This window comes from Collimonas humicola, assembly GCF_018304945.1.
GTDB lineage: Bacteria > Pseudomonadota > Gammaproteobacteria > Burkholderiales > Burkholderiaceae_D > Collimonas > Collimonas humicola.
Genome location: NZ_JAGQEE010000006.1, coordinates 230,686 through 342,799, shown reverse-complemented (window position 1 = coordinate 342,799; position 112,114 = coordinate 230,686). Strand labels below are relative to the sequence as shown.

The 112,114-nt window shown below is 60.0% G+C and carries 107 protein-coding genes and 1 riboswitch (2 of these 108 running past the window's edge); of the genes, 64 read left to right on the top strand and 43 right to left on the bottom strand.

Going from position 1 to position 112,114, the window contains the following annotated elements:
- A protein-coding gene (locus tag KHU30_RS19020; RefSeq protein ID WP_211444178.1) for an AzlC family ABC transporter permease crosses the window boundary here: on the bottom strand, positions 1-198 show its 5' portion. It extends 528 nt beyond the left edge of the window; 198 of the gene's 726 nt are visible here — the first part of the coding sequence; it begins with the start codon at positions 196-198; its stop codon lies off the left edge, out of view.
- A 108-nt stretch (positions 199-306) separates the two neighbouring features.
- On the opposite strand from KHU30_RS19020, the gene KHU30_RS19015 reads away from it, so the two are divergent.
- On the top strand, positions 307-1,008 hold the full coding sequence (locus KHU30_RS19015) for an aspartate/glutamate racemase family protein (RefSeq protein WP_211444177.1): 702 nt from the start codon (positions 307-309) through the stop codon (positions 1,006-1,008).
- 46 nt (positions 1,009-1,054) lie between these two features.
- Here the strand turns inward: KHU30_RS19015 and KHU30_RS19010 are convergent, their stop codons facing one another.
- Positions 1,055-1,468 carry a hypothetical protein gene (locus tag KHU30_RS19010; RefSeq protein WP_211444176.1) on the bottom strand — a complete coding sequence of 138 codons (414 nt, stop codon included), beginning with the start codon at positions 1,466-1,468 and terminating at the stop codon, positions 1,055-1,057.
- A 318-nt stretch (positions 1,469-1,786) separates the two neighbouring features.
- Between KHU30_RS19010 and KHU30_RS19005 the strand changes: the two genes are divergently transcribed.
- Positions 1,787-1,987, top strand: a complete 201-nt coding sequence (locus KHU30_RS19005) for a hypothetical protein (protein ID WP_211444175.1) — start codon at positions 1,787-1,789, stop codon at positions 1,985-1,987.
- A gap of 247 nt (positions 1,988-2,234) precedes the next feature.
- Positions 2,235-3,101 (top strand): Crp/Fnr family transcriptional regulator, encoded by an 867-nt coding sequence (locus KHU30_RS19000; RefSeq protein WP_211444174.1) that lies wholly within the window; start codon positions 2,235-2,237, stop codon positions 3,099-3,101.
- 221 nt (positions 3,102-3,322) lie between these two features.
- Here KHU30_RS19000 and KHU30_RS18995 read toward each other — a convergent pair whose 3' ends face one another.
- Positions 3,323-5,509 (bottom strand): prolyl oligopeptidase family serine peptidase, encoded by a 2,187-nt coding sequence (locus tag KHU30_RS18995; protein ID WP_211444173.1) that lies wholly within the window; start codon positions 5,507-5,509, stop codon positions 3,323-3,325.
- 218 nt (positions 5,510-5,727) lie between these two features.
- Between KHU30_RS18995 and KHU30_RS18990 the strand changes: the two genes are divergently transcribed.
- Entirely contained in the window at positions 5,728-5,952 is a 225-nt protein-coding gene (locus tag KHU30_RS18990) for a hypothetical protein (protein WP_211444172.1), read from the top strand.
- 89 nt (positions 5,953-6,041) lie between these two features.
- On the opposite strand, the gene KHU30_RS18985 is transcribed toward KHU30_RS18990, so the two are convergent.
- From KHU30_RS18985 to KHU30_RS18965, 5 genes are all read right to left on the bottom strand, one after another.
- Complete coding sequence (locus KHU30_RS18985) at positions 6,042-7,316, bottom strand: tetratricopeptide repeat protein (RefSeq protein WP_211444171.1); 1,275 nt, start codon at positions 7,314-7,316, stop codon at positions 6,042-6,044.
- A 93-nt stretch (positions 7,317-7,409) separates the two neighbouring features.
- Positions 7,410-7,844, bottom strand: coding sequence for an ExbD/TolR family protein (locus KHU30_RS18980; RefSeq protein WP_211444170.1), 435 nt, complete (start codon positions 7,842-7,844; stop codon positions 7,410-7,412).
- Between the two features lie 93 nt (positions 7,845-7,937).
- Positions 7,938-8,366 (bottom strand): ExbD/TolR family protein, encoded by a 429-nt coding sequence (locus KHU30_RS18975; protein ID WP_098495917.1) that lies wholly within the window; start codon positions 8,364-8,366, stop codon positions 7,938-7,940.
- Positions 8,367-8,368: 2 nt separating this feature from the next.
- A complete protein-coding gene (locus KHU30_RS18970) occupies positions 8,369-9,298 on the bottom strand; it encodes a MotA/TolQ/ExbB proton channel family protein (protein WP_211444169.1) in 930 nt (309 codons plus the stop codon).
- A gap of 68 nt (positions 9,299-9,366) precedes the next feature.
- A complete protein-coding gene (locus tag KHU30_RS18965; RefSeq protein WP_098495915.1) occupies positions 9,367-10,023 on the bottom strand; it encodes an energy transducer TonB in 657 nt (218 codons plus the stop codon).
- A gap of 53 nt (positions 10,024-10,076) precedes the next feature.
- Between KHU30_RS18965 and KHU30_RS18960 the strand changes: the two genes are divergently transcribed.
- Positions 10,077-10,250: a hypothetical protein gene (locus KHU30_RS18960; protein ID WP_211444168.1), complete on the top strand. Its 174-nt coding sequence runs from the start codon at positions 10,077-10,079 to the stop codon at positions 10,248-10,250.
- Between the two features lie 87 nt (positions 10,251-10,337).
- Here the strand turns inward: KHU30_RS18960 and KHU30_RS18955 are convergent, their stop codons facing one another.
- Entirely contained in the window at positions 10,338-12,998 is a 2,661-nt protein-coding gene (locus tag KHU30_RS18955) for a TonB-dependent receptor (RefSeq protein ID WP_230411561.1), read from the bottom strand.
- Between the two features lie 551 nt (positions 12,999-13,549).
- Here KHU30_RS18955 and KHU30_RS18950 point away from each other — a divergent pair.
- The 8 genes from KHU30_RS18950 (at position 13,550) to KHU30_RS18915 (ending at position 26,107) form a co-directional block, all read left to right on the top strand.
- Positions 13,550-15,304 carry an ABC transporter substrate-binding protein gene (locus tag KHU30_RS18950; RefSeq protein WP_230427461.1) on the top strand — a complete coding sequence of 585 codons (1,755 nt, stop codon included), beginning with the start codon at positions 13,550-13,552 and terminating at the stop codon, positions 15,302-15,304.
- 296 nt (positions 15,305-15,600) lie between these two features.
- On the top strand, positions 15,601-17,412 hold the full coding sequence (locus KHU30_RS18945) for an ABC transporter substrate-binding protein (RefSeq protein WP_211444165.1): 1,812 nt from the start codon (positions 15,601-15,603) through the stop codon (positions 17,410-17,412).
- Positions 17,413-17,511: 99 nt separating this feature from the next.
- Positions 17,512-19,317 (top strand): ABC transporter substrate-binding protein, encoded by a 1,806-nt coding sequence (locus tag KHU30_RS18940; RefSeq protein ID WP_211444164.1) that lies wholly within the window; start codon positions 17,512-17,514, stop codon positions 19,315-19,317.
- Positions 19,318-19,410: 93 nt separating this feature from the next.
- Positions 19,411-21,426: a M3 family metallopeptidase gene (locus tag KHU30_RS18935; RefSeq protein ID WP_211444163.1), complete on the top strand. Its 2,016-nt coding sequence runs from the start codon at positions 19,411-19,413 to the stop codon at positions 21,424-21,426.
- A gap of 19 nt (positions 21,427-21,445) precedes the next feature.
- The gene (locus KHU30_RS18930; protein WP_211444162.1) at positions 21,446-22,384 is read left to right on the top strand and encodes an ABC transporter permease; all 939 of its coding nucleotides are present in this window, start codon (positions 21,446-21,448) and stop codon (positions 22,382-22,384) included.
- 8 nt (positions 22,385-22,392) lie between these two features.
- On the top strand, positions 22,393-23,571 hold the full coding sequence (locus tag KHU30_RS18925) for an ABC transporter permease (RefSeq protein WP_230427460.1): 1,179 nt from the start codon (positions 22,393-22,395) through the stop codon (positions 23,569-23,571).
- 8 nt (positions 23,572-23,579) lie between these two features.
- Positions 23,580-25,316 (top strand): ABC transporter ATP-binding protein, encoded by a 1,737-nt coding sequence (locus tag KHU30_RS18920; protein ID WP_211444161.1) that lies wholly within the window; start codon positions 23,580-23,582, stop codon positions 25,314-25,316.
- Between the two features lie 164 nt (positions 25,317-25,480).
- Positions 25,481-26,107 (top strand): trimeric intracellular cation channel family protein, encoded by a 627-nt coding sequence (locus tag KHU30_RS18915; RefSeq protein WP_211444160.1) that lies wholly within the window; start codon positions 25,481-25,483, stop codon positions 26,105-26,107.
- A gap of 70 nt (positions 26,108-26,177) precedes the next feature.
- On the opposite strand, the gene KHU30_RS18910 is transcribed toward KHU30_RS18915, so the two are convergent.
- A complete protein-coding gene (locus KHU30_RS18910; RefSeq protein WP_211444159.1) occupies positions 26,178-26,831 on the bottom strand; it encodes a hypothetical protein in 654 nt (217 codons plus the stop codon).
- 151 nt (positions 26,832-26,982) lie between these two features.
- On the opposite strand from KHU30_RS18910, the gene KHU30_RS18905 reads away from it, so the two are divergent.
- The 5 genes from KHU30_RS18905 (at position 26,983) to KHU30_RS18890 (ending at position 30,100) form a co-directional block, all read left to right on the top strand.
- Positions 26,983-27,513, top strand: coding sequence for a TetR/AcrR family transcriptional regulator (locus KHU30_RS18905; RefSeq protein ID WP_211444158.1), 531 nt, complete (start codon positions 26,983-26,985; stop codon positions 27,511-27,513).
- 41 nt (positions 27,514-27,554) lie between these two features.
- Positions 27,555-27,677 (top strand): hypothetical protein, encoded by a 123-nt coding sequence (locus KHU30_RS25405; protein ID WP_268907051.1) that lies wholly within the window; start codon positions 27,555-27,557, stop codon positions 27,675-27,677.
- A gap of 19 nt (positions 27,678-27,696) precedes the next feature.
- Positions 27,697-28,665 (top strand): AraC family transcriptional regulator, encoded by a 969-nt coding sequence (locus KHU30_RS18900; RefSeq protein ID WP_211444157.1) that lies wholly within the window; start codon positions 27,697-27,699, stop codon positions 28,663-28,665.
- Between the two features lie 140 nt (positions 28,666-28,805).
- Positions 28,806-29,525: an ArsR/SmtB family transcription factor gene (locus KHU30_RS18895; protein ID WP_211444156.1), complete on the top strand. Its 720-nt coding sequence runs from the start codon at positions 28,806-28,808 to the stop codon at positions 29,523-29,525.
- A gap of 23 nt (positions 29,526-29,548) precedes the next feature.
- Positions 29,549-30,100 (top strand): GNAT family N-acetyltransferase, encoded by a 552-nt coding sequence (locus KHU30_RS18890; RefSeq protein ID WP_211444155.1) that lies wholly within the window; start codon positions 29,549-29,551, stop codon positions 30,098-30,100.
- On the opposite strand, the gene KHU30_RS18885 is transcribed toward KHU30_RS18890, so the two are convergent.
- Complete coding sequence (locus KHU30_RS18885) at positions 30,078-31,004, bottom strand: LysR substrate-binding domain-containing protein (RefSeq protein WP_211444154.1); 927 nt, start codon at positions 31,002-31,004, stop codon at positions 30,078-30,080. The two genes, KHU30_RS18890 and KHU30_RS18885, sit on opposite strands and share 23 nt — an antisense overlap.
- 152 nt (positions 31,005-31,156) lie before the next feature.
- Between KHU30_RS18885 and KHU30_RS18880 the strand changes: the two genes are divergently transcribed.
- Positions 31,157-32,437: an MFS transporter gene (locus KHU30_RS18880; protein WP_211444153.1), complete on the top strand. Its 1,281-nt coding sequence runs from the start codon at positions 31,157-31,159 to the stop codon at positions 32,435-32,437.
- Positions 32,438-32,454: 17 nt separating this feature from the next.
- Here the strand turns inward: KHU30_RS18880 and KHU30_RS18875 are convergent, their stop codons facing one another.
- The 3 genes from KHU30_RS18875 to KHU30_RS18865 all read right to left on the bottom strand — a co-directional run bounded on the left by KHU30_RS18875 (position 32,455) and on the right by KHU30_RS18865 (position 35,193).
- Positions 32,455-33,051, bottom strand: coding sequence for a hypothetical protein (locus tag KHU30_RS18875; protein ID WP_211444152.1), 597 nt, complete (start codon positions 33,049-33,051; stop codon positions 32,455-32,457).
- Between the two features lie 42 nt (positions 33,052-33,093).
- Positions 33,094-34,149, bottom strand: a complete 1,056-nt coding sequence (locus tag KHU30_RS18870; RefSeq protein WP_211444151.1) for a permease — start codon at positions 34,147-34,149, stop codon at positions 33,094-33,096.
- Positions 34,150-34,746: 597 nt separating this feature from the next.
- Positions 34,747-35,193 carry an Lrp/AsnC family transcriptional regulator gene (locus tag KHU30_RS18865; protein WP_061938265.1) on the bottom strand — a complete coding sequence of 149 codons (447 nt, stop codon included), beginning with the start codon at positions 35,191-35,193 and terminating at the stop codon, positions 34,747-34,749.
- A gap of 155 nt (positions 35,194-35,348) precedes the next feature.
- Here KHU30_RS18865 and KHU30_RS18860 point away from each other — a divergent pair, with 155 nt between their 5' ends.
- Positions 35,349-36,509 (top strand): saccharopine dehydrogenase family protein, encoded by a 1,161-nt coding sequence (locus KHU30_RS18860; protein WP_098497553.1) that lies wholly within the window; start codon positions 35,349-35,351, stop codon positions 36,507-36,509.
- A gap of 151 nt (positions 36,510-36,660) precedes the next feature.
- Here the strand turns inward: KHU30_RS18860 and KHU30_RS18855 are convergent, their stop codons facing one another.
- The 3 genes from KHU30_RS18855 to KHU30_RS18845 all read right to left on the bottom strand — a co-directional run bounded on the left by KHU30_RS18855 (position 36,661) and on the right by KHU30_RS18845 (position 41,457).
- Positions 36,661-39,477 carry an autotransporter serine protease gene (locus KHU30_RS18855; RefSeq protein WP_211444150.1) on the bottom strand — a complete coding sequence of 939 codons (2,817 nt, stop codon included), beginning with the start codon at positions 39,475-39,477 and terminating at the stop codon, positions 36,661-36,663.
- Between the two features lie 385 nt (positions 39,478-39,862).
- Positions 39,863-40,579 carry a DsbA family protein gene (locus tag KHU30_RS18850; protein ID WP_211444149.1) on the bottom strand — a complete coding sequence of 239 codons (717 nt, stop codon included), beginning with the start codon at positions 40,577-40,579 and terminating at the stop codon, positions 39,863-39,865.
- Positions 40,573-41,457, bottom strand: a complete 885-nt coding sequence (locus KHU30_RS18845; protein ID WP_211444148.1) for an MBL fold metallo-hydrolase — start codon at positions 41,455-41,457, stop codon at positions 40,573-40,575. Before KHU30_RS18845 ends, KHU30_RS18850 begins: the two co-directional genes overlap by 7 nt.
- A 134-nt stretch (positions 41,458-41,591) precedes the next feature.
- Between KHU30_RS18845 and KHU30_RS18840 the strand changes: the two genes are divergently transcribed.
- Both KHU30_RS18840 and KHU30_RS18835 read left to right on the top strand, forming a co-directional pair.
- Positions 41,592-42,500, top strand: a complete 909-nt coding sequence (locus KHU30_RS18840; RefSeq protein ID WP_211444147.1) for a LysR family transcriptional regulator — start codon at positions 41,592-41,594, stop codon at positions 42,498-42,500.
- Positions 42,501-42,679: 179 nt separating this feature from the next.
- Positions 42,680-43,924 (top strand): MFS transporter, encoded by a 1,245-nt coding sequence (locus tag KHU30_RS18835; RefSeq protein WP_211444146.1) that lies wholly within the window; start codon positions 42,680-42,682, stop codon positions 43,922-43,924.
- A gap of 94 nt (positions 43,925-44,018) precedes the next feature.
- Here KHU30_RS18835 and folE read toward each other — a convergent pair whose 3' ends face one another.
- The gene (gene folE / locus KHU30_RS18830; protein ID WP_211444145.1) at positions 44,019-44,645 is read right to left on the bottom strand and encodes a GTP cyclohydrolase I FolE; all 627 of its coding nucleotides are present in this window, start codon (positions 44,643-44,645) and stop codon (positions 44,019-44,021) included.
- Positions 44,646-44,905: 260 nt separating this feature from the next.
- On the opposite strand from folE, the gene KHU30_RS18825 reads away from it, so the two are divergent.
- A complete protein-coding gene (locus tag KHU30_RS18825; protein WP_211444144.1) occupies positions 44,906-45,487 on the top strand; it encodes a DJ-1/PfpI family protein in 582 nt (193 codons plus the stop codon).
- A gap of 71 nt (positions 45,488-45,558) precedes the next feature.
- Positions 45,559-45,879 (top strand): ribbon-helix-helix domain-containing protein, encoded by a 321-nt coding sequence (locus KHU30_RS18820; protein WP_211444143.1) that lies wholly within the window; start codon positions 45,559-45,561, stop codon positions 45,877-45,879.
- A gap of 11 nt (positions 45,880-45,890) precedes the next feature.
- Here the strand turns inward: KHU30_RS18820 and sugE are convergent, their stop codons facing one another.
- Positions 45,891-46,211: a quaternary ammonium compound efflux SMR transporter SugE gene (gene sugE, locus KHU30_RS18815; RefSeq protein ID WP_098495884.1), complete on the bottom strand. Its 321-nt coding sequence runs from the start codon at positions 46,209-46,211 to the stop codon at positions 45,891-45,893.
- A gap of 166 nt (positions 46,212-46,377) precedes the next feature.
- Here sugE and KHU30_RS18810 point away from each other — a divergent pair, with 166 nt between their 5' ends.
- Positions 46,378-46,701, top strand: a complete 324-nt coding sequence (locus KHU30_RS18810) for a YnfA family protein (RefSeq protein ID WP_211444142.1) — start codon at positions 46,378-46,380, stop codon at positions 46,699-46,701.
- Positions 46,702-46,721: 20 nt separating this feature from the next.
- On the opposite strand, the gene KHU30_RS18805 is transcribed toward KHU30_RS18810, so the two are convergent.
- Positions 46,722-47,726, bottom strand: coding sequence for a sodium:calcium antiporter (locus KHU30_RS18805; RefSeq protein ID WP_211444141.1), 1,005 nt, complete (start codon positions 47,724-47,726; stop codon positions 46,722-46,724).
- Between the two features lie 129 nt (positions 47,727-47,855).
- Positions 47,856-48,031: riboswitch (yybP-ykoY riboswitch) on the bottom strand.
- A gap of 157 nt (positions 48,032-48,188) precedes the next feature.
- On the opposite strand from KHU30_RS18805, the gene lpxO reads away from it, so the two are divergent.
- The 4 genes from lpxO to KHU30_RS18785 all read left to right on the top strand — a co-directional run bounded on the left by lpxO (position 48,189) and on the right by KHU30_RS18785 (position 51,183).
- Positions 48,189-49,091, top strand: coding sequence for a lipid A hydroxylase LpxO (gene lpxO, locus KHU30_RS18800; RefSeq protein ID WP_211444140.1), 903 nt, complete (start codon positions 48,189-48,191; stop codon positions 49,089-49,091).
- Between the two features lie 141 nt (positions 49,092-49,232).
- The gene (locus KHU30_RS18795; protein ID WP_211444139.1) at positions 49,233-50,297 is read left to right on the top strand and encodes a purine-nucleoside phosphorylase; all 1,065 of its coding nucleotides are present in this window, start codon (positions 49,233-49,235) and stop codon (positions 50,295-50,297) included.
- Positions 50,298-50,608: 311 nt separating this feature from the next.
- Positions 50,609-50,734 (top strand): type II toxin-antitoxin system HicA family toxin, encoded by a 126-nt coding sequence (locus KHU30_RS18790; protein ID WP_211444138.1) that lies wholly within the window; start codon positions 50,609-50,611, stop codon positions 50,732-50,734.
- A gap of 65 nt (positions 50,735-50,799) precedes the next feature.
- Positions 50,800-51,183 (top strand): type II toxin-antitoxin system HicB family antitoxin, encoded by a 384-nt coding sequence (locus KHU30_RS18785; RefSeq protein WP_211444137.1) that lies wholly within the window; start codon positions 50,800-50,802, stop codon positions 51,181-51,183.
- Positions 51,184-51,325: 142 nt separating this feature from the next.
- On the opposite strand, the gene fahA is transcribed toward KHU30_RS18785, so the two are convergent.
- From fahA to KHU30_RS18770, 3 genes are read right to left on the bottom strand one after another with little or no spacing between them, the layout of a single operon-like run.
- A complete protein-coding gene (fahA, locus tag KHU30_RS18780) occupies positions 51,326-52,594 on the bottom strand; it encodes a fumarylacetoacetase (protein WP_211444136.1) in 1,269 nt (422 codons plus the stop codon).
- Between the two features lie 13 nt (positions 52,595-52,607).
- Entirely contained in the window at positions 52,608-53,918 is a 1,311-nt protein-coding gene (hmgA, locus tag KHU30_RS18775) for a homogentisate 1,2-dioxygenase (protein ID WP_230427459.1), read from the bottom strand.
- 25 nt (positions 53,919-53,943) lie between these two features.
- Positions 53,944-55,308, bottom strand: coding sequence for an MFS transporter (locus KHU30_RS18770; RefSeq protein ID WP_211444134.1), 1,365 nt, complete (start codon positions 55,306-55,308; stop codon positions 53,944-53,946).
- A 145-nt stretch (positions 55,309-55,453) separates the two neighbouring features.
- Between KHU30_RS18770 and KHU30_RS18765 the strand changes: the two genes are divergently transcribed.
- Positions 55,454-56,350 carry a LysR family transcriptional regulator gene (locus KHU30_RS18765; RefSeq protein WP_211444133.1) on the top strand — a complete coding sequence of 299 codons (897 nt, stop codon included), beginning with the start codon at positions 55,454-55,456 and terminating at the stop codon, positions 56,348-56,350.
- A gap of 50 nt (positions 56,351-56,400) precedes the next feature.
- Positions 56,401-56,730, top strand: a complete 330-nt coding sequence (locus tag KHU30_RS18760; protein WP_098495873.1) for a DMT family transporter — start codon at positions 56,401-56,403, stop codon at positions 56,728-56,730.
- Between the two features lie 18 nt (positions 56,731-56,748).
- Here the strand turns inward: KHU30_RS18760 and KHU30_RS18755 are convergent, their stop codons facing one another.
- Complete coding sequence (locus KHU30_RS18755) at positions 56,749-57,741, bottom strand: serine/threonine protein kinase (protein WP_211444132.1); 993 nt, start codon at positions 57,739-57,741, stop codon at positions 56,749-56,751.
- Between the two features lie 262 nt (positions 57,742-58,003).
- On the opposite strand from KHU30_RS18755, the gene KHU30_RS18750 reads away from it, so the two are divergent.
- Positions 58,004-58,876 carry a DNA ligase gene (locus KHU30_RS18750; RefSeq protein ID WP_211444131.1) on the top strand — a complete coding sequence of 291 codons (873 nt, stop codon included), beginning with the start codon at positions 58,004-58,006 and terminating at the stop codon, positions 58,874-58,876.
- Here the strand turns inward: KHU30_RS18750 and KHU30_RS18745 are convergent.
- Positions 58,854-59,387: a GNAT family N-acetyltransferase gene (locus KHU30_RS18745; protein WP_211444130.1), complete on the bottom strand. Its 534-nt coding sequence runs from the start codon at positions 59,385-59,387 to the stop codon at positions 58,854-58,856. The genes KHU30_RS18750 and KHU30_RS18745 overlap by 23 nt on opposite strands.
- Positions 59,388-59,529: 142 nt before the next feature.
- Between KHU30_RS18745 and KHU30_RS18740 the strand changes: the two genes are divergently transcribed.
- On the top strand, positions 59,530-60,240 hold the full coding sequence (locus tag KHU30_RS18740) for a UPF0149 family protein (protein ID WP_211444129.1): 711 nt from the start codon (positions 59,530-59,532) through the stop codon (positions 60,238-60,240).
- A gap of 61 nt (positions 60,241-60,301) precedes the next feature.
- Here KHU30_RS18740 and orn read toward each other — a convergent pair whose 3' ends face one another.
- Positions 60,302-60,907 carry an oligoribonuclease gene (gene orn / locus KHU30_RS18735; RefSeq protein ID WP_211444128.1) on the bottom strand — a complete coding sequence of 202 codons (606 nt, stop codon included), beginning with the start codon at positions 60,905-60,907 and terminating at the stop codon, positions 60,302-60,304.
- 208 nt (positions 60,908-61,115) lie between these two features.
- On the opposite strand from orn, the gene KHU30_RS18730 reads away from it, so the two are divergent.
- From KHU30_RS18730 to ppnP, 6 genes are all read left to right on the top strand, one after another.
- Positions 61,116-62,387 carry a M48 family metallopeptidase gene (locus KHU30_RS18730; protein WP_211444127.1) on the top strand — a complete coding sequence of 424 codons (1,272 nt, stop codon included), beginning with the start codon at positions 61,116-61,118 and terminating at the stop codon, positions 62,385-62,387.
- Complete coding sequence (gene rsgA, locus KHU30_RS18725) at positions 62,380-63,345, top strand: ribosome small subunit-dependent GTPase A (RefSeq protein WP_211444126.1); 966 nt, start codon at positions 62,380-62,382, stop codon at positions 63,343-63,345. Before KHU30_RS18730 ends, rsgA begins: the two co-directional genes overlap by 8 nt.
- A 255-nt stretch (positions 63,346-63,600) precedes the next feature.
- Positions 63,601-64,518 (top strand): ornithine carbamoyltransferase, encoded by a 918-nt coding sequence (argF, locus tag KHU30_RS18720; RefSeq protein WP_211444125.1) that lies wholly within the window; start codon positions 63,601-63,603, stop codon positions 64,516-64,518.
- A gap of 3 nt (positions 64,519-64,521) precedes the next feature.
- Positions 64,522-64,917 (top strand): VOC family protein, encoded by a 396-nt coding sequence (locus KHU30_RS18715; RefSeq protein ID WP_211444124.1) that lies wholly within the window; start codon positions 64,522-64,524, stop codon positions 64,915-64,917.
- Positions 64,918-64,942: 25 nt separating this feature from the next.
- Positions 64,943-66,277: an argininosuccinate synthase gene (gene argG, locus KHU30_RS18710; RefSeq protein WP_211444123.1), complete on the top strand. Its 1,335-nt coding sequence runs from the start codon at positions 64,943-64,945 to the stop codon at positions 66,275-66,277.
- Positions 66,278-66,370: 93 nt separating this feature from the next.
- Positions 66,371-66,685: a pyrimidine/purine nucleoside phosphorylase gene (ppnP, locus tag KHU30_RS18705; protein WP_211444122.1), complete on the top strand. Its 315-nt coding sequence runs from the start codon at positions 66,371-66,373 to the stop codon at positions 66,683-66,685.
- A gap of 165 nt (positions 66,686-66,850) precedes the next feature.
- On the opposite strand, the gene murB is transcribed toward ppnP, so the two are convergent.
- Positions 66,851-67,882 carry a UDP-N-acetylmuramate dehydrogenase gene (gene murB, locus KHU30_RS18700; protein WP_211444121.1) on the bottom strand — a complete coding sequence of 344 codons (1,032 nt, stop codon included), beginning with the start codon at positions 67,880-67,882 and terminating at the stop codon, positions 66,851-66,853.
- Between the two features lie 198 nt (positions 67,883-68,080).
- Between murB and KHU30_RS18695 the strand changes: the two genes are divergently transcribed.
- Both KHU30_RS18695 and KHU30_RS18690 read left to right on the top strand, forming a co-directional pair.
- Positions 68,081-68,566 (top strand): YajQ family cyclic di-GMP-binding protein, encoded by a 486-nt coding sequence (locus KHU30_RS18695; RefSeq protein WP_014007212.1) that lies wholly within the window; start codon positions 68,081-68,083, stop codon positions 68,564-68,566.
- A gap of 124 nt (positions 68,567-68,690) precedes the next feature.
- Positions 68,691-69,332 (top strand): retropepsin-like aspartic protease family protein, encoded by a 642-nt coding sequence (locus KHU30_RS18690; protein WP_211444120.1) that lies wholly within the window; start codon positions 68,691-68,693, stop codon positions 69,330-69,332.
- 54 nt (positions 69,333-69,386) lie between these two features.
- Here KHU30_RS18690 and aroG read toward each other — a convergent pair whose 3' ends face one another.
- Positions 69,387-70,454 carry a 3-deoxy-7-phosphoheptulonate synthase AroG gene (aroG, locus tag KHU30_RS18685; RefSeq protein ID WP_211444119.1) on the bottom strand — a complete coding sequence of 356 codons (1,068 nt, stop codon included), beginning with the start codon at positions 70,452-70,454 and terminating at the stop codon, positions 69,387-69,389.
- A 297-nt stretch (positions 70,455-70,751) separates the two neighbouring features.
- Positions 70,752-71,957: an MFS transporter gene (locus KHU30_RS18680; protein WP_211444118.1), complete on the bottom strand. Its 1,206-nt coding sequence runs from the start codon at positions 71,955-71,957 to the stop codon at positions 70,752-70,754.
- A gap of 232 nt (positions 71,958-72,189) precedes the next feature.
- Here KHU30_RS18680 and KHU30_RS18675 point away from each other — a divergent pair, with 232 nt between their 5' ends.
- From KHU30_RS18675 to KHU30_RS18655, 5 genes are all read left to right on the top strand, one after another.
- Positions 72,190-72,933, top strand: a complete 744-nt coding sequence (locus KHU30_RS18675) for a 2OG-Fe(II) oxygenase (RefSeq protein ID WP_407928106.1) — start codon at positions 72,190-72,192, stop codon at positions 72,931-72,933.
- A gap of 9 nt (positions 72,934-72,942) precedes the next feature.
- On the top strand, positions 72,943-73,596 hold the full coding sequence (gene alkB, locus KHU30_RS18670; RefSeq protein WP_211444117.1) for a DNA oxidative demethylase AlkB: 654 nt from the start codon (positions 72,943-72,945) through the stop codon (positions 73,594-73,596).
- Positions 73,596-74,255 carry a DNA-3-methyladenine glycosylase family protein gene (locus KHU30_RS18665; protein ID WP_211444116.1) on the top strand — a complete coding sequence of 220 codons (660 nt, stop codon included), beginning with the start codon at positions 73,596-73,598 and terminating at the stop codon, positions 74,253-74,255. Before alkB ends, KHU30_RS18665 begins: the two co-directional genes overlap by 1 nt.
- Positions 74,256-74,343: 88 nt before the next feature.
- Positions 74,344-75,429: a bifunctional DNA-binding transcriptional regulator/O6-methylguanine-DNA methyltransferase Ada gene (gene ada, locus KHU30_RS18660; protein ID WP_211444115.1), complete on the top strand. Its 1,086-nt coding sequence runs from the start codon at positions 74,344-74,346 to the stop codon at positions 75,427-75,429.
- Positions 75,419-75,700 carry an Ada metal-binding domain-containing protein gene (locus KHU30_RS18655; RefSeq protein WP_211444114.1) on the top strand — a complete coding sequence of 94 codons (282 nt, stop codon included), beginning with the start codon at positions 75,419-75,421 and terminating at the stop codon, positions 75,698-75,700. Before ada ends, KHU30_RS18655 begins: the two co-directional genes overlap by 11 nt.
- A 34-nt stretch (positions 75,701-75,734) precedes the next feature.
- Here KHU30_RS18655 and KHU30_RS18650 read toward each other — a convergent pair whose 3' ends face one another.
- From KHU30_RS18650 to KHU30_RS18625, 6 genes are all read right to left on the bottom strand, one after another.
- On the bottom strand, positions 75,735-76,106 hold the full coding sequence (locus KHU30_RS18650) for a cupin domain-containing protein (protein WP_211444113.1): 372 nt from the start codon (positions 76,104-76,106) through the stop codon (positions 75,735-75,737).
- A gap of 68 nt (positions 76,107-76,174) precedes the next feature.
- Complete coding sequence (locus KHU30_RS18645) at positions 76,175-77,197, bottom strand: cupin-like domain-containing protein (protein WP_211444112.1); 1,023 nt, start codon at positions 77,195-77,197, stop codon at positions 76,175-76,177.
- Between the two features lie 15 nt (positions 77,198-77,212).
- A complete protein-coding gene (locus KHU30_RS18640; protein WP_230427458.1) occupies positions 77,213-77,695 on the bottom strand; it encodes a GNAT family N-acetyltransferase in 483 nt (160 codons plus the stop codon).
- A 4-nt stretch (positions 77,696-77,699) separates the two neighbouring features.
- Positions 77,700-79,160, bottom strand: coding sequence for a metalloprotease TldD (gene tldD, locus KHU30_RS18635; protein ID WP_211444111.1), 1,461 nt, complete (start codon positions 79,158-79,160; stop codon positions 77,700-77,702).
- Between the two features lie 139 nt (positions 79,161-79,299).
- Entirely contained in the window at positions 79,300-80,157 is an 858-nt protein-coding gene (locus tag KHU30_RS18630) for a carbon-nitrogen hydrolase family protein (protein ID WP_211444110.1), read from the bottom strand.
- A 53-nt stretch (positions 80,158-80,210) separates the two neighbouring features.
- Positions 80,211-84,419 carry a YhdP family protein gene (locus KHU30_RS18625; protein WP_230427457.1) on the bottom strand — a complete coding sequence of 1,403 codons (4,209 nt, stop codon included), beginning with the start codon at positions 84,417-84,419 and terminating at the stop codon, positions 80,211-80,213.
- Positions 84,420-84,653: 234 nt separating this feature from the next.
- Here KHU30_RS18625 and glnE point away from each other — a divergent pair, with 234 nt between their 5' ends.
- Positions 84,654-87,410, top strand: coding sequence for a bifunctional [glutamate--ammonia ligase]-adenylyl-L-tyrosine phosphorylase/[glutamate--ammonia-ligase] adenylyltransferase (glnE, locus tag KHU30_RS18620; protein ID WP_211444108.1), 2,757 nt, complete (start codon positions 84,654-84,656; stop codon positions 87,408-87,410).
- 10 nt (positions 87,411-87,420) lie between these two features.
- Here the strand turns inward: glnE and KHU30_RS18615 are convergent, their stop codons facing one another.
- From KHU30_RS18615 to tkt, 4 genes are all read right to left on the bottom strand, one after another.
- Complete coding sequence (locus tag KHU30_RS18615) at positions 87,421-87,771, bottom strand: DUF2007 domain-containing protein (protein WP_211444107.1); 351 nt, start codon at positions 87,769-87,771, stop codon at positions 87,421-87,423.
- Positions 87,772-87,888: 117 nt separating this feature from the next.
- Positions 87,889-88,902: a type I glyceraldehyde-3-phosphate dehydrogenase gene (gene gap, locus KHU30_RS18610; protein WP_211444106.1), complete on the bottom strand. Its 1,014-nt coding sequence runs from the start codon at positions 88,900-88,902 to the stop codon at positions 87,889-87,891.
- Between the two features lie 60 nt (positions 88,903-88,962).
- Positions 88,963-89,538, bottom strand: coding sequence for a GNAT family N-acetyltransferase (locus KHU30_RS18605; RefSeq protein ID WP_211444105.1), 576 nt, complete (start codon positions 89,536-89,538; stop codon positions 88,963-88,965).
- A complete protein-coding gene (gene tkt, locus KHU30_RS18600; protein WP_211444104.1) occupies positions 89,535-91,529 on the bottom strand; it encodes a transketolase in 1,995 nt (664 codons plus the stop codon). Before tkt ends, KHU30_RS18605 begins: the two co-directional genes overlap by 4 nt.
- A gap of 284 nt (positions 91,530-91,813) precedes the next feature.
- Here tkt and speE point away from each other — a divergent pair, with 284 nt between their 5' ends.
- The 12 genes from speE (at position 91,814) to KHU30_RS18540 (ending at position 104,420) form a co-directional block, all read left to right on the top strand.
- Entirely contained in the window at positions 91,814-93,073 is a 1,260-nt protein-coding gene (gene speE, locus KHU30_RS18595; RefSeq protein WP_211444103.1) for a polyamine aminopropyltransferase, read from the top strand.
- A 59-nt stretch (positions 93,074-93,132) separates the two neighbouring features.
- On the top strand, positions 93,133-93,531 hold the full coding sequence (locus KHU30_RS18590) for a hypothetical protein (RefSeq protein ID WP_211444102.1): 399 nt from the start codon (positions 93,133-93,135) through the stop codon (positions 93,529-93,531).
- Positions 93,532-93,533: 2 nt separating this feature from the next.
- On the top strand, positions 93,534-94,679 hold the full coding sequence (locus KHU30_RS18585; protein WP_211444101.1) for a glutathionylspermidine synthase family protein: 1,146 nt from the start codon (positions 93,534-93,536) through the stop codon (positions 94,677-94,679).
- Positions 94,680-94,753: 74 nt separating this feature from the next.
- Positions 94,754-95,161 carry a DUF350 domain-containing protein gene (locus KHU30_RS18580; RefSeq protein WP_211444100.1) on the top strand — a complete coding sequence of 136 codons (408 nt, stop codon included), beginning with the start codon at positions 94,754-94,756 and terminating at the stop codon, positions 95,159-95,161.
- Positions 95,162-95,180: 19 nt separating this feature from the next.
- The gene (locus KHU30_RS18575; RefSeq protein WP_211444099.1) at positions 95,181-95,906 is read left to right on the top strand and encodes a 16S rRNA (uracil(1498)-N(3))-methyltransferase; all 726 of its coding nucleotides are present in this window, start codon (positions 95,181-95,183) and stop codon (positions 95,904-95,906) included.
- A 235-nt stretch (positions 95,907-96,141) separates the two neighbouring features.
- Positions 96,142-96,597 (top strand): YidB family protein, encoded by a 456-nt coding sequence (locus KHU30_RS18570; RefSeq protein ID WP_211444098.1) that lies wholly within the window; start codon positions 96,142-96,144, stop codon positions 96,595-96,597.
- Between the two features lie 233 nt (positions 96,598-96,830).
- The gene (locus KHU30_RS18565) at positions 96,831-97,820 is read left to right on the top strand and encodes a bifunctional riboflavin kinase/FAD synthetase (protein ID WP_211444097.1); all 990 of its coding nucleotides are present in this window, start codon (positions 96,831-96,833) and stop codon (positions 97,818-97,820) included.
- Between the two features lie 70 nt (positions 97,821-97,890).
- The gene (ileS, locus tag KHU30_RS18560; RefSeq protein WP_407928104.1) at positions 97,891-100,794 is read left to right on the top strand and encodes an isoleucine--tRNA ligase; all 2,904 of its coding nucleotides are present in this window, start codon (positions 97,891-97,893) and stop codon (positions 100,792-100,794) included.
- A 113-nt stretch (positions 100,795-100,907) separates the two neighbouring features.
- The gene (gene lspA, locus KHU30_RS18555; protein WP_211444096.1) at positions 100,908-101,420 is read left to right on the top strand and encodes a signal peptidase II; all 513 of its coding nucleotides are present in this window, start codon (positions 100,908-100,910) and stop codon (positions 101,418-101,420) included.
- A gap of 69 nt (positions 101,421-101,489) precedes the next feature.
- Positions 101,490-102,695 carry a bifunctional phosphopantothenoylcysteine decarboxylase/phosphopantothenate--cysteine ligase CoaBC gene (gene coaBC, locus KHU30_RS18550; RefSeq protein ID WP_211444095.1) on the top strand — a complete coding sequence of 402 codons (1,206 nt, stop codon included), beginning with the start codon at positions 101,490-101,492 and terminating at the stop codon, positions 102,693-102,695.
- A gap of 175 nt (positions 102,696-102,870) precedes the next feature.
- Positions 102,871-103,320, top strand: a complete 450-nt coding sequence (dut, locus tag KHU30_RS18545) for a dUTP diphosphatase (protein WP_211444094.1) — start codon at positions 102,871-102,873, stop codon at positions 103,318-103,320.
- An 11-nt stretch (positions 103,321-103,331) separates the two neighbouring features.
- Positions 103,332-104,420, top strand: coding sequence for a M48 family metallopeptidase (locus KHU30_RS18540; RefSeq protein WP_230427456.1), 1,089 nt, complete (start codon positions 103,332-103,334; stop codon positions 104,418-104,420).
- 101 nt (positions 104,421-104,521) lie between these two features.
- On the opposite strand, the gene clpA is transcribed toward KHU30_RS18540, so the two are convergent.
- Positions 104,522-106,822, bottom strand: coding sequence for an ATP-dependent Clp protease ATP-binding subunit ClpA (clpA, locus tag KHU30_RS18535; protein ID WP_211444092.1), 2,301 nt, complete (start codon positions 106,820-106,822; stop codon positions 104,522-104,524).
- A complete protein-coding gene (gene clpS / locus KHU30_RS18530; RefSeq protein ID WP_014007243.1) occupies positions 106,819-107,127 on the bottom strand; it encodes an ATP-dependent Clp protease adapter ClpS in 309 nt (102 codons plus the stop codon). The genes clpA and clpS overlap by 4 nt, the downstream gene beginning before the upstream one ends.
- A gap of 327 nt (positions 107,128-107,454) precedes the next feature.
- Here clpS and cspE point away from each other — a divergent pair, with 327 nt between their 5' ends.
- Positions 107,455-107,658 carry a transcription antiterminator/RNA stability regulator CspE gene (gene cspE, locus KHU30_RS18525; RefSeq protein WP_009665919.1) on the top strand — a complete coding sequence of 68 codons (204 nt, stop codon included), beginning with the start codon at positions 107,455-107,457 and terminating at the stop codon, positions 107,656-107,658.
- 143 nt (positions 107,659-107,801) lie between these two features.
- On the opposite strand, the gene icd is transcribed toward cspE, so the two are convergent.
- Positions 107,802-109,055 (bottom strand): NADP-dependent isocitrate dehydrogenase, encoded by a 1,254-nt coding sequence (gene icd / locus KHU30_RS18520; RefSeq protein WP_211444091.1) that lies wholly within the window; start codon positions 109,053-109,055, stop codon positions 107,802-107,804.
- Positions 109,056-109,194: 139 nt separating this feature from the next.
- On the opposite strand from icd, the gene KHU30_RS18515 reads away from it, so the two are divergent.
- The 3 genes from KHU30_RS18515 to KHU30_RS18505 all read left to right on the top strand — a co-directional run bounded on the left by KHU30_RS18515 (position 109,195) and on the right by KHU30_RS18505 (position 110,745).
- The gene (locus tag KHU30_RS18515; protein WP_211444090.1) at positions 109,195-109,764 is read left to right on the top strand and encodes a pseudouridine synthase; all 570 of its coding nucleotides are present in this window, start codon (positions 109,195-109,197) and stop codon (positions 109,762-109,764) included.
- Positions 109,765-109,917: 153 nt separating this feature from the next.
- Positions 109,918-110,139, top strand: a complete 222-nt coding sequence (locus KHU30_RS18510) for a hypothetical protein (RefSeq protein WP_098497548.1) — start codon at positions 109,918-109,920, stop codon at positions 110,137-110,139.
- 138 nt (positions 110,140-110,277) lie between these two features.
- The gene (locus KHU30_RS18505) at positions 110,278-110,745 is read left to right on the top strand and encodes a DUF192 domain-containing protein (protein ID WP_211444089.1); all 468 of its coding nucleotides are present in this window, start codon (positions 110,278-110,280) and stop codon (positions 110,743-110,745) included.
- Between the two features lie 156 nt (positions 110,746-110,901).
- Here KHU30_RS18505 and rpsT read toward each other — a convergent pair whose 3' ends face one another.
- Positions 110,902-111,171: a 30S ribosomal protein S20 gene (gene rpsT, locus KHU30_RS18500; RefSeq protein WP_211444088.1), complete on the bottom strand. Its 270-nt coding sequence runs from the start codon at positions 111,169-111,171 to the stop codon at positions 110,902-110,904.
- A gap of 325 nt (positions 111,172-111,496) precedes the next feature.
- On the opposite strand from rpsT, the gene murJ reads away from it, so the two are divergent.
- Positions 111,497-112,114 carry the start of a murein biosynthesis integral membrane protein MurJ gene (gene murJ, locus KHU30_RS18495; RefSeq protein WP_211444087.1) on the top strand. 933 nt of this gene lie beyond the right edge of the window, so 618 of the gene's 1,551 nt are visible here — the first part of the coding sequence; its start codon is at positions 111,497-111,499; the stop codon falls past the right edge of the window.

Here is a 112,114-nt window from a genome sequence, read left to right as displayed (position 1 = left end):
TGCAGCCAGGCCTACCGCGATGAACTGGCTGGAGCCGGCAAACACGCTCAGCGACATGAACTGGCCCTGCCATGACACCAGCGGACCGGCGGCTATCAGGGCGCCGAAAATCACGCCGAACGGCGCCGCGCCCACCAGCATGGGCAGGCTGTCGCGGGCGCCGGCGGCAAAACTTGAAGAAGGGGTGGGATGCGGCATGGACGATTCCTGTAAGATGTCCGCATCTTAATGTCATGCGCCACTTTGCGCTAGTATGTAATTGCTACGTGCCGGCTACGCGCGTCACATCATTCTCGGGGAGTTTTTTTGAAGATCATCGGCCTTATCGGCGGCATGAGCTGGGAATCCACCGTGCCCTACTACCAGCAAATCAATGAAACCGTCAAACAGCAGCTGGGCGGCTTGCATTCGGCGAAAATCATCCTCTACAGCGTCGATTTCCACGAGATCGAACGGCTGCAGCAAGATGGCGACTGGCGGACGGCGGGCGCCATGCTGGCTGATGCCGCGCGCGCCTTGGAAAGAGCCGGGGCGGATTTCCTGGTACTGTGCACCAACACCATGCACAAGGTCGCATCCGAGATCGAAACCGCTGTGGGCATTCCCTTGTTCCATATCTCCGATCCGACGGCGCAAGAAATCACGCAGGCCGGTTTTTCGAAAGTAGGTTTGCTTGGCACCCGTTTCACCATGGAGCAGGATTTTTACAAGGAGCGGCTGCATGCACGCCATGGCTTGCAGGTATTGATCCCGGCGCCGGCAGATCGCGAGGTGGTGCATCGGATCATTTATGAAGAGCTGTGCCTGGGCAAGGTATGCGAGGAATCGCGGGAGGAATATCGCCGTGTCATGGCGCAGCTGGTTGACCAAGGCGCACAGGCGATCATTCTCGGCTGCACTGAAATTTCGCTGCTGGTGGGAGCGCAGGATTCATCGGTGCGCCTGTTTGACACCACAGCCATTCACGCGCGCCAAGCCGCGATGCGGGCGCTTGCGGCGGCCTCCTGAACGCCATGGCCAGCCCGGTCATGCCTGGGCTGGCCGCAACGCATGACTACTGTGAAGCAGCATCCTTAGACATCGCCTTGTCGCGCCTGGCTTTTGCTTCTGCCTTCTGCTCTTTCATGTCGACTTTCGCTTCAGCTTTTTCCACCTTCATTTCCGTGTTTGCCAATTTCTTGCGCACCTTGTATTCCGCGTTGGCATCGCTGTCGGCCTGGCGCTTTTGCACCAGCGGGTCGGACGAAGCTGCCGGGTTGGTGCCGGGGACAGGCACCATCATGACTTGCCCGCTGTTAGTGCTGCCATCGCTGGCGGCCTGGGCTTGAGCGGCGCCGGCTGCCGCCAATGCCGAAGCGGCGAAGATGAGTGCTGAGATATTTTTCATGATAAGTCCTTTTAAGTGGGAATGACGAGGCGGATGCTCACGAATCGCTGTCGAAACAATCCCGATCCGCAAGTCGCTCATGTGTCATTCATGAATCAAATACGGATCGCAAAATCGGCTTTCCGTGTCAACACAGCTCAAGGTTAATGGCAATCAGAGATCGGTTTTGTGCGCTAAGCCGCTTAACGGAAGCATTTGAAAAATTGCAACGCAACCACGCTGCATAAGGCTTTGCAGGCGACGGAACGCGAGCGCACGGTAGTTTTACGAGGTCGAAACATGCGATTGCAACTTTACATCTGCACTTTTTTGAACAAGAATAAAAACGTCGGCAATTCACTTTTTTTATTTTTTGACGATGGCGGTCTTGACACGCCGCTGCTGTCGGATGGAGAAAACATGCAATTCAGACACACCCTGATGGTTACAGCACTTGCAATGATCGCGGTCGCCGGATGTAAAAAGGCCGATGACCAGAATGCGCCTGCCACGCAGCAAGCCGCACCTCCTGCCATGGCGCCGGCGCCAGCTCCTGCGCCGGCTCCGGCGCCCTCCACACCAGACGCCAGCACGCCTGCAGCCAGCAGCACCGGCAGCTAGGCAATCAGACAAGATGGCCGCCTGACAGGCGGCCATCGCCTCATTCGGCGTCGATGCAACATACCGGCCGGCAATCATTGTGCTTATGGCATGGCTGGACCGCACACCCGATCGGCAAGCCCTTACTGCATGCCCATGGGCGTGTCAGTGAAGTCCTACAACAGAAGAGGTGATCCGCCGATTCCTCGAAATCCATGCAGCTGCGACTATCAATGCACAGAAGTACCACCCCTCGAAGGAGACGGCGATGGCTTACGTATTGAACGGTTGCAGCAACAGCAGTGCGAAAAACACAGCAAACAAGAAGGCCGTGGTATTGGCCGCCATGCGTAGCGAAGGCAAGGGAAATTTCATCCGGCCCGGCACGCAAAACCTGACCTCGCTCCGCATTGCAGGACTGTACGGCCACAACCCGCTGCAAAACCATATCCTTGCATCCCTGCCAGGCGACGATTTCAAGCGCCTGCAGCCGCATCTCGAATTTGTCGCCATGCCGTTCGGCATGACTATCTGCGAAGCGGACAGCCAGATAAAGCATATCTATTTCCTCACCAGCAGCATTGTCTCTCTGCTGCATGACATGAAAGACGGCAGCTCTGCGGAAACAGCAGTCATCGGTAACGAAGGCGTGCTCGGCGTCACCCTGTTCATGGGCGGCGGCAAGAGCCTCAACCGGGCAACGGTGAAAAGCGCCGGCTACGGTTTTCGCCTCAAGGCCGGCATCCTGCTGGAGGAGTTTGCGCGCGGCGGCGCCCTGCAGCAACTGCTGCTGGGCTATACACAGGAATTGATTACGCAGATGTCGCAAACCGCCGTGTGCAACCGCCATCACAGCGTGCCGCAGCAACTGTGCCGCAGCCTGCTGCTGACGCTGGACCGCCTGCCGGACAATGAAATCAGCGTTACCCAAAGTTCGATTGCCGCCATGCTGGGCGTGCGCCGCGAATCGGTGGCGGAAGCGGCCGGCAAGCTGCAGGAAGAAGGCGTGATCCAATATGCACGCGGGCATCTGACGGTGCTGGACCGCAGCGGCCTGGAAGCCAGGACTTGCGAGTGCTATCACGATCTCAGGCATGAATGCCACGCCATGCCGGCTGAAAAAAAGGCATCGTGAAATAGTCGTACCCAACGGCAGCGGCTATGTATTTCTGCGCATGGCTGGCCGCGTGCCGGCCGCGCTTGCGGCATCTGATGAGCCGGCGTGAAGGAAGAGCAAATCGCGTCGAAACCGTGACCTCGCGCAACGGGTATGTCAGATTGAAAAAAGTCAGATTGAAAAAAAATCCAGCGACCCCGGCAGCCGGCTAGATTTTTTTATTGGCGGCCAGCGCCCGATTAATTTGCCGCGGGCTTTGCCGGCTCGCCGGCAACCGCAGCGCCATCCGGCGCAACATGCATGCCCAGCACCCTGGTCAGGAATCCCCAGCGGTCAGCCACCTCTTCGATCTGCTTCGAGGTCGGCTTGCCGGCGCCATGCCCGGCCTTGGTATCGATGCGTATCAGCACCGGCGCCGCGCCGGCCTGATCGGCCTGCTCGGTCGCCACAAACTTGAAGCTGTGCGCCGGCACCACGCGATCGTCGTGATCGGCAGTGGTCACCAAAGTGGCCGGATAGCAGGTTCCCGGCTTCAGGTTGTGCAAGGGCGAATAAGCATACAAGGCCTTGAATTCATCGGCATTGTCGGAAGAACCGTAGTCGGAAGTCCAGCCCCAGCCGATGGTGAATTTATGGAAGCGCAGCATGTCCATCACGCCGACTTGCGGAATCGCCGCCGCAAACAGATCCGGCCGCTGCACCATGGTGGCGCCGACCAGCAGGCCGCCATTGCTGCCGCCGCCGATCGCCAGCTTTTGCGGCGAGGTATATTTATTGGCGACCAGCCACTGCGCCGCGCCGATGAAGTCATCGAACACATTCTGCTTGTGCAGCTTGGTGCCGGCCTCATGCCAGGCTTTGCCGTATTCGCCGCCGCCGCGCAGGTTAGGCAAGGCGTAGACGCCGCCCATTTCCATCCAGGCCAGGTTGGCCACCGAGAACGCAGGCGTCAGTGAAATATTGAAGCCGCCGTAGCCGTACAGATAGGTCGGATTGCTGCCGTCCAGCTTGATGCCCTTTTTCGAGACGATGAACATCGGCACCCTGGTGCCATCCTTGCTGCTGTAGAACACCTGGCGTGTTTCGAAGGCGCTTGGATCGAAATCGACTTTCGGTTGCTTGTACAGGCTGCTCTTGCCGCTTGCCAGGTCGTAGCGATAGATGGCGGCCGGCGTGGTGAAGCCGGTAAACGAATAGAAGGTTTCCTTGTCGCTGCGCTTGCCGCCGAAGCCGCTGGCGGAGCCAATGCCAGGCAAGGCTACCTCGCGCACCAGCTTGCCGTCCAGCGTAAACACCTTGATCTGGCTGCGCGCGTCTTTCAGATAGTCGAGCACCAGGCGCTGGTCGACCACATTGGCACCCTGCAAGGTCTGCTCGGCTTCCGATACTACCACCTTCCACTTGGCGGCTTGCGGCTGGCGCGTATCGATTGCAATGACGCTGCCTTTTGGCGCATCCTTGTTCGAGTTGAAGTAGAACACCGGGCCATCGTTATCGATGAAATCGTAGGATGCATCGAAATCGTCCAGCAGCGGCTGCACGGCTGCGTTCTTCTTGCTCAGGTCTTTGTAGTAGACGCGGTTCTTCTGTTCGGTGCCTTGCGAAATGCTGACGATCAGGTACTTGCCGTCGTCGGTGACATGGCCGGCGAAGCCCCATTCTTTCTGGTCCGGGCGGTCGTAGACCAGGACATCGTCCGACTGCGGCGTGCCCATTTTATGGAAGTACAGTTTCTGGAAATAATTGACGTCGGCCAGCTTGGTCGCCTCTTTCGGCGCATCGTAACGACTGTAGAAAAATCCGGAGCTGTCGTGGGCCCAGGACGCGCCCGAGAATTTCACCCATTGCAAATGATCGGCGGTGTCCTTGCCGCTTTCGATGTCGCGCACTTTCCATTCGTTCCAGTCTGAACCGGAAGCCGCGGTGCCATAGGCCAAATACTTGCCGTCCGGGCTGACGGCGATGCCCGCCAGCGCCACCGTGCCGTCAGCCGCCAAGGTATTGGGATCGAGCAGCAGGCGCGGCTCATCGTCGATATGCTTGACCGTGTACAGCACCGCCTGGTTTTGCAGGCCGTCGTTACGGCTGTAGAAATAGCGGCCGCCTTCCTTGAACGGCACGCTGAAACGTTCATAGTTCCACAGCTTGGTGAGCCTGTCGCGGATCGCCGAACGCGCGGGAATCGTCTCCAGATAGCCCTGCGTCAGCTTGTTCTGCGCCTCGATCCAAGCCTTGGTGTCGTCGCCGTTGGCATTTTCCAGCCAGCGGTAGGGGTCGGCCACCTTGACGCCGTGGTAGTCGTCGGTCTGGTCGATTTTCTTGCTGGCCGGGTAACTCAGGGTCTGGCTGGCCGCAGGGCATTGCTGGGCGATGCTGGCGCCGCTGGCGAGGATGGCGGATAAGGCAAGTGCGTGTTTTAGATACATGGTTTGTCCGTTGTGATTTGGGGTGAAATCAGGTCTGCAAAGAGTCATGCTGTCATCAGGCGCCCACGGATAAGCGGGCGATGATTTTTTTGCGTTACGTCAACTTTTTTAAAAGCAACTATGCTATCTTGCAGTTCTAGTATGTAACATACTGTAGCGCGTGTCGATCCGTATTCAACGGACATCCATACCCAACTTTTAGAGACAAAAAAAACGTCATGAAAACTCTACTGATTTGCGCCTTTGCCCTGCCCTTGATTTCCGCCTGCGCTTCATCTTCCAGCGAGCCCGACGGCGCGTCTTACGTTCCGCAGGAAGCCGTCTACACGACGGGCAGCAATCTGCCGACCAAGCAAGCCAAATCATCGAGCGTGCAAACTTTGTCGCCTGAACAAGCCAGGGACATGGTGTTCCCGGTTGCGCCCCGTGGCCCTAATAATTAAGTGCCTGCTTTAAATAGTGGTCAGAAATAAAAAAAGAGCTGTTGCAAACCTTGCAAACAGCTCTTTTTTTGTATCGACATGCGGTGCGCTTAATTCACCGGATGATTTACCTGCATGATCCACAAGCGCGCCAGGTCGGCAACGCCGTCCGTCCCCTGGACAGTCTTGAAAGCCTGGATCGCCTTTTCCTTCTGCCCAGCAGCTTGGTAAGCAACGCCCAGATGCAATTTAGCGTCTTCGCTACGCTTCAGGCCGCTCTTTTTCAAACCGTCTTCCATCAGCGCCAGTCCCTTGTCGAACTGACCGGCAGTCACCAATGCATAGCCTAGATTGATCTGCCCTGTGCCTTCCTTCGAACTGGATACTGAAGCCTCGCTTTGCGCCATGGTTTTCAGGTCGTCGGCGGCAGCCTTGTTAGCCTGGTCGCGCAGACGCTTCTGTTTGGCGGCATCCGGACCGCTTCCCAGCAAACCGGCCTGGTAACCCTGGTCCATGACTTTCTTGGCTTCCGCAGGGAAACCGGCAAGCAGGGCCAGCTGAGCCATGTCGGTGAATTCAGTGCTGGTTTGCAGTTGGATAGTGGCCGCTTTCAGGCGATAAACGTCGAGCACCAGGCGGTCGGAGAAGCCCGGCTTGGACTGCACCTTGTTGAGCAAGTCAGCCCAGTATTCCTTCTTCGGATAATAGGTGTTCAGCTTCTCCAGGACGGCCAGATAAGCGACCTTGTCGTTACTCTTCAATGCGCAGCTGATCAACAGCTTCAGGTTGATTTCGCTCGGTGCTCGGCTCGCGGCTTCATCGGCGGCGATCACTGCCTGCAGCTCGCTGGTGGCGCGGGGAATGTCGTTACCCAGATAATAAGACTGGATCAGCAATGTATGCGTTGCCGGATCGTTGTCGCCCTCTTTCCGGGAACGCGACAGCCATTCAATCGCCTTCGGATAATTCTGTGCTTCGTAATACAGGTTGCCCAGCGCCTTGACGATCTTGGCTTGGTCAGCAGGGGCCAGGCGCCCCGAAGCAATCACGGCCTGGAATGACTTGGCAGCCAGATCGGCATCGCCTGCACTTGCCGCGGCAGCGCCGCGCATGCGGTCGATGGTATAGGTTTCATAGGCCGTCTTGTCGCCGACAGCGTCTGTTTCCGCTATTTTTGCCAGCGCTTCCTTGTACTTCTGCTCTTTCATCAAGGCCTGTGCAGCCTGCAGCGGCGTACCGATTTCCGGACGTACGGTCTCGGCTTTCGCCTTGTCTGCATCGTCGGCGGCATAGGCGCTTTGAGTAAGGCCTACAACAGGAAGCGTCGCATTGAGGCCGACCGCGGCCAGCAACACGAACATGGGAGCGAAGCGTAATTTGGACATAGCTATTCTTTCAATCGAAAACGAAAATAGGCAGGTTCCAGGGCGTGACCCTAAACCTGCCTATTGCCTGGTGCGAAAAACCAAACCTATTTGTTACTCCATGAACTGCTCGTTGCCGACGATGCCGATCTTGGTGACTCCCAAGCGCTGCGCCGACGCCATCACGGCAGCGACCGACTTGTACTCCACCAGCTTGTTCGGACGCAGATGCACTTCATCGATATTGCCGCCGGCGACCACCGTTTTCAGGCGGTCTTCCAGCTCTGCACGGCTGGCCATCGGCGTACCGTTCCACATCACCGTGCCGCTCGGATCGATATCCACCGTGTCGACCACTGGCAGAGCCAGCGGCGGCGGCGGATTACCGGTCGGCATGTTCAGCTTGATCGCATGATTCTGGATCGGAATCGTGATGATCAGCATGATGATCAGCACCAGCATGACGTCAATCAGCGGCGTCATGTTCATTTCCATCATCGGTTCCGGATCATTGGCGCTGCCGCCGGATGAGCCCACATTCATACCCATTTGATGCTCCTAATATTTGAGACTTCCTGCGCAGTCAGTTGGAGCAGAGTCACGCGGCCCCTTTCGGCGCCTCCTGAACTCTGTTCCGACAGATCAGTTGCGTGCAGGCGGTTCGGTAATGAACCCGATCTTGGCGATCCCTGCCCGCTGCGCAGTCAGGATCACCTTGCCGATGTATTCATACTTGGTTTGCTGATCGCCGCGGATATGCAGTTCCGGTTGTGGCACTTCCACCGCCACTTCCTTCAGTTTCGACAGCAAAGTCGCGGTATTCGGCACCAGTTGCTCGTTCCAGAACATGTCGCCTTGCTTATTCACCGCCAGGTTGATGTTCTCCGGCTTGGTCTTATAAGGTTCGTCGAATTCGTTCGGCAGCTTCACTGGAATCGTATGTGTCACCACCGGGATCGTGATCAGGAAGATGATCAGCAAGACCAGCATGACGTCGACCAGCGGCGTCGTGTTGATCGTGCCGATCACTTCGTCTTCATCCCCATCGGGGGAGCCGAGTGACATCGCCATGATTAGCCAACCTTTTTGTTGATGTGAGCAACCTGGCTAGCCGAGCTCGAAGACATCACGCCGCTCAGCAGGACTGAGTGCAGGTCGGCGCTGAACGAACGGATTTCTTCCATCGCGCTCTTGTTGCGGCGAACCAGCCAGTTGTAGCCCAGCACCGCAGGCACCGCCACTGCCAGACCGATCGCGGTCATGATCAGCGCTTCACCGACCGGACCGGCAACCTTGTCGATCGATGCCTGGCCGGCGATACCGATTGCTGTCAGCGCGTGGTAAATACCCCAGACGGTACCGAACAGACCGACGAACGGTGCGGTCGAACCGACGGTTGCCAGGAAAGCCAGGCCGTCTTGCAGGCGGCTCTGGACTTTTTCAACCGAACGCTGGATCGACATCGTCACCCAGGTGTTCAGGTCGATCTGTTCCAGCAAGGCGCCGTCGTGGTGCAGAGTCGATGTGCTGCCGTTTTGTGCGATGAAGCGGTAAGCGCTGTTTGGCTTGAGGCCGGCGATGCCAGCTTCAACCGTTGCGGCTTTCCAGAAAGTCTTCTTGGCGTTTTGCGCCTGGCCCATCAGTTTCACTTGTTCGATCAGCTTGGTGATGATGATGTACCAGCTGCCCATCGACATCAGCACCAGGATGATCAGGGTGCCGCGGGCAACGAAGTCGCCGCCTTTCCACAGGGCGTCCAGGCCGTATGGATTGTCGACGGTTTCCTTGGCTGCAGGAGCCGGCGGCGGGGTTGGGGTGTCGGCCAGCGACGCTGCTGCGGTATCGGCAGCTTTAGGCGCGTCGGCTGCAGCCGGTGCGGAAGCGGTAGCCGAAGCAGATGCTGCGGCTGGTGTCTGGGCGATTGCGGCCAGCGGCGAGATCGTCACAGCGGAGATCATCAGAGCGGCAGCCAGGGCGGATAAGCGATTACGAGTGATAGACATACTAATACTCCAAATTTGATAAATTAGATTGCTAGGATAACGGACAAAGTAGTGGTTCTACACGTCGATTATTCGAGCTTCCAGACATACTGCATTTTTGTCGTTGACTGCACGGGTTTACCGTCGGCCATGGCCGGCGTGAAATGGCACAGGCTCCAGGCTTTCACCGTGGCTCTGTCCAGATCCTTGAAACCACTGCCCTTTTCAACAGAAGAATCAATCACGTTGCCATCAGCGCCAATCGTCAGTCTGACAGTCACAGTACCCTCTTCTTCATTACGCAAGGAAGTTCTTGGATACTCCGGCTTTTCGCAATTCCCGGCGATTTTGGCGCTGGTATGGGCGGGTGGGCCTGACTCGCCGGTAGTCGACGGTTGAGCTACAGACGTCGGCAAATCGTTGGTCGGCGGTTTGACGTTGGTGACGGCAGCAATCACATTTTCCTGTGGCGGCGGCGTTACCTTTACCTCGGGTGGAGGTACGAACGGTGGCGGCGGCGCAACCGATTTTGGCGGCGGCGGTACCGGCTTGTCCGGTGGTGGCGGCGGTGGTGGCGGCTTGATCTCCTCGATGATCTTGGTTTCGACCGGCTGCTGAATCACTTCAACAACTTTGCGGGCGAGCCCGGTAACCAGCGCATAAACTAGAGCTACATGCAGAAGAACCACCACGCTGATGCCAACTACATTCTTGGAAGGGTTTCTCCCATCCTGCGTGAAATCCATGCCTCTTTCCTCCGATACTACATTATTCAATTGCCAGAACTGCCTGCAATCTGATGAGTGAACTACTGCCCAAATACGATAGCGCAAAAACCATACCAGCCATGGTGAGCTATTCCGGCATTTTCATTGCAAATTCTACAAAATACCGACCTACCATCACCGAATTTAAGCGCATCTATAAATACTACATCAATGATTCCCAAAAACAGCAGAAAGATGCCACTTAACTTACGTATTCGGAAAAGCCAAAACCACCTGGAAACTTCCCAGGTGGTCTGCTTACGAATAGTACTTAAGCCAATCGCTTCCCGCTATCAGAAGAATTGATAGTTGGCGCGGACGAAGAACGCACGGCCAATTGGGTCACCGTAACGCGCATCGTAACCATATTGGAAGTTATCGGTGACGTTAGACGATGGCGGGTCGGTGTTCAACAGATTCTTGATACCGGCAGTCAAGGTCAGGTTCTTGAAGCCAGTGTAGGAAGCTGACACGTTGTAACGTGTATAGGAGCCGACTTCGTGAGTGTTGTGCTGCTTGTCGATCAGGCCGCCGTTTTGATCGCGGTAACCAGTCGAGTACACCTGTTGCAACATTGCATTCCAAGGACCTTTGGCCCAGTTCAATGTTGCAGTATGGCGCCAGCGGAAAATCGGACCGCCGTTGGCATACACTGCCAGATTGTTCTGGTAAGCGCCGCCAGCTTCAGTCTGATAGTCATACTGGGTGATGTAAGTACCATCCAGCGACAGACCGAAATCGCCCCATGCAGTCTTCGGCAGACGCCATCCGAAGCCCAGGTCGAAACCGGAGGTGTGGATATTGCCCAGATTGACGTTGGTGTCAACGATGTATTTCAGGGAACCATCGGCATTGCGGACGAAGTTCGCTGCGTACTTGACTGGGTCAGCAAAAATATCTTGTTCCGAGATCACGGAGATCTGGTTCTTGATCTTGATGTTGAAATAGTCGATCGATGTCGTAACGTTCGGCAGCGGCTCAGCCACCATACCCAGCGTGAACGAAGTCGATTTTTCCGGCTGCAGCTTGGTGTTGCCACCGATGAAACGGAAGAACTGCTGGTTACAATCGCGCGAAGCATTGCCACCTGCACCTACGTTGCCGCCTGGGCACAAAACTGGGTCGTTGTAAGCGCTTTGTGTATAGGTCGTCGAGTTCGGATCATGCAGTTCGTACAGGCTCGGAGCGCGGAAACCGGTGCTGTAGGTGGTGCGGAACATCAGCTGCTTGGCTGGCTGCCAGCGCAAGGAAGCCTTAGGATTCAGCGTGCCGCCTACATCGCTGTAGTTGTCGTAGCGAGCAGCGACGTTCGCCTCGAGGGTCTTGAAGATAGGCACGTTCAATTCGGTAAACACCGCCTTGACATTACGGCTGCCCGACGAAGACTGGGCTGTCGAAGAACCGGTACTTTGCGACAGATCGGCCACGCTGTGGTCGACGTTGAAGTTTGCCTTTTCCTTACGCAGTTCGCCGCCGAAAGCGAAACCAACGCCGCCTGCAGGCAATTGGAACAATTCACGGCTGGCAGTGAAGTCCAGAGTCGTGACTGTCGTCTTCGCATCTTCATAAACACCCTTTACCTGGGCATTGTTCAGATAGGCCTGGCCAGCTGCATCCTGCGCACCAAACGGATTGATGACGCCGCTCAACATACCGGCTTTAACCAGGTCGTTGTTCAGGTAACCGCGAATCAGATTGTCGTTAGCCTTGCTCATGGCATAAGCCAGACCGGTCTTGTAGTCCCAGCCGGCGACTGTGCCATCCAAGCTCAGCAACAGACGATCGGTAGTGTTTTTGGACTCTGTGACGCGAGCGCCGGTAGCTTGGGAGCGCCAGTTCAGGGCCAATGGACCACCGCTGGCTGTGCCTGGCGTGATGCCATTGCCTGGATAGTAACGGCTGTTCGGATTGATCACGTAGTCGCCGCTGCCGCCGTCATAATTCGCGCTGGAAAAGACGTCAGGAGCAACGTAAGTCCTGATCTTGCTTTCTGAGTGCAGGTATTCGACCGATGCGGTATTGTCCGCGTTCAGCTTGAAACTGCCCTTGCCCAGGACAGCAATTTCTTCTGTCTTTGGCACGATGCCGATAGCGGCCTGGGTGTTGTAACGGCAGATGCCGCCTTTAGCGTTATAGGCATAAGGAGGATTGCTGCAGTTTGGCGTCCCGGCGTACGGATTGGTAAATGTGCCGGTGTTGATATCGGTGTAGTTGCCTGGCATCGCATTCGCGCTGCCGGTATTGAGGCCGATGCCAGGATTCTGGCCGCCTGGGGCCGAGAAGCTGCGGTCAGCTGCCTTGACGGCATTCTGTGTGTGGTAGTCGATCACGCCAAAGAAGTTGTAGCCGTCTTTGTCCAGATCGCCCATGCCGCCCGACAAGTTGAAACGTTTTTCAGCAGCGCCGGCTTGTTGCGGCAGGATGCCTTCGGCGCTCAGGTTGAGGCCGGTGTACGAACGCTTGGTGATGAAGTTGATTACGCCGCCGATAGCATCGGTACCGTAAATCGCAGATGCGCCGTCGCGCAGAACTTCGACGCGGTCCAGCGCTGCAATTGGTATCACATTCAGGTCGACTGCGGAGCCGTCAAACGCGGCATTCGCCAGGCGACGGCCATTCAGCAGCACCAATGTCTTGTTGGAGCCCAGACCACGCAAGTCGGCGGAAGAACCTACGGTCTTGCCGGCGCCGACGTTGGAAGAGGCTGTGAATTGTGTTTGATTGCCTGAGATACTGGACAAGACTTCAGCGGCAGTAGTAGCGCCAGTCTTGACAAAATCGTCGGCTTTAATCGTTGTGATTGGCGAAGCGCCTTCGGAGGCAACACGCTTAATCGACGAGCCTGTAATTTCGACTCGTTGTATTTGTTGCGGTGAATCGTCCGTCTTCGTCTCCTGCGCCTGCACCGAATGGGCCAACAGACCTAGCCCAACAGCGACGCCGCCCGAGAACATCAATCGCAGCGAACGTGGCAATCCCCGTTCCTTCATCATAACCAAACTCCCTATGGGTAAAAGTTAGAGTTGAAATTTAAGTTTTTGTAGTGAATCTAAGTACGATTTGTTAATCGCCTTCTGAGCGATGCGTCAAAAATCTTTTGCACAACAACGACCAAAAAGCAGATTTCTTTCGCGAGTAAAACAGTGCTACATGGTCATCCTTCTGGTACCAATTTGTGATTGTTTGCCAGAAACATTTCCACTAAAGACTACAAGCAAAAAATATGCCACAAGTTTTAATGCAGCTAAAATAGTGTATCCTAAAAAAAATAAAAACAGCATTTAATTTGGACAACGCCTGCGAACTGTTGCTTATATACGCCAAATAACAAATACGCATATAAGTATAAGTAAAGTCACATAGGTCGATTTAATGGCGAAACTACGCCATTTCGCGGGCGATTTAGGCCTAGAATGCGGAACATTTAACTGCCCTGTGGCAAGAAAATAGAGACTGGATTATGTGGAACTTTAAGCAAATTACGCAATCGTGCATTGCACCAATAATGCTCATTTCGTGCATCGCAGGTGCAGCATTTCCTGCTCAAGCTGGCAACAATCCGGCGGATCCGTCCAAAGTGGTGCGCGTTGCATTGCAGGCTGCGGATGACGGTTTCGACCTGGTACATACCTACAACGCCTATTCCGCATGGATAGGCGAGGCCATTTTTGAACGCTTGCTGACCTACGACTATCTGGCGCGGCCATCCAAACTGATCCCAGGAACGGCGGAAGCCATGCCGGAAGTGAGCGATGGCGGCAAGACCTACGTTTTCCACATCAAGAAGGGGATTTACTTTGCCCCCGACCCTGCTTTCAAGGGCGTACGCCGCGAACTGACTGCCGCGGACTATGCGTATACCTTCAAGCGCTTCCTCGATCCGAAGAACCGCTCTCCCTCTGCCAACGTATTGCAAGGCAAGATCGCCGGCATGGACGAACTGATCGCCTCGGCGAAGAAAACCGGCAAATTCGACTACGACGCGCCGCTCAGCGGCCTGCAAACGCCCGATCGTTACACCCTGCGGATAACGCTCAACGCCCCGGACTACAACTTCCTGTACATCATGGCGTTCGTCGGCCTGGGCGCACAGGCGCGCGAAGCGGTGGATACCTATGGCGACCGGACTCCCGCCCATCCGGTCGGCACCGGCCCCTACATGCTGGAACAATACGTACCGCGCAGCAAAATCGTATTGGTCGCCAATCCTGAATACCGCGGCTACACCTGGGACTTCAAATCGTCCGGCTCGGCCTGGGACGACCAGTTGGTGCGCGACATGAAGGGCAAGAAAATGCCCCAGGTCGGCCGCGTCGAGGTCAACATCATCGAAGAAGAACAATCGCGCTGGCTGGCGTTCCAGGGCAAGCAGATCGACTTCGACTACCTGCCCCAGGCAGCCGCCCCTACCGTCCTCGACGGCAAAAAACTGAAGCAATCGTTCATCGACGAAGGCATCCGCCTCGACACCATCACGGAAGCAGGCGTGGTCTACACTTTCCTGAACTTCAAAGACCCGCTGATCGGCGGCAGCAGCCTGGAAAAGAACGCCCTGCGGCGCGCCATCGCGATGGCTTACAACATCAACGATGAAATAAGCCAGGCGCGCCTGGGCCTGGCGGTGAAAGCGGAAATGGCGATACCCGAAGGCGTGCTCGGCCATGACCCCAGCTATCGCAACAGCATTGCCTACGATCCGGCACTGGCAAACAAATTGCTTGACCACTTTGGCTACAAACGCGGCGCCGACGGTTATCGCACCCTGCCCGACGGCAAGCCGCTGACCTTGAAAATTGCCACGGAAGCCAGCGCGATCAGCACGGTATTCTCGGAAATATGGAAGCGCGGGCTAGATAAAATCGGCATCCGGGTCGAATTCAAGGTCAGCAATTTTGCCGACAACCTGAAGGCGGCGACCGAATGCAAACTGATGATGTGGAACGGCTCGTGGACTGCTGACTACCCTGAAGGCGACAATTTCATGCAGCTGCTGTACGGTCCGAATGTGGGGCAAGGCAATAACGGCTGCTATAGCTCGCCTGCCTTCGACGCCCTGTATGTCAAGGCCAAGGCGCTACCGCCTGGGCCGGAACGCAACCAGCTGTATATCGAGATGAGCCGGCAGATGGAAGCCGATACCGCCTGGGTGCTGACAACGTCGCGTTTGCGCAACTGGATGATACGGCCGTGGGTCAAGGGCTTCAAGCGCCACCCCATCCTGCAGGCCGACTGGGAGTACCTCGATGTTGAAAAACACTGAGCGCCTATCTATCTTTTTGCGCGGGATTCTGTAGTATGCCGCCTTAACCTGGAACGTACGGCCGTCATCGGCCCCACAACTAAACAAAACAGGAGACAACCCACATGAACAGGTTTCAACTAAGCAGAGCAGGCGCACACTATTTCATCTTGATGGATTGCTAAGTAAAAACAGTACCAGTCGCGCATTCGCTACCCGCCATAGTGCGCGATGTCATTGGAAATGACACTATTTTGGCTAAAGATAAGCAATCTTAGGCACAAGAGAATAATCACCTGCTCAAAAGGCAATGAAAAATGCATCGTAAATTATCGAATCTGCTTGGCTTTAAAAAAGTATTGATAGGGCAAATGCTGGTTGTCGCGGCGTTTGCGGGCGGCGCCAACAGCGTCCATGCCGGCACCAATCCAGCCGATCCCACCAAGGTCATACGCAATGCCTTCGAAGCAGCGGACGACGGCTTCGACATGGTACGCACCCAGAACTTCTATTCGGGCTGGGTCAGCGAGGTCATCTTTGAACCCTTGCTTACCTACGACTATCTGGCGCGTCCCGCCAAACTGACACCAGCTGCCGCTGAAGCGATGCCGGAAATCAGCGAAGACGGCAAGACTTACACCTTCCATATCAAGAAGGGCATCTACTTCTCTCCCGATCCAGCCTTCAAGGGCGTACGCCGGGAATTGACCGCCGAAGACTACATTTACACCTTCAAGCGCGTCCTGGATCCTAAAAATCGGTCGCCGTCCGCAAATTTCGTGGCGGGCAAGATTGTCGGGCTGGACGAATTGGCCGCCCAGGCGCAAAAAACCGGTCATTTCGACTATCAGACACCGATCGCCGGCCTGCAAGCGCCCGACCGTTACACCTTGAAAGTGGTCCTGAACGCCAAGGATTACAATTTCCTGAACGTGGTCGCCTACTCTGCATTTGGCGCCATGGCGCACGAGGTGGTCGATGCCTACGGCCAGCAAAGCGGCCAGCATCCGGTCGGCACAGGCCCTTACATGCTGGAAAAATACGTCCCGCGCAGCAAAATCATCCTGGTCGCCAATCCCGAGTACCGCGGTTTCACCTGGGATTTCAAGCCATCCGGCGACGCCATCGATAAGAAGATCGTCAAAGACATGCAAGGCAAGCGCATGCCCCAGGTCGGCCGGGTCGAGATCAGCATCATCGAAGAAAACCAGTCGCGCTGGCTCGCGTTCCAAGGCAAGCAGATCGATTACGACAAGATCCCTGAAGTAGCCGCATTCAGCGCGCTGGATGGCGACAAGCTCAAGCCTGACTATGCCGACCAAGGCATACAGCTGCAGCGCGTGATCGACGCCGGCATTACCTATACCGTCCTGAACATGAAAGACCCGGTCATTGGCGGTTACACCAATGACAAGATTGCATTGCGCCGTGCAATTGCAATGGCATATAACAACAAGGAAGAAGCAACCCTGCTGCGCAGCGGCCAGGCCACCAAGCTGGAAATGATCATTGCACCTGGCGTCGGCGGTTACGATCCTAAATATCGCAACAGCATCGACTACAACCCGGCGCTGGCCAACAAGCTGCTCGACCACTTTGGCTACAAGCGCGGCGCCGATGGCTACCGCACCATGCCGGACGGCTCCCCTCTGCTGTTGAAATCCACCAGCAACCAGGGCGGCATCAACCAGGAGTTATCCGAACTGTGGAAACGCGGGCTGGATCTGATCGGCATCAGGACCAAATTCATCGTCAGCAATTTTGCCGACAACCTGAAAGCCGCTACGTCCTGTGAATTGATGATGTGGGGTGCGGCCTGGAATGCCGACTATCCTGAAGCAGAAAATTTCCTGCAATTGCTGTACGGCCCGAACTCGGGCCACGGCAACCACGGCTGCTATCAATCTCCCGCCTATGACGCTCTCTACGTGAAAGCGATGGCGCTGCCGCTCGGTCCCGAGCGCGATCAGATCTATCAGCAAATGAATCGGCAAGTCGAAGCGGATACTGCCTGGGTTTTGAATACGGTAAGGATTCGCAACTGGATGGTGCGTCCATGGGTCAAGGGCTTCAAGAAGCACCCGATCCTGCACGCCGAATGGCAGTACATCGACGTCGACAAGCATTAAGCCGCCTATTCAGCAATTGACAAGACACCCTGCTCCGGCAAGCCTATCAGCCTGCCGCAGTCCGAATTTAGCTAGAGATTTATGAAGGAGACAAATGGTATGAACTCGCTTTGGTTACGCGGGATATTGGTTGCGTGTTTAGCGTGTGCCCTGCCGATGCATGCATCGGCCGCGGCGGCGCCGATTTCACCAGCTGATCCCGACAAGGTATTGCGCTTCGTCTTCGTGGCGCCGGAAACCGGTTTCGATCCGGCCGTGACGCGCGACCTCTATTCGCAGCTGGTGAATCAATCGGTGTTTGAAACGCTGTTCGCCTACGAGTACCTGGCCCGTCCAGCCAAGCTGATGCCTTCGGCGGCTGCGGCCCTGCCGGAAGTCAGCACCGACGGCATGACTTATACCATCCACCTGAAAAAAGGCATCTACTTTGCCGATGATCCGGTGTTCAACGGCAAGAAGCGCGAACTGACCATGGCCGATTTCGTCTACGCGTGGAAACGCCTGTTCGATCCGCAGCTGGCTTCGCCGCAAACCTGGCTGCTGGAAGGCAAAGTGGTCGGCCTCGACGAAGTCGCCGCGCAAGCCAAGAAAACCGGCCATTTCGACTACGACGCCAGCGTCCCCGGCTTTGAACTGCTGGATCGCTACACCCTGCGCATCCACCTGAAACAACCCGACTTCAACCTCGGCATGATCCTGGCGCACCAGCCGACCAGCGCCGTGGCGCGTGAAGTCATCGAGAAATACCGCGACGCCCAGGGCACCGTGATGGGGCATCCGGTAGGCACCGGCCCTTACATCCTGAGCGAGTGGGTACGCGGCTCGCGCATGGTGTTGACCGCCAACCCAGACTACCGCGGCTACACCTGGGATTTCCAGCCCAGCACCGACCCTGGCGACGCCGCCATCGTGGCCAAGATGAAGGGCAAGCGCATGCCGCAAATCGGCCGCGTTGAAATCAGCGTGATGGTGGAAGACCAGTCGCGCCTGCTGGCCTTCGAAGGCGATGAAGTCGACATCACTGAATTGCAAGGTCCGCTGGCGCCGCAGGTCATGTCCGGCGGCAAGCTGAAACCGGAATTCGTCAAGCGCGGCGTGCAGCTGTCGCGCATCGTCGACCCTGAAATCAGCTATTTCTATTGGAATATGCAGGATCCGGTAGTGGGCGGCATGAGCAAGGAAAAAATCGCCCTGCGCCGCGCCATTTCCATGGCGCACAATGTGCGCGAAGAAATCAAGGTAGTCTGGAACGACGAAGCCATTCCGCTGGAATACCCGATCCCGCCAGGCGTGGTCGGCTACGACCCGGATTACAAGAGCAGCATCCAGTACGAACCGGAAGTCGCCAATGCCCTGCTCGACAAATTCGGCTACAAGATCGGCAAGGATGGCTACCGCACCCTGCCGGACGGCAAACCGCTGACGATACGCTACTCGGCTCGCGCCGACTCCAACGGCCAGCAGCAGTCGGAAATGTGGAAAAAAACCTACGACACCATCCACATCCGCATGGTCGGCGACCTCAAGACCTTCCCCGACCTGCTCAAGGCGGAAAAAGAGTGCCAGATACAAACGCGCACCTCGCCGTGGATTGCCGACTATCCCGACGGCGACAACTTCATGCAATTGTTCTACGGGCCTAACGTCGGCCAGAATAACAATGGCTGCAACAAGATCCCCGAATACGACGTGCTCTACGCCGCTTCCCAGAAGCTGCCGGCCGGCCCGGAACGCGACCTGCTGTATCACAAGATGGCGCGCATCCTGGAAGTCGATGCGCCGTCCCGCATCGGTTATGCCCGCTACCGCAACATGATCGCGCAGCCGCGCGTGATCGGCTACAAGAAGCATCCGGTCATGCCTACCGAATGGATGTATTTCGACATCGAAAAACGACCTAAATAAAACACCGCGGAGCGGGACGGCCAAGCGTCAGCTGCCTCCCGCCTGCTTTCCAAACACTGTTCATTTTCACTCGGCCCATATTTGAGGTAATGCATGAAAACATCGTCACTTTTCTTGCCGGTCACCACAGCGTTCTTCACGCTGATGATGAACCAGGCAGTCGCCCAAGGCGCACAGCGGCCCTTGATACCGCTGTTGCAGGCGGATCAGATCCCCACACTCTGCAGCAACACGCTGGACGGCCTGCGCAAGCGCGTCGCCACGCTGGAGAAACTGCCGCCGGCCCGCGCCAGGGACAGCAAGAAAGTGCTGACCGAATGGAACGACCTGCAAATCGCACTGGAAGACCTGCAAGGCCCGGTCGACATCCTCAACAACGTTTCGCCTGACGCAAAAGTCCGCAGCACCACCGAAGCCTGCCTGATCGAAACCAACAAGTTCGCCACCGACCTGCTGCAAAGCGAGAAGCTGTACGCCCGCTTCAAGGCCATCCAGCCGACCGACCCGGTCGAACAGAAACTGCGCCAGGACATCCTGTACAGCTTCGACGACACCGGCGTTTCCCTGCCGCCTGCAAAGCGCGCCCGCATGAAGGAAATCCTCGACAAGCTGGGCGAGCTGAGCCAGGAATTCGCGCGCAACATCCGCGACAACAACCAGAAACTGACTTTCACGCCGGCCGAACTGCAAGGCATGCCTGCCGCCTACCTGGCCCGCGCCAAGCGCGACGACAAGGGCAACTACCTGCTCGGTTTCGAATACCCGGACTACAAGCCGTTCATGGAATCGGCGGATAACAGCGATGCGCGCCGCCGCTACCAGATTGCCTTCGCCAACCACGGCACGCCGAAGAACCTGGAGATCCTGAAACAGGCCATGGACCTGCGCCATGAAATGGCCGGCCTGTTCGGGCTGTCCAGCTATGCCGACCTGGTGACACGCCGCCGCATGGTCAAGAATCCGCAAACCGTGGAAAAATTCCTGAGCGAAGTACAGACTGCGGTCACCCAGCTGGAAATCAAGGAAATCGAAGAACTGCGCGTATTCAAGTCGGAAACCCTGAAGACGCCGCTGGCCGACACCAAGCTGGAGCGCTGGGATTCGGATTACTGGCAGCAGAAGATCAAGCAGGCGCGCTACAACGTCGACCAGGAAGCCCTGCGCAAGTACTTCCCTAGCGAAGCTGCCGTGCCTTGGATCCTGCATGTCTCCGGCGCCCTGTACGGCGTCGAATTCAAACGCGTGGAAGTGCCGGTCTGGGATCCTGAAGTCCAGTACTACGACGTCATCGACAGCAAGAGCAAAGAACGCATCGCCGGCATCTATCTCGACCTCTATCCGCGTGAAGGCAAATACGGCCATGCCGCCGCCTGGGGTACGCGCGGCGTCAGCACGCTGGCCCACCGCACCCCGGTCTCGACCCTGGTCACCAACCTCGACCGCAACGGCTTGAACAGCGACGAACTGGAAACCCTGGTGCATGAATTCGGCCACGTCCTGCACGGCGTGCTGTCGCACACCAAATACGTGGCGCAAGCCGGTACCAATGTCGAACTCGACTTCGTCGAAGCGCCTTCACAGATGTATGAAGAGTGGGCCCGCCGCAAAGAATCGCTGACCCTGCTGGCCGGCTTCTGCAAGACCGCCTGCCCGACCATCGACGACGCCCTGCTGGCACGTCTGACCGCGGCCCACAACTACGGCCGCGGCATACGCTATGCGCGCCAGCTGCTGTACGCGAGCTACGACATGACCGTCCACAACAACAAGGCGGACAAAGAACAGCCGCTGGCAGTCTGGCAGCAGATGGAGGGCGCGACGCCGCTGGGCTATGTCCCCGGCACCGAATTCCCGGGCCAGTTCGGCCACCTGATGGGCGGCTACGCGGCAGGCTATTATGGCTACATGTGGTCGGAAGTGCTGGCGCTGGACATGCTGTCGCGCTACAACGGCAAGCTGATGAACCCGGAAGTCGGCCATCTGTACCGCCAGGACATCCTCTCGCGCGGCGCTGAAAAGCCGGCCGGCGAGATGGTCAGCAGCTTCCTCGGCCGCGAGCCGAACAGCAAGTCATTCTTTGACGAAATTTCAGGCCAGCGCCTGCATTAAGCCTGACTAAGGAACCATCATGACCGCTTATATCCTGCGCCGACTCTGGCAAATGCTGCCGACCATGCTCGGCGTTATCGTACTGGTATTTTTCCTGTTCAACTGGGTCGGGGGCGACCCGGCCTACATCCTGGCAGGGAAGATGTCGAACCCGCAACAGATCGCCAACATCCGCACCCAGCTCGGCATCGACCAGCCTTACTACATCCAGCTGTGGATCTTCATCAAGCAGATCGTCACCTTCAACTTCGGCACCAGCTGGAGCACCGGTGAATCTGTCGCCAACGTGATCCTGACCCGCCTCGGCCCGTCCATGACCGTGCTGATCCCGCTGACCATCCTGGAAACCCTGATCGCCGTGGCGCTGGCGCTGGCCGTGGCCTTCGTGCGCGGCTCCAAGACCGACCGCATGGTGATGGTGGCTTGCACCGTCGGCATGTCGATCAGTATCCTGGTCTACATCATCCTGTTCCAGTACTGGTTCGCCTACAAGCTGGGCATGTTCCCGGTGCAAGGCTGGGGCAACAGCTTCGCGGAAAACCTGTTCCATTATTCGGCCCTGCCGATCCTGATCATGCTGGCGGTCAGCATCGCCCCCAGCTTGCGCCTGTACCGCACTTTCGTGCTTGACGAAGTCAACCAGGATTACGTCCGCACCGCGCGCGCCAAAGGCGTCAAGGAACGTCGCATCCTGTGGGTGCACGTGTTGCGCAACGCCGCTATCCCGATCATCACCAACGTCATGTCGAACCTGCCGGCCCTGCTGATCGGCGCCTTCCTGATCGAGCGCTTCTTCTCGATTCCAGGCATCGGCCGCGAAGTGATCCTGGCGGTTGAACGCAGCGATTTCCCGGTGATCAAGGCGATCACGATCTATGTCGCCGCCGCCACCATGATATTCAACCTGTTGACTGACTTGCTGTACCAAGCCGTCGACCCACGCGTTCAACTGAAGTAGGAGCCGCCATGACTCAAAGTATCCATTCGGCCCCTACCCAAGCGGCGCCGGCAAGCACAGTAGCTCTCAATGCTGCTCCCCAGACTCACTCACCAGGCCTGTGGGCCCTGGCCTGGCGCCGCCTACGCGCCGACCGCGTGGCGATGGCGGCAATGGCCGTGGTCGGCCTTTACCTGGTCATGCTGGCGCTGTCCGCCAGCGGCCTGATCGCCGGCGACTGGTCGAAGGAAGTCGGCGTCAATTACGCGCCGCCGACTTTCCTGGGCGCGCAAACCGACGCCGAACGCGGCTTCGCCGACAACGACGCGGCGGCGGAAGCGCCGCCGCCGGAAAACCCGGTCGATCCGCTGCGCGACATCCTGCGCGACCTGCGCAAGAGCGGCACGGCGGCAGCGCCGCCGCCGGTGATCGCCAACGACTACGGCATCGCCGACCCGCTCGCTGCCGAAATGGCTGAAATCCGCGCCGAGCTGGCCAAGAAAGGCAGCAGCGCCACCCTGATCCGCAAGCAGACGCTGCCGTTCGGCGCCGACAAGTGGGGTCACGACATCATCAAGAAAACCGTCAAGGGCGCGGAAACCTCGATCATCGTCGGCCTGGTCGCAGCCTTGCTGGCGGTCGCCCTCGGCACCATTTTCGGCGCCGTCTCCGGCTACTTCGGCGGCTGGATCGATGATGCGTTCAACTGGTTCTACAGCATCTTCACCTCCATCCCTTACCTGCTGCTGATCCTGGCAGTGGCCGCGGTGCTGCAGCAAAAGGGCGTGACGGCGATCGTGCTGATCCTCGGCCTGACCGGCTGGACCGGCACCTACCGCCTGATCCGTGCCGAATACATGAAGCACAAGTCGCGCGAGTACGTGATGGCGGCGGACGCCATCGGCGCCAGCCACTGGAGCAAGATGTTCGGCCATATCTTCCCTAACGTCAGCCACGTGTCGCTGGTGCAGCTGTCGATCTCGGTGGTCGGCTTCATCAAGTCGGAAGTGATCTTGAGCTTCCTCGGTTTCGGCGTGCCGGTCGGCGTCGTTTCCTGGGGCAGCATGCTGAACGAAGCGCAAAACGAATTAATTCTGGGTAAGTGGTGGCAGCTGGCGGCTGCGAGTATCGCCATGGCGATCCTGGTGACAGCGTTCTCGCTGTTCACTGACGCGCTGCGCGACGCCCTCGATCCGAAGCTGAAATAGGAGACATCATGGATTCCAGTAACCACAACAAACAAGACAGCGCGCATCCACTTTTGCGCGTGCGCGACCTGCGCGTGAGTTTCCGCAGCGATAAAAAGACCATGGTGGAAACCGTCAAGGGCGTCTCCTTCGACATTCCGCACAACACCACCGTGGCCCTGGTCGGCGAATCGGGCAGCGGCAAATCGGTCAGCTCGCTGGCCGTGATGGGCCTGCTGCCGAAGGATAACTCCAGCATCGCTCCCACCAGCGTGCTCGAGTTCGAAGGCCGCAACCTGCTGGCGATGTCGCCGGATGAGCGGCGCGACATGTGCGGCAAGGAAATCTCGATGATTTTCCAGGAGCCGATGACCTCGCTCAATCCGGTCTTCACGGTCGGCTTCCAGATCGGCGAAGTGCTGCAGCTGCATATGGGCATGAACGCCAAGCAGGCGCGCGCCCGCGCCATCGCTCTGCTGGAAGAAGTCGGGATTCCCTCGCCTGCCACCAAGATCGACGCCTATCCGAGCCAGATGTCGGGCGGCCAGCAGCAGCGCGTGATGATCGCCATGGCGATCGCCTGCGAACCGAAACTGCTGATTGCCGACGAACCGACCACCGCGCTGGACGTCACCATCCAGAAGCAGATCATCGACCTCATCGAAGCGCTGCGCAAGCGCCACAAGATGTCGGTGCTGTTCATTACCCATGACCTGGCGCTGGTCGGCGAAATCGCTGACGAAGTGATCGTCATGCGGCATGGCGAAGTACGGGAAAAAGGCGATGTCCGCCAAATCTTTGAAGCGCCGCAGGATCCCTACACCAAGGCGCTGCTGATGTGCCGCCCTTCGCTCGATACCCGTCCATGGCGTTTGCCGGTGATCAGCGACTATATGAACAACGGCGTGAACGGCGGCAACGGCAGCGGCGCCGAGCTCGATCTGCGCGAACGCTCGCGCGGCTGCAGCGGCCAGGAAGACACCTTGCTGGACGTGCGCAACCTGGGCAAGAGCTTCTATTTCCGCGAGGGCCTGTTCGGCCGCAAGGAATTCAAGGCGGTGCAGGATGTTTCCTTCAAGCTGGCGCGCGGCAAGACCCTCGGCGTGGTGGGCGAATCCGGTTCCGGCAAGACCACGGTCGGCCTGACCCTGATGCGCCTGCACCAGGCGACGTCCGGCCAGGCGCTGTTCGAAGGCAAGGACATCATCGGCATGTCCAACAAGGATTTCATGGCCTACAAGCGCCGTATCCAGATCATCTTCCAGAACCCGTACGCCTCGCTCAATCCGCGTTTCACCATCGGCCAGATCCTGCTGGAGCCGATGCGCATCCACCAGATCGGCAGCGACGACAGCGAGCGCACCGAAATGGCGATGCAGCTGCTGCAAAAGGTCGGCTTGCCGCAGCAGGCCTATCACCGCTATCCGCACGAATTCTCGGGCGGCCAGCGGCAGCGGATCGCGATTGCGCGTTGCCTGACCCTGCGTCCGGAAATCCTGGTGTGCGACGAGTCGGTGTCGGCGCTGGACGTCTCGGTGCAGGCGCAGGTGCTGAACCTGCTGCAAGACTTGCAGGAAGAATTCGGCATGAGCTACATCTTCATCTCGCACGATCTGTCGGTAGTCAAATACCTGGCCGACCAGGTGATGGTGATGCATCAGGGTAAAGTGGTGGAACTGGCCAACTCGGACGAGCTCTATCACAACCCGACGCATGCCTACACGCGCCAGTTGCTGAGCGCGATTCCGCGCGGCCTGCAGAACTAAGCCGGCCAGTCTCTCGCGAACGCAGAGACCTTAAACGGGGTGCAAGCAGCGCTGCAAGGCGCGGTTTGCACCCCGTTCCCGTTTACATACGGTACGCACATGGAGTAATTGACGCGCCGATTTTTTCGTTATAGCGTGCCAGCACTAACGAAGGGAACGGCTCCATGTACAAAATCAAGCTCAAGACAGAAACCATCGTTGTGGCCGCCGATCTGATCGGCACCCTGGTGTTTGCCATCGAAGGCGCGCTGAGCGCAATGCGCGGCGGCCTCGATCTGCTCGGCGTGATGGTGATCTCGTTCGTGGCCGCCCTGGGCGGCGGCGTCATCCGCGACCTGCTGATAGGTTCGACGCCGCCGAATGCGATCCGCGACTGGCGCTATCCGGTGCTGACTTTCCTGGCCGGCTTCTTCACCTTTGTCTTTCATTCGACGGTACAGGCATTCCCGCCGGAATGGATGCTGGTGCTGGACGCCGCCGGCCTGGCCCTGTTCGCCGTGGCCGGCGTCGAGAAAGCCATCCTGTTCGGCATCCGGCCGTTTATCGCCATGCTGATGGGAACCGTCACCGCGGTCGGCGGCGGCGTGGTGCGAGACATCCTGCTGTCGCGCGTGCCGGCGGTGCTGCAGGTGGATATCTACGCCACCGCAGCCTTCTTTGGCGCGTTCGTGTTGCTGGCCACGCGCCGCCTCGGCCTGCCGCCCGGCGCTGCCGCGTTCGCTGGCGGCCTGGCTTGCTTTACGCTGCGCATGGTGGCGGTATCGCGCGGCTGGCATTTGCCGCGCGCCTAGGGCGCGAACCGGTGTCTTCCCGATAAAGGCGACCGTCAGCTTTCTGGCGCTGATGTTTTGGAGACTGGCTTTACCTTGCCTCGAGCGGCGTCTCCCTGAATAGCCAGATGGCGACCAGCACGATCCAGATGGCTTGCACCAGAATAATCAAGCCGAATCCATGTGCATTCATCTGGATGTGCCCGCCCAGCACCGCAATCAGCCCGCACAGTCCGACAATGCCGCCGGCGATGCCCAGGACTCTTGTGCTTCTTCCTGAATATGCCAGCGCTATCGACCACAGGATAAATGCACATGATGAGCCGGCAACATACACCTTCGCCAGCGCCTGGTTCAGCTGAAAATTGTAGTGCAGCGCCATCATCAGCAATTGCCGCTGGCTGTCGTCGACGTTGATTGCTTCCTGGGCCAGGCTGGAACCGATCAGGCCGTCAGCCACCGCCGCCAGCATGACGGCCATCGACGCAAAACAATAGACAATGAACGCGCTTAGCCCGCTGATGTGGTTCCAGCCGATGCGGCTGGATATTCCAAAAGCTCCCAGCAAAGTGACCGGAATGCTTGCCAGGCCGAGTATATGCGTCACGGTATTGATGTGATTGACACGCGTGATGGATTCTGCCGAAGCATGCAGATCGAAGCTGGTCGGGTGAATCGCCATGGTAAGGATGCCGGCCAGCATGCCGATCATCAGGGCTGCGGCATGGATTCGTTGATTCGTCATATTTGCCTTTCCAGTTGAACAAAAGAGAGGATGGGGTTGCTTTGCGATAACATAGGAGCCACGAGTATTTCGCCAACGCCGCCCGACATCAATGGACAAGTCCAAATTTATGTCTGATATCGAACAAAAATCTGCTTCTGTTCAGGAGCGCGTGGATTTGCGCTCACGGCGCAGCCGCCACGATATCAATGCCGCCCTGGCCACGCTCTTGCTGCGCCGTTCGTACGACGCTATCCGCGTCAGCGATATTGCAAAAAAGGCAGCCGTCGGCAGAGGCACCTTCTACGCCCATTTCGACAGCAAGGACGAACTGCTCCGAACCCAGCTGGAAGGCGTTCTGGAGCGCCACATTGTGGTATCGACGGAGCTGCCGGGACTACTCGATGCAAGCAGGCTGTTCGCTCATCTGCGCGAGGCGCCGCAAATGTACTCGGCACTGATGAACGGCGCATGCGGTCTGGCGGTATCGCGCATGGCGCAGGAAATACTGGAACGAAGGCTGAGCGCCATCCTGGATGCCCGCGAGGATTTGCCGGCCGGCCTGCACGGACGTTTCATTTCAGCGGCCTTGTTCACGGTATTGGCATGGTGGAATGAGAACGGGATGCAGCAGGCGCCGTCGGAAATGCAGTCTATTTTTGCCGAGCTGTGCACCACCGCTTTTGCCAAAAAGCCCCTGTGAACCGCCCCTGTTTTTACGATAGCCGCATCGAGGATATGCACATGACCCAGCACCTGTTTTTCCTGTTCGCCTCGGCAGCGCCGCCCGGACCCGAAATCGGCGCCCCGCTGCCGCGTTCCATTGGCGGCGGCTTGCGCAGCAGCTTGCCGCTGGCGACGCGCTGACAGACGGGCGGCACAGACCATGGGCTCGCAAGAAAACCAGGCCATTTATGCAAGGCGCATGCACAAGGTGCAGGAGCATATCGACCAGCACCTGGACCAGGTCCTGGAACTGAGCATGCTGGCCGAAGTTGCACACTTCTCCGCATTTCATTTCCACCGCCTGTTCGCCGCCTGGATGGGCGAAACCTTTGGCGACTACCTGCGCCGGCGCCGGCTTGAGGTAGCCGCATTGCGGCTGATCGCCCAGCCGGGGGTGCCGGTGCTGGATATTGCCCTGTCGGTAGGTTTCGGCTCGGCGGAAGCGTTTGCGCGGGCATTCAAGGGCCGCTTCGGCTGCACCGCCACCGAATGGCGCCAGGGGCAGGCGGACCGCTGGGCCAGCCAGCTTGAAGCGATGCGCAGCCAGGATGAGGCGCAAAAAAGCAATCCTGGTCAGCTGCTTCGCAAGCAGGATCAGGAAAACGACGACGGCATGGCCGATCATGAGAACTCCCGACAACCTGTTATGGAGATTCCCATGAAAGTCCAAGTGATTCAACGGCCCGAAGTCAAGATCGCCTACCTGCGCTACATCGGCCCCTACGGCCAGCCAATCTCGGAATTCTGGGGCAAGGTGGTCAGCCCCTGGATGGCAACCAACAACCTGTTCGGCAAGCCGCGCTACGGCATCAGCCACGATGATCCGGGCATCACCAGCGCCGACAAATGCCGCTACGATGCCTGTGTCGAAGTGCCAGCCGATTTTGTCGCCAGCGGCCCCTGCTTCACTACCGTCATCCCCGGCGGCAGTTACGCCATGACGCGCTACCGCGGCACCGGCCGCGATATCGGCGGCAGCTGGACCGGCCTGCTGCGCGACTGGCTGCCGGCCAGCGGCATGCAGCTCGATGCCCGCCCCTGCTTCGAGTACTACCCGACGGACGCCGCTTACGACGCGGCAACCTGCACCTTCGAATGCGATATCTGCATTCCCGTGGTGCCGCTATGAACCAGCTATGAGCCAGCTCTGAACCAGCGCTGGGCCGGCTGCACGTTTCGTCATATGACGAAGCATGCAGCCGGCTTTCGGGCCTATACTGCTATCCTGGCAATTCGCAATTGCTGCAAACCTGCGCAGGAGGTCCGCCCGTGTCACCGCAACCGAATATCTCGTCCGTCGCCTTCCTGATCGCCGAGCCGGCGCGCGCCGCCATGCTGCTGGCCTTGTGCGACGGCAGCGCACTGCCGGCCGGCGAGCTGGCGCATGCAGCGGGCATAACCGCGCAAACCGCCAGCGCTCACCTGGCCAAACTGCTGTACGGCGGCCTGCTCAGTTGCGAGCAGCAAGGCCGCCATCGCTACTACCGCCTGAGCGATCCACATGTCGCCGCCGCGATTGAACATCTTGCCGCCATCAGTTCGGCCGATGTCGTCAGGCGCAGACCATTGAACCGCGCGACGCAAGATCTGCGCTTTGCCCGCTGCTGCTACGACCACCTGGCAGGACAGCTGGGCGTGGCCGTGACGCAAGCCCTGCAGCGGCGTCGCTTTATCGCAGCCGGCGCGGACAAGCAGTTCGAGCTGTCGGCCGCCGGCAGGGCCTGGTTTACCGCAATCGGCGTCGATGTCGGCGCGCTCAAGCCGACCCGCAACGGTCTTGCGCGGCAATGCCTGGACTGGACCGAACGCAGCCATCATCTGGCAGGGCCGCTGGGCGTGCAGCTGATGAGCGCCTTGTGCGACGCGGGCTGGCTGCGGCGCACAAAATCATCGCGCGCGGTCCAGGTCACGCCGAAGGGATGGGCCGGCCTGAAGGCGCAGCTCGATATCGACGAACGTATGCTGGCGGCGGCCACCAACGCCAGATAGACGCACAGTAGAAAGCAAAGCATATGCACAGGAAATACCATATCCGCCCGGCGCTTGAAACCGACGCCGCCATTCTATGCGCCGCAGAGCAGCGGATTGCCGAGACGCCGGGGCGGCTGGCTTCGCATCCGGATGAATTGAAAGCAAGCGCCTACGCCGAGAAAATCCGCGCATTGGCCGATGCCGGCTGCTATCTGGTGGCGGAAAAAGACGGCGTGATAGTCGGCCATGCGGTGCTCGAACCGGTCGCGCCGCGCGTATCGCTGGCGCATGTCTTCACGCTTGGCAGCATGGTGGTGCATAGCGGTTCGGACCGGCAGGGAGTCGGCAGCGCACTCATGCAAGCGTTGCTGCAATGGGCGCAACAGCGGCCGCACGTAGAAAGAATCGAACTGCGGGTGCGCGAACAAAACACGGCGGCGCGGCGCCTGTATGAAAAATTCGGCTTCGTGCTCGAAGGACGTTTTGAAAAACGCATCAAGCTGGCGGACGGCAGCTATCTGACTGACCTCATGATGGCCTGGTTTGCGCCGGCGCCGCCAGCGGGCAGCACTACGCCGCGGCGACCCGCTTGACCGCTTCCTGCACCGCCTGCAGCAGCAATTCCTCCAGGCGGTTCACCGCCGGCCCCGCGATCGTCTGCGCGCGATAGAGCGACAAACCTATCGACGGCAAGCGCGGCAGGCCGGCCTCCTGCGGATCGAGGATGCGCAAGCTGGCCGGCATGCCGATCGGGGTCCGCACGGTAAGCCCGAGCCCGGCCGCCGAAGCCGCCCACAGGGCCGACAGGCTGGCGCTGGTGAAGGCGTGGCGCCAGCTGATCCCGGCGGCATCCAACGCATTCGACGCCATATCGCGCAGCAGGCAAGGCGCATCCAGCAGCACCAGTGAAACCGGCGCGCCGGCCGCGGCGGCCAGCTCCTGCTCCTCGGCCGGCAGATTCCAGCTGGCGCTGGGGTGCGCCGGACCGATCCAGCACAAGGGCAGGTCGGCGACCCGCTCGCCATTCAAAGCCGGCGCTGCGCTCTCCCATAGCAAGGCGAGGTCGATGCGACCCATCGTCACGCGCTCGCGCAAGTCGCTGCTGCGGGCGACGCAGACCTCGATCCTGACCTTGGGATGCGCGCGCATGAAGCGCCCCAGCACCGACGACAGCAGCGCCTCGCCGAAGTCTTCCTGCAAGCCCAGCCTGACCTCGCCTTCCAGCTCGACCCCGCGCACCGCGCTGGCGGTTTCGTCATTCAGTTCCAGCAGGCGCCGCGCATAGCCGAGCAAGGTCTGGCCGGCCTCGGTCAGCGCCAGGCCGCGCCCGGCCTTGCGGAAAATCGGCGCGCCGGCCTGCTCTTCCAGCTTTTTCAGCTGCGCGCTCACCGCCGAGGTGGAACGTCCCAGCCGGTCGGCCGCCTTGGCGAAACTGCCGAGGTCGATGCCGGTGGTGAAGGTGCGCAGCACATCGAGGTCAAAGCTGATTTGTCGCATGTTAATCGTCCTGTTTTTCAAAACAATCGATTCAAAACTATCTGATATTCAAAAGTATCGCGCAAAGCGATACTTGCTGCAAGCAGTGAAAACAAGTGCGTTTCTTACCAGCTCTTGATCCTTGCCAGCCTATATCTCACAGGAGAATTTCGATGTCCCACTCTGCAGATTTCACCAATAACCGCCGCCATCGCTGGAAAGTGCTGGGCGTCGGCGTGGCAGCCAACGCCAGTTTCTCAGCCGCTTTCAGCGGCATTCCGATTACCGCCGTGCTGATACGTTCAAGTTACCATTTAAGCAATTCAGAGCTAGGCCTGGTGCTCGGGCTGATGGGCCTGGGCATCGCAATCAGTGAATTGCCCTGGGGCCTGCTGACCGACCGCTGGGGCGATCGCCCGGTGCTGCTGACCGGCCTCGCCGCTACCGCCGCCGCGCTGGCGCTGATGGCCTTGTTCGTTGCGCCTGTCGCCGGACACATACCCGCCCTGCCGCTGCTGGCCGCCGGGTTGTTGCTGGTCGGCTTGCTGGGCGGCAGCGTCAACGGCTCCAGCGGCCGCGCAGTGATGACCTGGTTCGGCGAAAGCGAACGCGGCATGGCCATGAGCATACGGCAGACTGCCGTACCGCTAGGCGGCGCCGCCGGCGCCCTGATCCTGCCGGTGCTGGCCGCCCATCTCGGCTTTGCCGCCGTGTACGGCGTACTCGCCCTGTTCTGCCTCGTCACCTTGTTCTTCACCTGGCTGTGGCTGCACGAACCTGCCGCCGCGCCGGCAGACAAAGCATCAGGCCAGGCTGCCAAGGCAGCGGCCGCCGGGCCGGCGCCGTTAAAGGACCGTCAATTGTGGAGCATCGTCGCCGCCATCGGCATCCTGTGCGCACCGCAGTTTGCGATACTGTCTTTCGGCACGGTCTTCCTGCACGATTTCGGCCACGCCGGCATCGCTGCCATCACTGCCGCCATGGCGGCACTGCAAGGCGGCGCCATGATCATGCGGATCTGGAGCGGCCGCTGGACCGACCGCAACCGCAATCGCCGCGAGTACCTGCGCTGCTGCACCATCTCGGTTGCAGTCGCTTTTGCAGCACTTGCCGCGCTGGTGACGCTTGCCGGCCAGCTGCCTGCCGTTACACCGTTGATGGGGACGCTGCTGCTCGTGACGCTGGTGATTACCGGCATCAGCGTATCGGCCTGGCACGGCGTCGCCTACACCGAACTGGCGACCATCGCCGGCGCCCGCAATGCAGGCACCGCGCTGGGCATGGCGAACACCAGCGTGTTCGTGATGTGCTTCCTGACGCCGCTGGCGCTGCCGCATATCCTGACGCTGGCCAGCTGGTCAGGCGTATGGCTGCTGGGAAGTGTGCTGGCCCTGATTGCGCTGCCGTTCTTTCCTAAGCCAGTACAAGCGGCGATGGTTTGCCAGGCAGCTTGAGATGCTATGCCGATGCTTTAATCGGCGCTGTATTTTTCAAACGGCACGGGCGGCTTACCCTTGCCGCTTTCAAGCCACCGGTTTCCCGGAATCAGTGCGCCAGCGTTCGGATCCTTGCTGTTGTTCATGACCCAGGTTTCGCTGATGCGCTTGTGGAAAATCCAGTCATGCATTTTCGGCTCGTAGCGGAAAGTGATGTAATCGGTCCAATGGGAGCCACAGGCGACCCCGTTTTGTACGGTGAAGTAATGATTCTTGATCGCCAGCCCCTCCTCGCCGTCTTCGAACGGATCGCACTGGCCGCCTTCGTCAACCGCAAAAATCACGTGATCGTTGCGTTTGGCCAAGGTATAGCTGCCGTCGGCATTCTGGACAAACAGCAGGAGCGGACGGCGCGGGGCCTTGCCGGTTTTTTCGGCAATATCCTTTTCATCGGCTTTGCGTACGGCGACCAGGAAGTCTTCCAGCTTGTCGTCGTTCAGTTGTCCGCTCTTGTAGGAAAGTACCTCGTAGCCGGCGGGGATTTGGCCAATGATATTTTTTGGCAGAGAAGCAGCCTGGGCGCTGGCGAAGACGCCGCATAGCAGCGTAAAAAGAAAAGCGTTTTTCCTCATGGCGTCCATTCTTCGATCTAGCAAGCTGGCGGCGAGGCCGGTTTACAACAGCAGTGCGCCCACCAGGCCGCTGACCACTCCCACCAGCACCGTCAGCAAACCCACCACCACCAGCACCCTGCCGTCGAAGTCCTTGCGCAGCATCAGCAGCGAAGGCAGGCTGACGCTCGGCAGCGTCATCAAGAGCGCCACTGCGGGCGCCATGCCCATGCCGAGCGACAGCATGGTCTGCACGATGGGAATCTCTGCAGCGGTTGGGATCATGAACAGCATGCCGACAGTCGCCATCGGCAGCAGCCACAGCAAACTGTTGCCCATGGCGCCGTCGACGTGCGGGAATAGCCAGACCCGCGCCGCGCCCAGCACCAGTACTGCCAGCACGTACACCGGGATGGTGCTCCAGAACAGCTGCCACAGGCTGCGCGCCCAGCGCGCCATGAAATTTTTCTGCTCAGGAGCGCTGGCTTCAGCCACCGCTGCCAGCGTTGCCTCAGGCATCTGCTGCGGCCGCGAAATGCGCTGGGCGATCATTGCAACGCCTAGCACCAGGGCGATGCCGGCTACCAGGCGCAAGGCGACGAAGCCCCAGCCCAGCACGAAACCCATGAATACCAGCGTTGCTGGATTCAATACCGGATTGGCGATCCAGAAGGCCAGCGCCGCGCCCACCGAAACCTGCTGGCGGCGCATGCCCGCTACCACCGGCGCGGCGCAGCAGGTGCACATCATGCCCGGCAAGGCAAACAGGCCGCCGCGCAGGGCCGAGCCGAAACTGCTGCCGCCGAACATGCGCAACAGCCAGTCGCGCGGAATCAGCACTTGCAGCAAGGAACCCAGGATCACGCCCAGCACCGCCGCTTTCCAGATGGCCAGGAAATACACTTTGGCGTAGCTCAAGGCCGCGCTCATCGGCTCGCCCGGGCTGTCGTTGAGAATCGAGGTGCCGATGCTGTGCTTGTCGGCGGCGACGAAAGATTTCAGGTAGTAAGGCGACCATTTGACGTAGTACAGGCCGATCACGGCCACCAGCACAAACAAGGCTGGCTTCCACCAGAATGACAGGCCTCTTGCGGGCGACGGGGGAGAAAGAGTGTTCATGGCGACGTAATTGGTAGTTGGCGGTGACAAAGCATCATAACTCAGCGTAACTCCCAAGCCCACTAGGGCCTGTTAACAATTAATTTGGGAGTGCGAACGCGCGGCAGGCGTTACAGGCCTAGGCGCGACGACGCGACGTAGCGGTGCTACGGCAAGGAGGAGTAACGACGGCATGTGACGCCTGCAGCCGTTCCCGGAGGGTTCAAGCCAAAACGTGCGCTGGCGGCGTTGCATGGCTTGCTGGGGCTTCAGCCCCAGCTACGCCACGCGCCTTGCCAGCACACGTTTTGGCTTGAACGCATCTCCCAAATTAATTGTTAACAGGCCCTAGGCAACCGGCGACTATTGCCGCGGCCTGACCGGCCGACAACGGGGTGCAGCAGACACAAGGCCAGAGCAGCGGTTATCTCCGGGACTATCGATGAATTACATATTGCCAAGGCAAAAAAAAACCCGCCTGACCTTGCGGTAGCGGGTTGAATCCAAACCTTAGGAGGTGTTGGAGGAGACAGGTGTAACTATATGGCAGTGCAGCATTCATGTCTGCTTTATTATTTGTATAACAGTTATAGATAAATCACATATCTCCCGGGCCGCTCAAATCGGGCCGCGATCGATGCGCTTGCTCAGGATGATGGAAGTCGAAGTGTGGCGCACGCCTTCCATGGCGCCGATCTGGTCCAGCAGGCGGTCCAGCTCGTCGGTCGACTGGCAGCGCAAGGTCAGCATATAGTCGATCACGCCGCTGACCGCGCAAAGCGTCTCGACCTGTGACATTTTTTGCAACTGCTGCACCAAAAGTGGTGCATTGCGGGAATCAATCGAAATGCCGACATAGGCGCGCACCGCCGGCTGGTACAGCTCAAGGTCCAGCCGCACGCCGTAACCGGCGATCACGCCTTTCTTTTCCATCGCCGCCAGGCGCGCTATCGCAGTGGTGCGGGCGATGCCGACGCGCTTGGCGACGGTGGCCATGGAAAGCCGGGCGTCATCCATCAGCAAGGCCAGGATTTTGTGGTCGACTTCGTCGAGTTTCTCTCTCATCGCGACAATCCATCTCTAATGTTCGTCAAATTGTATCGTTATTATACATTTTGACGACTATTTACACTCTATTATCTGACTTTGCTTGAATTTAGAATGGTGCCAGCAGAACAGCAGCATTGACCATAACTACATAACCAAGAGTGAGCGACGACATGACTACCAAACTGATCCTACTAGGCGCCGGCAAAATCGGCGACGCTATCCTCAACCTGTTGTCGCACACAGGCGACTATATCCTGACCGTGGCCGACCGCGATCCGCAACGCCTGGAATACGTCAAGCAAGCGGGCTTTCCGAACGTCACGACGATCCTGGCGGACATTTCGCACGCCCCTACCGTGACCAAGCTGATCAGCGGCCATGACGTCACTCTGTCGGCCTGCCCTTACTTCCTGACCCCGGTCATCGCGGCAGCGGCCAAGGCCGCCCACTCGCACTACTTCGACCTGACCGAAGATGTCGAGAGCACCCGTTTCGTCAAATCGATCGCGCAGGATTCGACCACCGCCTTCGTGCCGCAATGCGGCCTGGCGCCCGGCTTCATTTCGATCGTCGCCAACGATGTCGCCAACCGTTTTGAGACCCTGCACGACGTCAAGATGCGCGTGGGCGCGCTGCCAACCTTCCCGAGCAACGCACTCAAATACAACCTGACCTGGAGCACCGACGGCCTGATCAACGAGTACTGCAATCCTTGCGAAGCGATTGTCGACGGCACCCTGCGCGAAACTTCGCCGCTGGAAGAGCTGGAGCATTTCTCGCTGGACGGCATCGACTACGAAGCCTTCAACACCTCGGGCGGCCTCGGCACCCTGTGCGAAAGCTGGCAAGGCCGGATCCAGAACCTGGATTACAAGACCGTGCGCTACCCTGGCCATCGCGACATCATCAAGATCCTGGTGCGCGACCTGCAACTGGGCAAGCTGGAACGCCGTCCGATCCTGAAGGAAGTGCTGGAAACCTCGATCCCGATCACCAAGCAAGACGTGGTGCTGACTTTCGTCAGCGTCAGCGGCATGCGCGACGGCCGCCTTGAGCAAGAAACCTATGCCAAGAAGATCTACAGCCAGCACGTCAACGGCCAGCTGCTGTCGGCGATCCAGCTGACTACCGCGGCAGGCATTTGCGCGATGGTCGACCTGGTGGTGACCGGCGTGCTGCCGCAAAGCGGCTTCGTGCGCCAGGAACAAGCGACTTTGTCCGACTTCCTGGGCAACCGCTTCGGCCAGTTCTACGCCAGCCACGCGCCTGCCCACGGCGGCTTTGCACCGGCCAGCAATACCGATTTCAACAAATTGAAAGCGGTTGCCTAAGCTGGTTACATAAGCTGGTTACATAAGCTGATCGCAAACACACGAACAAAGCGTAGTTGGTAAAACGGCCGGTATAGCTCTCGCGAGTCATACCGGCCGTTTTTTATTGTCCCGGTGCGCCGAGATCAAAACGAGATGAGTTCAGCCATCATCAGAAAGACATGCGGGCACCCACCGAGAACACATTGTTGACCACGCCGCCCTTGCCGAACTGCGCATCGTAATTGCCGTACCAGCTCCACTTGCGGCTGACCGCGGTGGTGATGCCGATGCCAGCCCAGCCGCTGTTGCGCGGCAGGCCGATGCCCTGCACGGTAAAGCCTGCAACCGGCGCGCCCACGAAGGCCGCGTTGAAATCCAGCTTGCCGCCGTTAAAGCCGTGCTGCCAGGCGCCATAGGCTTGCAGGTTGCTGCTGCCGGCAAACCAGTCCAGCTTGGTGTCGCCGCGCAAACCCAATACGCTTGCAGTCTGCTGATAAGTGCTGCTGCCGGCGGTCAGGCCGAACGCGCTGCCGGTTTCGCTGAAGCCGCCGCGCTTGAGACGGTCGTAGCTGATGCCGGCAAACGGTGTCAGCGTCGCTGTCGGCGACAGCTGGCGCACGTAGCCGGTTTCGGCATAGGCTGAAAGCATGCTGTCGTGATGCTTGGCGGACAGGCTGTCGACTTCGCTGCCGAGTATCGCGGTGCGGTTGATCTTGCTGCTGACGCTGGCGACGCCGGCGCGGCCGGAGACATACACGCCGTCCTTGCTGAGCGCATAGCGACCGTACAGGGACAGGCTGGCGTCCTGGCTGTTGGAGGCGCCGCCGAAGCGGTCGAAGCTGGCCTTGCTTTCCGAGTACGACAGCGCGGCGCCGACGATCGCCTGGTCGTTCAGATGGGTATCGAAACCGAACTGGCCGCCCCAGGTCGAGGTATCAGCCGAAGAGTAGCCCGACTGGCCGAGCTTGCCGGTGGCGCCGATCACGCTGGCCCACAATCCGGCCTTGGCCTGCGACGGCATCGGGCTGCCCAGCAGCGCCAGGCGATTCGACAAATCGCGGTTGATGGCTTGCGACTGCTGGAAAGTCAGCGCTTGCGAGGAGGCGTAGATCTGCCCGGACAAGCTGTCCAGCACCTGGCCCGCGGCGGCAATATCCGCCGTGCGCTGGATCGCCGCGGCGCTGCTCAGGAAAGCCGCATTGCTGCCGCCGGTGTTGCCGCTGGCGACCATGGCGTCGGCCGCTTTCAGCCCTTGCTCGACGTTGGCGGCGCTGTTGTTGCGGGTAGGATCGGCGGCAAACGCTTGTGCCGCAACCGCCTGCACACTGTTGCGGGCGATGGTGAGGTCGACCTCGTTTGGCGTATAGCCCAGCGTCGCGCTCAGGAAAGTGCCCGGATTGAAAGCGGTGCCGTCATGCTCGAACGAGACATCCTGGAACTGGCCGTTAACGCCGCTGGCGGCGGTCAGCACCTTGCCTTTGACGCCGACCTGCTGCGCCACGTAGCCGGACGGATCGCTGCTGCCGGCCGGCGTGGTAGCGACCAGGTGCGAATTGCCGAGCGCCGCGCTGCCGCCCACCGTCAAGGTCGAATTGAACTGATTGGCCAGCACGGCGCTGGCGCTGGCTGTGTAATTGCCGTTGATGGTCATGCCGCTGCCGGTATTGCTGAGGCGGCCGTAGTTGAACACGCTGCCGCCGACCTTGCCGCCGGCGCCGGAGAGGACGCCTGCGCTGTCAATCGTGACCGCGGTCGCTACCGCGCCGGTGACATTGAGCGTGCCCTTGAGCACTTCGGTAGCGCCGCTGTAAGTGTTATTGCCGGCCAGGGTCAGCGTGCCGCTGCCATCCTTGAGCAAGCCGGCATTGCCGCCGATGTCGTTGCCGAAGGTCGAGCTGACTGCATCGAATTTAGCGACGAAATTGCCGCCCAGCGTCAGCCGCGTATCGAACAATGCCGGCCCGCTGGCGGCCTTGCCGGCATTCAGCAAACCCCAGCCGTAGGTGGCGGTGTCGCCCATGCTGGTGGCGGTCGACAGGATGGTCTGGCGGATCTGGTCGGCGCTCATCCAGGGAAAGGCTTGCTGCACCAGGGCCGCGGCGCCAGTGACCGCAGGCGTCGCAAACGAGGTGCCGTAGACGCGGCCGTTGGCCGTCGCCGAGATGAAATCGCCGGGCGCCGCCAGGCACCAGTTGGCGGCTTCGCCGCAGCGGTTGGAATAGCTGGACAGCACGCCCGGCGTGGTATCGCTGCTGCTGTAGCCTTGCGCGCCGCCGGCGGCGTTCACCGCCACCACGGCCAGCCAGCCCTTTTGCAGGTCCGGATAGAGGGCAGGCAAACCGGCCGTCAGGCTGGGATGGGCGCTACTGTCATTGCCGGCAGCCCAGATGAACAGGCTGCCCTGGCTGACGAACGGCTGATAGATATTGTAGAAGGTGGGGCCATTGCCGGCCGGCGCGGCGATCGAGCCGAAGGCGTTCGACTGGTTGAAGATGCGCGCGCCCTTGTTGAACAAATCCTGGTACACCGGAGTGTTAAAAGAAACGTTGTCGCCGCCGGTGCCGACCGCTGCCCCCAGCATGCTCACCGACGGCGCGACGCCATAGCTGCTGCCGCCCAGGGCTTCCGCCACTTCGCTGCCGTGCGGATTGCCGGCGCCGCCGCTGGCATACACGGTCTTGACCAGGCGTCCGGCAAACTCGGGATCGGAGACGTTGAAATCGGTATCGACTACCGCCACCGTCACGCCGGCGCCGGTGATGCCGCGCGCATGGGCCGCATTGGCATTGCTCGGATCGCTGGTATTGAGGATCGGCGCTGCCGCTGCCGGCGCCGCTGTGGTCGGCGCCGGATTGGTGGAGACCGGCTGCTGGGCGCCATCGGGACTGCTGGAACCGCCGCCTCCGCCGCCGCAGGCTGCAAGCGAGCTCATGACGGCGATGGATACTACTGACAAGGGAAAACGACTGATGTGTTTGCGATTCATGGCCTACTCGATTGAATAACTTGCGGCAAACACAGTCTGAAAACAATTGTCCTCCCAGTGCTTTACGCCAAATTACGTGGTGAAAATTTGCTTGCAAAGATACCGTCGCGCAAGAATCGATACAATACAAAGCTGTCACTAAATGCTAAAAAAATGAGCAGTTTTTGTGAATTGTTGTGAAATCACAGCATGCAAGATCGTCATCTTTACTGAAAAATAGCAAGTAATTACCAATAAATAACCACTAATTAACAACTAAATAGCAAATTGAAAACAGTTTGTCGCAAAGTCTTTTTTTAGCATTGAGACAACGGATCGGGACGAAAAAAAAGCCTGCCTCGCGGCAGACTTCACATAGAAAAACATCGGACGCTGGGGGCCAGCATCACCCCTGCAAAGCTGCTTTCCAGGCTTCCGCCTGGCCCAGGAAGCGTCCGGCATCCAGCGTTTGCAGTTTCTCTCCGCGCTGCAGGACGAAAGTAGGAAAGCCCTGTCCGCCAACCTTGTTCAGCAGCGCGCGGCTGGCAGCGATATGCGCCTGCGTGGCAGCGCCTTGCTGGGCCGCAAATGCGCTGTCGAACTGCGCCGCATCAAGGCCGAGCTCCAGCGCCAGCCTGCGCAGCACCGCCGCATCGGCCACCCGCAAGCCTTGCACATAGTGCGCAGTCTGGATCCGCGCCAGCATGGCCAGCCCGCTGCCGCTGCCGGCTTCGGCAGCCAGCACCGCGCTGATCGGCGGTTCCGAGTCCAGTATCGCCGTGGTGTCCAGCAGCAGGCCGTTGAAGTAGTCCTCGCCAAACGGCTGGCCGCTCATCGCCGCGATCCGGTGATCGTGCTGCATCACGTAGCTGCGCAGCTGCGTACTGACCTGCCGGCGATTGCTGCCGGTCATCATGCCGCCGCCATGCAGCACGATGGCGAGGCCATCGATCTCACGGGCTGCCGTCAGCAAGGGGGCGGCGCCGTAGCACCAGCCGCACAGCGGATCGTAGATATAGTGCAGCACCGTGCCGCTGGCGGCTGCCGGCGCTGCTGCTTCGGCATTGGCTGCGGCGTCGGGAAGCTCGCAGCCGCCGTCGCTGCAATGATCGCGCTCTACCATTTCATTTCACCTTTGCTGACCTTGGCGCCAAGCTCCAGGGAAGAAACGCCGTCCAGGTTCGGATAGTGCTTCTTCATTGCTTCGATCAGCGCTGCGGAGTCCTTGGCCTTGACGGTTTCGGCTTCATAGGTTTTCAGGTAATCCTTGGTGAAGCGCACCGATTCGATGTTCTGCGGCGCGCCGGCGCTGAAATGGCCGGGCACCACGACTTTCGGATGCAGGGCGCTGATCTTGTCGAGCATCTTGATCCATTGCTGGCGCGAGGCCAGGGTCTGGGTGTCGGCCGTCCACACATGTTCATTGCCGACCACCAGCACGCCGCCCACCACGGCTTTCAGCGATGGAATCCAGACGAAGCTGCGGTCCGGGCTGGCGCCGTCGAGGCCGATGACTTCCAGCTTGCGGCCTTCCAGGGTCAGCGTGTTGCCTTCCAGCGCTTCCGGCACGATCAGCTGCTTAGGCGCGTTGGTGCCGAGCTTGGGGCCCCAGAACGCCAGCTTGCCTTCCATGGTGGCCTTGATGTGGGCGACTACCGGCGCCGGCGCCACGATCCTGGCGTCCGGATAGGCGGCTTTCAGCACTTCCAGGCCGAAATAGTAATCAGGATCGCCGTGGCTGATGTAGATGGTAGTCAGCTTCTTGCCGCTGTCCTGCACTTTTTTCAGCAGCTGTTCAGCGCTGGCGCGGTCGAACTGGGCGTCGACGACAATGGCGTCGGTGTTGCCGGTAATCAGCTCGGACGACACCGGGAAAATGCCATTGGCGCCCGGATTATAGACTTCCAGCTTGAGCGGCTGCGGTGCAGACGTGGCGGAAGCGGCGATCATCAGGCTGGCGCCAGCTGCCAGCAGCGAACGGAATACTGTGCGTTTGAACATCGATATCTCCAGAGTGAAGTGAAAGAACCATCATCATAGTTGCCAAAAACGATGCAAAAAACCCCATAATAGCGATCAGTTTGTTGCATAAATCGATCAAATCAATCAAATTGATCACCTAGACAGGAATAACCATGGACAGACTGATCGCAATGCAAGTCTTTGTGGAGGTTGCCGACCAAGGCAGCCTGACCGCCGCCGCCGACAAGCTGGACATGTCGCGCGCCATGGTCTCGCGCTACCTGGCAGAGCTGGAGCAATGGGTGGGCGCGCGCCTGCTGCACCGGACTACCCGCAAGCTCAGCCTGACCTCGGCCGGCAGCGACACCTTGCCGCGCTGCCGGCAGATGCTGGACATGGCCGGCGATATCCAGTCCTCTGCCGCCGCGCCGGAAAACACGCCGCGCGGAACGCTGCGCCTGACCTTCAGCATGTCGATGGGGCAAACCTATCTGGTGCCGCTGCTGACCCGCTTCCTCAAGCGCTATCCCGGCACCGCGATCGACATGCTGATGGTAGACCGCACCGTCAACCTGATCGAAGAACGGGTCGACCTGGCGATCCGCATCACCAATGCGCTCGATCCCAACCTGATTGCACGCAAGCTGGCGGTTTGCCATTCGGTAGTGGTGGCGGCGCCGTCCTATCTGGCGGAGCACGGTACGCCGAAAACCGTGGAAGACCTGGCCTTGCACAACTGCCTGACCTATTCCTATTTCGGCAAAAGCCTGTGGGAATTCGAGAAGGACGGCGCGCCGATCGCGGTGCCGGTTGGCGGCAACATGAGCGCCAACGAATCGTCGGTGCTGCTGGAAGCGGCGGTGTGCGGAGCAGGGATTGCCTTGCAGCCGCTGCACGCCGCCTCAGGATTGCTGCATGATGGTAGACTACGGGCGCTGCTCGGCGAATATCGCCCGCGCGAATTGAGTATTTACGGCGTCTATGCTTCGCGCCGTCAGATGCCTGCCATCCTGCGCGCCATGCTCGATTTCCTGGTCGAGGAATTTAGCGCAGACTCCGGCTGGGAAGCGCCGGTCAATTGAATTAACCAATTTCTTCAGGCGATTTCGCCAGACAACTTCGTCCGTTGACGTTGAGGCATGCGCGGCTTTGCCGCCGCAGCCCGGTCAACACCCTGTACCCAATCGCCAACCGGCCAGCCCGGCGCGATGCCCGATCCCTGGCTGTATAGCTTCACCGTCTTTACCAAGCGAATCAAACAATGCAAAAAATTTCCACGCTTACCCGCAGCACCCTGATGTTTCCGCTGGCCCTGGTCCTGTTCGAATTCTCAGTGTACATCGCCAACGACATGATCCAGCCGGGCATGCTGACAGTGACCCGCGAATTCGGCGCCAGCGCGGCCTGGATGGCGTCTGCCATGACCGCCTTCCTGGTCGGCGGCGCGATCTTCCAATGGCTGTTCGGGCCGCTCTCGGATCGCATCGGGCGCCGTCCTGTGATGCTGGGCGGCACTCTGTTTTTCATCATCGCCTGCCTGGCGACGCTGTTTTCGCGCAGCATCGAAAGTTTCATCGTCTTGCGCGTGCTGCAAGGCATGGGCTTGTGCTTCATTTCTTCGGTCGGCTATGCCGTGGTGCAGGAGGCCTTCGAAGAAAAGGCGGCGATCCGGGTCACCGCGCTGATGGCCAATGTGGCGCTGATCGCGCCGCTGATCGGCCCGGTCGCAGGCGCCTTCATGATTGAAGTGCTGCCGTGGCGCATGGTGTTCGTGTTCATCGCCGCGATCGCCACGCTCGCCTTGGTCGGCCTGGCGCGGCACATGCCTGAAACCGTCAAGCCGCGCAAGGAAAAACTGCCGCTGGCGCAGATCTGGCACGACTACCGTGAAGTGGTCGGCAACCTGCACTTCCTCAAGGCGGCGATGTGCATGCCCCTGCTGGCGATTCCGCTGATCGGCTGGATCGCCATGTCGCCGGAAATCCTGGTGGCCGACGGTCATCTGAGCGTGATCGAATACGGCTACTGGCAGATTCCGGTATTCGCCTGCCTGATCGCCGGCAACCTGGTGCTGGCGCGCCAGGTCGACCGCTGGCGCCTGGGCAGTTCGATCAAGATCGCGCTCTATCCGATCGCGCTCGGCATCCTGATCATGCTGTTCGGCGCGACTTTCCTCGACAAGCCCTACTTCCTGGTGGCCGCGATCAGCGCGATCGCTTTCGGCGAAGGCCTGTCGGCGGCGGTGATGATCCGCTTCACCCTGACCGAAAGCCCGGTCTCGAAAGCCACCGTGGCCGCCACCATGGGCATGATCAACATGACCCTGTACGGCGTCGGCATCGAACTGTACAAGGTGTTTTACCTGTACGCGGGAATGATGGGCTTTGCGCTGTTCTCGACCGCTGTCATCGCGCTGTACTGGTACCTGTCGCGCAGCGTGGTGGCGCGCGCCATGCAGGCGCGGGTGACCGGCCATGAAGAGAAAGAAACGGGACCGTTGATTTGAGGAGATTGAGGAGAATTGAGGAGGAATGCAGGGAGCGCATGCGGCTCCCTGCACCGACGCCGGACGGCGCCGGCAGCCGGCAATGGCAGCAGGTTTACTCGTTGCGCTTCTGGCTGATGATGCTCATGAATTCGCGCCGCGTCGACGGATCGTCGCGGAACGCGCCCAGCATGCGGCTGGTCACCAGGCTGGTGCCCGGCTTGTGGATGCCGCGCGTGGTCATGCAGCCGTGCGATGCCTCGATCACTACCGCCACGCCCTTCGGCAGCAAGACCTGCTGCAGGGTATCGGCGATCTGCACTGTCATTTTTTCCTGGATCTGCAAGCGCTTGGCGTAGATATCCACCAGGCGCGCCAGTTTCGAGATTCCCACCACGCGCCGGTCCGGCAGATAGGCCACGTGCGCCTTGCCGATGATGGGCGCCATATGATGCTCGCAATGGCTTTCAAAACGGATGTTGGTCAACACCACCATCTCGTCATAGCCCTCCACTTCGGAAAACGTGGTCGATAAAATCTCGACCGGGTCCTTGCTGTAGCCGGCAAAGAATTCTTCATAGGCGCGCGCCACGCGCGCCGGCGTGTCCAGCAAGCCTTCGCGGTCGGGATCGTCGCCCGCCCAGCGCAGCAGGGTGCGAATCGCCGACTCCGCCTCGGCCCGGCTCGGACGTTCCGGCAAGGTGCTAGCCGCCGTCGCCGGCAATGAATCGTTTGAGGCCATCTGGTTACCTTTTCTAAAAAAAATTTTTACTTGCCGCTGCGCAGCCGCACACATATGCTGAACTAGACAAACAAGCGCCGCGGCCAATGCCGACAGTGTAATTCAGCTATTGCATTAGTGCATTCGATTAGTCAAAAGCTGCCATTTGCGCGATGCAACATCGAAACATGCAACGGTAATAACCCGTTATTACCTGCACAAGATTTCACGGTCCCATACTCGACCTTCCCTGCCCCACCAACCTCACTGAGAGATCCATCATGAGCGCAAAGAAAATCCTGATCCTGGCCGGCGACTACGTTGAAGACTATGAATTGATGGTGCCGTTCCAGGCCCTGCAGATGGTCGGCCACCAGGTCGACGTGGTGTGTCCGGACAAAGCTGCCGGCGCCCGGATCCGCACCGCCATCCATGACTTTGAAGGCGACCAGACCTATAGCGAAAAGCCGGGCCACAACTTCACCCTGAATGCAGCGTTCAGCGATGTCGACGTCAGCCGCTACGACGCCTTGCTGATCCCCGGCGGCCGCGCCCCTGAATACCTGCGCCTGAATCCGCGCGTGATCGAAATCGTCCAGCAGTTCCATGCCGCCGACAAGCCGATCGCTGCGGTCTGCCATGGCCCGCAGCTGCTGGCCGCGGCCGGCGTGCTGGAAGGGAAAACCTGCTCGGCCTATCCTGCCTGCGCTCCGGAAGTCAAACTGGCCGGCGGCAAGTATGCGGAAATCGATGTCACGGCGGCGCACCGCGACGGCAATCTGGTGACCGCGCCGGCGTGGCCGGCCCATCCGGCCTGGCTGGCCTTGTTCCTGGCCGCATTGGGGACTCGCATCGAGTTATGATGGGCGCCGTGCAGCCGGCGCGCCGGCTGCACTTTCCCAGCTATTGGCAACAACCAGAAACGAGGCGTCCGATGTGCCAGATTTATGCCCAGGCCGATCCCATATTGTATGAATCGCGCGCCCGCTCGGTGCGCATCATGGGCGTCATCACCACCATCAAGCTGGAAAACCTGTTCTGGCAAACGCTGGCGGAACTGGCGGCGGACAACGATCTGACCACCAACCAGCTGATCGCCAAACTGCACGAAGAAGTCACCACCCACCTGGGTGAAGCCAGCAATTTCGCCTCATTCCTGCGCGTCACCTGCCTGCGCTACCAGACCTTGAAGAGTCACGCCGGATTAGAAACCGCAGCGGCTACCGCTGCTACCAAGATCGGCGCCTCCGCCTAGGGCCTGCTAACTCAGCTTGCCGTCGACAGCTTCAGGCCGATCAGCCCCAGCACGATCAGGCTGACGCTGGCGATGCGCGCCAGGCTGGCCGCCTCCCCCAGCAGCACGATGCCGGCAATGAAGGATCCCACCGCGCCGATCCCGGTCCAAACCGCATAGGCAGTACCAAGCGGCAGCGTACGCATGGCGATCGCCAGCAGCCAGATGCTGACGGCCATGCCGGCGCAAGTAATGATCGACGGCCATGTGCGCGTAAAACCTTCGGAATATTTGAGGCCGACAGCCCAGATGACTTCCGCTATGCCGGCAAGTAAGAGAATGATCCAGGCCATGCGACCTCCATAAAAGATGGGGTCGTCCCCGGTTGAAATACAATGTGCGGCAGCGCCAGGTCGTCCCGGCGCCGGAATGGAATGCGGCAATGCCGCCCATTATATTTTTTTCCCGCCATGCCCGCATGCGCGGCAATTTTCCAAACCTGAGCTCGCCAATCCTGCCATGACGAAAACCTTTGCCCTGTTCCTCCTGACCGCCGTCGCCGAATTGCTGGGCTGCTACCTGCCGATGCTGTGGCTGAACGGCAAAGGTGCGGCGTGGCTGCTGCTGCCGGCGGCCATCAGCCTGCTGGCCTTCGTCTGGCTGCTGACCTTGCATCCCGCCGCCAGCGGCCGCGTATACGCAGCCTATGGCGCGGTGTATATCGCCACCGCGATTTTCTGGCTGTGGAGCGTCGACGGCATTGCGCCGCGCTGGACCGATCTGCTGGGAGCGGGACTGGCGCTGTCAGGCGCGGCGGTGATCGCCTTGGGCGCGCGCGCCTGACAACAAGGCGATCACGCTGATCAGTGCACGCCTATCCATCCCAGGCCGGCGGCAAACACCACGTACAGCAGACCGAACAGCGCCAGGATGCCGCCGTTCAGCATGCCCTTGCGCAGCAGTGCATACAAACCGAACATCGAGATCATGGTCACGGCGGCGGCCCAGATCAATGCGGGGCTGAGCATCCACGGCGTAAAGATCAGCACCAGCGCGGTCGGGATGGTGGCCTGGATCATCATCGCGCCGCTGATATTGCTGAGCGCCAGCGTCTGCTTGCCCTGCCGGACCCAGATCACCGCATTCAGGATTTCCGGCAGCTCGGTGGCGATCGGGCTCAGCAGCAAGGCAGTCAATTGCGGCGAGATGCCAAGCCATGGCGAAATTTCGCCAAGCTGATGCACGAACAGCTGCGAGCTCAGGAAAATCACCACCAGCGCCACCAGCGTCTGCAGCAGCGCCCAGCCCAGCAGCGGTTGCGGATCGTGCGGACGGAACTTGAGCGGCTCCAGCTCATGGATCTCGGCGTCGGCGTCTTCTTCCTTGCGCATTTCGCCCCAGATGTACACGCCGTAAGCCAGCAGGAAAAGCGCGCCCAGCCAAGGCTTGATGGCAAACGCCACCAGCCCGAGGCCGACCTTGACCACGAAAATCCCGATGAACCAGGCTTGATCGCGGCTCAGGCGCGCAGCGGCGCTGGCCGACAGCAGGATATTGCCGAGCTTTTTACGGTTCAGGATGAACATCAGGCCCACCACCGCATAAGCAATGGTGGCCAGCACCAGCGGCCCGCCAAGAGCGGCGCCGACGCCGATTTCACGGTGCGCCGCATCGCGTCCGAACACCACGGCAACAAAGGTCACGACGCTTTCCGGCAGCGCCGTGCCGAACGCCGCCAGCACCGTACCTACCGCGCTCTGGGCAATGCCGAGCCGGCGGCCGACCCATTCGATGCTGTTGACGAAATACTCACACGACAAATAGATGACGACGGCTGAGCCCAGCAACAAGGCGATCGCAAGCATCATGCGCGCACCTGTGACGGCAATGCGAACGATAAAGAAAATGGCGCAGCTGGGAAGAAGGGCCGCTTGTATGAGCTGGCTGCAGCAGCGCGCCGGCGCTGCCATTGGCGGTAATTAAGCATGAGACATCCTGAGGGCCGGGCACTGACGAATGGCGCAACGCCTTCGCCCGGCCGGGTAAAGGACATGCACCATAGGTCTTGCCAAACCGTGCGGTCGCGCATGCCATGGCGTAAATTGGATACAGCGCCAAGTATGTTGACATGCGCTCTTCGAAAGATTCGAAGGCGGCTACTCCCCTAAGGAGGCGCAATTTTATCATCGAAACATTCACGGCGGCAATCACGGCGCCGCTGGCTTAGATATTACCCTTCGCAATAGATCAGGGTAACAAACGGCTTGAATAACGGATAACAAGCGCAAAAGAGATAAAATGGCGGCTTATTTGTAACGGAGCGCATTTTCATGAAATGGGCAGTAGTCAGTATTTTTATTTTATCGGTGTTGTACGTGCACTTCCGCGGCAAGGCCCGCCTGCCCTTCTTCCGGCAGATATTCGACCATTCGTCGATCATGGCGCCGCTCAACATCTTCATGTACATGTTCTCGAAAGTGCCGACCAACACGCCTTATCTGCCGACCAGCACTTTCGCCGACCTCAAGATCCTGGAAGACAACTGGGAAACCATCCGCGATGAAGCGCAGGGCTTGATCGGCCTGGAAAAAATCCGCGCGGCGGAAAAGAATGACGACGCCGGCTTCAATTCCTTCTTCAAGGCCGGCTGGAAGCGCTTCTACCTGAAATGGTATGACGCCAGCCATCCGTCGGCCGAGCAATTCTGTCCGAAAACCGTGGAGCTGCTGCGCCGCACGCCGAGCGTCAAGGCAGCCATGTTTGCCGAGCTGGCGCCTGGCGGCACCCTCAATCCGCACCGCGATCCGTTCGCCGGTTCGCTGCGCTATCACCTGGGCCTGGTGACGCCGAACGACGACCGCTGCTTCATTGAAGTCAACCAGCAGCGCTACAGCTGGCGCGACGGCCAGGGCGTGGTGTTCGACGAAACCTATATCCACTGGGCGCAGAACGGCTGCGACAGCAACCGCATCATCATCTTTTGCGACATCGAGCGGCCGATGCGCTACCGCTGGGCGCAAGCCATCAACCGCTGGCTCGGCCGCCACATGATGAGCGCCGCGGCGTCGCCCAACGAAACCGGCGACGAGACCGGCGGCATCAACAAGCTGTTCCGCTTTGTCTGGGCCGCCGGCCAATACCGGCGCCGCCTGAAAAAATTCAGCAAGCCGCTGTACATGTGCGTCAAATTCGGTTTGATCATCGGCGTCGTGCTGGCCATCGTCTACCTCTGACCGCCGCGTAAAACGCGTTTCAGCAAGCCGCCTGCAGGCGGCTTTTTTACGCCTGCCAGACAGGTCTTTATATTGCACCGCGACAACATAAATCGGTTTTCACGGGTAGACTACGGCTTCTATTTGCCATAAGGAAAACCCATGATGACTCGCTCGCTTATTTCCGCAGCTTTCCTGTCGCTTGCTGCCTGCTCCTCCGTGCCTTCGCTGGCGCAGGACCGGGGCAGCGACGGACTCGCCGAATCCAATGCCCAGAACCGTCCGGTCAAGGTCATGATCATCACCATGTTCGGCCCCGAAGGCCAGGCTTGGCTGGATCGCATCGGTCCCTGGAAAACCGTCTCTGTCCCGGGCCTGTCGCCGGACTATCCGGACGTGCATTGCAACCGGCAGGACGTCTGCGTGGTCACCACCGGCATGGGCTACGCCAATGCTTCGGCCTCGATCATGGCCCTGACCTTCTCATCGCGCTTCGACCTGCGCCATACCTACTTCCTGATCTCCGGGATTGCCGGCGTCGATCCTGGCCGCGCCACCGTCGGCTCGGCTGCATGGGCCAAGTATCTGGTCGACTTCGGCATCCAGTGGGAACTCGATGCGCGCGAAATTCCGGCCGGCTGGAATACCGGCTATCTCGGCATCAACACCAAGAGCCCGAGCGACAAACCGCCGCTCGACTATCGCAACGAAGTATTCCAGCTGAATTCGAAACTGGCCGATGCGGCATACGCGCTGTCGCGCAACGTGGTGCTGGCTGACAGCCCGCAGGCGCAGGTAGCGCGCTCCAAGTTCAGCTATGCGCCGGCCAACCAGCCGCCGACCGTAGTCCAATGCGATATCGCCTCCGGCAATACCTGGTGGTCAGGCACGCTGCTGGGCGAACGCGCAAGGCAGTGGACCAAGATCCTGACCGACAACAAGGGCGTGTATTGCATGACGGCGCAGGAAGACAATGCCACCTTCGAAGCCTTGAAACGCGCATCCAGCACCAAGCGGGTTGATTTGAGCCGGGTAGCTGCATTGCGCACCGGATCGGATTTCGACCGTCCGTATCAAGGACAAACCAGCGCCGACAACCTGCTCAACTATGCCGACCAGGGCGGCTTCGTGCCGGCCACCGAGAATCTGTACCGCGCGGGGAATCCGCTGGTGCAGGACATCGTGACGCATTGGGGCGAATGGCGCGACGGCGTGCCGCGCCGATGACTCGATGACACAAGGATGAGGTCACGTTTGACTGCGTGACCCGGATGTGAAGCAGTGCTTGCTTCGCCTTAAGCCGCATTCGCGGCTTTTTTTGCGCCCATTCTTTGCGGCCCCAGTCATCGTGGATAGATGGCACCACCTGTAACCCACTCATTTTTTGAGATTTTTACCACTACTGCCGCGATTTGTTCTTCATCACAATTGATCGCCCAAGACCTCCGGATGCGTCCCATTACCAATCTCCAAACAACAAGCAATACATAAAAATACACAATCAATACTTGTTTTGTGTATTTTTGTGTAAAATAAAGATGAACAGCTCAGACCTTATCAAGCAACTGAAAGCAGCCGGATGGAGGCACATCTCCACCCGCGGCAGCCACCATAAATACCGCCATCCTGTCAGCGGAAAATCTGTAATTGTTCCACATCCGTAGAAAGACCTGCCGCTTGACACGGCCGAGAGCATCTTGAAACAGGCCGGATTGAAATGAGGACGAAAATGTTATATCCGCTGTATGTATGGAAGGATAAAAATAGCGCTTACGGCGCCAGCTTTCCGGATCTTCCCGGCGTCTTTACCGCGGCTGACGATTTGAACGACCTGCCGGCAAAAGCCCAGGAAGCAGCAGAGGTCATGTACGAAGGCGAAGCGCATATGCCTGAAGCGAGTTCCATCGAAAAATGGAAAGACGCGGCAGGCTATGCCGATGGCTACTGGATGCTAGTCAATATCGACCGCTCCAAAATCAATACCAAGCCTGTGCGGCTCAACATTTCATTGCCGGAAAATCTCTTGCGCGAGATTGACGCCTTCGCCAAAGCGCATCAATTGACGCGTTCCGGCTTCCTGGCTCAGGCTGCGCTGAAAGCGATGGCCCGGTAAAAATCGTGACCGGAGACCAGGTCGCCAACGTGGCGCAAGCCTCAAACGAAGAGATTTATAAAGCTGGCTCTACCCTAGCTGGTTCTACTCTATAGAGATGAGCAATTCTCTCGAATTGCTCATCACCGGCACATCTATTCCATCACCCCCGCGCCGGCAATATCTTGCCGCTGACCACCCCAAACCCGACGCGATAGCCATCGCCCTGGCACCAGCCGGTCATCGCCACTTCATCGCCGTCCTGGATAAAGCTGCGCTGGCTGCCGTCCGCCAGGCTGAGCGGATTCTTGCCGTTCCAGGTCAGCTCCAGCAGGCTGCCGAACGATTCCGGCGTGCTGCCGCTGATGGTGCCGGAGCCCATCAGGTCGCCGATGCGGGTATTGCAGCCGGAGACGGTGTGGTGCGCCAGCTGCTGCACCATGGTCCAGTACATGGCCTTGAAATTGGTGCGGCAGATGGTTTGCGGCTGGGCGGCGGCGCCCGGCTGCAGCGCTACTTCCAGCGTAATGTCGTAGCCGTTCTTGCCGCTCTGCCGCAGATACGGCAGCGGTTGCGGCTGCTGCGCCGGGCTGGCGACGCGGAACGGCTCCAGCGCATCCATCGTCACCACCCAAGGCGAAATCGAGGTAGCGAAGGATTTGCTGTTGAACGGACCCAGCGGCACGTATTCCCATTGCTGCAGATCGCGCGCGCTCCAGTCGTTCAGCAGCACCATGCCGAAGATATGCTGCTCGGCGCTGGCGATATCGATAGGCTCGCCCAGGGCATTCGGCTGGCCGATGATGAAGCCGGTTTCCAGCTCGAAATCCAGCTTGCGGCAGGCGCCGAACACCGGCGCGTCGGCGTCCGGCAGTTTCAGCTGGCCCATCGGACGCTGCAGCGGCGTGCCGCTGACGACCACCGAGCTGGCGCGGCCGTTGTAGCCGATCGGGATATGCAGCCAGTTCGGCAGCAGCGCATTGGCCGGATCGCGGAACATCGAGCCGACATTGGTCGCATGCTCTTTCGAGGAATAGAAATCGGTATAGCCCGGAATCTCCAGCGGCAGATGCATCGTTGCCTGGTCCTGCGCGACGAACACTTTCTCGCGCAGCGCCTGGTTGTCGCGCAGCTGAATATTGTCGTGGCGCAGCAGCTCGCTGATGCTGGCGCGGGTGCTGCGCCATGTCTGGCGGCCCAGCGCGATGAAGGCATTGAGGGTCGGCTGGCGGAACACTTCAGGGCTCAGTGTCAGCAAGCCGGAGTCAGCCAAAGCAGCCAGGTCCAGCACCTGGCCGCCGATGGCGACGCCGACGCGCGGCGCCGGATCGGCGGCATTGCTGAACACGCCGAAAGGCAGGTTCTGGATAGGAAAATGCGACTCCGGCGGAGTCGGGATAAAGGATTTCAATGTCGGATCGTTGGCTTGCATGATGTCTTTTCTCTTAGGGTTGACCGTTGAAGTTCTTTTTCAAACCGTGCCAGCATTGCAGGTAGTCCTTCTGCAGCAGCGGCGTCGCCAACGCATAGGGCGTCGGATGAATCAGGTAGCGGCTTTCAAACATGAAGGCCATTGTATTGTCGATACGGTGCGGCGCCAATTCGGCACTGGACGCTTTCTCGAAAGTGGCGGCATCCGGACCGTGGCCGCTCATGCAATTGTGCAGGCTGCCGCCGCCCGGCGTAAAGCCGTCGGCCTTGGCGTCGTAGGCGCCATGGATCAGGCCCATGTATTCGCTCATGACGTTGCGGTGGAACCATGGCGGCCGGAAGGTATGCTCGGCCACCATCCAGCGCGGCGGAAAAATCACGAAATCGACATTCGCGGTGCCATGCGTATCCGAAGGCGAGGTCAGCACCGTGAAGATGGAGGGATCGGGATGATCGTAGCTGACCGTGTTGATGGTGTTGAACAAGCTCAGGTCGTATTTGTACGGCGTGTAGTTGCCGTGCCAGGCCACCACGTCCAGCGGTGAATGATCGATGCGCGCAGCCCACAGCTTGCCGCCGAATTTCGCCAGCAGCTGGAACTCGCCCTCGCGCTCTTCATAGGCCGCCACCGGCGCCTGGAAGTCGCGCGCATTGGCCAGGCCGTTGGAACCGATCGGTCCCAGCTCCGGCAGCTGGAAGGCGGCGCCGTAGTTTTCGCAGACATAGCCGCGCGCCGCGCCGTCCGGCAGCTCGATGCGGAAGCGCACGCCGCGCGGGATGACCACGATTTCACCGGGCTTGACTTCCAGCACGCCCATTTCCGTCCTGGCCAGCAGACGTCCCTGCTGCGGCACGATCAGCAATTCGCCGTCGGCATTATAGAAAAAGCGGTCGTGCATGGAGCGGTTCGCCACGTACAGATGGATGGCGATCCCGGTCTGTGTCGCAGCGTCGCCGTTGCCGGCGAAGGTGACCATGCCGTCGATGAAATCGGCGGACTGGCCATCGGCCGGCATAGGCAGCGGATTCCAGCGCAGCTGGTTAGGCGGCGTGTCGACCTGGGTAAAGGGACCGCTGGCCAGCAGCGGTTGCGGCAGCTTTTCAAATGCGTGGTGCATCGCGCCCGGCCGGATGCGGTACAGCCACGAGCGCCGGTTATGCGCGCGCGGTGCGGTGAACGCGGTGCCGGACAGCTGTTCCGCATAGAGGCCGTATGGCGCTTTCTGAGGCGAGTTCTGCGCTGCGGGCAAGGCGCCGGGCAAGGCTTCGCTGGCGAAGTCATTGCAGAATCCCGACTGGTAGCGAAGCATGTTTGTGTTTTCCATGGATTTCATCCTTGAAGGTCTGATCTTAATGCGCAATCACAGCCTGCGCATTGTTGCGATTTGAAGTGTCCTGCATCAGCATCAGCATCACCGCCGATACCAGGGCCGGTACGGCCAGCAGCAGGAAGATGCTGCTGTTCGGCCAGTTCAGACGGATCAGCTCGCCGCCCAGCACCGGCCCGACGATAGAACCGATGCGGCCGACGCCCAGGCTCCAGCCGATGCCGGTGGAGCGCAAGGTGGTCGGGTAGTAAGTCCCTGCCAGCGCATTCACCGCCGGCTGGCCGCCGACGATGCAGAAGCCGGCGACGAAGATGCTGGCAAACAGGAACAGCAGAGATATTTCCGGCCGGCCGATCAGCGCCACCGCCATGCCGGCGGTCAGGAACACCGGAATCAGTACGCGGCGGAAGCTGGAACGGTCGATCAACTGCCCCATGATCAAGGTTCCCAGCGTACCGCCGATCTGCAAGGTGGTGCCGGCCATGACCGCGGTGGCGGTCGACAGGCCGGCGTCCTTGGCAATGGTCGGCAGCCAGTTGGAAAGGAAATACAGGTTCACCAGGTTCATGAAATTGATGATCCACAGCAGGATCGTCACCTTGGCCCGGCCCTGCTGGAACAGCTGCATCATCGGCGCGCCCTTGCCGGCTTTTTCGTTGACCACGTAACGCGTGTCCCGGTCAACCGCGACGGAGGGATCGATGCGGCGCAACCACTTGCCGACCTGCTCCAGACGCTTGCCGCGCAATACCAGGAACTGCATCGACTCCGGCAGCCAGAAGATCATCAGCACGCCGATCACCAGCGGCACCACACCGCCGACATGGAATACCGACTGCCAGCCGAAGCGCGGAATCAGGGCCGCCGACAACAGGCCGCCCAGCACGGCCCCCAGCGTAAAGCCGCAGGACACCAGCATCATCAGAGTCACGCGCTTGCGCAGCGGGCTGTATTCGCCGGCCAGCGCCATGGCGTTGGGCATGATGGCGCCCAGCCCGAGGCCGGTGACGAAACGCAGCCCAATCAGTTGCTCGACCGTGCCGGCCAGCGGCGTCAGCAGCATGCAGGCGGCAAAGAACAGGGTGGCGGCGATCAGCACCGGACGGCGGCCGATGCGGTCGGCCAGGATGCTGAAAGTGAGCGAGCCGAGCAGCATGCCGAACAGGCCGGCACCGAACACCGGGCCGAGGTTGGCCTTGTCTATTCCCCACTGCTGGATGATGGCAGGCGCCACATAGCCCATGGCCTGGACGTCGAAACCGTCGATAATCAGGCAGATGGCGCACAGGGTCAGCATGACGATCTGGAAGCCGCCGATGCGGCTGCGGTCGATCAGGGCGGGAATGTCGATCGGGCTGCTGTTAGAGCTATGCGTCGCAATGGCCATGCGTGTCTCCGGGAAGATGTTGGCGCCGTATCAATACATTCCATACGATCTGTTTTTTGCCATTATCATCCTTTTTAATAATCAGAAAAATAGGCAATAATTAAAATCATTTTTTAAATTACTTAAACAATATAAAATCGTCATCATGGACAGGCTGGAATCGTTGCGGGTATTTTGCCAGGTGGTGGAACTGAACAGCTTCAGCCGCGCGGCTGAACAGCTGGAGATGTCGAACGCCACCATCACCAACCATATCGCCGCCCTGGAGCGGCATTTCGGCGTGCGCCTGCTGAACCGCACCACCCGCAAGATTTCCCTGACCGACGACGGCCACAGCTGTTACCAGCGGGCCCAGCGCCTGCTCGGCGACATGAGCGAACTGGAAGACGGGCTGCAGAGGCGGCGCGTGACGCCGCAGGGAATATTGCGGGTCGACGTGCCGACCGTGATCGCCCGCATCTACCTGGCGCCGGCGCTGGCGCGCTTCAGCGCGCTGTATCCTGACTTGTCGATCCGGCTCAATGTCGGCGACCGCATGGTCGACATGGTGGAGGGCCGCGGCGACGTCTGGATCCGCATCGGCGAGCTGAAGGATTCCAGCATGGTGGCGCGCCGCATCTACCAGACCCGCAACCTGTGCTGCGCCGCCCCCGATTTCCTGGCGCGGCATGGAACTCCGCGCACGCCGCAGGAACTAAGCAGCTTCCGTTGCCTCGCTTTCATCCACCCCAACAGCGGCCAGAACGTGCCGTGGACCTTCAGCAAGGGCAAGCAGGAGTTCAGCTGGGCGCCGCCCGGCAACATCGCCATCAATCACGCCGAAACCCTGATCCACGCAGCCGCCAGCGGCGCCGGCATCGTCCAGCTGCTGACGCTCTCGCTCAACCCGCAGATCCGAGCCGGCCTGCTGGCGCCGGTGCTGGCCGACTGGGCCACGCCGGGGCCGCCGGTGTCGGTGGTGTACCACCAGAGCCATCAGTTGTCGGCCAAGGTACGCGTATTTGTCGATTTCGTTACAGAGCTGTTCGCCGCGATCGATTAGAGTTTCGCTGTTTCCACGTTTTATCTACGTTTCATCAGCCAGGAGAAGTCATGCATTGGGTCTATCTATTGATCGCCATCGTCGCCGAAGTGATTGCCACCAGCGCCCTCAAGGCCAGCGCCGAATTTACCCGGCTGGTGCCGTCGGTGGTGGTGGTGGCGGGTTACCTGACCGCCTTCTATTTCCTGTCGCTGACCTTGCGCACCTTGCCGGTGGCGATCGTGTATGCGATGTGGTCGGGTATCGGCATTGCGCTGATCGCGCTGGTCGGCTGGCTGTTCCTGAAGCAGAGCCTGGATGCCGCGGCTTTGGTCGGCATCGGACTGATCGTCTCCGGCGTGCTGGTGCTGAACGTGTTCTCCAAGACCGTGGCGCACTAGGCGCCAGTCAAGCCAGCCTCAGTTTTGCCACAACGGCGGCTCGTCCATCAGCGCGATCTGCTCGCGCAGTTCCAGCACCCTATCCTGCCAGTAGCGCTGGGTATTGAACCAGGGGAAGGCCACGGCGAACGCCGGATCGTCCCAGCGCCGCGCTATCCACGCCGCGTAGTGGATCAGGCGCAAGGTGCGCAATGCCTCGATCAGGTACAGCTCACGGGTATCGAAATCGCAAAAGTCCTCATAGCCGGCCAGCAGTGAACCCATCTGCCGCACCATGTCCCTGCGCTCGCCGGACAGCAGCATCCACAGGTCCTGTACCGCCGGCCCCATGCGGCTGTCGTCAAAATCGACGAAGTGCGGTCCGGCATCGGTCCACAGCACGTTGCTGCCGTGGCAATCGCCGTGCAGGCGCAGCGCGCCGACCGTGCCGGCGCGGTCGAAGCAGCGGCGCACGCCGTCCAGGGCCAGTTCGACGGTGCTGCGATAGGCTTCCAGCAGATCCTCCGGCACAAAGCCGTTGGCCAGCAGGAAAGCGCTGGGTTCTTCGCCGAAACTGGCGATGTCCAGCGTCGGCCTGTGCTGGTAGTTGCTGAGTGCGCCCACGGCATGGATGCGGCCGAGGAAGCGGCCCAGCCATTCCAGCGTGGCGCTGTCTTCCAATTCTGGCGCGCGGCCGCCGTGGCGTGGAAACACGGCAAAACGGAAGCCCTCAAACTGATGCAAGGTGCGGCCGTCCGCCGCCGCCCATGCGGCAACCACCGGGATCTCGCGCTCCACCAGTTCCTGCACGAAGCCATGCTCTTCCAGGATGGCTGCATCGCTCCAGCGTTGCGGCCGGTAGAATTTGGCCACCAGCGGCGGCCCCTCCTCCATGCCGATCTGGTACACGCGGTTTTCATAGCTGTTGAGCGCCAGAAGGCGGCCGTCGCCATGCAGGCCGATGCTATCGAGCGCATCCAGTACGGTGTCTGGAGCGAGGGTAGAGAATGAGGCTGGGCTTGAAGTAGTCATGCCGGCTATTGTAAGCGCCGGCGGCCTGCTTATCGCGTCGATGACACGAATAGTCTCGCCGCCGTCGCGCCGGCTGCCCTGTCGGCTAGCGTTTCCCCCGCATTGCACTGCGCGGCCTCGCCGGGAACGGGACAGGACTGCATTTCACCCGCACAACCCGCATATAAGCTAAATATCGAATCGCAGCTTTAGCACTTCTGCGCAGCCAGCGACGGCCAACATCGCTTTACGATACAGGCTTCATGTCTGACAGCCGAACCCCATGTCCACGCCATCATCTGTTCCGCCATGCATTGCCAGGCAGTTGAGCGCCCTGCTGCTTGGCATCCTTCTGTGCTTGCCTGCCGCTGCCCTGTCCGCAACGCCGGCGCCGCCGTTAATGCTGGCAAACCTCTATCATCCCGGCATCAACCTGGCGGATTATTGGGTCAGCGAAAAACTGGACGGCGTGCGCGGCTACTGGGATGGGGAAAAATTGCTGACGCGCGGCGGCCAACGCATCAACGCCCCGCCCTGGTTCACCGCCAACTGGCCGAAAACAGCGCTGGACGGCGAGCTGTGGGCCGGCCGCCGGCAGTTCAGCCACGCGGTTTCAACCGTACGCCGCGAAACGCCGGACGATGCGGCCTGGCGTCGCATGCGCTTCATGGTGTTCGACCTGCCCGCATATCCCGGCACGTTCGACCGGCGTCTGCCGGCGTTGCAAAGTACGCTCGCCAAACTTGCAGTCCCTTGGGTGCTGCCGGTGGAACAGATCAAGCTGAGCGACCATTCGGCCTTGCAACGCCTGCTGCAGCAGACCGTCAGGCAAGGCGGCGAAGGCTTGATGCTGCACCGGGGCGCATCGCTTTACCGCGCCCAGCGCAGCGACGACCTGCTGAAAATCAAAACCCATGAGGATGCCGAAGCCAAAGTCATCGGCCATTTGCCCGGCAAAGGAAAATACCAGGGCATGCTGGGAGCGCTATTGGTGGAAACGCCGGACGGCCTGCGCTTCAAGCTGGGCAGCGGCTTCAGCGACGCGCAGCGGCACCAGCCGCCGGCCTTGGGCAGCGTCGTGACTTACCGCTTCCGCGGCTTGAATGACAGCGGCATACCCAGGTTCGCCAGCTTCATGCGGGTGTACGAACAATAGTTCCGGCGGCATCAAGATACAGGGCCATGCGCTCTTCGTCATGAAACCGGCCGTCTATGCACAGGGCGCGGTAGTCGATGCCGCAGGAGGCAAACCCCAGTTTGGCGTACACCGCCCTGGCGCGGGGATTGACGGTGTTGACTTTCAAGTCCAGCTGGACCAGCTCCGGGATATTCCTTGCGTAAGCGATCACCGCCTCGAACATGCCTTGCACCGCGCCGGCGGAACGCGCATTGGGCGTGACGTAGACGCCGACAATGGTGGCGCGGTGATAAATCTTGGAGCGGGAATCGCGCACCAGGCCGACGGTGCCGACCAGGACCTCGCCTTGAAATGCGCCATAAGTCACCTGGAAAGGGCTTGCTTTCAAACGCGCCGCCATCTGTTCCTCGGGCAGCGCGCTTTCTTCCTCATGCGTGGGCACGAATGAAGACGGCGAATCCAGGATGGATTCCAGCCTCAGCCGGCGATAGGATGCAAGGTCTGACGGGGTCAGTGCTCTGATTTTCATATAAGATGACTCGATCTGTATGGACTTATCACAGGATAAATGATTGTTGGCAGGCAAGCAGCCCGAATATTTTGCAGCGCGCGGCCATTTCAATCGTAAAATCCGTATCCTCATTTCCATCGTATATTAAGCGGCTATCACCATGAACCTCGACGAACCCCTCTCAGACAAAGAATTTGACGAACTGGACGATTTTCTCTTGTCCGATCGTTGCGCTGAAGACAGCATGACCATGGATACCCTGCACGGCTACCTGACGGCGCTGGTGATCGGGCCGGAACAGGTGCTGCTGGGCGAATGGCTGCCGCATGTGTGGGGGCCGTCGCTGAAGGATGCGCCGAAATTCAAGTCCGACAAGGAATACGAGAAGATCGTCGGCTTGATCGCTCGCTACATGAATGAAATCGCGGTCACGCTGGAAGTGGCGCCGAAAGAATACGAACCGCTGTTTTGCGAACATGAGCACGAAGGCAAGGCCTTGCTCGACGGCGAAGCCTGGACCTGGGGCTTCTGGGAAGGCATCAACCTGCGCGCCAAGGCCTGGGAACCGATCTGGCACTCCAACCTGGCGACGGTAGTGCGGCCGATCTACCTGCTGGGCGCGGAAGAGCTGGAAGAAGAGGAAATGGCGCTGCGCGAAGATCCGGTGCAACGCCACAAGCTGGCGGTGGAAGTGGAGGCAGCGATACCGGAAATCTATCGCTACTGGCTGCCGCACCGCAAATCCGCGGTCAAGACCATCCAGCGCGAAGCGCCGAAAGTCGGCCGCAATGACGATTGCAGCTGCGGCAGCGGCAAGAAATTCAAGAAATGCTGCGGATTGAACAATACTGAAAACAAGAATGAAGATTAAGCGCTGACGCGCTTGCCGCTATCGCCGGCCGGGTGCGCATAGCGCAACCCGGCCTGTTTTTTTATTCCTTGATGAAATGCTCGCGGTAGTAGCGCAGCTCTTCAATCGATTCCAGGATATCGGCCAGCGCGGTGTGCTTCTGATGTTTCTTGAAGCCGCTCGCCAGTTCCGGCTTCCAGCGGCGGCACAGTTCCTTCAAGGTCGATACGTCCAGGTTGCGATAGTGGAAAAACGCTTCCAGCTTCGGCATGCCGCGCGCCATGAAGCGGCGGTCCTGGCAAATCGTATTGCCGCACATCGGCGACTTGCCGTTCGGTACATATTTCTTCAGGAATTCGATCAGCGCCAGTTCAGCGTCGCTTTCCGTCACGGTCGAGGTCTTGACCCGCTCGATCAGGCCGGAACGGCCGTGCGTGCCCTTGTTCCAGGCATCCATGCCGTCCATGATCTCGTCGGCCTGGTGGATCGCAAATACCGGGCCTTCCGCCAGGATGTTCAGCTGCGGATCGGTCACCACCACCGCGACTTCAATGATGCGGTCGCTATCGGGGTTAAGCCCCGTCATTTCCATGTCAACCCAGATCAGGTTGAATTCGTTCGGCCGCAGCGGCGCAGCGGGAGCGGGTGTAGCAGTTGGAGTAGCTGAGATATCGGCAGCTTGTGACATAATTGTTCTCTTGGTTATATAAGCAGTATTGCGGCATTTCAATTGAAACTGGCCGTAAAGCGCCTCTGAGAACCGTAGCGAGCGGCCCAAGGTCTGGTCGAGAAGCGCAGCTGTACTTCAGTACAGCGAGCATCGCAGACCAGAGATTGGGCCGCGCAGTAGGTTATCAGAGGCGCCCATTGCAGGTATTTTCTCACATAGGGACGGCATGTCTTCATTTGCATTTTCAGTTTTGTTTGTAGTTTTCCTGGCAATCACCCTCATCGTGCGCTTCTGGCTGGGTTCGCGCCAGATTCGCCATGTGCTGGCGCACCGTAGCGCGGTGCCGGCCGAATTCGCCGAAAAGATTCCCCTGGCGGCGCATCAGCGGGCTGCCGACTACACCGTCGCCAAGACCAAGTTCAGCATGTTTTCGATGCTGCTGAGCGCAGCCGTGCTGATCGGCTTCACTTTGTTGGGCGGCTTGCAGTTACTTTCCAACATCATATTCAACTGGGCCGGTCCCGGCATGGTGTATCAATTGGGCCTGCTGGTGGCCTTCGGCGCGATTTCCGGCCTGATCGACCTGCCGCTGGATTATTACAAGCAGTTCGTGCTGGAGGCGCGTTTCGGTTTTAACAAGATGAGCGTCAAGCTGTTCTTCATGGATATGCTGAAAAACACCTTGATCGGCGCCGCCATCGGCTTGCCGCTGGTCTGGGTAGTGCTGCAGCTGATGGCCAAATCCGGTGATCTCTGGTGGTTTTACGCCTGGCTGGTGTTCAGCGGCTTCCAGCTGCTGATGCTGGTGCTGTACCCGACCGTGATCGCGCCGCTCTTCAACAAATTCACGCCGCTCGCCGACGACACCCTGCGCGACCGCATCGAAGGCCTGATGAAGCGCGTCGGCTTTGCCTCCAAGGGCCTGTTCGTGATGGACGGCTCCAAGCGCAGCGCCCACGGCAACGCCTATTTCTCCGGTTTTGGCGCCGGCAAGCGCATCGTCTTTTTCGACACCCTGCTGGCGCGCCTGGCGCCGCATGAAATCGAAGCAGTACTGGCGCACGAACTCGGCCATTTCAAGCTGAAGCACATCGTCAAGCGGATCGTCGTCATGTTCGTCATCTCGCTGGCTTTCCTGGCGCTGCTGGGTTACCTGAAGCAGCAGCTGTGGTTCTATACCGGCCTCGGCGTCAATCCGCTGCTGCTGGCCGACCTCAGCAACAACGATGCGATGGCGCTGATCCTGTTCATGCTGGCCTTGCCGATCTTTACCTTCCTGCTGTCGCCGCTGTCCTCGATCAGCTCGCGCAAGCATGAATTCGAAGCCGATGCATTTGCCGTCAAGCACACCAATGGCAACGATCTGGTGACGGCGCTGGTCAAGCTGTATGAAGACAATGCTTCTACCCTGACTCCGGATCCGCTGCATTCGGCATTCTACGATTCGCATCCGCCAGCGACCGTGCGCATCAACCGACTGCTGGCCGCACATGGTTGACCATACCCGGCAACACGGAAAACAGCACAGCAACCAGGCCGGCAGCGGCCTGGTGATCGCCGCCCACGGCCGCCATTACCTGGTGCAAGCCAGGATCGGCGGCGAATCAATGAAGCTGCAATGCGTCACCCGCGGCAAGAAAAGCGATGTGGCGGTCGGCGACCGGGTCCAGCTGAAGACCACCTCGCCCAACCAGGGCGTGATCGAAGCCATCGACGAGCGCAACAGCCTGCTGTACCGCTCAGACCAATACAAATCCAAGCTGCTGGCGGCCAACGTCACGCAGCTGTTCATCGTGGTGGCGACCGAGCCGGGCTTTGCCGACGACCTGATCTCGCGCGCGCTGGTGGCGGCGGAGGCCGCGGGCGTCAAGGCCCATATCGTGCTCAACAAGACCGATATCGTCGAGGCGCTGGAAAAGACCCGGCAACGGCTGCAGATGTATGCCAGCCTCGGCTATCCGGTGCATGAAGTGTCGGCGCGCGCTTTTCCTGAGGAAACCTGCGCCACCCTGCGGCCATTGCTGAAAGGCCAGTCAACCATCCTGATCGGCCAGTCGGGCATGGGCAAATCGTCGCTGATCAACCTGATCGTGCCGGATGCCGACATCGCCGTGCGCGAAATTTCCGCCGCCCTGGATACCGGCAAGCACACCACTACCTTCACCCGTTTGTACGAGATGGATGCCGACGACACCGCGCTGGACGGCAAGCCGGCCAACATCATCGATTCGCCGGGATTCCAGGAATTCGGCCTGTACCAGTTGAGCGAAGGCATGCTGGAACGCGCTTTCGTCGAGTTCACGCCCTATCTGGGGAAATGCAAGTTCTACAACTGCCATCACCTGATCGAGCCGAGCTGCGCGGTGCTGGAAGCCGTCAAGGAAAACAAGATTGCGCCCATGCGGCACCAGCTTTACGTGCAGTTGCTGCACGAATCGTCGCAGAAACTGTATTAAGCGAGGGTGGCGGCACGGCTGCCGACGGGAAATGCCGTGCCATCTTATTAATGCCAGATAAGCAATCTTTTGACGGGTATCTTTTCTATTGAAATCCCTTATAATTGAAGCACTTATTTCATTTCTAAGCCAATCGCGGGGCCTTCATTCAAGCCCGCGCACAACATCTTCGACGGCCTGCAAAACCAGCGGTTGATTTAAAAATGGAATTCCAACTTTCGGCGGCAGTCGCCACAGCGGCCGCCGTTTTCATTTATGGCAATCAAACACTACCTGCAGTTTTCTGACTTTTCGCTCGACGAATACGAGTACGTGATTGAGCGTAGCCGTCTCATCAAACGCAAATTCAAGAATTACGAACCGCACTACACGCTGCTCGACCGCACGCTGGTGATGGTGTTCGAGAAGAACTCGACCCGCACCCGCCTCTCGTTTGAAGCCGGCATGCACCAGCTGGGCGGCGCCGCCATCTACCTCAACACGCGCGACAGCCAGCTGGGCCGCGGCGAGCCGGTGGAAGACGCGGCGCAGGTGATGTCGCGCATGTGCGACGTCATCATGATTCGCACCTTCGGCCAGGACATCATCGAACGCTTCGCCGCGCACTCGCGGGTGCCGGTGATCAACGGCCTGACCAACGAGCAGCATCCCTGCCAGGTATTGGCCGACGTCTTCACCTACATCGAGCACCGCGGTTCCATCGCCGGCAAGAAAGTCGCGTGGATCGGCGATGCCAACAACATGCTGTATTCCTGGCTGCAGGCGGCGCAGGTATTCGGTTTCCACGTCAATGTCTCGACCCCCAAGGGCTACGACATCGACCCGAGCCAGGTCGCCGCCGACAACCAGCGCTATACCTTCTTCGCCAACCCGTCCGACGCTTGCGAAGGGGTCGACCTGGTCACCACCGATGTCTGGACCAGCATGGGTTACGAGGATGAAAACACAGCGCGCCTGAAAGCCTTCGACGGCTGGATCGTCGACCAGCCCAAGATGCAGCGCGCCAATCCGGACGCCTTGTTCATGCACTGCCTGCCGGCGCATCGCGGCGAAGAAGTATCCGCCGAAGTCATCGACGGCCCGCAATCGGTGGTCTGGGATGAAGCCGAGAACCGCCTGCACGTGCAAAAGGCGCTGCTCGAATACCTGGTGCTGGGCAAGGTTGCGGAGTAAACCATGATCGACCATACCGGCGTTACCGTCAGCGACTACCAGAAGAGCAAGGCGTTCTACAGCGCCGTCCTCGGTGCGATCGGCTATGAGCTGCTGCTGGAGTTTCCGGCAGCGGTGGCCGGCACCGACGTCGCCGGTTTCGGCGAAGCGCCCAAACCCGATTTCTGGATCTATAAAGCGACCGCGGAAAAGCCGGCGCACCAGCAAGCCATTCATTTCGCTTTCCGGGTCGCCAGCCGGGCCCAGGTCGACGCCTTTTATCAAGCAGGACTCAAAGCGGGCGGCGCCGACAACGGCGCGCCTGGTCCACGGCCGCACTATCACCAAAATTATTATGGTGCGTTCGTGAAAGACCCCGACGGCCACAACATCGAAGCCGTTTGCCACGATCCTCAGTAACCATTTCAACCTACTTAGAAATATCATGTCCAATATCCTGCAATCCGTTCCGGTCAACGAAAAAGTCGGCATCGCCTTCTCAGGCGGCCTCGATACCAGCGCCGCGCTGCACTGGATGCGCCAGAAAGGCGCCATTCCTTACGCCTATACCGCCAACCTGGGCCAGCCTGACGAACCGGACTACGACGCCATCCCGCAAAAGGCCAAGGCCTACGGCGCCGAGCTGGCGCGCCTGGTCGATTGCCGCGAACAACTGGTGGCCGAAGGCATCGCCGCGCTGCAAAGCGGCGCCTTCCACATCTCCACCGCCGGCGTCACCTACTTCAACACCACACCGCTCGGACGCGCCGTCACCGGCACCATGCTGGTGGCTGCGATGCGCGAAGACAAGGTCGACATCTGGGGCGACGGCAGCACCTTCAAGGGCAACGACATCGAGCGTTTCTACCGCTACGGCCTGCTGGTCAACCCCAATCTGCGCATCTACAAGCCATGGCTCGACGACAAGTTCATCCAGGAGCTGGGCGGCCGCAAGGAAATGTCGGAATTCATGATCGCGTCCGGCTTCGATTACAAGATGTCGGTGGAAAAAGCCTACTCGACCGATTCCAACATGCTCGGCGCCACGCATGAAGCGAAAGACCTGGAGTTCCTGAACTCCGGCATGAAGATCGTCGAACCGATCATGGGCGTCGCCTTCTGGCGCGACGACGTCGAAGTCAAGCGCGAAGAAGTCACCGTGCGCTTTGAAGAAGGCCGTCCGGTCGCCCTCAACGGCGTCGTGTTTGCCAACCAGGTCGACCTGATGATGGAAGCCAACCGCATCGGCGGACGCCACGGCCTGGGCATGAGCGACCAGATCGAAAACCGCATCATCGAAGCCAAGAGCCGCGGCATCTATGAAGCGCCGGGCCTGGCCCTGCTGTTCATCGCCTACGAGCGCCTGGTCACCGGCATCCATAACGAAGACACCATCGAGCAGTACCGCGAAAGCGGCCGCCGCCTGGGCCGCCTGCTGTACCAAGGCCGCTGGTTCGACTCGCAGGCGATCATGCTGCGCGAGACGGCGCAACGCTGGGTGGCGCGCGCCATCACCGGCGAGGTCACGATCGAACTGCGCCGCGGCAACGATTATTCGATCCTCAACACCGAGTCGGCCAACCTGACCTACCATCCTGACCGCCTGACCATGGAAAAGGGCGCAGGAGCCTTCACGCCGCAGGACCGCATCGGCCAGCTGACCATGCGCAACCTCGACATCAGCGATACACGCCAGAAGCTGGCGATCTATCAAAGCACCGGCCTGCTCGCATCCAGCAATGCCGTATCGCTGCCGCTGCTCGACAAAGACGCGGAGTAAGTAAGCGCAAGCCGGCGGCAAGAACTCGCCTCACCATATGCAGAACCGGCTCACGCCGGTTCTTTTTTGTCAAAAATCCTGCAAGGAATCCTCATGAGCACACAATTCGACCATGTATCAGTCTTAAAGCAAGGCAATGTCTATTTCGACGGCAAATGCGTTTCCCATACCGTGATCTTCGCCAATGGCAGCAAGAAAACATTGGGCGTCATCCTGCCGTCCTCGCTGACCTTCAGCACCGGCGTTGCCGAAGTGATGGACGTCACCAGCGGAATCTGCCGGGTGCGCCTGCAAGGCCAGCAACTGTGGACCCGCTACGGCAGCGGCGACCGCTTTGAAATCGCGGCGAATTCCAGTTTCGATATCGAGACCCTGGAAACGCTCAACTACGTTTGCCACTACGCTTAAAAAAAAGAGCCCGTGATGCGATGCATGACGGGCTTAAAAATCCATTACTTTAGGGAGTGTTGGATATGAGACAGGTGGAAGCATAATCGCGCATTGTGACTTGATAGTGACAAAACGCGCCGGCAAAATGCCGTCATTCTCCTGTCGCAAATATGCGACGTTTCCCTAGATGAAAATCGGCTCGGGCTCCAGCGCCACACCGAACCTGGCCAGCACATCGGCCTGCACCGCCTGCGCCAGACGCGCCACATCCTGGCCAGTGGCGCCACCGCGGTTGACTAGCACCAGCGCCTGCTTTTCATAGACGCCGGCAGCTCCCAGGTTTTTCCCTTTCCAGCCGCACTGGTCGATCAGCCAACCCGCTGCCAGCTTATAAGCGCCGTCCGGCTGCACGTAGCTCACCAGTTGCGGATGCCGCTCCAGCAGCGCATTGCGTTGCTGTTCCGGCACTATCGGATTCTTGAAGAAGCTGCCGGCATTGCCGATCACGGCCGGATCCGGCAACTTGCGGGTGCGGATCGCTATCACGGCGTCGCTGACGTCGCGCGCAGTGGGCTGTGACAATTTGCGCGCATCCAGCTCCTGCGCCACGTCGGCATAGCGCAGATCCGGCTGCCAGCGCTTGGGCAAGGCCAGCGTGACGTCCAGCACTATCGCGCGGTCGCGCAGGCGCTGCTTGAAAACGCTGTCGCGATAGGCGAAGGCGCAGGCCTTGCGATCCAGCGTCAGGATCTCGCCGCTCTCCATGTCGATGGCCGTCAGGCTATGGAAGCGGTCCTGCAGTTCGACGCCATAGGCGCCGATGTTCTGGATGGGCGCGGCGCCGGCGCTGCCGGGAATCAGCGACAGGTTCTCCAGCCCGCCCAGGCCCTGCTCCAGCGTCCACAGCACCAGCGCATGCCAGTTTTCGCCGGCCGCTGCCCGTACATAAACCGCATCTTCATCCGCGCCGATGATGTCCCGGCCGCGGCTGCACATATGCAGCACCAGCCCGGGAAAATCCTGCGTCAGCACCAGGTTGCTGCCGCCGCCCAGCACCAGGCGCGGCAAGGCGGAAGACACGGCATCCGACCTGAGCGCATGCAAGGTTTCTACGGAAGTCACCGGTAAATAGGCCTGCGCCTTGGCATCAATACCGAAAGTATTATGCTGGCGTAGTGAAAAATCGAACTGAAGCGGAAGCTGGGAGATAGTCATAGCACCGGGATTATAAACGCAAGCAGGCCATGCCACGGCAGGCAGTACGTCCGGGAATATGGCCGGTCCGGCAAGAAAATAGACCAGGCAGCCCACACCGCGGGTTTTTTGTCCGATAGAATGCGCATAGCCTGATGGCCGCGCACTCCAGAACTGGAGCCGGCCCGTTTTATTTGAACATACTGAAGGAATAACACCATGCCATCATTCGATACCGTATCGGAAGCCAATCTGGTCGAAGTAAAAAATGCCAACGATCAAGCCAACAAAGAGATCTCGACCCGTTTCGACTTCAAGGGCAGCGACGCCCGCATCGAGCTGAAAGAGCGCGACCTGACCGCTTACGCCGATTCGGAGTTCCAGCTCAGCCAGGTGCGCGACGTGCTGACCGCAAAACTGGTCAAGCGCAATGTCGACACCCGCTTCCTGGATATCGGCAAGATCGAGAAGATCGGCGGCGACAAGGTCAAGCAAGTGATCAAGATCAAGAACGGCATCGAATCGGAAGCCGCCAAGAAGATCGTGCGCATCGTCAAAGACAGCAAGATGAAGGTCCAGGCCAGCATCCAGGGCGACGCCGTGCGCATCACCGGCGCCAAGCGCGACGACCTGCAGGCAGCGATGGCGATGCTGCGCAAGGAAGTAGCGGATCTGCCGCTGGAATTCAATAATTTCCGCGACTAAATAGTGGCTTTTTAGTGGCTTTTGGCAACAGACAGAGTTACCATCACCTGCTGTTGCCAGCCGTTCAACACGCCCGAACGGCCTGCGGCGCTACCTCAACCCTTGTCAGGAAAGCCGGACTTCCATGCGCCCGTTCGTTTTGATCACCAGCCTGTTGTTATCAGCCTCTTTCTCCAACGCGGTACAAGCTTCCGATATCGGCGTGGTCGGCCTGTTTCCGGGCAAGGCCGTATTGGTCATCGACGGTTCATCGCCAAAGACCTATTCGGTCGGCAGCAAAGTCGCCGACGACGTCAAGCTGGTGGAAGCCAATGGCAATACCGCAACGCTGGAGGTCAAGGGCAAACGGCAGGTGATCGGCATCGGCGAATACGTCAGCCGCAGTGCGCCGGGCGCTTCTTCCAGCGTGACCCTGAAGGTCAATCCGCAAGGCCATTTCGTCGCCGACGCCCAAATCAACGGCGCCATGATGACCATGCTGGTCGACACCGGCGCCACCATGATTGCGTTGCCGGCATCGGATGCGATGCGGATGGGCGTCAACTACAAACAGGGTCAGATGGTGATGGTCAATACCGCCAACGGCCCCGCGCCGGCCTACCGGGTCAAGCTCAATACAGTCAAGATCGGCGACATTGAAATGAACCAGGTCGATGCCCTGGTGCAGGAAAGCGGCCTGCCGTTCGCCCTGCTCGGCATGTCTTTCCTGAACCGCACCGAGATGCGGCGCGAAGGCGAGATGATGGTGCTGACCAAGCGCTTCTGATACCGCAGTCAGATCGGGGCCGGCGCAGCCTGCCCCGATCTCCCCCTGCACTGCTCAGGCCGGGCTGGCGTTCAGCAAGCGACGCTGCCGGACTGACGCCGCCAGGTCTTCCAGCACCGCGACGCTTTCTTCCCAGTTGATGCAACCGTCGGTCACCGACTGGCCGTACACCAGCTCCTTGCCCGGCACCAGGTCCTGGCGGCCCGCGATCAAGTGCGACTCCACCATGACGCCGACAATACGGCCGTCGCCGGCTGCAATCTGACGGCCGATATCGGCGCAGACCGGGATCTGGTTTTCCGGCTTCTTCGAACTGTTTGCATGCGAAGCGTCGATCATCAGGCGCGACGCCAGGCCGCTGCCGGCGATATCCTTGCAAGCCGCCTCGACGCTGGCCGCATCGTAATTGGGCGCCTTGCCGCCGCGCAGGATGATATGGCAGTCTTCATTGCCGTTGGTCGAAACGATGGCCGAATGCCCGCCCTTGGTCACAGACAGGAAATGGTGCGGCTGCGAAGCCGCCTTGATGGCGTCCACGGCGATCTTGATGTTGCCGTCGGTGCCGTTCTTGAAACCGACCGGGCACGACAGGCCGGACGCCAGTTCACGATGCACCTGCGATTCGGTGGTGCGGGCGCCGATCGCACCCCAGCTGATCAGGTCGGCGATGTATTGCGGGCTGATCACATCGAGGAATTCGGTGCCGGCCGGCAGGCCCAGTTCATTGATGTTCAACAGCAGCTCGCGCGCCATGCGCAAGCCGTCGTTGATGCGGAAGCTGTTGTCCATGTATGGATCGTTGATCAGGCCCTTCCAGCCCACCGTTGTGCGCGGCTTCTCGAAGTACACACGCATGACGATTTCCAGCTCGCCCTTGAAACGCTCGCGCTCGCCGACCAGGCGGCCGGCGTATTCCATTGCCGCCTTGGTATCGTGGATCGAGCAAGGTCCGATCACCACCATCAGGCGGTCATCCTGTCCGTGCAAGATGCGATGCAAGGCAATCCGGGAATTGGCGGCGGTTTCCGCCACTTTCTCGGAGCAGCCGAATTCGCGGATCAAATGCGAAGGTGGAACTAATTCTTTCATTTCTCGGATGCGCAGATCGTCGGTGCGTAGCATGTTTTTCTCCTGGCTCAAAAAGTGACTGGGTATAAAAAAACCGCCATCGCTGGCGGTTTTTTAGAAATTTCGGTTTGCTCTTTACTTACGAACGCTTACCGCTTTTCACCGCCGTGGGGCTGGAATAGCTAAAGTAAAAAAAGAAGTAAGCGCGTGCGAAAGACATGGTGTTCAGTAAAGGCTTATTAAAATCAAGCCCAATAGTGCAGTAATTCTAGAAATTTGGCAAGGCCAGGATTACCACATTATCTATATGCAAAAAAACAATGCCGACGCTTGAAATCACGACTTCAAGAGTTAATGCATGGCGACCGCATGGCCCGACCCAACGATAGGCGCAATCCCGTCACGCCGGTCCAGCCGCCCCGCCAGCGAAGTCAGTCCCAGCGCGCCCAGCACCACGATCGCGCCTATCCACGGCGTCGCCATCAAGCCCAGATGGCTGACGATCAGGCCGCCGCCCCAGGCGCCGAATGCAATGCCGACGTTGAAAGCGGCGATATTCAGGCCGGAAGCCACGTCCACTGCCCGCGGCGCATGCCGTTCAGCCTGTTGCACGACATACACCTGCAAGCCAGGCACATTGCCGAAGGCAAAAGCGCCCCAGGCCAGCACCGTCAGCACCGCCAGCCACGGATTGGCTGCCGTGAAGGTCAGCGCAAACAGGACGGCCGCCAGCGAAGCGAAGACGAGCTGCAAGGCGCGTACCGGCCCCCTCCTGTCAGCCAGCTTGCCGCCCCAGATATTGCCGAAGGCTACCGAAACGCCATATACCAGCATTACCAGGCTGACGGTCGAAGCGGAAAATCCTGATATCTCCTGCAAGATCGGCGCAAGATAGGTAAAAGCGATGAAGGAGCCGCCATAACCCAGCGCCGTGATCGCGTACACCAGCAGCAGGCGCGGCTTCTTCAGCACGGCGGCCTGGGTCAGCAGCGAGGCCGGCTTGCTGCCCGCAATATCATCCGGCACCAGCATCCAGCTGCCGGCAAAGGCGATCACGCCCAGCAGCGACACGGCCAGGAAAGTCGACTGCCAGCCCCAGGTCTGGCCGATCCAGGTCCCCAGCGGCACGCCGGTCACCAGCGCCACGGTCAGGCCGGTGAACATGATGGCGATCGCGCTGGCCGCCTTTTCCTTGGGCACCAGGCTGGTAGCGATGGTCGAGCCGATGGAAAAAAACACGCCGTGCGCCAGGCCTGTCAGGACGCGCGCCGCCATCAGGGCTTCATAACCCGGCGCCATCCACGCCACCAGGTTGCCGATGGTGAACAGCGCCATCAAACCCAGCAGCAAATGCTTGCGCGGCACGCGGCCGGTCAGCGCGGTGAGCACCGGTGCGCCGACCGCGACGCCAAGCGCGTAGAGGCTGACGAGCAGGCCGGCGGAAGGTACGGAGACGCCAAGGCTGGCGGCAATGGTGGGAATCAGTCCGACAATCACGAATTCGGTGGTTCCTATGGCAAAAGCGCTGAGTGTGAGCGCCCAGAGTGCAAGTGGCATGATGGTTTCCTGTTGTCATTTAACGCCATGCAGTTTGAGCGCTGCAAAGGCAAAGAAAAACCACCGTGCCGGCAATACATATTTGACCTTAAATCAAATATATAGAGAATTTAATGATTATCCCGCAGTAATTTCATAAAGCCGTTGCATCTCCGAATTTGACCGCAAGAGTCGGGGTGCGGCGCGCCGGACCGCCTGCCTATACTGGCTGCAATCGAACCGATACGGAGAAATGATGAATACATTGCGCGCGGCGGCTGGCAGCCATGCCTCAATCGCAGAACGGATCGGCGGCGCAGACTGGGACGCCATTGCACTCGACCTGGACAGTTACGGCAGCGCTCTGCTGAAGCAGCTGCTGACACCGCAGGAATGCCAGGCGCTGATTGCGCTTTACGCCCGCAAGGATCTGTTCCGCAGCCGTATCGTGATGGAACGCCACGGCTTCGGCCGCGGCGAATATCAGTATTTCAACTATCCGCTGCCAGACCTGGTCGGCGACCTGCGCAGCATGCTGTATCCGCAGGTGGTGGCGATTGCCAACCGCTGGCACGCCGCCATGAATATCGATGTCCGCTTCCCTCGGCAGCATGCCGATTTCATCGCCCGCTGCCATGCCGCAGGCCAGCTGCGGCCGACGCCGCTGATGCTGCAGTATGGCGCGGGCGACTACAACTGCCTGCACCAGGATTTGTATGGCGAACATGTATTCCCCTTGCAGGCGGCGATACTGCTGTCGCAGCCGGGGCAGGATTTCAGCGGCGGCGAGTTCGTGATGACCGAACAGCGGCCGCGCATGCAGTCGCGCGCGGAAGTCGTTCCGCTCGCCCGGGGCGATGCGGTGATCTTCGCGGTCAACAATCGGCCGCTGCAAGGCCAGCGCGGCGCATATAGGGTAAATTTACGGCATGGCGTCAGCCGCATCCGTTCCGGGACACGGCACACCTTAGGCGTGATTTTTCACGATGCTCAATGAAAAGACAGCATGACTCTCGATTTATTTGATTCGCTGGAACCGACCGAACAGCGCCAGGAACAACTGGCCGCAGGCGCCTTCGTCCTGCGCGCCTTCGCCCTGCCTTACGTGCAACAGTTGCTGCCGGCGCTGGCGCTGATCGAACGCGCATCGCCGTTCCGCCACCTGGTGACGCCGGGCGGTTTCCGCATGTCGGTCGCCATGACCTGCTGCGGCGCCCTCGGCTGGACCAGCGACCGCCGCGGCTATCGCTACAGCCCCATCGATCCGGACAACGGCAAGCACTGGCCGGCGATGCCAGCCAGCTTCCTGCAGCTGGCGCAAAGCGCCGCCGCCCAAGCCGGCTACGATGGCTTCGTTCCCGAAGCTTGCCTGGTCAACCGCTATGCGCCGGGAACCAGGCTGACGCTGCATCAAGACAAGGATGAGCTCGACTATGGCGCGCCTATCGTCTCGGTATCGCTGGGCATTCCGGCGATGTTCCTGTTCGGCGGCAATGCGCGCAGCGACAAGGCTGCCAGGGTGCCGCTGTTCCACGGCGATGTCGTGGTGTGGGGAGGCCCCGACCGCTTGCGCTTTCACGGCATACTGCCGCTGAAGGAAGCCGAGCATCCCTTGCTGGGCCGGCAGCGCATCAACCTCACTTTTCGCAAGGTAGCCTAGTGAAGATTGCCGCAGATATTTCGGAAGCCGCTTATCGCCGCGCAGAGACTTTCCTGTCAGCGCTGGACCAGGACTGGGCGCGCCACATTGCCAGCATCGGTCCCTGCCGTCACGCCGCCAAGCCGGCGCGCGAACCGTACCAGGCGCTGGTGCGCGCGATCGCCTATCAGCAGTTGCATGTGCGCGCCGGCGACGCCATCCTTGGCCGCATGCTGGCGCTGTATGGCGACCAGGGCGAAGCTAATTTCCCGACGGCGCAGCAGCTGCTGGCTACCGACGTCGCGACACTGCGCAGCTGCGGATTTTCCGCCGGCAAGATCGCCACCATCCATGGCATCGCGCAAGCCGCGCTGGATGGCGTGGTTCCTGTGCGCAAGGAAGCCCTGAAGATGAGCGACGAGGCCTTGATCGAAAGGCTGCTGCCGCTGCGCGGCGTTGGCCGCTGGACCGTCGAGATGCTGCTGATTTATACGTTGGAGCGCTCGGACATCTTGCCGGCCGACGATTTCGGCGTGCGCGAAGGCTACCGCCGCCTGAAAAACCTGGCGCAGACGCCGACTAAAAAACAGATCAGCGAAATCGGCCTGGCCTGGAGCCCTTATCGCACCGTAGCGTCCTGGTACTTGTGGCGTCTGCCGAAAGCTCCCGCCGCTGAATAGATTACGTGAATTTGAAAGCAAGACCCGGAGTGCAGGCAGCCAGCCGCTTGGCTAAAGTAGAGCTACACCAATCCAACCGGAAGCCGATATGCGAACCCTGACGTCACACCAGTACACCGCCAAGCAAGCCGCCGAGCGCGATCCGCGCTGGAACGCGGTGCTGGCCAGAGATCCCGCTGCAGACAAATTGTTTGTGTACGCTGTCAAAACCACCGGCGTGTACTGCCGTCCGAGCAGCCCGACCCGCTTGCCGCGTCCCGAAAACGTGGAATTCTTCGACACGCCGGCGGCCGCCGAAGCGGCCGGCTACCGGCCCAGCAAACGCGGCGCCGACCAGACCTCTGTCGCAGCCCAGCACGCCGAACTGGTCGCCGCCGCCTGCCGCAGCATCGAGACCGCGCTGGAACTGCCCAGCCTGGAAATGCTCGCGGCCGATGCAGGCCTTAGCGTGTATCACTTCCACCGCGTATTCAAAGCTGTCACCGGTTTGACGCCGAAAGGGTATGCCGACGCCAACCGCGCCAGGAAGGTGCGCGACCATCTGAGCCGTAGCCATTCCGTCACCGAGGCCATCTACGACGCCGGCTTCAACTCGAATAGCCGCTTCTACGAAGCCTCTGGAAAAGTGCTGGGCATGAAGCCGACCGACTACCGCGCCGGCGGCGCCAACACCGAGATCCGCTTCGCCATCGGCGAATGTTCGCTGGGCGCCATCCTGGTGGCGCAAAGCGCTCGCGGCGTCTGCGCGATCCTGCTGGGCGACGATCCGAACGCGCTGGCCCATGACCTGCAGGATAAATTCCCGCGCGCCCATCTGATCGGCGCCGACCATGATTTCGAGCAGCTGGTGGCGCAAGTGGTCGGCTTTATCGAAGCGCCGGCACTCGGCCTCGATCTGCCGCTGGATGTGCGCGGCACGGCGTTCCAGCAACGGGTATGGCAGGCCTTGCGCGAAATCCCCGCCGGCAGCACAGCGAGTTACGCTGAAATCGCCGCCCGCATCGGCTCGCCCAAAGCCGTCCGCGCGGTTGCGCAAGCCTGTGCCGCCAACTCCCTGGCGGTGGCGATTCCCTGCCATCGCGTGATACGCAGCGACGGCAGCGGTTCCGGCTACCGCTGGGGCGTGGAGCGCAAGCGCGCCCTGCTGGAACGGGAAGCCGCGATTGAGAACTAAAACTGGCAACGCCGTCCGGACCTGGCATCTGACAGGTCCGGACGGCCAGAGCTATGACAGCGCGCAGGCGGGCAGCCTGGGCGGCCATCGCCGCAGCCGCATCTATGGCCGCCTCGACTGCCGCGCGGCGCTGCAGGCGATCGCCAGAGGCGGATATGTCAAGCAGCGGGTGTTCTTCCTGGACAAGGCCGACGCTGAAGCAGCCGGCTACCGGCCTTGCGCCGTTTGCCTGCCGCGGGATTATGCGGCCTGGAAGGCAAAAAAAATCTGATCGATGCTACGCAAGAAAGCGTAGCTCACGTCAATCATACGGGCCGCAGCTGCTCAGCCAGCGAACGTGTTTTCTCGCTCACCACATCGCCGGTATGGAGCGTCGACTTCCGCTCGATCAGCATGAGGTGGCACTCTTCCTCGGCGACAGGATTATGCCGCACGCCTTTAGGCACGACAAACATCTCGCCCTCGGAAAGCTCGACCGAACCCTGTTCCATTTCAATCCGCAAATGCCCCTTGAGGATGAGGAACAATTCATCTTCATTGTCGTGGCTGTGCCAGGCCAGGGAGCCTTTGACCTTGGCCACCTTGATATACGCATCGTCGACTTCCGCCACGACGCGCGGCGACCAGTGTTCCGTCAGCGAGGCGGCGATTTCCTTGGGTGAGGTAATGTTTGTCATGTTGCATCCATTGATGTTGATTCGTTTCAGCCAATGCAGCCATCTGTCATTGACTGGCAAAGCAAGCCCTAGCCTTTCAGCTTGTTCGCCAGGTAATTCCTCACCTGCTGCTCTTGCTCAGCCGACATGTTTCCCAGGATCCCATGCCGGTGCGGCGGGATATGGGCGGCAACATCGTCGTTCTCGTCAAACACGTAGTGGTTGAAGACGGCGGCCCAGGCCTGGCGGTAGGCGGGCGCCCGGCGTTTCAGGTTGAGCAGCGCCAGCATCAGGCTGTCAAAGCCTGAATGGATAGAATCCGCCGTGCCGACCGCGCCGCCCCACCAGTAATTGACGAGGATATTGCAAGCCTGCAGCGACTCGACGTGATGCCACCACAGCGGCGGTATGTAGAGCGCATCGCCCGCTTCCAGCTCGGCCACTTGCGCCGCCGCCAGCGCATCCCTGAACTTGGGATGCTTGCCGAAGTCCGGCGCGTTCAGCGACACCATGCTGATCGGCGCGCCGGTCGGTGCAAAATCCACCGGCCCGATATACAGGTTGCCGATCTGCTCCGGCGGAAACAAGGTAAAGCGGCGCTTGCCGCTGACCACGCAGGCGATATTGTGGGCGTCGTCGAAATGCGCGGGGGTGGTCACCGCATTGCCTATCCATATCCGCGGGATCACCTCGGGACCAAGCAGCGACAATTGATTCTCGTCCAGGAAGCCCGGCAGGCAATTGGCGATCAGCGCACTTTGCGCGGCGACCGCCGGCGGATTGGGGAAGGAGCGATAACGCTGCAGCTGGTCGAGAATCGCCGATACCGGCAGGCGGTTGCGCAGATAATTGAAACCGTTCATGGCTTCGTCGTAGAAGATGCGGCCCTTGACCTCCGGCCGCGTCATGATGGCGTCGACGTCGCTGCCGTTATCCAGTTTCTTCAAATAAGCGCAGATTGCTTCGTCCGAGGTCCGCGCCAACTGCACCGCCGGCCAGTTTCTTACGTAACCGCGCAAAACCACAGGCTTGTATTGCGCAGCGATCTCTTCCATGAACGTTCTGTCGTCGACATTGAAGCGTTCGGGAATGGATGGCAACTTATGGCTCATTCAGCATCCTTATGATTACGTTGCCGCAAGGGCAGCCGGCGGCGCAATCATGTGGATGTGCGCAATGCCGTCTTCGTCGTACAGCTCGCCGACCGCTGCGAAGCCAAAACGGCCATAAAAGCGCTGCAGGTGCGCTTGCGCTCCGATCTTGACGTCCTGCCCGGGGAACAGCTTTGCGGTCTGCGCCATCGCCTGCTGCATCAGCTCATGGCCTGCGCTCTTGCCGCGCAGTTCCGGCGCAGTGACTACCCGCCCTATCGACGGCAGGTGAAAGGCTTTACCCGGCGGCACGATGCGCGCATACGCGCCCAGCCCGCCGTCCGGCAGATATCCCAGGCCATGCCAGGCTTCCTGGTCGAGACCATCGGCATCGAGGAATACGCAGGTTTGCTCCACCACGAACACACGCTGGCGCAATTGCATCGCCGCATACAATTGCGCGGCGCTCAAGTCCTGGAACGGCAGCCAGCGCCATTGCATCAATGCTGGTTGCGCCATCTTGTCAGGCCGTCCCGCCGACGGTCACGCCATCGATGCGCAGGGTCGGCTGGCCGACGCCTACCGGCACGCTCTGGCCTTCCTTGCCGCACACGCCGACGCCCGGATCGAGCTGCATGTCGCTGCCGATCATGGAGACCCGGTTCAAGACGTCAGGACCGTTGCCGATCAGGGTTGCGCCCTTGACCGGATAGGTGACCTTGCCGTTTTCGATCATGTAGGCTTCGCTGGCCGAGAACACGAACTTGCCGTTGGTGATGTCGACCTGGCCGCCGCCGAAATTGACCGCGTACAAGCCGTTTTTCACCGATGCGAGGATCTCCGCCGGATCCTTGTCGCCGGCCAGCATGTAGGTATTGGTCATGCGCGGCATCGGCAGATGGGCGAACGACTCGCGGCGCGCATTGCCGGTGACCGGCATCTTCATCAGGCGGGCGTTCATGGTGTCCTGGATATAGCCCTTCAGAATGCCGTCTTCAATCAGGGTGGTGCACTGGCTGGGATTGCCTTCGTCGTCGATGTTCAGCGAACCGCGGCGGTCGGCGATGGTGCCGTCGTCGACCACGGTGACGCCCTTGGCGGCGACGCGCTCGCCGATGCGGCCGGAGAAGGTGCTTGAGCCTTTGCGGTTAAAGTCGCCTTCAAGGCCGTGGCCGATTGCTTCGTGCAGCAGGATGCCGGGCCAGCCAGGGCCGAGCACTACTGTCATCGGACCTGCCGGTGCCGGACGCGCGTCCAGGTTGACCAGTGCGGAAGAAACCGCATCCTCGGCATATTGCCCGATCAGGGCGTCGCTGAAATAGTCGTAGCTATAGCGGCCGCCGCCGCCGCTGCTGCCGGTTTCGCGGCGGCCGTTCTGTTCGACGATGACCGTCACCGACAGCCGCACCAATGGCCGGATATCGGCGGCGATGACGCCGTCGCTGCGCGCCACCAGCACCACATCGTATTCCGCCGCCAGGCCGGCCATGACCTGCACCACGCGCGGATCCTTGGCGCGCGCCATGCGTTCCACCCGCTCCAGCAACTTGACTTTCTCGGTGGCGTCCATCGACACCAGCGGGTCGTGCGGCAGATACAGCGAACGGCCGCCGCTTTGCTGCATGCCGGCGGCGATCTTGATCTTGCCTGCGCCTTGGCGCGCGATGGTGCGCGTCGCCACTGCGGCGTCGTGCAGCGCACGCTCGGAAATTTCATCGGAATAGGAAAACGCCGTCTTGTCGCCGGAAATCGCCCGTACGCCGACGCCCTGGTCGATAGAGAAACTGCCGGTCTTGACGATGCCCTCTTCCAGGCTCCAGCCCTCGCTCTTGGTGAACTGGAAGTACAGGTCGGCGTAATCGACCTTATGGGTGAACATAGTCCCCAGCGCTTTCAGCAAGCTCGACTCGTCCAGCCCGAACGGCGTCAGTAAAATATCGCGAGCGATGGCTAAAGTGCCCAGGTTTGGTTCAAATGGTTTCATGGTATTCCGGCTATATAGGGTGGAGTTAATGCGGGTGGCCTTAGTGCGGATTGTAGAGCATCCGGCCGCGCATGGTGCATTGGCGGCCCCTTGGGGCGTCTCGGCAGCCCGGCGAAAGATAGCGAATCGCCAACAATGACTATAACTTACGGTGCAGCAATGCAGGCAGGCTCTCTCGCACTCCCTTAAGGAAATGGGGGTCGATGCTGCCGCTGACAAGTCCTTCTCCCTCGGCCAGCACCGATTTAACTTCGCCCCATGGGTCGATCAGCATGCTGTGGCCCCAGGTGCGGCGGCCGTTGGGATGTATGCCGCCTTGCGCCGCGGCCAGCACATAGCACTGGTTTTCAATGGCGCGTGCGCGCAGCAATGTTTCCCAGTGGGCATTGCCGGTGGTATAGGTAAAGGCCGCCGGCACCACGATCAGCGTGCAGTCGCCCAGCGCGCGGTACAACTCGGGGAAACGCAGGTCGTAGCAGACCGACAAGCCGACCTTGCCGAACGGCGCCTGGAAACTAACGACATCGTCGCCGTACACGATGGTGCGCGCTTCATCATACGATTCCGCGCCTTTGGTGAAACTGAACAGATGGATCTTGTCGTAGCGGCTGACGCGCTGGCCTTGCGGGCCATACACCAACGTGGTGTTGAGCACCTTGCCGGCTTCGTTGGCGATCATCGGCAAGGTGCCGCCGATCAGCCAGATGCCGTGCTGCTCCGCCAGCTGGGCCATCAGGTTCTGGATCGGACCCTGGCCGAGCGCTTCGGCACAGGTCAGCTTATCGGTTTCATGCATGCCCATGATCGGCCAGTATTCCGGCAGCAGCACCAGCTGCGCGCCCTGGCCGGCGGCCTCGGCCACCAGGCGGCGCGCAGTATTGAAATTTTCTTCCAGCACCGGCGTCGACACCATCTGGACGGCGGCGACCTGGAATCCGCTTGAACGGTCTGGCGGCGAATTGGCTTGATTATTGGCTTGATTATCGGCTTGACTCATGGCTCTGCACTCCTGCTCTGAAGCGGCAAACGATACGGGACGGCTGCCCGGCATTAGCGACCGGACGACAGTTCCGGCGTGGCCGCCGGGGCGTCTGCCTTGTGGTCGATCTTAGTCACCACGGGATCGGTCCAGCCGCCGGTAATATTATATTCAAAGGTAAAAGCTCTCATCAGCGGGTCGCGCAGGAACAGCTGCGCCAGGAAAGTGCCGATACCGATCACCGGATTGATCGCCAGCGCCACCACCGAAGCGGTGCCGGCATTGATTTCCGGCAGCACCGCCACGTGCAGGTCCTGGGTTTCCCTTGCAATATCGGCGACGCCGTCCATCAATACGGTGGCGCTGACGCCGCGCATCTTGAAGTTGTCGGTATGCGCCTTGCCCTGCGCAATCGTGGCGGTCCCAACCACGCTGTCGAAGGCGAAGCCCTCGGAAAAGATGTCGCGGAAATCCAGGGTCAGCCGGCGCGGCAGGGATTGCAGGCTCAGCACGCCCAGCAGCTTGGCGGCGCCGGGATCGACTTTCAGGAACTGGCCGGAAGCCATGTCCAGGTTGACCTGGCCCGAGAGCGACGGGATATCCATGGTAAACGGTAACCCCTTCCAGCTGACCTCGCCATCCATGCGTCCCTTGGCGGCGCGCAGCACGTGGGCGAATCCGAAACGATCCAGCAGCTTGCCGGCGTCGGTGATATCCATGGCATAGGTCAGGCTGGTAGTGTTGTCGCCGTCGACCGTGGTCCATTTGCCGTCGGCCTTCAATTCAGCGTCCGGATTCTTGATCGACAGTTTATGGATGCGCCATTCGCTGCCGACATTGGCGCGCACATTGTTGGCGCTCAGCTCCAGCCGTCCGAGCTTCTTGCCGAGCAGCTGGAAATCGTCGGCGACAATGTCCAGCCCCGGAATCTGAGTAGAGCCTCCCTTGCCCTCCAGCACCTCGCCGACATCCGATTCGCCGCCCTGCGGAATGATCAGCGAGGACAGGCGCGCAGTCACCTTGCCGAGACCGCGGCCGCTGGGCGATGCGCTCCAGGTGACATAGCCGGAAGCTTGTTTGGAATCGATATTGACCTGCCAGGCATTCTTCTGGTGCGAGGCGCCCACCACCACGTTGTCCAGCGTCTTGCCCAGCAACACCAGCTGGTTGGCGCGCACCGACACCAGGCTCGGTTCCGCATATTGCGCCACGCCGGCCAAGGCCGATTCCTCGCCCGCCTTCGCGGCGCTGCTCTCGTTCAAGGCGCTGGCCAGGTTGTTCCAGGCATCCAGGTTGAGCGTCTTGGCATTGAGGTTGATCGCCAGCCCGCTGTCCGGTTCCGGCGCCGGCGTATTGATGCCGATGCCGCCGCGCACCACCTTCCAGTCGGCCGCCTTGCTCACCGGAGCGGCAACGCCATTCTCAGCCTTGGCCACCGGCTTTTGCCGCTGATAACGCGCGACAATGCCGGAGCCCAGCGCCAGCCGGAGCTCATCGCGGGCTGTTGCGGCATCGTCGGAGGCGACGCCCAGCCACTCGAATTTCAGCGGCATGGCATCGTTGACGCTCTTGCGCAGCGGTTCCGGGAAATCCAGGGCGATGCCCTGCAGGCTGGATTCGATCAGCAGTTCCGGATGATGGTCGCGGACCGCGACGGTCGCGCTGTAGCGGCTGTTGCCGCTGGCATGGGACAGCAGCTTTTGCATCGCCGGATAGGGATACATCGCGCGCAAACCGTCGATCCCGCCAGTGCCTTCGATCTTGATCACGGTCTGGCGATCCGGCTGGGTGCCGCCGCTGGCCTGCACCGGGCCGCCCAGCAGGTTGCCCTTGATGCCGTTCAGGTTGAAGCCCTTTTCATTGAATTCAAGCTTGCCGCTGGCATTGGCGATAGGCGGAATGATCTTTTGCAAGACTACGTCATTGTTGAGGAACTGCAGGACGCCGGTAACCTTGGTGTCGATCGCATGCGCCAGCGGTATTTGCAGGTTCAGCTGCAGCTTGGCGTTGCCCTTGCCTTGCGATTCGCTGGTAAAGCCATCGATCCAGTGCAGCACCGGACTATTGTTAGTGAATTGCAGGAAGTCCTGCAAGGCGCCGGCGGCATTGCCGTCGATTATCAGCATCTCGTCGTGCGACGACAGGTCCGGCACCGTGGCGGTGACCTCGCTCACGCCGACCGCCGAGGTCTGGGCGCTGGCTGCCTTGATCTGCAGGCGCGTACGCTCCAGGGAAAAGGTGCCGTCTATTTTTTCCAGCAAGGGCCACAGCGGTTGCTTGCCATCCTGGCCGAAATGGCCGGGCTCATATTCCAGCGTGCCGTTTTCTATTTTGCCGGCGACGCTGAACTCGCCCTTCGGCTTGGCGTTCGGCGTATCCGTGCGGAATGGAAAATCAGCCAGGTCGCCCTTGATCTTGATCGCCACGTCCTTGGCACTGCCTTCCTTCAGCGCGCCGACCAGCCAGTTATGCAGGTGTTCCGGCGTATGGATAGGCAGATAGCGGCCGATTTTCTTGAGGTCGAATCCGCTCAGGGTGGCGCTCATGTCGATCATCCCCAGCGCGACGCCGTGCCGGTCCTGCATAGGCAGCAGATGGCTGCCCGACAGGGAACCCACCACGCCATCCTGGACGAAATCCATGCTGTCGATCTTCAGCAGCACATTCTTTTGCTGGAAGGCCCAGCTGGCTTTCATATCCAGTTTGTCGAACGGCAGCAAGGGATCCTCAAAAAATCCGGGCAGATTCAACTGCATTTTTTCCGACGCCAGGTTCAGGCTGCCGCCATCCTGGTTGGCATTGATGCTGCCGCTCAGGTTATCGACCCCGGGAATGCCAGGCACCGCAGCCTGCGCCGGCTGGCTGGCGGTCTTCGGCTGGGCCGCGCGCGGCGGCTGCGGGTTGATGGTCAGGCCCTCGAAGCGGCCCTTTGCGCTGTAGGCGGTAATGGCCGGATAAGCACCCTGCCATTGCGCGGAAAAATCGCGCAGCTGGCCGCGCGGCGCAAAGTCGTCGATCATCTTGATCTGCGGCGCCGTCAGCGGCAGGCGCTGGGCAAAGCTGGCCAGGGTCTGCAGATCCAATGCCTTGGCCTGCAAGGTATATTTCTCCCCCGCCTTGCCCTGCGCCGGCGCATAGGTTTCGCTGATGCTGGTGCGCGGCAGCGTCAGGCCATCCGCCGTCTTCAGGGAAAAATCGGTGAGCTCGATGGCATGGCCGTTGGCGCCGAAAGCCGCGGCATCGTCCTGCAGCAACGGCTGCTGCCCCAGCATTTCACGGGCGGATACGCGGCCGCTGACATTTTCCAGCGCCAGCGGCTGCAAATCGCGCCGCAGCCGCATCGACAAATCGGTCAGTTGCAGATCGGCGGTAAAGTTGCTCACCTTGGCATGGTCGAGATCGAGCCAGGCTTGCAGCGAGCCCCTGCCCTGCGTCAATTCCAGCGGGTAATCGAAATAGTCTTTCCAGACCGCCAGATCGGTATCGTGCAGATTGGCATACAGCGTACCGGTCCAGCGTTTGACGTCGGCGGTTTTCTGCGCGAATACCGGATGGACGAAATTGGCGCGCACATCGAGCGGCGCGGCAAATGCGGCCGGCGGCGTCGCCCGCACCGACAACTGATGGCGGCGCCAGCGGTTCTGCAAAACCAGATCAATATTGGTAAGCGTCAGTTCAGGCGCCTTGCGCAGATCGTCGCGCCAGCGCAGCTGGCCATTGCGGATGACAATCCGGTGCTGCGCCAGCAGCCATTCGGCGCCCGCGCCGTCGTTCTTTTCCTTGGAATTGACCAGGATGCCGCCGACGAACAGATTGCCCTGCGTATCGCGCTCGATCTGCAGATCCGGGCTGTTGATTTCCAGCGCCGCCAGCCTGACCCCGCCCACCAGCAGCGAGCGCCACGAAATGGTCGCCGCCACCTGCGGCAAGGTCAGCGCTGCCTGGCCGCCTTTATCGTGGATGACCACGTTGTCCAAGGTCAGGTGCGGCTGCAAACCGTGCCAGGATGCTTGCAAGGCGCCGATCGAAATCGGGTTGCCGGCAGCCTTGCTGGCGATTTGCTCGACTTCCGCCTTGTAGTAGCCGATATTCGGCAGCACCACGTAGCGCAAACCGAGGAACAGCCCGCAAAACAGGAAATACGCCACGATCAGCAGCTTCAGCAAGGCGCCCAGCAAGTGGTGCGTTACCAGGTTCAGGTGCTTGTAGGTGGCAATTCCGGCGCGCCAGCAGATTGCAAGTCGGCTAGCTGGCGGTAAATTTGGTTGTTGTTCCAACATCAATCAGAATCGGTAAAATAGAGAGCTCAAGATAGAATAAGATGACAGCATCTGATTGATTCCAGTGCGGCAAGCTGCGCCTGTTGCTGTTCAGGTTCGACAAGCTGCCAGCCCGTATGTTCGCATGGATCAGTGCCGATATCGCTAAAAAAGCCCGAGATAGCTAAAAAAACAAAAAGGCCGGCGCTGGGCGCCCATTTTCCTTTCAATTCGCTTCATTTACCGTTCAGACCCGTGACTCCATCCCTCATCAGCAGCACCGCCGCCTCCCGCTTCTATACGCGCTGGATCAATGCCGAAACAGGACGCGCCGAGCGGGTCGCCCAGCTGGCGGCCTCAGCCGCAAGGTTAACCCTCAGCCCGGCGCTGCTAAAGCAGTTGTTACAAAAAGAAACAGATTCCGGCATGCCGTTACCGCGCGCCATGCGCCGCCTGCGCAACCTGCTGGTGTGCACCCTGATCGAGCGCGATTTGCGCGGCCTCGCCGACCTGAATGAAGTGGTCAGCGCAGTCACGCATTTCGCCGAGTTCGCGGTGCAGACCCACCTGGCTGCGCTGACCGCCGACATGGTGGCGCTGCATGGCGTGCCGCAGGGCGAAGAATCGGGCCAGCCGCAGGAGCTGATCGTGCTCGGCATGGGCAAGCTGGGCGGCTGCGAACTCAACGTCTCTTCCGATATCGACCTGATTTTCGCCTATCCGGAAGATGGCGACACCCAGCCTGCCGGCGCCGACCAGCGCAGCTTGTCGAATCACGAATTCTTCACCCGGCTGGGCAAGAAGCTGATCGGCGCCCTGTCCGAAATCACTGAAGACGGCTTTACCTTCCGGGTCGACATGGCGCTGCGCCCTAACGGCGCCTCGGGGCCGCTGGTGGCCAGTTTCAATATGGTGGAAACCTATCTGGTGACCCAGGGCCGCGAATGGGAGCGCTATGCCTGGTGCAAGGCGCGCGCCCTCACCGGCCGCGCTGAAGATATCGCCACGCTGGCCAACATCAGCCGCCCTTTCGTCTTCCGCCGTTACCTGGACTACGGTTCGATCGACGCCATGCGCTCCATGCATGCGCAGATCCATACCGAGGTCAAGCGCCTGGAAGCACTGCATCCGGAACGCAGCAACAACGTCAAGCTCGGCCGCGGCGGCATCCGCGAAATCGAATTCCTGGCGCAGGTGTTCCAGCTGATCCGGGGCGGCCGCGACGCCGAGCTGCGCGACCGTTCCACCCGCGCCACCTTGCGCACCCTGGCCTGCAAGAACCTGCTCGACGCCGAGGTGGTCGACAAGCTGCTGGCAGCCTACGACTTCCTGCGCAACCTGGAACACCGCCTGCAATACCTGGACGATGCGCAAACCCATACCTTCCCGACCAATGACGCGGATTGCCTGATCATCGCCCAGGCCATGGGCTTTGCCGACGTGCCGGCATTGATGCAGGTGCTCGACCAGCACCGCACGCTGGTCGATGCCCAGTTCGCCGACATCTTCAACGACAAGCAACAGGAGCGCAATCCGCAGAAAGACTGGGACGACGCCGACAATGTGCTGCATACCCTGAGCGAAAGCGACAATCACGAAACCATCACCATCGTCCTCACCCATTGCGGCTTTTCCGACGCCTCGGCGGCGGCGCAGCGGCTGGCGTCCACCTGGCAATCGACGCGCGTGCAAAACCTGCCCGTCAGCAGCCGCGGCCGCCTGCTGGCGCTGGTCAATGCGGCGCTGCCGGTAGTGGCGGCGATCCCCGAGCCTGAGCGCCACCTGCCGACCTTGAACCGGCTGCTGGATTTTCTCGAGGCGATCGCGCGCCGCGCCGCCTACCTGGCGCTGCTGACCGAATATCCGGCCACCCTGCACCGCGTGATCCGCATGATCAGCGCCAGCGACTGGGCTGCCAAATACCTGACCCAGCATCCGATCCTGCTGGACGAACTGCTCGATCCGCGCAGCCTCAACGCAGCGCCGGACTGGCCGGCGTTTGCCCTGGAATGCCGGCGCCAGCTGGAAACGGCGCCCGGCGATACCGAACGCCAGATGGACCTGCTGCGCGAGATGCATCATGCCCAGCAGTTCCGCTTGCTGGCGCAGGACCTGGAAGGCATGCTCAGCATCGAGGCGCTGGCCGACCATCTGTCGAGCCTGGCGGATGCCCTGGTGGCGGCCACGGTGCAGGCGATCTGGAACATGATGCCGGCGCGCCACCGCGAAATCCCGCTGTTCACCGTGATCGCCTACGGCAAGCTGGGCGGCAAGGAACTCGGCTACGTCTCCGACCTGGATGTGGTGTTCCTGTACGACGACGAGGACCAGGACGGCCCCGGCCTGTACGCCAAGCTGGCGCAACGCTTCATCACCTGGATGACCAGCCACACCTCGGCCGGCATCCTGTTCGACATCGACATCGCGCTGCGCCCCGACGGCGCCAGCGGCTTGCTGGTGTCATCGTTCGGCAAGTTCGAAAAATACCAGCGCGAATCGGCCTGGCTGTGGGAGCACCAGGCGCTGACGCGGGCGCGCTTCTGCGCCGGCGACGCCGCCATCGGCGAGCGTTTCGAGACCCTGCGTGTGGAGGTCTTGCGCCAGGTGCGCGACGCCGCCCGCCTGCAGGCCGAAGTACTGGAAATGCGCCAGAAAATGCGCGATGCGCATCCGAACCGCAGCGAGCGTTTCGATCTCAAGCACGACGCCGGCGGCATGATCGACATCGAATTCCTGGTGCAATTCCTGATCTTGCGCCACGCCGCCGACTATCCTCAGCTGACCGCCGACATCGGCAATATTGCGCTGCTGAAACTGTGCGGCGAACTGGGCTTGATCGATGCGGTGCTGGCCGGCGCGGTGGCCGACGCCTACCGGACCTTCCGCAAATTGCAGCATCAGGGGCGCTTGCAGGGAGAAGAAAGGGCGCGCGTGGCGGCAAGCCGCATAGCTACGGAGGTTTCGGTAGTAAAGCAATTGTGGGCCGAGACTTTCAAGACCGCCGGATCATGAATAACTGGATTCAAACGATACCCAGCAATTTCATGAACATGACGGCGAGGGCGCGGCCTCTGCGCCTGTCCGGCGGCGCAGCGCGCTCTTCGCCGATGACCTCATCGCCCAGCGCCAGCTGCCCGCTCTCGAAAACCGCCAGGACCTGCCTGGCGGCTGCCGCGTCCTCGCAGGCCACCTGCAGGCGCGCCCCGCCGGTGGCGACCGCCAGCAGCGAATACACCTGATTGATGCCGCCATCGAGGACAAACGCCGGTATCCTTTCAGATTCCAGCAAGGCCCTCATGACCTCCAGGTCGGAAGGCGTCATCGAGCGGGCAATCGTTTCGAAATCGCCTTGGCTATCTGCGCTGACTGTCATGCAGGCTCCCGGATCAGGTTAGGTTATTCGCAACACAACCTACTATAGCGCATTGCCGCCCAAAGAAAAACGCCCCGATCAACGGGGCGTTTTCATCATGCAGGCAAAACCAGGGTCTTACTTGGCGTTCACCAGTGCAACCGTGGTGTCCAGCATGCGGTTCGAGAAACCCCACTCATTGTCGTACCAGCTCGATACCTTCACCAGGCGGCCGGAAACCTTGGTCAGCGTGGCGTCGAAGTTGGAGGAGGCCGGATTGTGGTTGAAATCGACCGATACCAGCGGCTCGACGTTGTAAGTCAACAAGCCCTTCAGTGCGCCGTTTTCCGATGCATCTTTCATGATCGCGTTGACTTCGTCGACCGTGGTGTCGCGGGCGGCGACGAACGACAGGTCGACCAGCGAAACGTTGATGGTCGGCACGCGGATCGCGAAGCCGTCCAGCTTGCCGTTCAGTTCAGGCAGCACCAGGCCGACCGCTGCGGCAGCGCCGGTCTTGGCCGGGATCATGCTCATGGTGGCGGAACGGGCGCGGCGCAAGTCTTCGTGGTAGACGTCAGTCAGCACCTGGTCGTTGGTGTAGGAGTGAACGGTAGTCATCAGGCCGTTCAGCACGCCGATCTTGTCGTTCAGCGGCTTGACCAGCGGCGCCAGGCAGTTGGTGGTGCAGGAAGCGTTGGAGATCACAGTGTCGCTGGCTTTCAGCACGCCGTGGTTGACGCCGAACACGACAGTCGCGTCGACATCCTTGCCGCCCGGTGCGGAGATGATGACTTTCTTGGCGCCGCCCTTGATATGCGCGCTGGCCTTTTCCTTGGTGGTGAAGAAGCCGGTGCATTCCAGCACGACGTCGACGCCCAGCTCGCCCCATGGCAGTTCTGCCGGGTTACGCTGCGCCAATACCTTGATGCGGTCGCCGTTGACCACGATGAAATCGCCGTCGACCGTGACGGTGCCAGGGAACTTGCCGTGGGCAGTATCGTACTGGGTCAGGTGGGCATTGGTTTTCGAGTCGCCGAGGTCGTTGATGGCGACGATCTCGATGTCATGCTTTTTGCCGCCTTCGTAATGGGCGCGAAGGATGTTGCGGCCGATACGGCCATAGCCGTTGATGGCGACGCGGATAGTCATGGTTTTCTCCTAAGGTATTAACAATAACAATAAATTTGCTGCAACTTCATCACTAACGTTTCAACTGACCCTGATGGTGCGCCAGCCATAGCCGGCTTCCTGCAATTCCAATCCATCCCAGCTGAACGGCTGCTCGGCCAGCAGTTCGGCGCCGAGCATTTCGTAAAACTGGCGCGCCGGACGATTGTCCGCCAGCACCCATACCAGCATGTTGTCGGCGCCGGCGCTGGCCAGGGCTGCGGCCACGTGCGCCACCAGCTTGCGGCCGATGCCGGCGCGCTGCACCGACGGCTCCAGGTAGATCGCCGACAGCTCGGAGTCGAAGCCGAGCTTGGATTCAGCCAGCGTCATGCCGGCCGCGAAGCCCAGCACCTCGCCGTCGACCTCGGCCACGAAGACATTGGCGGCGTTCGAAGTCGCCGACAGGATGCGGCTCCAGATGGCCGTGCTTTCCTCGATCTTCATGCCGTCCAGATAGTCGTCCGGAATGATGCCGCGGTAAGTAGTGCGCCAGCTATCGATACGCACCGCCGCGATCACCCCCGCATCGGCGACGGTGGCGCGGCGGATGACGACATCGCCGACGATGTTGGCGATGTCCATCTTGCCGATCGCTCGTGCAGCTCTCAGATTCATGCCAGTACCAGCTTGGTCTTGGCCACGACGTTTTCAACGGTGAAGCCGAAGTGCTTGAACAGCACAGGCGCCGGAGCCGATTCGCCGAAGGTGTCGATGCCGACCACCGCGCCTTCCAGGCCGACATACTTGTGCCAGAACGCCGTCACGCCGGCTTCGATCGCCACGCGCGGCAAGCCGTGCTGCAGCACGCTGGCCTTGTAAGCGCCTTCCTGGCGGTCGAAGACGTCGGCGCAAGGCATCGACACCACGCGTACCGCGATGCCTTCCTGCGCCAGCGCTGCCGCCGATTGCATCGCCAGTTCGACTTCGGAACCGGTGGCGATCAGGATTGCCTTGGCGTCCGGCGCATCTTTCAGGATATAGGCGCCGCGCTGGATATTGGCGATCTGCGCCGCGTCGCGTTCCTGGTATTGCAGGTTCTGGCGCGAGAAAATCAGGGTGCTCGGGCCATGCTTGCGCTGCACCGCCTGCTGCCATGCCACGGCCGATTCAACCGTGTCGCATGGACGCCAGTTGTCCAGTTGCGGGATCAGGCGCAGGCTGGAAACATGTTCCACCGACTGGTGGGTCGGACCATCTTCGCCGAGGCCGATGGAGTCGTGGGTGAACACGAAGATCGAACGGATCTTCATCAGCGCCGCCATGCGCAGGGCATTGCGGCTGTAGTCGGAGAAGGTCAGGAAAGTGGCGCCGAACGGAATGTAGCCGCCATGCAAGGCCATGCCGTTCATCATCGCGCTCATGCCGAATTCGCGCACGCCGTAGTTGATGTGGTTGCCCGGCTGGTCAGCGCGCACTGCCACGCTTTCTTTCCAGTTGGTCAGGTTGGAACCGGTCAGGTCGGCCGAACCGCCGAGGAATTCAGGCAGCACCGGCGCCAGCGCCTGGATCGCGTTCTGGCTGGCCTTGCGGGTGGCGATGGTTTCTTTTTTCTCGACGCAGGTGGCAATGTATGCGCTCACTGTCTGTTCGAAATTGCCCGGCAGCTCGCCCTTCATGCGGCGGGTGAATTCGCTGGCTTGCTGCGGATGCGCGGCGGCATAGGCAGCAAACATGGCGTTCCAGTCGCCCTCGAATTGCTGGCCTTGCGGCTTGGCGTCCCATGCTGCGTAGACGTCAGCAGGGATTTCAAACGGCGCATAATTCCAGCCCAGCGCTTCGCGCACGGCGGCGATTTCCTTGTCGCCCAATGCCGCGCCGTGCACCTTGTCGGTGCCGGCCAGGTTAGGCGAACCCTTGCCGATCACGGTCTTGCAGCAGATCAGGGTCGGCTTGTCGGACAGCTTGGCTTGATGGATGGCGGCGCTGACGGCTTCCACATTGTGGCCGTCGACGGCGCGGATCACGTTCCAGCCGTAGGCTTCGAAACGCTTCGGGGTGTCGTCCTTGAACCAGCCTTCGACATGGCCATCGATCGAGATACCGTTATCATCGTACAGCGCGATCAGCTTCGACAGGCGCAGCGTGCCGGCCAGCGAGCAGGCTTCGTGCGAGATGCCCTCCATCAGGCAGCCGTCGCCGACAAAGGTGTAAGTGTGGTGATCGACGATCGCCAGTTCGCCGCGGTTGAATTCCGCCGCCAGCAGCTTTTCCGCCAGCGCCATGCCGACCGCATTGGTCAAACCCTGGCCCAGCGGGCCGGTAGTGGTTTCAATCCCCGGCGTGACATCGACTTCAGGATGGCCAGGCGTCTTTGAATGCATCTGACGGAAATTGCGCAGCTCGTCCATCGGCAGATCGTAGCCGGTGAGGTGCAGCAAGGCATATTGCAGCATCGATCCATGGCCGTTCGACAAGACAAAACGGTCGCGGTTGAACCAGTGCGGATTGCTTGGGTTGTGACGGTAGTGCTTGGCCCACAAGGCGACTGCGATTTCCGCCATGCCCATCGGCATGCCGGGATGGCCCGAATTAGCTTTTTGTACAGCGTCCATTGCCAGTGCGCGGATTGCATTGGCCATCTTGGTAGTCGGGAGAGTGGAAGTCATGGTGTGAGCGGGTAGGCAATGGTTGAAAATTGGTTGGCGGGCAAAATTCGGTCATCCGGGGCAGCGGGTGTCGGCACCGGCTGCCAGAACAGCCACAAAGGCCGATATTTTACCAAAATGCGGTCGATACCGGTTCAAATCCGCGCATTTCTCCCCTTCCGAGGCAGTAAAATGCTGCCGCAACGCCGTGGGCAAGCAAGCGCATCCGATGCGGATTGGACGACTGAATTATCAATCCGATATCGATTTTATCCCTCCAGGCCTCCTTTTTTACTGAACAGACCATGCAAGGTTTACATCTGACGGCAGATTGCTACGACTGCCGCTGCGCTCCGGGCTTGCTGCTCGATCCGGCGCTATTGCGGGAATTTGTGCTGGCGCAGACCCGGCGCTCCGGCCTCACCATCGTCGGTGAAAAATTTCATCCCTTCCAGGCCGCCGACGGCAGCGCCGCAGGCGTCACCTGCGCCCTGCTGCTGGCCGAGTCGCACCTGGCGGTGCATACCTGGCCGGAACGCCAGGCGGTGACGCTGGATGTATATGTCTGCAATTTCACGGAAGACAACAGCGCCAAGGCCAGCGCCTTGCTGGAAGCGCTGATCGCCGGCTTCGCCGCGACGCAGCGGCAAACCCAGCGCCTGCAGCGCGGCAACGGCGCCAGCGGCCAGACCCTGGCGCTGGAACAGCTGACGCCGCATACCGCCTACGGCACCAGCCTGGCGCCGCCGCTGGCGCAAACCCGATCGCCGTTCCAACGCATTGAGATCGCCGACTCCGCCGAATTCGGCAAGGTGATGCGGCTGGACGGCGCTTTCATGACCTCCGAGCGCGACGAGTTCTTCTACCATGAATGCCTGGTGCATCCGGCCGCGCTCAGCCATCCGCATCCGCGGCGCGCGCTGATTGTCGGCGGCGGCGACGGCGGCAGCAGCGAGGAGCTGCTCAAGCACCCGTCGATCGAACACATCACGCTCTGCGAAATCGATCCGCTAGTGATTCAGCTGGCGCGCACGCATCTGCAGCAGATCCATCATGGCGCCCTGGACGATCCGCGGGTACAGCATGTCGCGCTGGATGGCTTCGCTTTTGTCAAAGAAGCGGCGCAAGCGCAAGTCGCCGATCAGCTCTATGACTTGATCCTGCTGGACCTGACCGATCCGCAGGCAGCCGACGGCAGCACGCTGGCGGCAGACTGCTATACCCGGGAATTCCTGCAAGCCTGCCGCGCTGTGCTTGCTCCCGGCGGCGCGTTGGTGATGCATCTCGGCAGTCCCTTCCATCATCCACAACGCTTCAGCCAGTTGCGCCAGCGTCTCGGCGATGTCTTCCGGCATGTCAGCCCTTACACCGTCTATGTGCCGCTGTACGGCGCACTATGGGGCATGGCGGTGGCCAGCGATACGCTCGATCCGCGGCAACTGGAGAGCCAGGAAATCGCCATCCGCCTGCAAGACAGGGCGCTGGCCGATCTGCAGTATTACAACGAAAATGTCCACCAAGCACTATTCGCCCTGCCCAATTTCGTGCAAAATCTGGGCGCTTAGCTTGTTGCTGGATTTTCATCGTTGTCTTTATGGGGAACGTCTTGCCTACCATCGGTCTTATGAAGCAAACCCTGGAAACCGCCGCGCTGTCGTCCAGAAAGAGCCGCGCCGTACCGCTGGTGCTGGCGGCGTCGACCTTGCTGGCAGGCTGCGGTCCGCGCCAGGCGCGCGATGAATATGCCAGCCAGGAAGACTGCAAAAAGGACTGGGGACGGCCCGAGCTGTGCCAGCCGGCGCCCGGCGGCAGCTCCAGCGGCGGCCATGGCGGCGCTTACTTCGGCCGCTATTACGGTCCCAGCTACGATGAAGGCGAACGCGCCAGCGCGCAACGCAGCGCCCGCAGCGGCGGCAACAGTTTCGGCCTGGCCGGCGGCAGCGGCGAGAGCAACCACTCGGTGGCCCGCAGCGTGTCGCGCGGCGGCTTTGGCGGCGTCCACATTTCCTCGGCCGGCGGTTAAGTATGATCCGCGAAAGCCTGACGCCGCGCGCCAACTGGCAGGAGCAGTTCGAAGCGCTAGGCTTCACCTACCATTCGATCGACGATCTGTATTGGGATGAGCGCTATGCCTACCGCTTTACCGCTGCGCAGATCGATACCCTGGAAGACGCCACCAGCGAATTGCACCAGATGGCGCTGCAGGCCGTGGAACACGTGATCGCCAAGGAACGCCTGGAGCAGTTCGCCATTCCGCAACCGTTCTGGGCGCTGGTGGAAGAAAGCTGGCGCGACAAAGAGTTCTCGCTGTACGGCCGCTTCGATCTTTCCTGGAATGGCCAGGGCGCGCCGAAGATGCTGGAATATAACGCCGATACGCCGACCGGCCTGGTGGAGTCCAGCGTAGCGCAGTGGTACTGGCTGCAGGACGTGCTGCCGCAGGCAGACCAGTTCAACTCGCTGCACGAAAAACTGATCGCCCAGTGGCAAACCCTGGCCAGCCGCCATCAATGCAAAGGCCTGCTGCACTTCGCCTGCATCGGCGGCCATGAAGAAGACGAAGGCAACCTGGCCTATCTGCGCGATACCGCGATCCAGGCCGGCTTCGCCACCAAGCAGCTGGCGATAGAAAACATCGGCTGGGACGAGCGGCACGCAGAATTCGTCGACGACCACGACATCAAGATCGACAACCTGTTCAAGCTGTACCCCTGGGAATGGCTGTGCCGCGAAGCGTTTGCCGAGCATCTGCTGGCGCGGCCGCTGCGCCTGGTGGAGCCGGCCTGGAAGATGGTGCTGTCGAACAAGGCCATCCTGCCGGTGCTGTGGGAACTGTTTCCCGGCCATCCCAACCTGCTGCCGGCGTTTTTCGATGCCTGGCGCATCAGCGGCGATTTCGTCAAGAAGCCGCTGTATTCGCGCGAAGGCGAAAACATCACGATCTATGCCGGCGGCGAAGTCCACCATCAGCCCGGACAGTACGGCGCCGAAGGCTATGTCTACCAGGCGTTCGCGCCGCAGCCGAAATTCGACGACGGCATTACGCCGGCCTATGCCTCGATCGGATCGTGGGTGGTGGGAGACGCGCCGGCCGGCATCGGCATCCGTGAAGACGTCTCGCTGATCACCAAGGACACCAGCCGCTTCATCCCGCACTATTTTGTTGATTGAACGCCAGACCAAGCACCAATCTGCCTTCAGAGTCATACAGCGCAGCCAACCTCGTTACAAGGAGCATCGATCCCATGAGCCTCGCCTTCCTCCCCGCCGGCCTGCCGGCCTTCCTGTCCCACTTCGGCCTGGCGCTGCTGCTGGTCGGCGTGTTCTTCGTGGTGTATATTTTCATGACGCCCTATCATGAACTGGCCCTGATCCGCGCCGGCAACAACGCGGCTGCGGCCAGCCTGGCAGGCGCCCTGCTCGGCTATATCGCGGCCCTGGCTTCGGCCATTTCAAACAGCGTCAGCCTGCTCGACATGCTGGTGTGGGGCGTGGTGGCGATGGTGGTGCAGCTGCTGGCGTTCCTGATCGTCAGGCTGCTGCTGCCGACGCTGGTGGCGGATATTCCTGAAAACAAGATCGCATCCGGCCTCTTTCTTGGTACAGTCAGCCTGGGGCTGGGCATGCTGAATGCCGCCTGCATGACCTATTAACCAAAAATCCATTTCCTACATGCCTCGTTTCTACGTCTCAAGTCCACTCGAAATCGGCCAGGTGCTGGCCCTGCCCGACGCCGTCGCCCATCACCTGCTGGTGCTGCGCCTCGGGCAGGCTGCGCCTATCACGCTGTTCAACGGCGAAGGCGGCGAGTACACCGCAACCATCAGCAGCATCGAAAAAAAGCGCGTCAGCGCTGAAATCAAGACTTTCTCGCCGCGCGAAGTGGAACTGCCTTATGCAATTACGCTGGCGCAGGCGCTGCCGGAATCGTCGAAGCTGGACTGGATCATCGAAAAGGCGGTCGAACTGGGCGTCGCGGCGATCCAGCCGCTGGCGGCACAGCGTTGCGTGGTCCGGCTGAACAGCGAACGAGCCGAGAAAAAGCAAAGCCACTGGCAGGCCGTGATTGTCGCCGCCGCCGAGCAGAGCGGGCGCAACCGCATGCCCAGCCTGGCCACCCTCAGCCCGTTCAACGACTGGGTCCAGCAGCAGGATCTGCACAAGCGCATCCTGCTCTCGCCCCGCGGCGAACAATCGCTGTCCGACTGGGCGCGCCACCAGCCGCCGCAGGCGCTGGCGCTGCTGATCGGTCCGGAAGGCGGTTTTACCGAAGCGGAAGAGAACCTGGCCTGCAGCCAGGGCGCGCTGATGTTGTCGATGGGACCACGGATCCTGCGTACTGAAACGGCCGGGCTGGCGGCGCTGGCGGCGATCAATGCGATCTGGGGTGAAATGTAGGGCGCGCCATCACAGCTTTCCTATGGTTGCTGCAAATTGATCTAAGCAAAAATGGAAACTCTGGCTAGAATGAGAGCGGATGCCAAGACACAATCGTTTTCAGTTGTGCAACTACTCAAACTGCCTGCCTCGTTGTAGTATCGGTCTGCTTATTTGCTTTGTAGCTAGCTTGCGTTTTCCGCAAGATAGAAATCAGCCTTGATGGCTTATCGCATTATTTACTCTGGAGAATATTATGGGACTATTGGATTCGTTAGGCGGCATTCTCGGTGGCGGCCAGCAGCAATCGAATGATCCGAAAGCCATGTTGATCGCGGCTGCAGTGCCACTGCTGCTCAAAGCGCTGCAAAGCGGCGGTGCGGGCACGGGCCAGGCTGGCGGCGCTGGCGGCGGCCTCCTCAGCGCATTCGAAGGCGCGGGCCTGGGCTCGGTCGTGCAGTCATGGATCGGCAACGGCCAGAACCAGGCGATTTCGCCGGACCAGGTGCAACAGGCGCTGGGCGGCGGGCACCTGCAGGAACTGGCGGCGGCAGCCGGCATTTCCCCAAGCGAAGCAGCCGGCCACCTGTCGGAAATCCTGCCTGGCCTGGTCGACAAGCTGACGCCGAACGGCCAGGCTCCGGCAGCCGGCGGCAGCCTGGACCTGGGTGGCTTGCTGGGTGGACTGCTGGGCGGCAACAAGCAGGCCTGATCTGGCCGAAAGCTTGGCCGCTTGATAAAAATCGCTCTTCGGGGCGATTTTTTTATGGGCCGCTAGAATGTAAGCTTGCGGCTTATCGCGGCGCCAAACAGCCAGCGATGAAAAAAGTAGGTTTTTAGCAATTTTAATTCGCGCAATCGGACCAAGATCATCTTCCTGGCAGGGGCTAGGCCCCGAAAGCATTTATAATCCAAGGTTTTGCAACAAATATTCCGGTCACTTCAATGAAGGTATTTCGCGGACTTCCCAACGCCGAATCGCGCGCGCCTTGCGCGCTCACTATCGGCAACTTCGATGGCGTTCATCGCGGCCATCAAGTGCTGCTCGCGCACGTCCGCAAGGCGGCCACCGAACTGGGGCTGGATGCGGCGGTAATGACGTTCGAGCCGCACCCGCGCGAATTCTTTGCGCAGCGCACCGGCCAGCCGGGCAATATGCCGACCCGCGTCGCCAACCTGCGCGACAAGCTGCAATCGCTGTCGCAGGCCGGCATCGACCGCGTGATCGTGGAGCATTTCAATGCCAGCTTCGCCGCCATGTCGCCGCAGGACTTTATCGAAAAAGTACTGGTCGAAGGCTTGCACGTGAAATGGCTGATGGTGGGTGAAGATTTCTGCTTTGGATCGCGCCGCGCCGGCAATATCGCTACCCTGGTGGAAGCCGGCAAGAAATACGGTTTCCATGTCGAGACCTTGCCGACCGTGATGAACCAGGGCGCGCGGGTCTCTTCATCCGCGGTGCGCGCCGCGCTGGCAGCCGGCGATTTCAGCCACGCGCGGGCGCTGCTGGGCCATCCATATGCAATTTCGGGTCACGTGGTGCATGGCAAGAAGCTCGGCCGCAGCATCGGCTTCCCTACCCTGAACCTGCGCGTCAGCCACAAGCTGCCGGCGCTGTCGGGGATTTTCGTGGTGAAAGTGCATGGCCTGGCAGAACAGCCTTTGCCGGCCGTCGCCAGCATCGGCGTGCGGCCTACCGTGGACGACAGCGGCCGGGTGCTGCTGGAGAGCTATCTGCTCGACTTCAGCGGCGATTGCTACGGCAAGCTGATCCAGGTCGAATTCCTGCAGAAGCTGCGCGATGAAGAAAAATACGTCGACCTGCTCACCCTGACGGCGGCGATCGAGCGCGACGTCGACAATGCGCGGGCGTATTTCCGCCAGCACGACAGCGTGCCTTCGCGTGCGCCGACCGCGGCTACCGATCGAATTTGACGCTGTTGCTTTCACTGCTTGCGTTATGCCTGCCGACAGCAGGCTCCACTGAATTCCATTAAAGAAAATTATGTCCGATCAGACCAGCAAACCAGAAAACACCATGGCGGCCAAGCCAGTCAAGCAGACTAAGCCGCAAAGCAAATACCCCGTCAACATGACCGAGACGCCATTCCCCATGCGCGGCGATCTCGCCAAGCGCGAGCCGCAATGGGTCAAGCAATGGCAGGAAAAGAAAGTCTACGAACGGATCCGCAAGGCTTCCAAGGGCCGCCCGAAATTCATCCTGCATGACGGTCCGCCTTATGCCAACGGCGAGATCCACCTGGGCCACGCCGTCAACAAGATCCTCAAGGACATGATCGTCAAGGCCCGCAACATGGCCGGTTTCGACGCGCCTTATGTGCCGGGCTGGGATTGCCATGGCATGCCGATCGAAATCCAGATCGAAAAGAAGTACGGCAAGAACTTGCCGGTGGCGGAAGTACAGTCGAAGGCGCGCGCCTATGCCAACGAACAGATCGACCTGCAGCGCAAAGACTTCATCCGTCTCGGCGTGCTGGGCGAATGGGACAACCCGTACCTGACCATGGCCTACGGCAATGAAGCTGATGAATTGCGCGCGCTCGGCGCCATCCTGGAAAAAGGCTATGTGTACCGCGGCCTGAAGCCGGTCAACTGGTGCTTCGACTGCGGCTCTGCCCTGGCGGAAGCGGAAGTGGAATACCAGGACAAGCGCGATCCCTCTATCGATGTCGGCTTCCCGTTCGCCGAGCCGGAAAAACTGGCTGCCGCCTTCGGCCTGCCGGCGCTGCCGACCGATAAAGGCTATGTGGTGATCTGGACCACGACGCCATGGACCATCCCGTCCAACCAGGCGCTCAACGTCCATCCGGAAGTCGACTACGCGCTGGTGCAGACCGCGCGCAACGGCGAGCCGCTGCTGCTGATCCTGGCGCAAGACCTGGCGGCGGATTCGCTGCAGCGTTTCGGCCTCGAAGGCAGCGTGATCGCCAGCTGCAAGGGCGAGGCCCTGTCGCTGATCAATTTCAAGCACCCGCTGGCCGCCGCCGATCCAGGCTACGACCGCCTGTCGCCGGTCTACCTGGGCGACTACGTGACGACCGACAGCGGCACCGGCATCGTGCACTCGGCGCCGGCCTACGGCATCGAAGACTTTATCTCCTGCAAAGCGCACGGCATGAAGGACGACGACATCATCAGCCCCGTCATGGCCGATGGCAAGTTTGCGTCCTGGCTGCCGTTCTTTGCCGGCATGACCATCTGGGAAGCGTCGAAGCCGATCTGCAACAAGCTGGAAGAAGCCGGCGCGCTGTTCAAGCTGGTCATGTTCGATCACAGCTACATGCATTGCTGGCGTCACAAGTCGCCGATCATCTATCGCGCAACTTCGCAGTGGTTCGCCAGCATGGACAACCTGCCGAAGGATGGCCACGGCAGCCTGCGCGCCACCGCGCTGCAAGCGATCGACGAAACCGCATTCTTCCCGAGCTGGGGCAAGGCGCGCCTGCACGGCATGATCGCCAACCGGCCCGACTGGACCTTGTCGCGCCAGCGCCAGTGGGGCGTGCCGATGGCATTCTTCGTGCACAAGGAAAGCGGCCAGCTGCATCCGCGCACGCCGGAACTGCTGGAGCAGATCGCCCAGCGCATCGAACAGCACGGCATCGAAGCATGGCAGGCGCTGGATCCCAAGGAATTGCTGGGCGACGACGCCGACAATTACGTCAAGAACAAGGACACGCTGGACGTCTGGTTCGACTCCGGTTCGACCCACCAGACCGTGCTGCGCGGCTCGCACGCCAGCCAGCTGCAGTTCCCGGCCGACCTCTACCTGGAAGGTTCGGACCAGCATCGCGGCTGGTTCCATTCGTCCTTGCTCACTTCAGCCATGCTGAACGGCCGCGCACCCTACAACGCCTTGCTGACGCACGGCTTCGTGGTCGATGGCGAAGGCCGCAAGATGTCGAAATCGCTGAAGAACGGCGTCGAGCCGCAAAAGGTGGCCGACTCGCTGGGTGCGGAAATCCTGCGCCTGTGGGTAGCCTCCAGCGATTATTCCGGCGAAATCACCATCTCCGAAGAGATCTTGAAGCGCGTGACGGAATCGTATCGCCGCATCCGCAACACCCTGCGCTTCCTGTTGGCGAACACCTCGGACTTCAATCCGGCGACCGACGCCGTGCCGATCGCCGAGCTGCTGGAAATCGACCGCTACGCAATCGCCAGCATGGCCCAACTGCAGGCCGACATCCTGAATCATTACGAGACCTACGAATTCCATCCGGTGATCTCCAAGCTGCAGATGTACTGCTCGGAAGACCTGGGCGGCTTCTACCTGGATATCCTGAAGGACCGCCTGTACACCAGCGGCGTCAGCTCGACGGCAAGGCGTTCGGCGCAAACCGCGATCTGGCATATCACCCAGGCGCTGTTGCGGGTGATGGCGCCGACGCTGTCGTTCACCGCGGAAGAAGCCTGGTCCTTCTTCGCCAGTCAGGAAGCGTTTGCCGCCAGCGATGAAACCATTTTCACGCAGACTTATTACACGCTGCCGGAAATCGATGGCGCCGCGGCCCTGATCGAAAAATTCAATGCCGTGCGCGCGGTGCGTGCCGACGTCACCAAGCAGCTGGAAGAAGTGCGGGTCGCCGGCGGCATCGGTTCTTCCTTGCAGGCGGAAGTCGAGATCAAGGCCGCGGCGGCCAAGTACGCGCTGCTGGACAGCCTCGGCGACGATCTCAAGTTTGTGCTGATCACTTCCAGCGCCAGCGTGTCGGAAGTGGCGAGCGAAGCGGAAGAAGCGATCCTGGTGACGCCGTCGACCCAGCAGAAATGCGAACGTTGCTGGCACTACCGGGCCGATGTCGGCAGCCACCCGGAACACGCGGGCCTGTGCGGACGCTGCGTCGCCAATCTGTTTGACAAGGGCGAGCAGCGGCATGTTGCCTGAGCCATTGATTGGCTAGCCGATTGAATCAATCCTGCGCGGCTCGCTGCGATCGCCCTGCGATCCTGTGAGCTGCGCATCTTACCGCCACACTGCTGAGAACTGACAAATCCCCTATGGCCACCAAAAAGCGCTCTTCCCCTATCTCTACCACCTCCTCGAAATACGGCCTGGCGCCATGGCTGGCGATCGCCGCGCTGGTGCTGGTGCTCGATCAGCTGACCAAGATCACCATCGTACGCCTGTTCAGCTATGGCGAATCGCTGCCCGTCACGTCCTTCTTCAACCTGGTGCTGGTGTATAACAAGGGCGCCGCCTTCAGTTTCCTGTCGACCGAATCCGGCTGGCAGCGCTACCTGTTCACCGCGCTCGGCATCGCAGCGGCATTGTTCATCACTTTCTTGCTGAAACGGCATGCCGGCCAGCGCATGTTCTGCACCGCGCTGGCGCTGATCCTGGGCGGCGCTATCGGCAATGTGATCGATCGCATCGCTTACGGCCACGTGATCGATTTTCTCGACATCTACGTGCGTAACTGGCACTGGCCGGCTTTCAATATCGCCGATAGCGCGATCTGCGTCGGTGCGGTATTGTTCGTCATTGACGAATTGCGCCGCGTAAACAAATAAGCGAGCAAGTAAATAAGCAAATAAATAAGCAAGTAAGCAGATAATTGACGCATTACTCCAGGAGCTGACATGGATCTCGCTGGCAAAAAAATCGTGCTGGGACTTACCGGCGGCATCGCCTGCTACAAGGCGGCGGAATTCACGCGGGCGCTGATCAAGGCCGGCGCCTCGGTGCAAGTAGTGATGACAGCGGCGGCAACGCACTTCATCACCCCCGTCACCATGCAGGGCCTGTCCGGCAAGACGGTGTTTACCGATCAGTGGGATGCCCGCATCGGCAACAACATGCCGCATATCGACTTGACCCGCGACGCCGACGCCATCGTCATCGCGCCCTGCTCCGCCGATTTCATTTTCAAGCTGGCGCACGGCGCTTGCGACGACCTGTTGTCGACTTTGTGCGTCGCCCGTCCCGCCACCGTACCGCTGCTGGCGGCGCCGGCCATGAACGTTGAAATGTGGCAGAACCCGGCCACCCAGCGCAACCTGACGCAACTGCAGGCGGACGGCATTCAGCTGCTCGGTCCCGACGCCGGTGAACAGGCTTGCGGCGAAGTCGGCATGGGCCGCATGCTGGAAGCCGATCAATTGCTGGAAGAAGTGATCGCCTCATTCCAACCGAAGCTGCTCAAAGGCAAGCGCGTGCTGGTCACCGCCGGTCCGACTTTCGAGCCGATCGATCCGGTGCGCGGCATCACCAACCTGTCCTCCGGAAAAATGGGTTATGCGGTAGCGCGCGCGGCTTACGAGGCCGGCGCCGAAGTAACCCTGGTGTCCGGTCCGACCGCGCTGACGACGCCGTATGGCGTACGCCGCATCAGCATCCAGACCGCGCAGCAGATGCACGATATCGTGATGGCGCAAATGGCGGCGCATGGCGGCACCGATATTTTCGTCGCCGTGGCGGCGGTGGCGGACTGGCGCGTAGCCAATGCCAGCAGCCAGAAACTGAAGAAGAATGCCGACGGCAGCGCCCCGCAACTGGTGTTCGAGCAAAACCCCGATATTCTGGCAACAGTTGCGGCGCTGCCAAAAGCGCCGTACTGTGTCGGTTTTGCCGCCGAATCGGAGAACCTGCTGCAATATGGCGAAGCCAAGCGCATTCGCAAAAATGTGCCGCTGCTGGTCGGGAATATCGGCCATGACACATTTGGCAAGGACGATAATCAACTAGTATTGTTTGACGCCGGCGGCCACACCGAGTTAGCGCGCGCCGGCAAGCAGGAACTGGCGCGCCAGCTGATCGCCGCCATCGCCGCCCGTCTCGGCAAATAGAATTGCCAGGCAACTTTAGCATCCGTGCGGCGCCGCCCGTTTGACCATCGGCGCCGCGCATCGAAAACCAGAATCGGCTTCACATGCAGACACCTGACGGGAATGTTCCTGTCCTGCATTTCCATTTGTTTAGCTTATCGTTTCATTTTCACCTTACAGATTGTTACCAAATTCAATGAACATCATCGACGTCAAAATTCTCGACCCACGCATGCAAGATCAGCTGCCGGCCTACGCTACCGAAGGCAGCGCGGGCCTTGACCTGCGCGCCTGCCTGGACGCCCCGCTGACGATCAAGCCCGGCGAGACCCATCTGATTCCGACCGGCCTGGCGATTCACATCGGCGATCCTGCCTATGCCGCCATGATCCTGCCGCGCAGCGGCCTCGGCCACAAACATGGCATCGTGCTGGGGAACCTGGTGGGCTTGATCGACTCTGATTACCAGGGTCAGCTGATGGTATCCACCTGGAACCGCGGACAGACCGAATTTACCCTTAATCCCATGGAACGGCTGGCGCAGCTGGTGATTGTGCCGGTAGCACGTGCCCGTTTTAATGTCGTAGCAGATTTCGAGAGCAGCGAACGCGGCGCAGGCGGCTTCGGCAGCACTGGAAAACATTGATGGAGAAATTAATGAGATTGACGAACGCTCCCGCATGGCATGGCCTCAAGCGCTATGCCGCGGTGACCTTGCCGCTGGTGTTGCTGGCGGCCTGCGCCACTACCGATACCACTCCTCCGGGGACAGTAAAGCCGGTAACGCCGGTGGCCCCCCAGCCGGTTGCAGTCACCGTGCCGCCGCAACAGGCTGAGCTGAAAACCCTGATCGGCCTGCAGGACCGCCTGTATGACGTCGCCGCTCCCCTGCTGGTGAATAACGCCATGCTGTGCCGGAACAACGCGCGCAACCTGCTGGGCTTCACTGCAAAAACCAAATACTCCTTTACCGCGGAATTCATCGCCGCCGCCGCTTCCCTCGGCTTGACCGATCAATTGCAGATCACCGGCGTGCTGGCCGGCAGCGGCGCCGCCAAGGTCGGCCTGCAGCGCGGCGACCTGCTGGTGTCAATCCAGGACAAGCCGGTGCCGGCAGGCGCCGATGCGGAACGCCAGACTGCGCTGATGCTCGGCCCGCTGGTCAACGGCCGCAACACCATCAAGGTCACCGTCGCCCGCAACGGCAGCAACCAGACCATGAACGTGCCGCTGACCCGCGCCTGCGCCTTCGGCATCGAGCTCGGCAACACCGATAATGTGATCAGCTATGCCGACGGCCGCCGCGTGCTGGTCAGCGCCGGCATGATGAAATTCACGCAAAGCGATGATGAACTGGCGCTGGTGATCGCCAAGGAAATGGCGCACAACTCGCTGACCCATCCTTCGCGCCAGCGCAACACGGCGACCATGACCGGCGTGATCGACAACCTGATCCGCCTGCGGCCCGACACTACCTCGCTGAGCGGCGCGGCCGGCGTCAAGCCTTATCCGCAGCAGCTCGATGCGGCGGCCGACAAACTGTCGCTCTACATGGCGGCGCGCGCCGGCTACAAGGTCGACAACGCGTCGTCCTTCTGGCAACGGCTGGCGACGCAGTATCCAGCCACGGTCCTGAACGGCTATACCGCGATCCACCCCGCCACGGACTATCGCATCAGCGCCATCCAGCAAACCGTCTCGGATATCCAGGCAAAGCAGGCAGCGGGCAGCGCCATACAGCCGTAAGCGAGACTGCGGCCCGGCGATAAAAAAGCCTGGATCACATAAGTGATCCAGGCTTTTTGCTTTTACCGAAGCTAACGCTGGCGTCAGCTCACCGCAGATTTTTACTCCACTTCCACCGTTTCCTCGGGAGCAGGCGGCGTCGAAGCATCTTTCTCGGCAAAGTCGAGGCTGATCTGCTCCTTGTCGTCGAGATCCACAGTCACGCGCCCGCCGGTCACCAGCTTGCCGAACAACAGTTCATCCGCCAGCGCCTTGCGTATCATGTCCTGAATCAGACGCGACATCGGCCGCGCGCCCATCAACGGATCGAAGCCCTTCTTGGCCAGGAATTTCCGCAAGTTCTCGGTGAAGACCGCCTCCACTTTTTTCTCGTGCAGCTGCTCTTCCAGCTGCATCAGGAATTTGTCGACCACGCGAAGGATGACTTCTTCATCGAGCGCATGGAAGCTGATGATGGAATCGATGCGGTTGCGGAACTCAGGCGTGAACATGCGCTTGATATCCGCCATCTCGTCGCCGGCTTCCTTCTTGTCGGTAAAGCCGATCGAACGTTTCTGCAGGCTCTCCGCGCCGGCATTGGTGGTCATGATAATGATCACATTGCGGAAGTCCGCCTTGCGTCCATTGTTGTCGGTCAAGGCGCCGTGATCCATCACCTGCAGCAGGATATTGAAAATGTCCGGATGGGCTTTTTCGATTTCGTCCAGCAGCAGCACCGCATGCGGCTTCTTGGTCACGGCCTCTGTAAGCAGACCGCCCTGGTCGAACCCGACATATCCCGGAGGCGCGCCGATCAGGCGGCTTACCGCATGGCGCTCCATATATTCGGACATGTCGAAACGGATCAGGTCGATGCCGAGGATGAACGCCAGCTGCTTGGCGACTTCGGTCTTGCCGACGCCGGTCGGACCTGAGAACAGGAAAGAACCAATCGGACGGTCGGTCTTGCCCAAACCGGCGCGCGCCATCTTGATCGCCGACGCCAAGGCATCGATGGCCGGATCCTGTCCAAACACCACATTGCGCAAATCGCGGTCTATGGTCTGCAGCTTGCTGCGGTCGTCCTGGTTGACCGATTGCGGCGGAATCCGCGCAATCTTGGCGATGATGTCTTCAATCTCGCCTTTGCCAATCGTCTTTTTCTGCTTCGACTTCGGCAGGATACGTTGCGCCGCACCGGCTTCGTCGATCACGTCGATGGCCTTGTCCGGCAGATGGCGATCGTTGATGAAACGCGCCGCAAGTTCAGCTGCGCTGGTGAGCGCGGATGCCGAATACTTGACGCCGTGATGTTCTTCAAAGCGCGACTTCAGGCCGCGCAGGATCTGCACGGTTTGCTCGACGGTCGGTTCATTGACGTCGATCTTCTGGAAGCGCCGCGACAGCGCGTGGTCTTTCTCGAACACGCCGCGGAATTCGGTATAGGTGGTGGCGCCGATGCACTTCAGCTGGCCGCTCGACAAAGCCGGCTTCAGCAGGTTGGATGCATCCAGCGTGCCGCCGGAAGCCGAGCCGGCGCCGATGATGGTGTGGATCTCGTCGATGAACAGGATGCCGTGCGGGCTATCCTTGAGCTGCTTGAGCACCGCTTTCAGGCGCTGTTCGAAATCGCCGCGGTACTTGGTGCCGGCCAGCAGCGAACCCATATCGAGCGAGTAGACGATCGCATTCTGCAAGATCTCAGGGACTTCGCCCTGGGTGATGCGCCATGCCAGCCCCTCGGCGATTGCTGTCTTGCCGACGCCGGCTTCGCCGACCAGCAAGGGATTGTTCTTGCGGCGGCGGCACAAGGTCTGGATCACGCGCTCGACCTCATACTCGCGGCCGATCAGCGGATCGATCTTGCCTTCGGTCGCCAGCTTGTTCAGGTTTTGCGTGAACTGGTCGAGCGGGCTTTCCTTGGCCTGGCCCTCGGCCTGCACTTCTTCAGCGCCTTCCGAAGACTTCTGCGCATCGGCTTGCTGGTCCTTGCGCACGCCGTGCGAAATGAAGTTGACGACGTCGAGACGGGTCACGCCTTGCTGGTGCAGGTAATACACCGCATGCGAATCCTTCTCGCCGAAGATGGCCACCAGCACATTGGCGCCGGTGACTTCCTTCTTGCCGTTGGAAGCCGATTGCACATGCATGATGGCGCGCTGGATGACGCGCTGGAAACCCAGGGTCGGCTGGGTATCCACCTCATTCGAACCCGGCACCGTCGGTGTGTTGTCGCCAATAAAGATAGTCAGCGTCTTTCGCATATCATCGATATTGACGGCGCACGCGCGCAGCACCTCTGCCGCGGACGGGTTGTCGAGCAAGGCCAGCAGCAGATGTTCCACGGTGATGAACTCGTGCCTTGCTTGTCGTGCCTCGACAAACGCCATGTGCAAACTTACTTCCAGTTCCTGCGCAATCATGCTTCCTCCATCATGCATTGCAGGGGATGCCCCGCTTTGCGTGCGTGCGTTAATACCAGTTCAACTTTTGTGGATGCGATATCTTTAGGATATACGCCACACATGCCTTTGCCATCGCGATGCACTTTCAACATAATCTGTGTCGCGGCTTCACGATCCTTGTTGAAGTATTCCTGCAAGATTGCGACCACGAACTCCATTGGAGTGTAGTCGTCATTCAGTAAAAATACCTGATACATGGGCGGCGGCTTGAGCTTTTGCTCTTGTCGCGTCGCTACTGTCCCGTCTTCGTGCTTGGTTACCATGCGCCTATTCTAAAACCTTCCTGCAAATGCGCAACGCGCCAGACTGAATAAAATAACGTTTATATCGATATTACGCGTTTTCCGATTGCTATGCAGATGACGTTGGAACAGATTAAATCAAGAGCAAAAAACACATCGTTTCCTGAAATTTAATTGCACATAGGAAATTACTTGACTTTTTTATTTTTTGCGCAAAGAATGACATTCATTGGTGAGCATGTTTCCGCTTATTAATAGAAGTGAGCAAGTTCTAGAAGGGGCAGCGTTACGCGAAGCTTCTTGCTTTTACGGCTCGTGTGATTGTTATTATTTGAAAGACGCTATTTTATGGCAACAGGTACAGTCAAGTGGTTCAACGATTCTAAGGGCTTCGGCTTTATCACTCCGGATGACGGCGGTGAAGATTTGTTTGCACACTTTTCCGCAATCCAGATGAACGGCTTCAAGACCCTCAAAGAAGGTCAAAAAGTCCAGTTCGAAGTCACGCAAGGCCCTAAAGGCAAGCAAGCTTCTAACATCCAAGCTCCGTAATATCGTTTTTGCGATATTCAGCAGTTTTTGTGAAAAACCTCACCGCGGTGAGGTTTTTTTATGGCCTCCTGTTAGCGCTAACCGGAAGGCCGGCGCAAAAAAAAGCCAGAACAAGTTCTGGCTTTTTTGTTTGGCTTGCAGGCTTACATGTTTTCGATCAGGACGTCGCCGAAACCTGAGCAGGAAACTTGGGTCGCACCTTCCATCAGGCGTGCAAAGTCGTAAGTGACCTTTTTCGAGGCGATCGAGTTTTGCATCGCGGCGATGATCAGGTCGGCCGCTTCCAGCCATCCCATGTGGCGCAACATCATTTCCGCCGACAGGATCAGCGAACCCGGGTTCACATAATCCTTGCCGGCGTATTTCGGCGCCGTGCCGTGGGTTGCCTCAAACATGGCAACCGAATCCGACAGGTTGGCGCCCGGCGCGATGCCGATGCCGCCGACCTGCGCCGCCAGCGCGTCGGAAATATAGTCGCCGTTCAGGTTGAGCGTGGCAATCACGCTGTATTCATTCGGACGCAGCAAGATCTGTTGCAAAAATGCGTCAGCGATCGAATCCTTGACGATGATGTCGCGGCCGGTCTTCGGGTTCTTGAATTTCGCCCACGGACCGCCATCGATCAGCTCAGCGCCGAATTCCTTTTGCGCCAGGGCGTAGGCCCAGTCGCGGAAGCCGCCTTCGGTGAACTTCATGATATTGCCCTTGTGGACAATGGTCACGGATGGCTTGTCGTTGTCGATCGCATACTGGATTGCCTTGCGCACCAGGCGCTCGGTGCCTTCGCGCGAGACCGGCTTGATGCCGATGCCGGAAGTATTGGGAAAACGGATTTTCTTGACGCCCATTTCCTTGACCAGGAATTCGATCAGCTTCTTGGCGCCGTCGCTGCCTTCCTGCCATTCGATGCCGGCGTAGATATCTTCCGAGTTTTCGCGGAAGATCACCATATCGGTTTTTTCCGGCTCACGCACCGGCGAAGGCACGCCCTTGAAGTAACGCACCGGACGCAGGCAAACGTAGAGGTCCAGTTCCTGGCGCAGCGCCACGTTGAGCGAACGGATGCCGCCGCCGACCGGAGTCGTCAACGGGCCTTTGATCGACACCACGTAATCCCTGACCGCTGCCAGGGTTTCTTCCGGCAGCCAGACGTCGGGACCGTACACCTTGGTCGATTTTTCACCGGCGTACACTTCCATCCAGCTGATCTTGCGCTTGCCGCCGTAGGCCTTGGCGACAGCAGCATCCACCACCTTGATCATGACCGGGCTGATATCGACACCGGTGCCATCGCCTTCGATGAAAGGAATGATCGGATTGTCGGGGACGTTGATCGAATAGTCAGCGTTAACAGTGATTTTTTTGCCTTCAGCAGGCACTTGGATATGTTGAGACATCAGTATCTCCGGAGTTGGGAGGTGAAATGCTACTAGACGGGTGTTGAATCATGGATGGTCTTATATAAGACATAAGACAAGCATTTCGTATTATGCACTAGTATTTTACTAGCCGCTATGTTTTTGCGACACTAGCGCCATGCCTCTAATCCTATTCAATAAACCGTTCCAAGTCATGTGCCAGTTCTCGGCGCATCCCAGCCGCCCCACCCTCGCCGACTATATCGATATTCCCGATATTTATCCTGCGGGGCGCCTTGATGCAGACAGCGAGGGGCTGCTGCTGCTCACCGACGACGGCCAGCTGCAACATAATATTAGTCACCCGGCGCTGAAACAGCCGAAGACTTATCTGGCGCAGGTCGAGGGAATAGCTGATCCGGCGCAGCTGGCGCGCCTGCGCGGCGGCATCGATCTCGGCGATTTTATTACCCTGCCGTGCCAGGCGCGCTTGGTGGAAGCACCGGACTGGCTGTGGCCGCGCGATCCGCCGATCCGCGCGCGCCATGACAAGCCTACCAGCTGGCTGGCGCTGACCCTGACCGAAGGAAAAAACCGCCAGGTGCGGCGCATGACCGCGGCGGTCGGCCTGCCGACCTTGCGGCTGGTGCGGGTCGCGATCGGACAGGTATCGCTGCAAAGCCATCCGCTGTGGCCAGGTGAGGCTATGGAAATCGATCCAGGCGAATTGAGCGGCTTGAAAAAATAAGTGAGAGAGATTGCGGATACGCCGTTGATACAATTTGATACAGATATCTGCGTAATTAAAAAAAACCTGTCAACCATCTACTTCCGAGCGTCGTTATTCGCAGTGATTCAAGTGAATCATGATTGATTAACTCGCTAAAGAATGGATACCAAAATGAACAAACTGATCGCTGCTCTGGTTGCTGGCCTGTTCGCTACTTCCGTATTCGCTGCCGATGCAGCCCCAGCTGCTCCTGCAGCACCTGCTGCCGCCGCTGCAGAAGCATCGGCTCCAGCTGCCAAGAAGACTACACACAAAGTCAAGAAGGCTAAGAAAGCTGCTAAAGCAAAGGCTGAAAAAGCTGAAGCTCCAGCTGCTGACGCTCCTGCCAAGTAATTCCGGCATCAGCTTTACGAGAAAGGCAGGCCAGTCCTGCCTTTTTTTACGTCCTGAAACACACATACCCAGCGCCGCCGCCCCTCCGCCGATTTAGCTCTCTGTATAATCTCCCTATCCCAAAGGAGCTTTACCGACATGAAAAAAATCCGCACCGTTTCCCTCGCAGCAGTCACCACAGCAGTTACCGCAAGCTTTGCCCTTATCGCCGCCCTGCCGGCCGCAGCGCAGGAAAGCCAGCAGCAACTCCCCACCACGCCGCTGAACATCGGCATCCACGTCATCAAGGCGGAAGTTGCGCGCAGCGAAGACCAGCGCGAACAAGGTCTGATGTTCCGCAAGCGGATGGGCAACAACGAAGGCATGGTATTCGTGTTCGACGCGCCGGCCGGCATCTGCATGTGGATGAAGAACACGCTGATCCCGCTGTCGGTGGCCTTCATTGATAAAAAAGGTGCGATCCTGAACGTCGAGGAAATGAAAGCGCAGACGCTGGATTCGCATTGCGCCCAGGGAGCGGCATCCTATGCGCTGGAAATGAACAAAGGCTGGTTCAAGGAAAAGAACATCAAGCCGGGCACTGTGATCGAAGGCTTGCCACAGTAAGCAAGCGGGCCAGGCCGCAGTCCGGCCGCCTGGCCGGGCCGGAGGAATCGAAAAAATCAAACAGAAAAACCCTGCATAAGATGACTTATGCAGGGTTTTTCTTGATCCAGCAACAAGCTAGTAAAATCCGCCGGCAGGCCGGCGGTTAATTACTAATTAAGCAGCCAGCGCTTTCAGAGCAGCGTTCAGACGGCTCTTATGGCGTGCAGCCTTGTTCTTGTGGATGATCTTCTTGTCCGCGATACGGTCGATGACCGATACGGATTTTTGCAGAACCAGCGCTGCTGCAGCTTTGTCGCCGCCGGCTTCGATTGCCTTGCGGGCAGCTTTGATCGCTGTACGCAGGGTCGAACGCTGACTGGAGTTGTGCAGGTTTTGCTGAACTGCTTGACGAGCACGCTTACGTGCTTGTGCGGTATTTGCCATTTATATTTCCTAAAACGAGGTCGGGAATGCTTACGCGGCAAACCTGACCGCGGCGCAGAATTCTGTAAAGCCACGGATTATAACCAGTTTTTACAGAACAGGCAAATACCTCTTGCATCCAAAGCAATTCTGTCGCAAGAAAGCACACATGGCAGAATGACCATCCTGCATCAAGCCTGCGGCGGGAACATTCCGGAGCGCAGCTTATCACAGCTGGCATCCCTCCACTGCATACCTCCCCCACAGAATGATGATCAAAACAACAACGTATCCGATCCCCGAGAAAGCTGCGGCAGTCGATGCGCTCCAGCTATAATGCCGCTCCATGAACTTGCATAAAACGCTTGCCACCGTCTCTGGCATGACCATGGTGTCGCGTGTGACAGGCCTGATTCGCGAAATTCTCTACGCGCGCGCCTTCGGCGCCGACGGCTATACCGACGCCTTCGCCATCGCTTTCCGTATCCCCAACCTGTTGCGCCGGCTGTTTGCCGAAGGGGCTTTTTCACAAGCCTTCGTGCCTATCCTGGGCGAATACAAGAACCAGAAAGGCGAAGTCGCCACCAAGCAGCTGGTCGACCACGTCGCCACTGTGCTGACCTGGGCCATGCTGCTCACCTGCATCATCGGCATCCTCGCTACGCCGGCGCTGGTGTATTTCATTGCCCCCGGCCTGGGCGACAACAAGGATGTGCTGGGCGCCTCGATCTTCATGACGCGGGTCATGTTTCCCTACATCGGCTTCATGTCCTTCGTGGCGCTGGCCGGCGGCGTGCTCAATACCTGGCATGAATTCAAGATCCCGGCCTTCACTTCGGTCCTGCTGAACCTGGCCTTCATTGTCGCTTCGCTGTTCGTTGCGCCCTATATGCAGCATCCGATTTACGCCATGGCGTTCGCGGTGCTGGTCGGCGGCATATTGCAGGTAGCGATCCAGCTGCCG

Bases quoted from the DNA above. Each gene is read 5' to 3' on its own strand.
- sugE (WP_098495884.1), bottom strand. From the start codon at position 46,211: ATGGCCTGGATCATTCTCTTACTTGCCGGCATAGCGGAAGTCATCTGG.
- fahA (WP_211444136.1), bottom strand. From the start codon at position 52,594: ATGCAAGCCAACGATCCGACATTGAAATCCTTTATCCCGACTCCGCCG.
- KHU30_RS18975 (WP_098495917.1), bottom strand. From the start codon at position 8,366: ATGGCGATGTCACTCGGCTCCCCCGATGGGGATGAAGACGAAGTGATC.
- KHU30_RS18645 (WP_211444112.1), bottom strand. From the start codon at position 77,197: ATGAGCCATAAGTTGCCATCCATTCCCGAACGCTTCAATGTCGACGAC.
- alkB (WP_211444117.1), top strand. From the start codon at position 72,943: ATGACTCTCGATTTATTTGATTCGCTGGAACCGACCGAACAGCGCCAG.
- KHU30_RS18930 (WP_211444162.1), top strand. From the start codon at position 21,446: ATGACCGCTTATATCCTGCGCCGACTCTGGCAAATGCTGCCGACCATG.
- KHU30_RS18810 (WP_211444142.1), top strand. From the start codon at position 46,378: ATGACGAAAACCTTTGCCCTGTTCCTCCTGACCGCCGTCGCCGAATTG.
- KHU30_RS18750 (WP_211444131.1), top strand. From the start codon at position 58,004: ATGTCCACGCCATCATCTGTTCCGCCATGCATTGCCAGGCAGTTGAGC.
- KHU30_RS19000 (WP_211444174.1), top strand. From the start codon at position 2,235: ATGGCTTACGTATTGAACGGTTGCAGCAACAGCAGTGCGAAAAACACA.
- KHU30_RS18765 (WP_211444133.1), top strand. From the start codon at position 55,454: ATGGACAGGCTGGAATCGTTGCGGGTATTTTGCCAGGTGGTGGAACTG.
- gap (WP_211444106.1), bottom strand. From the start codon at position 88,902: ATGACTATCCGCGTCGCCATCAACGGCTATGGCCGTATCGGCCGCAAC.
- KHU30_RS18770 (WP_211444134.1), bottom strand. From the start codon at position 55,308: ATGGCCATTGCGACGCATAGCTCTAACAGCAGCCCGATCGACATTCCC.
- clpS (WP_014007243.1), bottom strand. From the start codon at position 107,127: ATGGTAACCAAGCACGAAGACGGGACAGTAGCGACGCGACAAGAGCAA.
- KHU30_RS18510 (WP_098497548.1), top strand. From the start codon at position 109,918: ATGAACAAACTGATCGCTGCTCTGGTTGCTGGCCTGTTCGCTACTTCC.
- KHU30_RS25405 (WP_268907051.1), top strand. From the start codon at position 27,555: ATGACCCAGCACCTGTTTTTCCTGTTCGCCTCGGCAGCGCCGCCCGGA.
- KHU30_RS18840 (WP_211444147.1), top strand. From the start codon at position 41,592: ATGGACAGACTGATCGCAATGCAAGTCTTTGTGGAGGTTGCCGACCAA.
- ada (WP_211444115.1), top strand. From the start codon at position 74,344: ATGCGAACCCTGACGTCACACCAGTACACCGCCAAGCAAGCCGCCGAG.
- KHU30_RS18570 (WP_211444098.1), top strand. From the start codon at position 96,142: ATGGGACTATTGGATTCGTTAGGCGGCATTCTCGGTGGCGGCCAGCAG.
- KHU30_RS18990 (WP_211444172.1), top strand. From the start codon at position 5,728: ATGAAAACTCTACTGATTTGCGCCTTTGCCCTGCCCTTGATTTCCGCC.
- ileS (WP_407928104.1), top strand. From the start codon at position 97,891: ATGTCCGATCAGACCAGCAAACCAGAAAACACCATGGCGGCCAAGCCA.
- KHU30_RS19010 (WP_211444176.1), bottom strand. From the start codon at position 1,468: ATGAGCGACTTGCGGATCGGGATTGTTTCGACAGCGATTCGTGAGCAT.
- KHU30_RS18860 (WP_098497553.1), top strand. From the start codon at position 35,349: ATGACTACCAAACTGATCCTACTAGGCGCCGGCAAAATCGGCGACGCT.
- KHU30_RS18605 (WP_211444105.1), bottom strand. From the start codon at position 89,538: ATGAATCTGAGAGCTGCACGAGCGATCGGCAAGATGGACATCGCCAAC.
- KHU30_RS18880 (WP_211444153.1), top strand. From the start codon at position 31,157: ATGTCCCACTCTGCAGATTTCACCAATAACCGCCGCCATCGCTGGAAA.
- KHU30_RS18785 (WP_211444137.1), top strand. From the start codon at position 50,800: ATGTTATATCCGCTGTATGTATGGAAGGATAAAAATAGCGCTTACGGC.
- KHU30_RS18695 (WP_014007212.1), top strand. From the start codon at position 68,081: ATGCCATCATTCGATACCGTATCGGAAGCCAATCTGGTCGAAGTAAAA.
- tkt (WP_211444104.1), bottom strand. From the start codon at position 91,529: ATGACTTCCACTCTCCCGACTACCAAGATGGCCAATGCAATCCGCGCA.
- KHU30_RS18790 (WP_211444138.1), top strand. From the start codon at position 50,609: ATGAACAGCTCAGACCTTATCAAGCAACTGAAAGCAGCCGGATGGAGG.
- rpsT (WP_211444088.1), bottom strand. From the start codon at position 111,171: ATGGCAAATACCGCACAAGCACGTAAGCGTGCTCGTCAAGCAGTTCAG.
- KHU30_RS18585 (WP_211444101.1), top strand. From the start codon at position 93,534: ATGATCCGCGAAAGCCTGACGCCGCGCGCCAACTGGCAGGAGCAGTTC.
- KHU30_RS18955 (WP_230411561.1), bottom strand. From the start codon at position 12,998: ATGTTCTCGGGCGGCGTCGCTGTTGGGCTAGGTCTGTTGGCCCATTCG.
- KHU30_RS18995 (WP_211444173.1), bottom strand. From the start codon at position 5,509: ATGTATCTAAAACACGCACTTGCCTTATCCGCCATCCTCGCCAGCGGC.
- lpxO (WP_211444140.1), top strand. From the start codon at position 48,189: ATGAAATGGGCAGTAGTCAGTATTTTTATTTTATCGGTGTTGTACGTG.
- KHU30_RS18865 (WP_061938265.1), bottom strand. From the start codon at position 35,193: ATGAGAGAGAAACTCGACGAAGTCGACCACAAAATCCTGGCCTTGCTG.
- KHU30_RS18590 (WP_211444102.1), top strand. From the start codon at position 93,133: ATGAAGCAAACCCTGGAAACCGCCGCGCTGTCGTCCAGAAAGAGCCGC.
- KHU30_RS18845 (WP_211444148.1), bottom strand. From the start codon at position 41,457: ATGTTCAAACGCACAGTATTCCGTTCGCTGCTGGCAGCTGGCGCCAGC.
- KHU30_RS18950 (WP_230427461.1), top strand. From the start codon at position 13,550: ATGCTCATTTCGTGCATCGCAGGTGCAGCATTTCCTGCTCAAGCTGGC.
- KHU30_RS18965 (WP_098495915.1), bottom strand. From the start codon at position 10,023: ATGGATTTCACGCAGGATGGGAGAAACCCTTCCAAGAATGTAGTTGGC.
- KHU30_RS18690 (WP_211444120.1), top strand. From the start codon at position 68,691: ATGCGCCCGTTCGTTTTGATCACCAGCCTGTTGTTATCAGCCTCTTTC.
- folE (WP_211444145.1), bottom strand. From the start codon at position 44,645: ATGGCCTCAAACGATTCATTGCCGGCGACGGCGGCTAGCACCTTGCCG.
- KHU30_RS18680 (WP_211444118.1), bottom strand. From the start codon at position 71,957: ATGCCACTTGCACTCTGGGCGCTCACACTCAGCGCTTTTGCCATAGGA.
- KHU30_RS18630 (WP_211444110.1), bottom strand. From the start codon at position 80,157: ATGAGTCAAGCCGATAATCAAGCCAATAATCAAGCCAATTCGCCGCCA.
- KHU30_RS18740 (WP_211444129.1), top strand. From the start codon at position 59,530: ATGAACCTCGACGAACCCCTCTCAGACAAAGAATTTGACGAACTGGAC.
- KHU30_RS18910 (WP_211444159.1), bottom strand. From the start codon at position 26,831: ATGACGAATCAACGAATCCATGCCGCAGCCCTGATGATCGGCATGCTG.
- KHU30_RS18925 (WP_230427460.1), top strand. From the start codon at position 22,393: ATGACTCAAAGTATCCATTCGGCCCCTACCCAAGCGGCGCCGGCAAGC.
- lspA (WP_211444096.1), top strand. From the start codon at position 100,908: ATGGCCACCAAAAAGCGCTCTTCCCCTATCTCTACCACCTCCTCGAAA.
- KHU30_RS18890 (WP_211444155.1), top strand. From the start codon at position 29,549: ATGCACAGGAAATACCATATCCGCCCGGCGCTTGAAACCGACGCCGCC.
- argF (WP_211444125.1), top strand. From the start codon at position 63,601: ATGGCAATCAAACACTACCTGCAGTTTTCTGACTTTTCGCTCGACGAA.
- KHU30_RS18870 (WP_211444151.1), bottom strand. From the start codon at position 34,149: ATGAACACTCTTTCTCCCCCGTCGCCCGCAAGAGGCCTGTCATTCTGG.
- orn (WP_211444128.1), bottom strand. From the start codon at position 60,907: ATGTCACAAGCTGCCGATATCTCAGCTACTCCAACTGCTACACCCGCT.
- KHU30_RS18805 (WP_211444141.1), bottom strand. From the start codon at position 47,726: ATGATGCTTGCGATCGCCTTGTTGCTGGGCTCAGCCGTCGTCATCTAT.
- cspE (WP_009665919.1), top strand. From the start codon at position 107,455: ATGGCAACAGGTACAGTCAAGTGGTTCAACGATTCTAAGGGCTTCGGC.
- KHU30_RS18980 (WP_211444170.1), bottom strand. From the start codon at position 7,844: ATGGGTATGAATGTGGGCTCATCCGGCGGCAGCGCCAATGATCCGGAA.
- KHU30_RS18650 (WP_211444113.1), bottom strand. From the start codon at position 76,106: ATGACAAACATTACCTCACCCAAGGAAATCGCCGCCTCGCTGACGGAA.
- KHU30_RS18945 (WP_211444165.1), top strand. From the start codon at position 15,601: ATGCATCGTAAATTATCGAATCTGCTTGGCTTTAAAAAAGTATTGATA.
- KHU30_RS18565 (WP_211444097.1), top strand. From the start codon at position 96,831: ATGAAGGTATTTCGCGGACTTCCCAACGCCGAATCGCGCGCGCCTTGC.
- KHU30_RS18985 (WP_211444171.1), bottom strand. From the start codon at position 7,316: ATGTCCAAATTACGCTTCGCTCCCATGTTCGTGTTGCTGGCCGCGGTC.
- clpA (WP_211444092.1), bottom strand. From the start codon at position 106,822: ATGATTGCGCAGGAACTGGAAGTAAGTTTGCACATGGCGTTTGTCGAG.
- KHU30_RS18875 (WP_211444152.1), bottom strand. From the start codon at position 33,051: ATGAGGAAAAACGCTTTTCTTTTTACGCTGCTATGCGGCGTCTTCGCC.
- coaBC (WP_211444095.1), top strand. From the start codon at position 101,490: ATGGATCTCGCTGGCAAAAAAATCGTGCTGGGACTTACCGGCGGCATC.
- KHU30_RS18575 (WP_211444099.1), top strand. From the start codon at position 95,181: ATGCCTCGTTTCTACGTCTCAAGTCCACTCGAAATCGGCCAGGTGCTG.
- icd (WP_211444091.1), bottom strand. From the start codon at position 109,055: ATGTCTCAACATATCCAAGTGCCTGCTGAAGGCAAAAAAATCACTGTT.
- KHU30_RS18730 (WP_211444127.1), top strand. From the start codon at position 61,116: ATGTCTTCATTTGCATTTTCAGTTTTGTTTGTAGTTTTCCTGGCAATC.
- KHU30_RS18900 (WP_211444157.1), top strand. From the start codon at position 27,697: ATGGGCTCGCAAGAAAACCAGGCCATTTATGCAAGGCGCATGCACAAG.
- KHU30_RS18675 (WP_407928106.1), top strand. From the start codon at position 72,190: ATGATGAATACATTGCGCGCGGCGGCTGGCAGCCATGCCTCAATCGCA.
- KHU30_RS18935 (WP_211444163.1), top strand. From the start codon at position 19,411: ATGAAAACATCGTCACTTTTCTTGCCGGTCACCACAGCGTTCTTCACG.
- KHU30_RS18820 (WP_211444143.1), top strand. From the start codon at position 45,559: ATGTGCCAGATTTATGCCCAGGCCGATCCCATATTGTATGAATCGCGC.
- tldD (WP_211444111.1), bottom strand. From the start codon at position 79,160: ATGAAACCATTTGAACCAAACCTGGGCACTTTAGCCATCGCTCGCGAT.
- rsgA (WP_211444126.1), top strand. From the start codon at position 62,380: ATGGTTGACCATACCCGGCAACACGGAAAACAGCACAGCAACCAGGCC.
- KHU30_RS18825 (WP_211444144.1), top strand. From the start codon at position 44,906: ATGAGCGCAAAGAAAATCCTGATCCTGGCCGGCGACTACGTTGAAGAC.
- KHU30_RS18920 (WP_211444161.1), top strand. From the start codon at position 23,580: ATGGATTCCAGTAACCACAACAAACAAGACAGCGCGCATCCACTTTTG.
- KHU30_RS18505 (WP_211444089.1), top strand. From the start codon at position 110,278: ATGAAAAAAATCCGCACCGTTTCCCTCGCAGCAGTCACCACAGCAGTT.
- KHU30_RS18855 (WP_211444150.1), bottom strand. From the start codon at position 39,477: ATGAATCGCAAACACATCAGTCGTTTTCCCTTGTCAGTAGTATCCATC.
- speE (WP_211444103.1), top strand. From the start codon at position 91,814: ATGCAAGGTTTACATCTGACGGCAGATTGCTACGACTGCCGCTGCGCT.
- KHU30_RS18915 (WP_211444160.1), top strand. From the start codon at position 25,481: ATGTACAAAATCAAGCTCAAGACAGAAACCATCGTTGTGGCCGCCGAT.
- hmgA (WP_230427459.1), bottom strand. From the start codon at position 53,918: ATGGAAAACACAAACATGCTTCGCTACCAGTCGGGATTCTGCAATGAC.
- KHU30_RS18580 (WP_211444100.1), top strand. From the start codon at position 94,754: ATGAGCCTCGCCTTCCTCCCCGCCGGCCTGCCGGCCTTCCTGTCCCAC.
- aroG (WP_211444119.1), bottom strand. From the start codon at position 70,454: ATGCTACGCACCGACGATCTGCGCATCCGAGAAATGAAAGAATTAGTT.
- KHU30_RS18625 (WP_230427457.1), bottom strand. From the start codon at position 84,419: ATGTTGGAACAACAACCAAATTTACCGCCAGCTAGCCGACTTGCAATC.
- KHU30_RS18760 (WP_098495873.1), top strand. From the start codon at position 56,401: ATGCATTGGGTCTATCTATTGATCGCCATCGTCGCCGAAGTGATTGCC.
- KHU30_RS18795 (WP_211444139.1), top strand. From the start codon at position 49,233: ATGATGACTCGCTCGCTTATTTCCGCAGCTTTCCTGTCGCTTGCTGCC.
- KHU30_RS18960 (WP_211444168.1), top strand. From the start codon at position 10,077: ATGAGTGAACTACTGCCCAAATACGATAGCGCAAAAACCATACCAGCC.
- KHU30_RS18745 (WP_211444130.1), bottom strand. From the start codon at position 59,387: ATGAAAATCAGAGCACTGACCCCGTCAGACCTTGCATCCTATCGCCGG.
- KHU30_RS18835 (WP_211444146.1), top strand. From the start codon at position 42,680: ATGCAAAAAATTTCCACGCTTACCCGCAGCACCCTGATGTTTCCGCTG.
- KHU30_RS18540 (WP_230427456.1), top strand. From the start codon at position 103,332: ATGAGATTGACGAACGCTCCCGCATGGCATGGCCTCAAGCGCTATGCC.
- KHU30_RS18970 (WP_211444169.1), bottom strand. From the start codon at position 9,298: ATGTCTATCACTCGTAATCGCTTATCCGCCCTGGCTGCCGCTCTGATG.
- KHU30_RS18640 (WP_230427458.1), bottom strand. From the start codon at position 77,695: ATGGCGCAACCAGCATTGATGCAATGGCGCTGGCTGCCGTTCCAGGAC.
- KHU30_RS18885 (WP_211444154.1), bottom strand. From the start codon at position 31,004: ATGCGACAAATCAGCTTTGACCTCGATGTGCTGCGCACCTTCACCACC.
- KHU30_RS19005 (WP_211444175.1), top strand. From the start codon at position 1,787: ATGCAATTCAGACACACCCTGATGGTTACAGCACTTGCAATGATCGCG.
- KHU30_RS18715 (WP_211444124.1), top strand. From the start codon at position 64,522: ATGATCGACCATACCGGCGTTACCGTCAGCGACTACCAGAAGAGCAAG.
- KHU30_RS18940 (WP_211444164.1), top strand. From the start codon at position 17,512: ATGAACTCGCTTTGGTTACGCGGGATATTGGTTGCGTGTTTAGCGTGT.
- dut (WP_211444094.1), top strand. From the start codon at position 102,871: ATGAACATCATCGACGTCAAAATTCTCGACCCACGCATGCAAGATCAG.
- argG (WP_211444123.1), top strand. From the start codon at position 64,943: ATGTCCAATATCCTGCAATCCGTTCCGGTCAACGAAAAAGTCGGCATC.
- KHU30_RS18515 (WP_211444090.1), top strand. From the start codon at position 109,195: ATGCCTCTAATCCTATTCAATAAACCGTTCCAAGTCATGTGCCAGTTC.
- KHU30_RS18755 (WP_211444132.1), bottom strand. From the start codon at position 57,741: ATGACTACTTCAAGCCCAGCCTCATTCTCTACCCTCGCTCCAGACACC.
- ppnP (WP_211444122.1), top strand. From the start codon at position 66,371: ATGAGCACACAATTCGACCATGTATCAGTCTTAAAGCAAGGCAATGTC.
- KHU30_RS18615 (WP_211444107.1), bottom strand. From the start codon at position 87,771: ATGACAGTCAGCGCAGATAGCCAAGGCGATTTCGAAACGATTGCCCGC.
- KHU30_RS18850 (WP_211444149.1), bottom strand. From the start codon at position 40,579: ATGGTAGAGCGCGATCATTGCAGCGACGGCGGCTGCGAGCTTCCCGAC.
- murB (WP_211444121.1), bottom strand. From the start codon at position 67,882: ATGACTATCTCCCAGCTTCCGCTTCAGTTCGATTTTTCACTACGCCAG.